The organism is Streptomyces sp. NPDC002795 (genome assembly GCF_042888725.1).
GTDB lineage: Bacteria > Actinomycetota > Actinomycetes > Streptomycetales > Streptomycetaceae > Streptomyces.
The window spans coordinates 56452-171052 of record NZ_JBIAQB010000010.1 but is presented as its reverse complement, the minus strand read 5'-3'; the positions used below and the strand labels follow the sequence as shown (position 1 = coordinate 171052).

The following is a 114601-nucleotide window of genomic DNA, read 5'->3' as shown; positions in this document are numbered from 1 at the left end:
AGGGCGAGTTCGCATGTGGCCGGGGCGGCGCCCGCGGTCCAAGAGGGAACCGTGAGTGCTGCGGCGGTGGTGGCGATGCCCGCTCCGGCGCCGGCGAGAAATATTCTGCGCGAGATCACGATGGGCACTCCCTGAATGTGGGGGGTGTGTGGGGGAGCCCTACTGTGGCGAGAGGGGACGGAGGCGTCAATACTTCGGGCAGGGAGCGCTCCCATGTTTTGTTTGCGTTCAACTGTTGAAGGCGGAGTGTTCGGTTCCTTTGGTCTGAACCAGCCCAGGTCAGCGCGGTGCGGGGGCGATTGTCAGTGCCCGGTGCAAGACTCGGCAGTCCGAAAAAGAAACCCTCGACGAGGAGGGCAAGACCCATGATCACTACGGAGTTCGTGGACGGCGCGCCGAACTGGCTGGATCTCAGCACCCCCGATATGGACGGCGCGATCTCCTTTTACAGCGGCCTCTTCGGCTGGACGTTCCTGTCGGCCGGTCCCGAAGCCGGCGGGTACGGGATGTTCCAGCTCGAAGGCAGGACGGTCAGCGGCGCCATGACGGTCACCGCAGAGCAGGGCGAGCCCGGCTGGACCGTGTACTTCCAGAGCGCGGACGCGGATGCCACGGCGAAGGCGGTCGAGCAGGCGGGCGGCAGCGCCCTGCTGCAGCCGATGGACGTCTTCGACCTGGGCCGCATGGCCGTCTTCGCCGACCCGGCCGGCGCCCCCTTCGGCATCTGGCAGCCCGGGAGGAACAAGGGCCTTGAGTACACCCGGGACGACGGCGGGCTGAACTGGGTGGAGCTGTACGCCCCCGATGTGGCCGCCGCGAAGCGGTTCTACGGATCGGTCTTCGACTGGGGCGCGTTCGATGTCGAGTTCCCCGGCGGCAGCTACACGACGGTCAACCCGCGAGGTACGGACGAGAACGCGATGTTCGGAGGCCTCGCCAAGCTGGACAGCGATCCCGCGGAGGCCGCGGCGGGCCCGCACTGGACGCCGTACATCCACGTCCCGGACGTGGACGCGACGGCGGACCGTACACAGGAGCTGGGCGGCACGGTGCGCTCGGAGCCGGTCAGCATCGCCGGCGTCGGTCGGCTCGCGAAGCTGACGGATCCGTACGGTGCGACGTTCGCGGTGCTCAAGGGGGACCCTGAGCAGAAGTGACCGTTCGGGCACCGCGGGCGTCCGCGGTGCCCGATGTCCGCCCGTTGATGGAGCGTTGATCAAACGTTTTTCGGTGGGCGGCAGAGTGGGCCGCATGTACGCGAACACGACCCTTACGCCTGCCGGCCCCACCTGGCAGGACCAGGCCCTGTGCGCCCAGACCGGTGCCGAATTCTTCTTCCCCGAACCGGGGAGCTCCGTCCGGGAGGCCAAGATGATCTGCGGCCTGTGCCCGATCCGGCAGAGCTGCCTGGAGTACGCCCTGACCCACGACGAGCGGTTCGGGGTGTGGGGCGGCCTCTCGGAGAAGGAGCGCCTTCGGCTCAGGCGGACCTGACGCCTGCGGGCCGGTCAGGTCAGGCGCCGGCCGCGCGCGCGGCCATGCGCGCCTTGCGGGCCGCCAGCTTCTCGTCGAACTTCGAGGCCTCGCCGTCGAGACCGTTCATGAACAGGCCCAGTTCCTCCTGCGCCTGGATGCCCTCGGGACCGAGTCCGTCGATCTCCATGACCTTCAGGTAGCGCAGGACGGGCTGGATCACGTCGTCGTGGTGGATGCGCAGGTTGTAGACCTCGCCGATCGCCATCTGCGCGGCGGCCCGCTCGAAGCCGGGGATGCCGTGTCCGGGCATCCGGAAGTTCACGACGACGTCGCGGACGGCCTGCATCGTCAGGTCGGGCGCGAGCTCGAACGCGGCCTTGAGCAGGTTGCGGTAGAAGACCATGTGCAGGTTCTCGTCGGTCGCGATGCGCGCGAGCATGCGGTCGCAGACCGGGTCGCCGGACTGGTGGCCGGTGTTGCGGTGCGAGACGCGGGTGGCCAGCTCCTGGAAGGAGACGTAGGCGACCGAGTGCAGCATCGAGTGCCGGTTGTCCGACTCGAAGCCCTCGCTCATGTGCGACATGCGGAAGGATTCCAGCTTGTCGGGGTCGACGGCGCGCGAGGCGAGCAGGTAGTCGCGCATCACGATGCCGTGCCGGCCCTCCTCCGCCGTCCAGCGGTGCACCCACGTGCCCCACGCGCCGTCGCGGCCGAACAGCGAGGCGATCTCGTGGTGGTAGCTGGGCAGGTTGTCCTCGGTGAGCAGGTTCACGATGAGGGCGGTGCGGCCGACCTCGGTGACCTTGGACTGCTCCTTGGACCAGGCCTCGCCGTCCTCGAAGAACTCGGGGAAGTTACGGGCGTCGGACCACGGCACGTAGTCGTGCGGCATCCAGTCCTTGGCGACCTTGAGGTGCCGGTTGAGCTCCTGCTCGACCACTTCTTCCAGCGCGTGAAGCAGGCGGGCGTCGGTCCACGTGGTCGACGAGCCGGGGCGGGGGGAGATGACGGTCACGGGGGCTCCTGGGGGACGGAGGTAATGCGAGCGGAGATACCTACGGTGTCGTAGGTTACGTTGCCGTAGGTTAAGCGCCCGATAAAGGCCGTGGTTACGCGTGGAGCTCCCGCAGGCGAACTGAGAGGCAGGTCACACACCCCTCCAGCTTCTCGAACTCGGAAATGTCCACCAGGACCGGCTCGTACCCGAGATCGGCGAGCCGCTCCGCCGACTTCGGCGCGCTCTGCGCCATGAGCAGCCGGTCCTCGCCGAGCAGCACCACATGCGCCCCGGACTCCTCGGGCACCGGCAGGAAGCGCGGGAACAGCGAGGCGTGCTCGACCAGCGGCGGATGGCCGATGACGGTGCCGTCGGGCAGCGCGGTGACCGCAGTCTTCAGGTGCAGCACCTTGGAGAGGGGGACGGCGACCACGCGCGCGCCGAGCGGTTCGAAGACGGCGCGCAACTGCTGCACTCCCGCCGCGTTGGTGCGCCCGCCGCGCCCTACGTAGATGGTGTCCCCGACCTTCAGTACGTCGCCGCCATCCAGGGTGCCCGGCTCCCACACCCAGTTCACCGAGCAGCCGAGCCGCGCCACGGCCTCCTCGACGCCCGGCGTCTCGGGGCGCCGCGACTCGGCCCCTGACCGGGTGATCAGTGCCACGTTCCGGAAGACCACCACCGCGTCCTCCACGAACACCGCGTCCGGGCACAGGTCGACCGGCTCCACCAGGAACGTCTCCCAGCCGTGCGTCTCAAGCGCGGCGACGTACCCCTTCCACTGCTCCTGCGCCTTCGCGGCGTCGACCGGGGTCCGCTCGATGTGGGTGACGAGCCCGTCCGCGATGCGCGGTCCCGGGCGGCGGACGAGGGCCTTCTTGCTGGGCACGGCGGGCTCCATGGCGACGGACGCGGGTGAAGGTGACGGTGTCGGTGCCCACATCATGCACAGGGCGACACGTGTCGCGGAATCCCTTGTCACGCGGCCGTCACTGCCTCCTCACCGGGCCTGTCCGCGCCCGCCACCGCCCGGCGCAGGTGCTCCGCCGTGAACGAGCCCTCCGTGTCGAGCAGTTGGGCCGGTGTGCCTTCGAAAAGCACCTCCCCGCCGTGCCGGCCGCCCTCCGGGCCCAGATCGATGATCCAGTCCGTCCGCCGGATCACATCGAGGTTGTGCTCGACGACGACCACGGTGTTGCCCGCGTCGACGAGCCGGTCGAGCAGCGCCACGAGCCCGTCGACGTCCGCCATGTGCAGCCCGGTGGTCGGCTCGTCCAGGACGTACGTCGCCGCGGAGCGGTGCAGCTGCGTGGCCAGCTTGATGCGCTGGCGCTCACCGCCGGACAGGGTGCTCAGTGGCCGGCCGAGCGTGAGATAGGTGAGGCCGACGTCGCGCAGGGCGCGCAGCCGACGGCGTATGCCCTCCTCATCCAGGTCCGCGAAGTGGTCGAGGGCCTGTGCGGCCGTCATGTCGAGCACGTCCGCGACATTGCGGCCGCGCACGGTGAGACCGAGCACCTCGTCCTTGAAGCGCCGCCCGCCGCAGGCCTCGCACACCGAGGTCACCGGGTCCATGAACGCCAGATCGCTGAAGATCACGCCGCGCCCCTCGCAGCGCTCACAGGCACCGCCCGAGTTGAAGCTGAACAGGCCCGGTTTCGTGCCCGTCTCGCGCGCGAACACCTTCCGTACGGTGTCCATGATCCCGAGATACGTCGCCGGGGTGGAGCGCCCGGAGATCCCGATGGACGACTGGTCGACGACCACGGCCTCCGGGTGCGCGGCGCACAGCGCCCCCGACACCAGGGAGCTCTTTCCGGACCCGGCGACCCCGGTGACGGCGGTGAGCACCCCGGTCGGCACCCGCACGGTGACGTCCTTGAGGTTGTGCACCCGGGCGCCCTCGACCGTCATGTGACCTGTCGCCGCGCGCGGGCGCTCCTTCACTCCGCCCGTGCGGCGCAGGCACCGGCCCGTGACGGTGTCCGCGCGCCGCAGCGCGCCGGGCGTGCCCTCGAACACCACGCGCCCGCCGTCCGCGCCGCCCGCCGGGCCCATGTCGACGACGTGATCGGCGACGGCGATGACATCGGGGTCGTGCTCGACGACCAGCACGGTGTTGCCCTTGTCGCGCAGGCGCAGCAGCAGATCATTGAGCCGCCCCACGTCGCGCGGGTGCAGGCCCACGCTCGGCTCGTCGAAGATGTACGTCATTCCGGTGAGGCTGGAGCCCAGGTGGCGCACGGTCTTCAGGCGCTGGCCCTCGCCGCCGGACAGCGTCGACGTCTCCCGGTCCAGGCTGAGATAGCCGAGGCCGATCGCCTCGATGCGCTCCAGGGCGGTGACGGCGGCCTCGGCGATCGGCCCGGCCACGGCGCCCTTGACGCGGCGCAGCACCGGGATCAGCTCGCCGATCTCCATGCGTGTGCACTCGGCGATGCTCAGGCCCTCGACGCGGGTGGCGAGCGCGGCGGCGTTCAGGCGCGCCCCCTCGCACACCGGGCAGATTCCCTCGCTCAGATACCCGCCGACCAGGTCGCGCGTGCGCCCGCTCAGCGTCGACAGGTCCCGGTTGAGGTACAGCCGCTCGAAGCGGTCGGCGAGCCCCTCGAAGTCGATGTCGCGGCGGCCGCCGGTATTGGCGACGTTCACGGTCCGCCCGCGCCCGCGCATCAGGAACTCCCGCTCGGCTGCGGTGAACTCGCCCACGGGCTTGGTGGTGTCGAGGTCGGTGGTGTTCGTGTATGTCTGCCCCTGCCAGGTCCCGGCGGCGAACGGCGGGAACAGCACCGCGCCGCCCGCCAGGGACTTCGACGGGTCGAGGATGCGCTCGTAGTCGGGGCGCACGGTGCGCCCGAGCCCGTCGCACCGAGGGCACATCCCGCTCGGGTCGTTGAACGAGTATGCGGTCGCGCCGCCCGCGCTCGGCGTCCCGTGCCGCGAGAACAGCACGCGGATCACCGAGTACACGTCGGTCATCGTGCCGACCGTGGACCGGGAGTGCCCGCCGACCGGCTTCTGGTCGATGACGATCGCGGGCGTCAGCTCCTCCAGCGCGTCCGCGTGCGGCTTCTCGTACTTGGGCAGCCGGTTGCGGACGAACCAGGTGTACGTCTCGTTGAGCTGGCGCTGCGACTCGACCGCGATGGTGTCGAAGACGACGGACGACTTGCCCGAGCCCGACACCCCGGTGAAGACGGTGAGCCGCTCCTTGGGGATACGCAGGGTGACGTCCCGCAGGTTGTTCTCGCGGGCGCCGACGATGTGCAGGTACTTCATGTCAGCGACGCTAGGCGGGATACCCGACACGTTGTGTCGGGTATCCCGAGCCGTCCTGACCGGCCGCTTTCCGACCCTTACACGGCGCCCTCCTTGAGTTCACCGTCGAGGTGGAGCCGGCGGGTGATGCCGATCGACTCCAGGAACGGCAGATCGTGGCTCGCCACGATCAGCGCGCCCTCGTACGACTCCAGGGCCGACGTCAGCTGGGCCACGCTCGCGAGGTCCAGGTTGTTCGTCGGCTCGTCCAGCATCAGGAGCTGGGGGGCGGGCTCCGCGAGCATCAGCGCCGCGAGCGTCGCCCGGAACCGCTCTCCGCCCGACAGGGTCCCTGCGGGTTGATCCGCCCGCGCCCCCTTGAACAGGAAGCGGGCGAGCCGCGCCCGCACCCGGTTGTTCGTGGCGTCCGGCGCGAACCGGGCCACGTTCTCGGCGACGCTCAACTCGTCGTCCAGGACGTCGAGACGCTGCGGCAAAAAGCGCAGCGGCACATGCGCCTCCACCTCGCCCTCGACCGGCGCCAGCTCGCCGGCGATGGTGCGCAGGAGCGTCGTCTTGCCGGAGCCGTTGCGGCCGAGCAGCGCGATCCGCTCGGGGCCGCGCAGCTCGAACTCGCCCGCCACGCGCGCCCCGTAGGCCGTCGTGATGTTGTGCAGCGACAGCACCGAGCGGCCCGGCGGCACCGCCGTGTACGGCAGGTCGACGCGGATCTCGTCGTCGTCACGCACCGCCTCCACGGCCTCGTCGAGCCGCTCCTTCGCCTCGGCGAGCTTCTCCTCGTGCAGGATGCGGTGCTTGCCCGCGGAGACCTGGGCCGACCGTTTGCGCAGCTTCATCACCGCCCTCGGCTCACGCTTGGTGTCGTACATCTTCTGGCCGTACCGCTTGCGCCGGGCCAACTTGACGTGGGCGTCGGTCAGTTCGTTCTTCTGCTTCTTCAGATCGGACTCGGCGACCCGCACCATCCGCTCCGCGGCCTCCTGTTCGGCGGCGAGCACCTCCTCGTACGCGGAGAAGTTGCCGCCGTACCAGGTGACCTCGCCGTCGCGCAGATCGGCGATCTGGTCGACGCGGTCGAGGAGTTCACGGTCGTGGCTGACCACGATCATGACTCCGGACCAGGCCTCCACGGTGGCGTACAGGCGCTGTCTGGCGCGCAGGTCCAGGTTGTTGGTGGGCTCGTCGAGCAGCAGGACGTCGGGGCGGCCGAGGAGGAGCGCGGCGAGCCGCAGCAGCACGGACTCGCCGCCGGAGACCTCGCCGATCGTGCGGTCCAGGTCGATGTGGCCGAGACCGAGCTCGCCGAGCATGGCCCGCGCCCGCTCCTCGACGTCCCAGTCGTCGCCGACCGCGGTGAAGTGCTCCTCCCGTACGTCGCCGGCCTCGATGGCGTGCAGGGCGGCGCGGGTCCCCGCGATGCCGAGTGCCTGGTCGACGCGGAGCGCCGTGTCGAGGGTGACGTTCTGCGGCAGGTACCCGACCTCGCCGGACACCCGCACGGTGCCGTCGACCGGGGTCAGTTCACCGGCGATCAGCTTCAACAGGGTTGATTTCCCTGACCCGTTGAGGCCGATGAGGCCGGTGCGGCCGGGACCGAAGGCGACCTGGAGGCCGTCGAAGACGCCGGTTCCGTCGGGCCAGGCGAAGTCGAGGGCGGTGCAGGCGACGGAGGCGGGGGAGGCGTGCGAAAAGCTCTGGGGATGTGACATGAGGTGGCCTCGCGGTTGCTCGGTGCGAACGGTGGGATGCAACGCGTTCGAGACACCGCGGGGGCACAGAGGGCCTGCTGCGGGAGGACGGCTCGGAGTGAAACCGAGGTCGCGCACACGACGGCACGGACACGCGAAGGCGTGTCATGCGCGGTGTCTCAGGACCTCAGTCGAGCAACGTCCTTCTCCTATCGACGGCAACAGAACCGTCAACCAAGGTAGAAGCACCGGCCGGAGCCGTCAAAGGATTTAACAGGCGTCGGATTTCAGCAGGCGTCCCGCAGCAGTTCCTCCAGGTCGCCGTCCACGTCCACGTGCGACGCCTCATCGCCGACCGGCACCAGGTCGGTCGTCTCCGCCAGGAAGCGGCGCAGTTCGCCGGTGCGGATGTGCACGATCGCCGTGCCCTCCGTCGCGTGGAACTCCAGGACCGTGCGGTCGTATCCGTACGGCTTGACCCGTACGTCACCGGCGCCTGCCGGGCTGCTCACCCCGCTGGCGAGCAGCTCACGGGCGAAGGTCCAGCTCACGGCGACGCCTTCGAGGGTGGCCGGGGCCGGGAAGGACATGCGCACGGCGAACGGGTCGCGCACGTCGTAACGCAGAGTCGCCGGAATGTGCGCCATGCGCGGCGCGGCGGCGACGAGACGGGCCTCGACGGCTTGCTCGATGACGGACAACGCCTGCTCCCTTGTGACGGCTGGACGGTGGGACCACTGCACGGCCTCATATGAATAGACGGCGGAATGAGGGAATCCGTGCGCCTGAAGCCGGTCGAAATTCGAGTGACCTCCGTCACCGGATTCAACCGTGGTGCGGATGTGACTGTCGGCACCCTCCGGTGGCAGGGGAGCGGGACTTGTAAGGTGACCCTAACTTAACGTCGTATAAGGTGCGGGAATCAACCACCCAGGACCCAGGAGTCGGCTTGTCGCACGTCACGGACACCCTCGCGCCCCGATCGCCCCGACTGCCCGAGGGGTACGAGGAGTTGCGCTCCCCGGCCCTGCTGCGCGAGATCCTAGGCGAGCCGTGGCCCATCGTCATCGAGAAGGTGCACGCCGAACTCACCGACAAGGACCGGGAGTTGCTGGCCCGATCGCCGTTCTGTCTGATGTCCACGTCCGACGCCGACGGCAACTGCGACACGTCGCCGCGCGGCGACGGCCCCGGCTTCGCGCACGTCGTCGACGACCGCACGATCGCCCTGCCGGACCGCCCGGGAAACCGCCGCGGCGACAGCTTCCACAACATCCTGCAGAACCCGCACGCGGGCCTGCTCTTCCTGATACCCGGCTCCAAGGACGTCCTGCGCGTCAACGGCAGGGCCCGCATCCTCACCGCCGCCCCCTTCTTCGCGGACATGGCCGTGCAGGGTCAGCCTCCGCAGCTCGCCCTGCTGCTCGACATCGACGAGATCTACCTGCACTGCCCGCAGTCCCTGAACCGCGCGGGGCTGTGGAAGCCGGAGACGTGGGAGGGCGGGGCCTGAGCCTCACCCGCCGCGTGTCGTCGCCCGGTACATGCCGACCGACCCGTGCTCCGTCGTCTCGGCGAAGCCGAACTTCTCGTACAGAAACCTGGCCGGGCCGTCCGCGATGAGCGAGACGTAGGCGGTCGCGGGCGCCCGCCGGTCCAGCTCCTCGGTGAGCGCCGCCATGATCCGCCTGCCGAGGCCCCGGCCCTGGTGGTCCGGGTGCACGCAGATGTCGACGATCTGGAAGGCCGTGCCCCCGTCGCCGATGACCCGGCCCATCCCGACGGGCTCGCCCCGGTGTCGCAGGAGGACGCCGTGCCAGGTGTGGGGGAGGGCCAGAGCGACGGCCTCCGGGGCCTTGTCGGAGAGGCCCGCGTCCGATCGAGAACGGCGTCCCGCCCGTCGACGTCTACCGGCGGCTGCGCACCGCCCGCCGACGCCTAGACTTGCCGCGTACCAATGCCGGGGACGATGTGCGGGACGGGAGTGGGGCTGTGACCGCTGGGCGGTTCGAGGATCCGTCGGCCGACGTGCTCGCCGAGGCGGCCGAGGCGTTCGCGCTGCTCGCGTCGCCCGTGCGGCTGCACATGGTGTGGGCCCTCGCGCAGGGCGAGAGCGATGTGAGCGGCCTCGCCGAGCGGGTGGGCGGCGCGCTGCCCGCCGTCAGCCAGCACCTGACCAAGCTGAAGCTCGCGGGCCTCGTACGGTCCCGGCGCGAGGGCCGGCGGCAGGTGTACTACGTCGACGATCCCGAGGTCGTGAGCGTGGTCCACCTCATGGTCGGCCAGCTCGCCGAGCGCGCCGAGCAGGCGAAGGCGCCGGTGCGGCGCCGCCTGCGTGGCGCGGGGGCCTGAAGGCCGGCCCGTGGCCGTTCCCGAACCGGCCGAGCGGACCCGCGCGCTCCCGCAGCCGCGTACCGCCCCCGAAGGGCCGAGCGCCCTGCAGACGCTGCGCGCCCTGGACACCAGCCCGCGCGGACTGACTGCGGACGAGGCCGAACAGCGCTTGGCCCGGCACGGCGGAAACACCCTGCCCACCGCCCGGCAGCCGTCCTGGCCACTGCGGATGTGGCGCAGCCTGCGCGACCCGTTCACCACCGTGCTGTTCTGCCTCGGACTCGTCTCCGCGCTCGTCGCCTCCTGGGGGACGGCCTGCGTCATCCTCGCCCTGGTGATCGTCAGCAGCGTCCTGCGCACGCACGGCGAGTACCGCGCCGACCGGGCCGGCGCCGGGCTGCGCGAAATGGTCGCGGGCACCGCGAGCGTGCAGCGCAGGGAAGACGCGGGCGACGAACCACGCGTGCGCGAGATACCCGTCGACGACCTCGTGCCCGGCGACGTGGTGCGCCTCGCCCCCGGCGCCCTGGTACCCGCCGACGTACGCCTGTTGAAGGCGCGCGGCCTCACCGTGCACCAGGCCGCCCTGACCGGCGAGTCCGCGCCCGTGCCGAAGGAGCCGGCCGATCTGCCGGACGGGGACGGCGAGGGGCACCTGCTGTTCCAGGGCAGCAGCGTCGCCTCCGGCAGCGGCACCGCGGTCGTCGTCGCGACCGGCGCCGACACCCGGTTCGCCGCCGTGCACGGTGCACGCCGTGAACGGCCCGCGAGCGCGTTCGACCGCAGCGTGCACGGCATTTCGTGGGTGCTGATCCGCTTCATGCTGCTGACCCCGCCGCTGGTGCTGATGGCGAACGCCGCGGTGCGCGGGCGGGGCCTGGAGACGCTGCCGTTCGCGGTGGCGGTGGCCGTCGGCCTCACCCCGGAGATGCTGCCTGTCATCGTCACCATCTGCCTGGCCCGCGGCGCCTCCCTCCTCGCCCGCTCGCACGGCGTCATCGTCCGCCGCCTCCCCGCCCTGCACGACCTCGGCGCCGTCGACGTGCTGTGCGTCGACAAGACCGGCACCCTCACCCGCGACCAGCCCGCCGTCGACCCGGGCCGCACCGACCCCGAGGCCCTGCACTGGGCGGGCGCCTCCGCCTGGTGGACCTTGCAGACCGCCGAACTCACCGACCCCGACCCGCTCGACGAGGCGCTCCTCGCGGCCACAGGACCCGAGGACTGGGAGGCGTACGACGGGGTCGACGCGCTGCCCTTCGACCCGGTACGCCGCCTGGCCACCGCCGTCGTCAAGGAACCCGGCACCCTGGGCGTGCACGTCCTCGCGGTGAAGGGCGCCGTGGCCGAGGTCCTGGAGCGCTGCGCCATCGAGGAGGACGAGCGGGCCGCGGCGCACCAGCGGGCCGACGCGCTCGCGGCCGGCGGCGTCCGCCTGCTGGCCGTGGCCACCGCCCGGCGCACGGCCCGTACCCGCGGCTACACCCCGGCCGACGAACGCGGCCTGACCTTCCAAGGGTTCGTCGCCTTCCACGACGCCCCGGCCGACACCGCCCACGACGCCGTACGCGCCCTCGGCGAGCGCGGCGTCACCGTCAAGGTGCTCACCGGCGACCACCCGGCCACCGCCACCCGCGTCTGCCGCGACGTGGGCATCGAGCCCGGCGACGTCGTCGTCGGCGCCGACATCGAGCACCTCGACGACGAGCGGCTCGGGGAACTCGCCGCCCGCACCACCGTGTTCGCCGACTGCACCCCCGACCACAAGGCCCGCGTCATCGCCGCCCTGCGCGGCCGCGGCCATACCGCCGGATTCCTCGGCGACGGCGTCAACGACCTGCCCGCCCTGCGCGCCGCCGACGTCGGAGTCTGCCCCGCAGGAGGCGTCGACGTGGCCCGCGAGAGCGCGCACGTGGTGCTCGCCGACAAGGACCTCACCGCGCTCGAACACGCCGTCGTGGCGGGCCGGCACTCCAGCGCCAACATCGCCTCGTACCTGCGCATCACGCTCTCCTCCAACCTCGGCAACGTGATCGCGATGCTCGCGGCGGGCCTGCTGCTGCCGTTCCTGCCGATGCTGCCGCCGCAGGTCCTCGTCCAGAACCTGTGCTTCGACGCGGCCCAGCTCGCGCTCGCCTTCGACCGGCCGCGAACCGCCGCGCTGCGCCGCCCCACCGTGCTGCGGCCCCGGCCCTTCCTGCGTTTCATCACCGGCTTCGGCGCCCTCGGCGCGCTCGCTGACATCGCGACCTTCGGCGCGCTCGCCCTGTGCCTGCCCGGCTCCCTCGGCCCTGGCGACCAAGAGGGCTTCCACGCGGGCTGGTTCACGGAGAACCTGCTGACCCAGGCCCTCGTGATGCTGTTGCTGCGCACGGGCCGCAGGACCGCCGAGGGCCGCACACCGGGCCCCGTGCGCTGGGCGGCGACGGGCCTCGCCGCCGTCGGCATCCTGCTGCCGCTGACCCCGCTCGGCCCGTGGCTCGGCGTCTCGGGCCTGCCGCCGCTCTACTACCCGCTGCTCGCGGCGATCCTCATGGCGTACGCGCTCGCGCTGGTCCTGCTGCGGCGAGGCCGCTGGGCCGACCGACCCTAGGTCTTGTCACCCATAGGACAGGTGCGAGCAGATGTCCTGGTCGGCCGAGCGGGCGGTGTCGGCCACGCCTGAGGGCACCGACGTCGGGGCCGCCGTCGGTGAGGCCGCGCTGCCCGGCCGGTAGTCCGCGCCGAGGACCACGCCGATGCCCGGCGCCGTGCCCGCGGTGAGTTCGGCGTCGGGGAAGAGCCGGGCGACGGCCGAGGCGTGGGCCTTTTCGCCGGGGCCGTAGGTGATGCTCGTGGTGGCGCGGGCCCGGTCGGCGGCGTTGCCCGTCGCCGGCACGGTGAAGCCGCGTCCGGTGAGCGCCGCGGCGGCGTCGGCGGCGAGGCCGGGGGTGGCGGTGCCGTTGTAGACGCTGACGGAGACGCCCTTGCCCGAGACCTCCTCGGCGGCGCTCGCACTGGGGGAGGGGGCGGCCTTGGCGCCGCCCTTCTTCCCGCTCGCGTCCTCGCCGTCGAGGGTGCGGTCCTCCTTGAGCGCCGCCCACAGCGCGTCGGCGTCCGGATGCACGACGGCGACGCGATCACCCTCGTACGTCCAGGGGATGGTGACGAACTTGGTGTTGTGCAGGTCGACGTTCTTCAGGGACATCGCGAACGCGAGGAGCTTGTCCGCGGATCCGAGGCCCGGGTCGACGGTCATCGACTTCGTGGCGGCGTCGGCGAGCGGCAGCAGCTTGGTGGGGGTGAATCCGTCGGACCTGATCTTCTTGATGAGGCTGGAGACGAAGGACTGCTGGCGCTGGATGCGGCCGATGTCGGAGCCGTCGCCGATGCCGTGCCGGATGCGGACGTAGTCGAGCGCCCGCTGCCCGGCGACGGTCTGCTCGCCCTTCTTGAAGAGGCGCTTTCCCTGTGTGGGCCGGTTCGGGTTGAGGTCCTTCTGGTACACGTCGTTCGGCAGGCAGACCCTGACGCCGCCGACCACGTCGGTGAGCTGGGAGAAGCCCTTGAAGTCGACGACGACGGTGTGGTCGACGCGCAGCCCGGTGAGGTGCTCGACGGTGTTCTGGGTGCAGGCCGGATTGCCCGCGGCGGTCTGGCCGGTCGTATAGGCCGCGTTGAACATCACGTCGGTGCGCGTGTCGCTCCACGTACCGTCGGGGAGCTTGCACGGCGGGATCGTGACCAGGGTGTCGCGGGGGACGGAGACGCCGACGGCGTGCTTGTGGTCGGCGTAGACGTGCAGCAGGAACGCGGTGTCCGAGCGGCCGATGTCGTCGCTGTCGCCGCCGCCGAGGTCGCTGTTCCCGCCGGTGCGCGCGTCGGTGCCGATCACCAGCACGTTCTCGCCCTTGGAGGCGTCGGCGTCGGGCCGGTTCCTGGACAGGCCGTCGGAGCCGAACGTGTCGATGTTGCCGTTCAGTCTCAGATACAGCCACCCGGCGCCCGCCGTGATCAGGACGAGCATCGCGAGCCCCGTCACGAGTGTGATCCGCAGTCGGCCGCGCTTGCGCCGTCGCCCCATACCCCTGCCCTTGCTGTCGGTCCACCCTTTGGTTGTACAGTTGCGCAATGTAGCAAGCGCGGCTGTGGGGGTGGCACGACCACCCCGGCCGCGGTCCGACCACGACAAGAGGTGAACGCCATGTTCCGCAACGCACTGGAGCCCTGGCACCTGTTGGTCCTGGGCGTCGTGATCATCGTGCTCTTCGGGTCCAAGAAGCTGCCGGACACCGCACGCTCCCTGGGCAAGTCTTTGCGCATCCTCAAGAGCGAGACGAAGGCCATGAAGGAGAACGACGAGACCGCGGCACCACTTTAAGCATTGCGCAAGTGTTGGAAATGATGTGGAGGTAGCAGCTGTGGGAGTTTCCCTGGGCAAGGGCGGCAATGTCTCGCTCAGCAAGGAGGCGCCGGGCCTGACCGCGGTGACGGTCGGCCTGGGCTGGGACGTGCGCACGACGACGGGTACCGATTACGACCTCGACGCGAGCGCCCTGCTGTGCGACGCGGCCGGGAAGGTGCTCTCGGACCGGCACTTCGTCTTCTACAACAACCTCACCAGCCCGGACGGCGCCGTCGAGCACACCGGGGACAACCTCACCGGTGAGGGCGAGGGCGACGACGAGAGCGTCAAGGTGAATCTCGCCGGGGTGCCCGCCGAGGTCGACAAGATCGTCTTCCCGGTGTCGATCCACGACGCCGAGCCGCGCGGCCAGAGCTTCGGCCAGGTCCGCAACGCGTTCATGCGTGTCGTGAACCAGGCGGGTGGCGCCGAGATCGCCCGCTACGACCTCTCCGAGGACGCCTCCACCGAGACCGCGATGGTCTTCGGCGAGCTGTACCGGCACGGGGCGGAGTGGAAGTTCCGCGCCGTGGGCCAGGGGTACGCCTCGGGCCTGGCCGGCATCGCGCAGGACTTCGGCGTCAACATCTGAGGCACGCGCCGTACGACACCATCCGACCGGCCGACCAGAAAGCACACCGCATGTCCGTGAACCTGGCCAAGGGCCAGCAGATCAGCCTCAGCAAGGACACCGGCGACGCCCTCACCCTCGTACGGATGGGGCTCGGCTGGCGGGCGGCGCCCCGCAAGGGCTTCCTCGCCAAGCTGACCGGCACCCGAGAGATCGACCTCGACGCCTCCGCCGTGCTCTTCGCCGGACAGCGCCACGTCGACGTCGTCTTCTTCCGTCACCTCGTCAGCGAGGACGGCTCGGTGCGGCACAGCGGCGACAACCTCGTGGGCGGCACCGGGCAGGCCGACGACGAGTCCATCGCCGTCGAACTCCCGCGCGTGCCCAGCGAGGTGGACCAGATCGTCTTCACCGTGAACTCGTTCACCGGGCAGACCTTCGCCGAGGTGGACAGCGCGTACTGCCGCCTCGTCGACGAGACCACGGGCGAGGAACTCGCCCGCCACACCCTCGCGGGCGGCGGCGGCCACACCGCGCAGATCATGGCCAAGGTCCAGCGCGAGGGCGCCGGCTGGAAGCTGAGAGCGATCGGGGAGCCGGCCGCGGGCCGGACCTTCCAGGACCTGATGCCCGCGATCACCCGCCACCTGTGAGCCTGACCGCGGCCCCGGCCGCCCGTACGGAGGTGCGGGCGGCCAAGGGCCGGGACGCGTTCCACGACAACGCCAAGTACCTGGCGATCGTGCTCGTCGCGATGGGGCACGCGTGGGAGCCGCTGCGTGACGACAGCCGCGCGGCGGCCGCGCTCTACACCACGGTCTACGCGTTCCACATGCCCGCGTTCATCGTCATCTCCGGCTACTTCTCGCGCTCCTTCGACGCGAGCCCCGGCCGGCTGAAGCGGCTGATCACGGGCGTGGCCGTGCCGTACGTGGTGTTCGAGGTCGCCTACACCTTCTTCAAGCGGACGGCGGGCGACGACCCGGGCTACCCGATCAGCCTGCTCGACCCCTGGTACCTCACCTGGTTCCTGATCGCGCTCTTCGTGTGGCGGCTGACCACGCCGCTGTGGAAGGTGATCCGGTGGCCGCTGCCCGTGGCGCTCTCCATCGCCGCGCTCGCCTCGGTCTCGCCCAGCATCGGCGACGACCTGGACCTGCAACGCGTCCTGCAGTTCCTGCCGTTCTTCGTGCTCGGCCTGTGCCTCAAGCCGGAACACTTCCAGCTGGTACGCCGCAAGGAGGCGCGGATCCTCGCGGTGCCGGTGTTCGCGGCGGCCCTGCTGTTCGCCTACTGGGCGGTGCCGCGGATGAACGCGGCCTGGTTCTACCGCCGCGACAGCGCCCAGGAGTTGGGCGCTCCCGGCTGGACCGGTGTGGCCATGACACTGGCCATGTTCGGCTGCTCGGCGATCCTCGCCGCGTGCTTCTTCGCGTGGGTCCCGGGGCGCAGGCTCTGGTTCACGGCGCTCGGCGCGGGGACGCTGTACGGCTATCTGCTGCACGGCTTCCTCGCCAAGGGCTCCCGCTTCTGGGACTGGTACGAGGCCGACTGGGTGCACACTCCGTGGGGCGAGATCGTGGTGACGCTCATCGCGGCGACCGTGATCACCGCGCTGTGCGCACCACCGGTGCGGCGCACGTTCCGGTTCGTCATGGAGCCGCGGATGGAGTGGGCGTTCAAGCGGGACCCGGCCGGCCGGTGAGGCTGTCGTCTCCCGGGCTGCCGCTCAGCGTTCGGCCGCGACCCGGAACGTGATCCCGGCCGACCGCAGCCGCTCGATGAGGGCGTCGCCCATGGCCTCGGCGGTGGTCACCTGCCCCGCGGTGTCCGGGAGTTCGTCGCGTACGAGGCACATCGCGGACTCGGCGAGCATCTTCGCGGTCTCGGCGTAGCCGGGGTCGCCGCCGGACACCTCCGTGTAGACGCGGCGCCCGCCGCCCTCGCCCACGAACCGCACCGAGAACCAGCTCTTGGCCCGGCGCGCCTCGTCAGGTCCTTCCCCCGGCTTCAGTCGCCCGCTCAACCACCGCCGCACCGGCGGCACTTGGGCCGCGGCGAACAGTGTGCTCATGCCCACGACTCCGCCCACCGCGAACGGCAGCGTCTTCACGGCTGCGTAGTGCCGGTAGCGGAAGTCGGGCCCGTAGCGCTCGACGGCCCGCGCCGAACGCTGCACCACCTGCGGGTCGATCGTCGGCAGCGGCAGGGCCCACGCGCCGATCTCCTTGGCGTAGTGCGGGGTGCCGGTCGGCGCGTACGCCGTGCGGTCGATCGGGCGGGGCTCGTGGCGGCGCCGCTCCTGCTGCGCGGTGAGCATCTGCCGGGCCCGCGAGAACTGGTTCAGGGCGGAGGCGAACGTGCCGCCGGAGAACGTCGCGTTCGACCGTACGAAGCCGTCGACGCGCAGCGGCACGCCCTCCGGGAGCTGCTTGACGGTGTAGTACGCGCCCAGGTCGTGCGGAATCGAGTCGAAGCCGCAGGCGTGCACGATGCGGGCGCCGGTGTCGCGCGCGAGGGCGTCGTGCCGCACGTACATGAGGTCCACGAACTCCGGCTCGCCCGTGAGGTCCACGTAGTCGGTGCCCGCGCTCGCGCACGCGGCGACGAGCCCTTCGCCGTACTCCAGGTACGGGCCCACGGTCGTCGCCACCACGCGCGCGTTGACAGCCAGTTCGCGCAGCGACGACCGCTCGGCGACGTCCACGCGCACCAGCGGCAGCACCGCGCACTCGGGGTTGATCTCGGTCAGCCGCTCGCGCAGCCGCTCCAGCTTCGTGATGTCACGTCCGGCGATCGCCCAGCGCAGTCCTTCGGGCGCGTTGGCCGCGAGGTACTCGGCGGTGAGCACCCCCACGAACCCCGTCGCCCCGAACAGCACCACGTCGTACGTCCTGCTTGACTCGTTCATGCCACCCCTCACCCGCGTCGTACGCCGTTGTCGGTGGCCGAGGCTACCGGTTCGGCCGATCAAGCCCCTGCGGCGATTGAGCATCGGGGTCCGGGGCGGAGCCCGGGTCCGTGAAGCCGGTTCGGCCGATCAAGCCCCTGCGGCGATTGAGCAGCGGGGTCCGGGGCGGAGCCCCGTGGCGTGGGACCGGCGCGGCGGTCACGGAAAAATGGCTAAGCGCTTGCTCGCCAGGGGCTTGTGCCGACCGGCCCCGCTTCATAGCATCGTTGGTGTTACATCAGTTGTGTCACAAGCTGGGGGCGTGGCGGAATGGCAGTGGCAGGCACGGAGAACGGCGGCCGGCGCGGCGGGCCGCTCGCCGGGGTGCGCGTGGTGGAGCTGGCCGGGATCGGCCCCGGGCCCTTCGCCGCGATGCTCCTCGCCGACCTCGGGGCCGACGTCGTACGCGTCGACCGGCCCGGTGGGAACGCGCTGGGGGTCCCCCCGGAGTACGACGTCACGAACCGCAACAAGCGCTCCGTGATCGTCGACCTGAAGGCGGAGGACGGCGCCGAGCGAGTGCTGCGCCTCGCCGCGCGCGCCGACGTGCTGATCGAGGGATACCGGCCGGGAGTCGCCGAGCGGCTCGGCGTCGGACCCGAGGAGTGCCACCGGCGGAACGCCAAGCTGGTCTACGGCCGGATGACCGGCTGGGGCCAGGAAGGACCGCTCGCCCAGCGCGCGGGCCACGACATCGGCTACATCGCGCTGACCGGCGCCCTCGGCATGACCGGCCAACCGGACCGGCCGCCGGTGGCCCCCGCGAACCTGCTCGGCGACTACGCGGGCGGCTCGCTCTACCTCGTCGTCGGCATCCTCGCCGCCCTGCACCACGCTCGGGACACCGGCACGGGACAGGTCGTCGACGCCGCGATCGTCGACGGCACCGCGCATCTCAGCACGATGATCCACGGGATGCTCGCGGCCGGCGGCTGGCAGGACCGGCGCGCCGCCAACCTCCTCGACGGCGGCGCCCCGTTCTACGGCACGTACGAGACCGCCGACGGCAAGCACATGGCGGTCGGCGCCCTTGAGCGGCAGTTCTACGCCGAGTTCGCCGAGCTCCTCGGGCTCGGCGAGGTGGCCGACGCCCGGGGCGACCTGGGGCGCTGGGACGAGCTGCGCGCCGCCGTCGCCGCCCGCTTCAAGGAACGTACGCGGGACGAGTGGACGGCCGTCTTCGAGGGCTCGGACGCCTGCGTCGCGCCCGTGCTCTCCCTCGGCGAGGCCCCGCACCACCCGCACCTCGCCGCCCGCGGCACCTTCATCGAGCACGGCGGCCTCACCCAGCCGGCGCCCGCGCCCCGCTTCTCCGGCACCCCCACCAGCGTCCGCTCGGGCCCCGCCCGGCCGGGCGCCGACACCGAAGACGTCGCGCTCGACTGGGACGTACCGGCCCTGAACGAGCCCACCAAGAAAGGCAGTTGATCGCGAGCATGGAACGACGCCTGTTCAGCGCCGAGCACGAGGCGTTCCGCGAGACCGTGCGCACCTTCCTCGCCAAGGAGGTGACGCCGCACTACGAGCAGTGGGAGAAGGACGGCGTCGTCGCCCGCGAGGCCTGGCTCGCCGCCGGGCGCCAGGGCCTGCTCGGGATCGCGGTGCCCGAGGAGTTCGGGGGCGGCGGCAACGCCGACTTCCGCTACCCCGCCGTGCTCGCCGAGGAGTTCACGCGCGCGGGCGCCGCCGGTCTCGCCGTCGGCCTGCACAACGACATCATCGGCCCCTACCTCACGTCCCTCGGTACCGAGGAGCAGAAGCGGCGCTGGCTGCCCGGCTTCTGCGAGGGCTCGATCATCAGCGCCATCGCGATGACCGAACCCGGCGCCGGATCCGACCTCCAGGGCATCCGCACCGCCGCCGAGGACAAGGGCGACCACTGGCTGCTCAACGGCTCGAAGACGTTCATCTCCAACGGGATCCTCGCCGACCTCGTCATCGTCGTCGCCAAGACCTCGCCCGAGGGCGGCGCGCACGGGCTCTCGCTGCTCGTCGTCGAGCGCGGCATGGAGGGCTTCGAGCGCGGCCGCAACCTCGACAAGATCGGCCAGAAGGCCCAGGACACCGCCGAACTGTTCTTCAACGACGTCCGCGTCCCGAAGGAGAACCTGCTCGGCGAGCTCAACGGCGCGTTCATCCACCTCATGACGAACCTCGCGCAGGAGCGCATGGGCATCGCCGTCTCCGCGATCGCCGCCGCCGAGCACCTCCTGGAGATCACCACCCAGTACGTGAAGGAGCGCGAGGCCTTCGGCCGGCCGCTCGCCACGAAGCAGCACATCCGCTTCGAGATCGCCGAGATGGCCACCGAGTGCGCCGTCACCCGCACGTTCCTGGACCGCTGCATCGAGGACCACTCGGACGGCACGCTCGACGCGGTGCACGCCTCGATGGCGAAGTGGTGGGCGACCGAGCTTCAGAAGCGGGTCGCCGACCGCTGCCTCCAACTGCACGGCGGATACGGGTACATGACCGAGTACCGCGTCGCGAAGGCGTTCACCGACGGGCGCATCCAGACCATCTACGGCGGCACGACCGAGATCATGAAGGAGATCATCGGGCGTTCGCTGCTGGCCTGATCCCCAACCGCTTCACCTCCTCCTGTTCCACCGCTTCGAAAGGCACCTCCCGTGACCACAGACGCGTACGTATACGACGCGATCCGCACCCCGCGCGGCCGCGGCAAGGCCAACGGATCCCTGCACGGCACCAAGCCGATCGACCTGGTCGTCGGCCTGATCCACGAGATCCGCGCCCGCTTCCCCGACCTCGACCCGGCCGCCATCGACGACATCGTGCTCGGCGTCGTCGGACCGATCGGCGACCAGGGCTCCGACATCGCGCGCATCGCCGCCATCGCGGCAGGGCTCCCCGACACGGTGGCCGGCGTGCAGGAGAACCGCTTCTGTGCCTCGGGCCTCGAAGCCGTCAACCTGGCGGCGATGAAGGTCCGTTCGGGCTGGGAGGACCTCGTCCTCGCCGGTGGTGTCGAGTCGATGTCGCGCGTCCCGATGGGCTCGGACGGCGGCGCCTGGGCGATGGACCCGATGACGTCCTACGAGACCGGGTTCGTGCCGCAGGGCATCGGCGCCGACCTCATCGCCACGATCGAGGGATTCTCGCGGCGCGACGTCGACGAGTACGCCGCCATGTCGCAGGAGCGGGCGGCCGCCGCCGTGAAGGGCGGCCGGTTCACGCGCTCGATCGTGCCGGTCAAGGACCGCAGCGGACTCACCGTGCTCGACCACGACGAGCACCTGCGGCCCGGCACGACGGCCGATTCGCTCGGCAAGCTGAAGCCGTCGTTCAAGGACATCGGCGACCTCGGCGGCTTCGACGCGGTCGCGCTGCAGAAGTACCACTGGGTCGAGAAGATCGACCACGTGCACCACGCGGGCAACTCCTCCGGCATCGTCGACGGCGCCTCGCTGGTCGCCATCGGCTCCCGCGAGGTCGGCGAGCGCTACGACCTCACCCCGCGCGCCCGCGTCGTCTCCGTCGCGGTCTCCGGCTCCGAGCCGACCATCATGCTCACCGGGCCCGCGCCCGCCGCACGCAAGGCGCTCGCCAAGGCGGGCCTGACCATCGACGACATCGACCTCGTCGAGATCAACGAGGCGTTCGCGGCGGTCGTGCTGCGCTTCGCGAAGGACATGGGCCTGTCCCTGGACAAGGTGAACGTCAACGGCGGCGCGATCGCGCTCGGCCACCCGCTGGGTGCGACCGGCGCGATGATCCTCGGCACCCTCGTCGACGAACTGGAGCGTCAGGACAAGCGGTACGGCCTGGCCACGCTGTGCGTGGGCGGCGGCATGGGCATCGCCACGATCGTGGAGCGCGTCTCCAACTGAGTGGTTCCGCCCCAAACCCCTTCCCCCGTACGAGACTTCACGGAGACCGAACCATGACGCAGAGCACGACCATCCGCTGGGAGCAGGACGACACCGGCGTCGTCACGCTCGTCCTGGACGACCCCAACCAGTCCGCGAACACCATGAACCAGGCGTTCAAGGACTCCATCGCCGCGATCGCCGACCGCGCCGAGGCCGAGATCGCCGCGAACCCCGACTCGATCCGCGGGTTCATCTACACCTCCGCCAAGAAGACCTTCTTCGCGGGCGGTGACCTCAAGGACATGATGAAGGCCGGCCCCGAGGACGCCCAGTCCGTCTTCGAGACCGGCATCGGCATCAAGAACTCGCTGCGCCGCATCGAGACCCTCGGCAAGCCCGTCGTCGCGGCCATCAACGGCGCGGCCCTGGGCGGCGGTTACGAGATCGCGCTGGCCAGCCACCACCGCGTCGCCCTCGACGCGCCCGGCTCGAAGATCGGCCTCCCCGAGGTCACGCTCGGCCTGCTCCCGGCGGGCGGCGGCGTCACCCGCACCGTCCGCCTCATGGGCATCGCCGACGCGCTCCTCAAGGTGCTGCTCCAGGGCACCCAGTACGCCCCGAAGCGTGCCCTGGAGAACGGCCTGATCCACGAAGTGGCCGCCACCCGCGAGGAGATGACCGAGAAGGCGCGGGCCTTCATCGACGCCAACCCGGAGTCGCAGCAGCCCTGGGACAAGCCCGGCTACCGCATCCCCGGCGGCACCCCGGCAAGCCCCAAGCTCGCCGCGAACCTGCCCGCCTTCCCTGCCAACCTGAAGAAGCAGCTGAACGGCGCCCCCTACCCCGCGCCGCGCAACATCCTCGCGGCCGCCGTCGAGGGCTCCCAGGTCGACTTCGAGAACGCCCTCGCGATCGAGGCCCGCTATTTCACCGAGCTGGTCACCGGGCAGACCGCGAAGAACATGATCCAGGCGTTCTTCTTCGACCTCCAGGCCGTGAACTCGGGCGCCAACCGCCCCCAGGGCATCGAGCGCCGCAAGGTCCAGAAGGTCGCCGTCCTCGGCGCCGGCATGATGGGCGCGGGCATCGCCTACTCCTGCGCCCGCGCGGGCATCGAGGTGGTCCTCAAGGACGTCTCCGACGAGGCCGCCGCCAAGGGCAAGGCGTACTCCGAGAAGCTGTGCGCGAAGGCCGTCAAGCGCGGCCGGACCAGCCAGGACAAGGCCGACGCACTGCTCGCCCGCATCACCCCGGCCTCCGACCCGCAGGCCGTGGCCGGCTGCGACGCCGTCATCGAGGCCGTCTTCGAGGACCCCTCGCTCAAGCACAAGGTGTTCCAGGAGATCCAGGACATCGTCGCCCCCGACGCCCTGCTCTGCTCCAACACCTCGACGCTGCCCATCACCGCCCTGTCCGAAGGCGTCGAGCGGCAGGGCGACTTCATCGGTCTGCACTTCTTCTCGCCCGTCGACAAGATGCCCCTCGTCGAGATCATCAAGGGCGGGCGCACCGGCGACGAGGCCCTCGCCCGCGCCTTCGACCTCGTACGGCAGATCAACAAGACGCCCATCGTGGTCAACGACTCGCGCGGCTTCTTCACCTCGCGCGTCATCGGGCACTTCATCAACGAGGGTGTCGCCATGGTCGGCGAGGGTGTCGAGCCCGCGTCGGTCGAGCAGGCCGCCGGGCAGGCCGGCTACCCGGCCAAGGTCCTCTCCCTGATGGACGAGCTGACGCTGACGCTGCCCCGCAAGATCCGCGAGGAGACGAAGGCCGCGATCGTCGAGGCCGGCGGCACCTGGGAGACACACCCCGCCGAGGCCGTCATCGACCGGATGGTCGACGAGTTCGGGCGGCCGGGCCGCAGCGGGGGAGCGGGCTTCTACGAGTACGGCGAGGACGGCAAGCGGGCGGGGCTCTGGCCGGGGCTGCGTGAGCACTTCACGGAGCCTGGAACGGAGATCCCGTTCGAGGACATGCAGGAGCGGATGCTCTTCTCCGAGTCCCTCGACACGGTGCGCCTGCTCGAAGAGGGCGTCCTCACCTCCGTCGCGGACGCCAACATCGGCTCCATCTTCGGCATCGGCTTCCCCGGCTGGACCGGCGGCGTGCTCCAGTACATCAACGGCTACGAGGGCGGCCTGCCCGGATTCGTCGCCCGCTCGCGCGAGCTGGCCGGGCGCTACGGCGACCGGTTCCTGCCGCCCGCGCTGCTGGTGGAGAAGGCCGAGAAGGGCGAGACCTTCAAGGACTGAGGCCGGTGGCTACGGGAGGCGGTCCGTGGTGCGGAACGCCTCCCGCAGCTCCTCCTTCAACGAGCGCTGGAACGCCGTCAACAGCGCCTGGATCACCAGCGGTTGCATATGGGCCGACAGCGACCTCACGTCCTGCTCGGCCCTTTGCGACACCTCGGAGCTGAAGAGCCGGGCCAGCTCCTGCGCCGCTCCCCGCGAGTGCTCCACCAGCACCTCGCGCGAGGCCAGGATCGCGTCCAACGACAGTGGTACGTCGAGGAGTTGGACGCCGAGCCGCAGCTGTCCCGTGTCGCATCGGTACGTGTCGTCGCCCTCCCGCGTCAGCACGTCCATCGCCGCGAGCCGCGCCAGGTTCTCCTCGGTCAGCTCCCGGCCCGCGCGCCCGTCGAGCTCGCTCCGGGTCAGCGTCTCGACCGAGTCGGGAGCCCAACTGGCCACCACCGCACGGTGGATCGCCAGATCCCGCGCGCTCAGATCGGCCGGCAGCTGCACGAGATAGCGCTCGATCGCGGCCAGCGTCATGCCCTGGTGCTGCAGCTCCTCGATCAGCGCGAGCCGTGCGACGTGGTCGGGCCCGTAGTGCCCCACCCGGCGTGGCCCGATCACCGGCGGCGGCAGCAGGCCCCGCGTGCTGTAGAAGCGGATGGTGCGGACCGTGACGCCGGCGCTGGCCGCCAGCTCGTCGACGGTGAGCGTGGGGGCCTGAGTGTCCGTCGTCATCTTCGCCTCTCGCTGCGATCCGGGTGCAACAGTATTGCTGAGACACCGACGTTGTGAAACCCAAAGAGGACGGTCGACGCCTATACGCCCCCTCCGGTTCCACGTCCAGAGGCGTCCCGTCATGTGAGAAGCGCCGCTATGTGATCTCCGCCACCGCATCGGGGGCGATCTTCGGGGAAGGTGCACCTCGGTCCGCACGCCGTCAGGGGTGATGCGGGCCGACGCACGTTCCGGACCCCGGCGACCCCCACGTCTCCGGGCACCACAGAGTGGACACCCCCTCGTGAGCAAGGACGCCCTCAACACGGCCACGGACGCATCCCGCACAGATGCCTCCCAGGCGCCCGCCGACGCGGGCGACGCCGGCTACAGCAAGGCCCTCAAGAGCCGCCACATCAACATGATCGCGATCGGTGGCGCGATCGGCACCGGACTCTTCCTCGGCGCCGGCGGGCGGCTGCACGACGCGGGCCCCGCCCTCGTCTTCGCCTATCTGATCTGCGGGATCTTCGCGTACTTCGTGGTGCGCGCCCTCGGCGAGATGGTCGTCTACCGGCCCTCGTCCGGTTCCTTCGTGTCGTACGCGCGCGAGTTCCTCGGCGAGAAGGGCGCCTACGTCGCCGGCTGGATGTACTTCCTGAACTGGTCGATGACGGGCATCGCCGACATCACCGCCGTCGCGCTGTACACGCAGTACTGGAGCGCCTTCACGAGCATTCCGCAGTGGGTGCTCGCGCTGGTCGCGCTCGCGGTGGTGCTCGCCGTGAACATGGTCTCGGTGAAGTACTTCGGCGAGATGGAGTTCTGGTTCTCGATCATCAAGGTGGCCACCCTGGTGGCCTTCCTGTTCGTGGGCATCTTTCTGGTGGCCACGCAGCACCCGATCGACGGCCACACACCAGGCCTGAACATGATCACGGACAACGGCGGCTGGATGCCCAGCGGCACCATGGCCGTGGTACTCGTGATGCAAGGTGTCGTCTTCGCGTACGCCGCCCTCGAACTGGTCGGCGTCGCGGCGGGCGAGACCGCCGAGCCGCAGAAGGTCGTCCCGCGCGCGGTGAACTCGATCATGTGGCGCGTTGGCCTGTTCTACTGCGGTTCGGTGCTGCTGCTCGCGCTGCTGCTGCCGTCCACGTCGTACACCTCGGGCGAGAGCCCCTTCGTGACCGTGTTCTCGAAGCTGGGCGTCGGCGGCGTCGGCGACATCATGAACATGGTGGTGCTGACCGCGGCGATGTCCTCGCTGAACTCCGGGCTCTACTCCACGGGACGCATCCTGCGCTCCATGGCCATGTCGGGCTCCGCCCCGAAGTTCACCGCCAAGATGAACAAGAGCCAGGTCCCCTTCGGCGGCATCCTGCTCACCGCGGGCGTCGGTGTGCTCGGCGTCGGCCTGAACTACCTGCTGCCCGCCGAGGCGTTCGAGATCGTCATCGAGATCTCCTCGATCGGAATCATCGGCACCTGGGTCATGATCATGGTGGCCCACCTGGCCTTCGTCCGCCGGGCCAAGCAGGGCCTGGTCGAACGCCCGAAGTTCCGGCTTCCGTTCTCCCCGGTCACCGAGATCGTCACCATCGCCTTCCTGCTCTCCGTACTCGTCCTCATGTGGAACGACGAGGAGACCGGCCGCAAGACGCTCATGCTGATCCCGGTCGTCGGCGTGCTGCTCTTCATCGGCTGGTTCCGGGTGCGGCGCAACGTCGACCGCATCGCGTCGGACGAACTGGAGAAGGTGACCGACGGCAACTGAGCCCGCCTGCCTTCCTTCACGGGGCCCCGACGCACACGGTGCGTTGGGGCCCCGTGCCGTGCGGGTAGGACACAGGCATGTCGCTGGTTCCGTGGGACGTACAAGTCAAGATCGGGCAGTCGGCCGCATTCGTCGCGGCCCTGGCGACGGCACTGATCAGCTCCGCCCGTAGGCGCCGCCCCCGCGCCGCGCCGGACCCACCGAATCCGCCCCCGCCCGCGACGCCGCTCCCGGCCCACATCGTCCCCTGCCGCTCGGCCCCGGCCACGGCCGCCGTCACGGACCTGTGCACCTGCGTCTCCGAACTGGCCTCGGACCTGGCGAAGCGGTACGCGGACGACGACCGCCGGCCACCGGCCCCGGACGCGCATACTTGATCAGAGACAAGCCCCGCAGGCTCCGGACGCACCACGAGGAGCAGCATCCCCATGAAGCAGCACGACCCGGACCCGCCACCGCCCCCGCCCGGCGGCATCCTCTGGGAGACCGCCGGCGACATCCGCGCCCTGCTCGCGCTGCCCGCCGCGTTCGTGCTCCAGGTCGCGCACCCCGCCGTCGGCGCGGGCGTCGACGAGCACTCGGTGTTCCGCACCGACCCCTGGGGCCGCGGCGAGCGGTCGCTGACCTCGGTCATGCTCTGGGTCTACGGGGGTGAGGCCGCCGCCGAGGAGGGCCGCCGCCTGCGCCGCCTCCACCGCACCATCCAGGGCACCGACCCGCACGGCCGCCGCTACCACGCCCTCACCCCGGCCCACTACGCCTGGGTGCACGCCACCGGCTTCCCCGTCTCCCGTTACGCGCGCCGCTACTTCGCCACGCCGTTCACGCCCGAGGAGGACGAGCGGTTCTACGCGGAGTGGCTGATGGTCGGCCGCATCCTCGGCATCCACGACCGGGACATGCCGCAGACGGTCGAGAAGTTCTGGCCGTACTACCGCAAGATGCTGGCGCAGGAGGTCGAGCGCAACGCGGTGGTGACCGAACTGACGGCACGCACCCGCCCCCTGCCACCCCCACCGGGCCACCACCCGCTCCTCAAGCTCCTGTGGCCCGCCCTGCGCCCGGCCCTGACCCGCACGATGAGCTTCCTGTCGACCGGCCTGCTCCCACCAGAGGCACGGCAGGCGATCGGTCTCCCCTGGACACCAAAACAAGAACGCCGCCTGCGCCGCTTCGCGGTGCTGGTGCGCTGGCTGGTACCAAAACTCCCGGAACGCTTCCGGTACTTGCCGATGGCTCGGCGGGCGCGTAATTCCAGCCCCGCCGGCGATTGAGGCGCGGGGTCCGGGGCAGAGCCCCGAGACCCCACCCCCGCCGCAGCGCATCAATGCCCCGAGTGCACCCCATTCGTGGCAACGATCCGCTTCCACGACTCCGGCTCCACCAACTCAGAAGCCCCCCGCCCCGCGGACGCGGATGGCTTCGACGGCTCAAACAACCACGTGTCGAAAAGCCCCCGGAGCCGCTCCCCGGAAACCCCCTCCGCGTACCCGATGAAGTCGGAGACACCCGCGTTGCCGTACGCGTACCGCTTCGGCCACCCCTTCAGAATCGCGAAGAAGTCCTTCTCGCCCACCTTGTTCCGCAGCGCCTGAACCGCCAGCGCCCCCCGGTCGTACACGGCCGCGTCGAACTGGTTCTCAGGACCGGGGTCACCGGGCTTCACCGTCCAGAACGCGTCGTCCGCCGGATGCTGCGCGTACGTGTAGTCGGCGAGTTCCTGGGCCGTGCCCTCGCCCTCCTTCTCCGACCACAGCCACTGCGCGTACCGGGCGAAGCCCTCGTTGACCCAGATGTCCTTCCAGCCGCGCACGGAGACGCTGTCGCCGTACCACTGATGCGCCAGCTCATGCACCACAACAGACACATTGGACCCGTTCGCGAACTGCTTCGGCGAGTAGAACGGCCGCGTCTGTGTCTCCAGCGCAAAGCTCGACGGCACGTTCGGCACATACCCGCCCAGCGCCTCGAACGGATACTTCCCGTACAGCGACTCCAGCCACTCGGCGACCTCGGTCGTCCGCTCCACGCTCGCCTTCGCCGCGCCCTCGTTCGCGCCCAGGTCCTTGCTGTACGCGTTGATGACGGGCAGCCCGTCCGCGGTCCTGTCGGTGGTGATGTCGAACTTGCCCACCGCCAAGGTCGACAGGTACGTGGCCTGCGGATGGGCCGATCGCCAGTTGAACCGCGTCCACCCGAGCTTCGAACTCTGCGACTGCAACGTCCCGTTGGAGATCGCCTGGGTCCCGTCGGGCACCGCGACCGACACGTCGTACGTGGCCTTGTCGAGCGGATGGTCGTTGGAGGGGAACCACCAGGCCGCCGCCTCCGGCTCGTTGGCCGCGACGCCGCCGTCCGGGGTGCGCTGCCACGAGGTGAAGCCCCAGAGCTTCACGTCGGACGGCTTGCCCGCGTACGTGACCACGACCGTGAAGGGCGTGCCCTTCGGCAGTCCGGCCGCCGGGGTCACCTCCAGCTCCTGCACGTCTGACGTGGCGAATTTCGCCTTCTTGCCGTTCACCCGGACCTCGCTCGCCGTGAGCCCGAAGTCGAGGTTGAAGCGGGACAGGTCCTGCGTGGAGGAGGCGAGGATGGTCGCCGTTCCCTCCAACTGGTCCGTCTTCGGCTGGTACTTGAGGCGCAGGTCGTAATGGGAGACGTCATAGCCGCCGTTCCCGTACGCCGGGTAGTAGGGATCACCGATGCCCGACGCCCCCGGCCGGAAGTCCGCGGCCGATGCCGGGATCGCCAGCAGCAGAGAGGCCGCGAGTGCGCCAGGGGCGATGAGTCTGCGGTACACGGAAACTCCAAGTCGTCGGGGAGGTCAGACAGTTGTCGACCCCGTACGGATCACGTCCGTGGTCGGCACACCGACCCTATTCAGCACCTCGCGCCCCGGTCATGTCCATGGCCGCACCAGCCACACGATCGTCATCTGGCCGACATGTGTCTTTCGGCCCCATGCGCCTGTCCTCCGCCCCTGCTGCCCTCTGTCGCAAGCCGATTGACCGGTGTAACTTCCGCGCCATGCCGATACCTGCCAGACGCAGCCACCGCGGACCGCACCGCTTAAGAACCCTCGCGGTCACGGTCGTCACCGCCCTGCTGTCCGCACTCGTCGGGGCAGGCGCCACCGCGTCGGCCGCCCCCGCCAGGCCGACCGAGTCCAAGCCCGTCTACTCCTACGCCGACGCCGTCCGCGAGTCCGTCTGGGTCGACACCCGGCTCGACGGGGACGGCAACGGGAAGACCGACCGGGTCGCCGTCGACATCGTCCGCCCGCACGAACCCGCCGCCCAGGGCCGCAAGATCCCCGTGATCATGGATGCCAGCCCGTACTACTCCTGCTGCGGGCGCGGCAACGAGAGCCAGAAGAAGACGTACGACGCCGACGGGAACGTCGTACAGATGCCGCTCTTCTACGACAACTACTTCGTGCCCCGCGGCTACGCGTTCGTCGGCGTCGACCTGCTCGGTACCAACCGCTCCGACGGCTGCGCCGACGTCGGCGGGGCCTACGACATCGGCTCCGCGAAGGCCGTCGTCGACTGGCTGAACGGCCGCGCCAAGGGCTACACCACCCGCACCGGAGGCGAACGCGCCAAGGCGGACTGGACCAACGGCCGCACCGGCATGATCGGCAAGAGTTACGACGGCACCGTCGCCAACGGCGTCGCCGCGACCGGCGTCGAGGGCCTGGAGACCATCGTGCCGATCGGCGGGATCTCCTCCTGGTACGACTACTACTTCCAACAGGGCGCCCCGCTCTACGACTCGGGCCCCGAGTGGCTGTCCGACTACGTCGAGAGCCCGGCGGCACGCGAGCGCTGCGCCGCCGTACAGAAACGACTTGTCGACGAAGCGCCCAGGACGGGTGACTGGACCGGGCTCTGGCAGGACCGCGACTACGTCAAGGACGCCGACCGCGTGAAGGCCAGCGTCTTCGTCGTGCACGGCATGCAGGACCTGAACGTCCGCGCCAAGCACTTCGGCCAGTGGTGGGACGCCCTCGCCAAGAACGGTGTCGACCGCAAGATCTGGCTGGCGCAGACCGGTCACGTCGACCCCTTCGACTTCCGCCGCGGCGCCTGGGTCGACACCCTGCACCGCTGGTTCGACCACGAACTCCTCGGCTACGCCAACGGAATCGACCGCGAGCCGATGGCCGACATCGAGCACGCCCCCGACCGCTGGACCACCGACAAGGTGTGGCCGCCGCGCGCCACCGCAACCGCCGCGCTGCGCCCCGCCAAGGGCGACAAGGCCGGCGTCGGGGCGCTGGGCCTGAAGACCGGTTCCGGCACCGAGACCTTCACCGACGACCCGGCGCTCGGCGAACTCGACTGGGCCGACCGGATCCAGCAACCGACCGCGGAGAAGGCCGGGTTCCTCAGCCGCCCGCTGGCCAAGGACCTGCGCCTGTCCGGCTCCTCGAAGGTGACGGTCACCGCGACCCCGACGACGTCCAGCGCCCACCTGAGCGCCGTCCTCGTCGACCTCGGGCCCGCCACGATCCGCGACTACGGGGGCGCGGGCGAAGGCATCACGACCGGCACCGACCGCAGTTGCTGGGGGCCGAGCACCACCGGCGACAGCTCCTGCTTCCTGACCGCGGCGACCGCGACCACCGACGTCAACTCGACGGTGTTCAGCCGAGGTTGGGCCGACCTCGGCACCTCCAGGAACCCGGAGCACGGCGCCGCGCTCAGGCCCGGCAAGCCCTATACCCTCACGATCGACCTCGCCGCGAGCGACCACGTCGTACCGAAGGGGCACCGGCTCGCCCTCATCGTGGCCGGCACCGACAAGGACCTGATCGACCCTCCGTCCACCAAGCCGACCCTCTCCCTGGACCTCGCCCGCACCGCGGCCCGCGTCCCCGTCGTCGGCGGCGCCGCCGCCTTCGCGGCCGCCACCTCCGGCTCCACCACCGCCACCCCCCAATCGTCCGCGGCCGACGGCGTACGCCCGTACCGCCTCGACCGCCCAGTACCGGGAGGCAGCACCCGATGAGAGCACGACCCCGCACCCTCGCCCTGGCCACCGCCGTCGTCGCGCTCACCGCGCCCCTCGTGGTGGCGGCCCCGGCCGGCGCGAACGGCGGCGCCACCCCGCCCCGCACCGGCTTCGAGGAGACCGACGGCGCGCGCTGGACCACGCAGCCCGAGGAGAAGCAACTCCTCGCCACCGTCGACAAGGCCTCCGACCAGGTCTCCGTCTCCCGCATCGGCGAGACGAAACAGGGCCGCCCGCTGAACCTCGTACGCATCGGAGCCCACCGGGCGCCCAACACCGTGCTGCTGATCTGCTCCCAGCACGGCGACGAGCCGTCCGGCCGCGAGGCCTGCCTGACGAAGGTCCGCGACCTCGCCTACGCCAAGGACAGGGCGACGCAGCGCTTCCTGTCGCGTACGACCCTCCTTGTCGTGCCCACCGCCAACCCCGACGGCAACGCCGCCGACACCCGCGGCAACTCCGACGGTATCGACATCAACCGCGACCACATCGCCCTCAAGACCGCCGAGGCACGGACGATGGCCGCCGTCATCCGGGACCGGCAGCCCGACGTCATCTACGACCTGCACGAGTACGGGGCCACCCCCAAGTTCTACGACAAGGACCTGTTCGACCTCTGGCCGCGCAACCTCAACACCGACCCCGCCGTGCACGATCAGGCCGAGTCGCTCTCCCTCGACCACGTGCGTCCCGCAGCGGGCGACGCCGGGTACACCACGGGCACGTACGGCATCTGGACCGACCCGGAGACCGGCGAACCGATCAAGCAGACCGCGGGCGACGGGCAGGAGCGGATCCTGCGCAACGTCTCCGGCGTCAAGAACTCCGTCGGGCTGCTCATCGAGAGCCGCGTCGACCCCGGCACCCCCGCGGAGGAGAACGACCCGGCGCTGGTCAACCAGCGTCGCCGCGACTCCCAACTCGCCGCGCTCGGCGGCCTGTTCGAGTACACGGCCGAGAACCGGGGCGCGATCGAGGCCGCCACCGCGGCCGCCCGCGCCAAGGGCTTCGCCGACCGCGGTCCGGTCTACCTCGGCGGCGCCGACAACGACCCCGCGGAAGCCTCGGAGGTCATCAAGGATCCGCCGTGCGGATACCGGCTGAGCGACACGCAATACGCCGAATTCAAAGACGAATTGGCGCTGCACGGCATCACCGTCAAGAAGTCGGGCGATGGGGCCTTTGTGCCCATGCGTCAGTCCGAACGGGCCCTGGTCGCGCTGCTCCTCGACGCGCGCGCGACCTACCACCTGACGGAAGGGAAGCCCGACACACGCTGCTGATCGGGTTATGGGAGTGTCAGGTGTGGTAGGTCGTAGTGGGTGACAAGCCCTCAGAAACCAACCAGCGATACTCCCGTCCCCGAGGAGGGAGTGACCGGCGAGCAGAGCCCCGCCACGGACCGGATCGTGTTCGGCGTCACCGCCGTGCTCACTCTGGCCTTCGTGGTCTGGGGCGCCGTCGCCACAGACAGTCTTGAGAGTGCCTCCAATACGCTGCTCAACGGCCTTATGCACAACGGTGGTTGGGCGTTCGTACTCGCCGCCACCGGCTTTGTGGTCTTCGCGCTGTGGCTCGCCATGAGCCGCTACGGGAAGATCCCTCTCGGCAAGGAGGGCGAGCAACCGGAGTTCCGCACGGTCTCCTGGATCGCGATGATGTTCAGCGCGGGCATGGGCATCGGCCTCATGTTCTACGGAGTGAGCGAACCGCTCGCGCACTTCACGACGCCGCCGCCGGGCACCGACCCGGCCGACTCCGCGCAGGCCATGGAGACCGCCATGGCCACCACGCTGTTCCACTGGACGTTGCATCCGTGGGCGATCTACGCGGTCGTAGGACTCGCCATCGCCTACAGCACGTTCCGGCGCCGCAGGCGGCAGACCATCTCGTCCGTCTTCGTCCCGCTCATCGGTGAGAAGCACGCGCACGGCGCGTGGGGCCGGGTCATCGACATCATCGCGATCTTCGCGACGCTGTTCGGCTCCGCGGCCTCGCTCGGCCTCGGCGCCCTGCAGATCGGGGCGGGGATCGAGGCGGCCGACTGGATGGACAAGGCCAGCACGGGCCTGCTCGTCGTGATCATCGCGGTCCTCACGGTCGCGTTCGTCGCCTCCGCCGTCTCCGGTGTGGAGAAGGGCATCCAGTGGCTGTCGAACATCAACATGGTGCTCGCGCTGCTGCTGGCGGTCTTCCTGTTCATCGCGGGCCCGACGATCCTGCAGCTCGACATGCTGCCGACGTCCATCGGCGCGTACCTGGACAACTTCCCGCAGATGATCGGCCGCACCGAGGCGTCCAGCGGCAAGGGCGTCGCCGACTGGCTGAGCAGCTGGACGGTCTTCTACTGGGCCTGGTGGATCTCCTGGTCGCCGTTCGTCGGCATGTTCATCGCGCGCATCAGCAAGGGCCGCACGATCCGTCAGTTCGTCGGCGGCGTCATCCTCGTGCCCTCGACCGTCAGCCTGATCTGGTTCGCGGTCTTCGGCACCACGGCGATGAGCCTGAAGGACGACGGGAAGCTGGCCGGGGCGGACACCCCGGAGACCCAGCTCTTCGGCGTGCTCCAGGAGTACCCGATCGCCACGATCACGGGCCTGCTCGTGATGATCCTCGTCGGCATCTTCTTCGTGTCGGGCGCGGACGCCGCATCGATCGTGATGGGCACGCTGTCGCAGAAGGGCGCGCTCGAACCCGGCAAGTTCGTCGTCATCTTCTGGGGCGTCGTCACCGGTGCCGTGGCCGCGATCATGCTGATGATCGGCAACGGTTCGGGCGACGCGCTCACAGGACTGCAGAACCTGACGATCCTTGTGGCGGTGCCGTTCGTCATCGTCATGATCGGCATGTGCTGGGCGCTCCTGCGCGACCTGCGGCAGGACCCGCTCATGGTCCGCGGCGAGATGGGTATCGAGGTCGTCGAGCAGGCGGTCGTCGCCGGGCACGAGAAGTACGGTGGCGAGTTCGAGATCCGCATCGGCCCGGGCAGCAGCCTGGAGACCGAGGGCGACCCGATCGGCAAGCACCACGAGGACTGAGAACGTACGTACGGGTGGGGGCGTGGTCCGATACGGACCACGCCCCCACCCGTTCGCCGCCCGCTACCGGTCACCCGTTCATCCGGCCCCGGCCAGCTCGGCCGCCTCCTCGGCGCAGCCCCACGCCACGGTCACTCCGGCGCCACCGTGCCCGTAGTTGTGCACCAGCACCCGCCCGGCGCCCCTGACCTCACGCTCGATGCGCACCGCCGGGCGGGCCGGGCGCAGGCCCACGCGGTGGTCGAGGATCCGCGCGCCCGCGATCTCGGGGCGCACCTCGGCGCAGCGCTTCACGATCTCCTCGGCGGTGGCCGGGTCCGGCTCCAGGGACCACGCGTCGTCCTCGGCGGTGCCGCCGAGCAGCAGGCGCCCCGGCTGCGGCAGGAAGTACGTCGTTCCGTCGGAGGCGGGGTCGACGGTGGTGAACCACGTGTCGACGCCCGGGTTCTCCACGACCACCAGTTGCCCGCGCACGGGGCGCACCGAGTCGTCCGGCACCAGTTCGCGGGCCGCGAGCCCGGTGCAGTTCACGACGGTCGGCGCGACGTCGAGGGCCTCGTCGAGGGAGTCGACGGTACGCGCCTCGACGGTGACACCGGCTCGGCTCAACTGGTCGCGCAGCCACGCCAGATGGGCCGGCATGTCGATCAGCGGGAGACGCGCCGCGAGCCCCTGCGGGGTGTCACGCAGGCCCGCCACCTCGCCGGCCCACGCGCCGAGCCCGTCGAGGCGCGAATCCCCGTGCACGCCGTCGACCAGGCGCACCCCGGTCTCCTCGGGGCGCGCCGCCCACTCCTCGTACCGCCTCAGCGAGCGCAGCGACCACGCGCCCACCTTCTCTATCGGGTCGATCCGGTACGGCCACCACAGCCCGCCCGCGACCGCCGATGTCGTCCGCTCGGCGACGTCCCGCGACCACACGCGCACCGGGCGCCCGCGCCGCGCGAGTTCCAGGGCGGTGGTCATGCCGATGACCCCGCCGCCGACCACGATCACTTCACTGCCGCTGCCACTGTCACTGATCATCCATGGACGCTAACGGAAACCACCGGAATGAGGCATGCAGCGCTCACGGCGGGCACAGGTGGGAATACTCGCCCCATGGCTGCAGACGACTGCGCGACCTTCGGCCTGGCACCGGCGATGCGCGCCGGGGGAGTCCTCGCGGACGGGGACTACCAGGTGCACCGGGACTTCGTGGACTTCATCGTCGACGGCCGCCCGCTGCTCTTCCAGCTCTCCGACCTGGACGCCGTGTCCCCGCTCGCCGCCGACATCCCGCCCGCGATCTTCGCGCACCACGTGAAGCGGCTGCTCCTGGAGGCGGAGGCACCGCTGCCCGGCGGACGCTGCGTGATCTACGGGTGCCCGGAGTGCGAGGGGATCGAGTGCGGGGCGGTGACGGCGGTGATCGAGCGGGACGGTTCGGACGGTTCGGATTACGTGTGGCGGGACTTCGCCTGGCAGACCGACGAGCGGGTCGACCTGGAGCTGAACGGCTACCACGGCATTGGCCCGTTCCGCTTCCGCGCCGCCGAGTACCGGGCGGTGCTCGGGCGGCTGCTGAGCAGCGGGGGACCGCTGGTGCCGCCGCGCCGCAAGGTGCTGCTGATCGGCGCCCGCGTCGCCGTCCTCGCCCGGCTCGCGGCGGCGCTGCGCACCATCGGTGTCGGCGCGGACATCACCGAGGACGCGTCCGGTGTACCGCCCGAGGAGCTGCGTACGTACGGGGTGGTGGCCTTCGGCCGGGCGGTCGAGGAGAGCCAACGGGCCGCGGTCCGGCGGGATTTCGACCGATCCGGGGCCGACGTCGCGTACGTGGACGGCTACGCGCCGATCGTCCCGCTCCTCGTCGCCCAGATCGAGAGCGCGCTGGACCGCGTCCCGCCGGCGCAGCGCCGCCTGACGCGGCTGGTCGCCGCCGACGGCGAGGTGGGCGTGGAGGTCACTTCCACGTGCCGCGTCCACATCACGGCGTACCGCCTCGACCGCCTCTACCGCACACACACGCACGACGTCTTCGACGCGGTCCTGGCCCCCGGCCGCCACCGCATCCCGCTCGACACCAAGGCGACGAAGGGCCAGTCCTTCCTGGTGGCCCGCACGACGGGGAGCGTGCTGGTGGCGCGGATGGAACGCTGACGGTGCGGTCCCCGCGGACCGGGCGGCATCGCGCCGACGCCGCGCACGGGGATCCCGTTCCCCCGGGGTGGTCGACCCGGTGGGTTGCCGCCCGTGGGGTCGTCCGCTGGTCCCGTTCCCCCGCTCGTCTCCCACCCACCCGCCCCCTCCGGGGCGGTCGGCCCGACGGGGTGCCGCCCCCACTTTGGGCAATCTGCCGCCTGACCACGGTTCCCTCCCCGTGACGTCAGGGCCCGCCCGCCTTGGGCAATCTGCCGCCTTGGGCGGCAGGGTGGGCAAGGCGGCACCCCGGTGCGGCGCGACGAGAACGGTGGGCGCCGGCACGGTGCGGCCGAGCGAGCCCGGTGCGGCGCAACGAGAACGGGGGCGCACTCCCCGGTGCAGGTCGATGCCCCCGGTGCGGCGCGGCGAGAACGGTGGGCGCCGGCACGGTGCGGCCGAGCGAGCCCGGTGCGGCGCAACGAGAACGGGGGCGCACTCCCCGGTGCAGCTCGATGCCCCCGGCGCCGCGCGACGAAATCGGTGGGCGCCGACCCCGGTGCAGGTCCAAGCCCCGGCGCCGCGCAACGCGCCGACCCCGCCACGGATCAACCGCGCGACCGCGCAACCGCACCCCGACTAGAATCACCCCCCTGATGACTGCAACGCTCGTAGCCAAGAACCTCGCCGCCGGACACGGCGACCGCACCCTCTTCTCCGGTCTCGACCTCGTCGTCGCCCCCGGCGACGTCATCGGACTCGTCGGCGCCAACGGCGCCGGAAAGTCCACGCTCCTGCGCCTCCTCGCCGCCCTCACCACCCCCGAGGAGGGAGACGTACGGCTCTCCCCGCCGACCGCCACCGTCGGCCACCTCCCGCAGGAGCCCGACCGCCGCCCCGGCGAGACGATCCGCGAGTTCCTGGCCCGCCGCACCGGCGTGACCGAGGCGCAGCGCACCATGGACGAGGCCACCCAGGGCCTCGTCGACGGCGCGCCCGGCGCCGACGACGCGTACGCCACGAGCCTGGAGCGCTGGCTGAACCTGGGCGGCGCCGACCTGGACGAACGCGCCGAGGAGGTCGCGGAACAACTCGGCCTGGACGTCGGCCTCGACCAGGCGATGACGTCCCTGTCCGGCGGCCAGGCGGCCCGCGCAGGCCTCGCCTCCCTCCTCCTGTCCCGCTACGACGTCTTCCTCCTCGACGAGCCGACCAACGACCTCGACCTGGAAGGCCTGGACCGCCTGGAGGCCTTCGTACGCGGCCTGCGCGCCGGCACCGTCGTCGTCAGCCACGACCGCGAGTTCCTCACCCGCACCGTCACCAAGGTCCTCGAACTCGACCACGCCCAACAGGAGATCAACCTCTACGGAGGCGGGTACGCCGCCTACTTGGAAGAGCGCGAGGTCGCACGCCGCCACGCGCGCGAGGAGTACGAGGAGTACTCCGACAAGAAGTCGGCCCTGGAAGGCCGCGCCCAGATGCAGCGCAGCTGGATGGACAAGGGCGTCAAGAACGCTCGGCGAAAGGCCACCGACAGCGACAAGCTGGGCCGCAAGTTCCGCAGCGAGGCGAGCGAGAAGCAGGCCGCGAAGGCCCGGCAGACGCAGAAGATGATCGAGCGCCTCGACGTCGTGGACGAGCCCCGCAAGGAGTGGGAACTGCGCATGGAGATCGCGGCGGCACCCCGCTCGGGCGCCGTCGTGGCATCGCTGCGGGACGCCGAACTACAGCGCGGAGACTTCTCCTTCGGCCCCGTGACGCTCCAGATCGACTGGGCGGACCGCGTCGCGATCACCGGCGCGAACGGCTCCGGCAAGTCCACACTGCTCGCCACCCTGCTCGGCCGCGTCCCCCTGAACTCCGGCCACGCGACGCTGGGTTCGGGCGTGGTCGTCGGCGAAGTGGACCAGGCCCGCGCCCTGTTCCACGGCCCCGAAACGCTGCTCGACGCCTTCGGAGCGGCCGTCCCCGCCATGGAGCCGGCCGAAGTCCGCACGCTGCTCGCCAAGTTCGGCCTGAAGGCGTACCACGTGCTGCGCCCCGCGGCCACCCTCTCCCCGGGCGAACGCACCCGCGCGGCCCTCGCCCTCCTCCAGGGCCGAGGCGTCAACCTCCTGGTCCTGGACGAGCCGACGAACCACCTCGACCTCCCCGCGATCGAGCAACTGGAGTCGGCCCTGTCGACCTACGAGGGCACTCTGCTCCTGGTCACCCACGACCGCAGGATGCTGGAGGCGGTCCAGACGACGCGACGCCTTGAGGTGTCCGACGGCAAGGTGACCGAGCTGTAAGGGGCACCGGGAGCTGTGCGCCCAGCCACGACCGGGCGCACAGTTCCCCGACACCAACCCCGGAGGGCCTAGGTCAGCCCCGCCTTGCGCAACGCATCGGCCATGGCCGAGTTGGCAGGCGCGGCCGCGGGCCGCCCCTTGCCTCCACCCTTGCCGCCGCCGCCACTGCCCTGTCGGGACTGCCGAGGCGGCTTGCGGTCACCACGTCCCCCGCTCCCGCCGGAGGCCTTGGCCTTCTCGTCGTCGAGACGCAGCGTCAGCGAGATCCGCTTGCGCGGCACGTCGACTTCGAGGACCTTCACCTTGACGATGTCGCCGGGCTTGACCACGTCCCGTGGGTCCTTGACGTACGTACGGGACAACGCAGAGACGTGCGCGAGCCCGTCCTGGTGCACGCCGACGTCGATGAACGCCCCGAAGGCGGCCACATTGGTGACCACACCCTCCAGGATCATCCCCGGCTCCAGGTCGCCGATCTTCTCGACGCCCTCCTTGAACGTGGCCGTCTTGAAGGCGGGCCGCGGGTCGCGCCCCGGCTTCTCCAGCTCCTTCAGGATGTCGGTGACGGTCGGCAGACCGAACGTGTCGTCCACGTAGTCGGCCGGATTGAGCGAGCGCAGCGCCCCCGCGTCACCGACGAGCGAGGCGACCTGGCCACCCGTCGACTTCGCCATCCGGCGCACCACCGGGTACGCCTCCGGGTGCACGGACGACGCGTCCAGCGGGTCGTCGCCGCGGATCCGCAGGAAGCCCGCGCACTGCTCGTATGCCTTCGGGCCGAGGCGCGCCACGTCCTTGAGGCCCTTGCGGTTGGTGAACGGGCCGTTGGAGTCGCGGTGCGTCACGATGTTCTCCGCGAGCCCCGCGCCGATGCCGGACACGCGCGCGAGGAGCGGCGCGGAGGCGGTGTTCACGTCCACCCCGACACCGTTCACACAGTCCTCGACCACGGCATCCAGTGAACGCGACAGCTTCACTTCGCTCAGGTCGTGCTGGTACTGACCGACACCGATCGACTTCGGGTCGATCTTCACGAGTTCGGCGAGCGGGTCCTGCAGCCGCCGTGCGATCGACACGGCCCCGCGCAGCGAGACGTCCATGTCGGGCAGCTCCTGCGAGGCGAAGGCCGACGCCGAGTACACCGAGGCGCCCGCCTCGCTCACCATCACCTTGGTGAGCTTCAACTCCGGGTGCTTGGTGATGAGTTCACCGGCGAGCTTGTCGGTCTCGCGGGACGCCGTGCCGTTGCCGATCGCGATCAGGTCGACCGCGTGCGCCTTGGAGAGCTTCGCCAGCTTGGCGATCGCCTCGTCCCAGCGGTTGGCCGGGACGTGCGGGTGGATGACGTCGGTGGCGACGACCTTGCCGGTGTCGTCGACGACCGCGACCTTCACACCCGTACGGAAACCGGGGTCGAGCCCCAGTGTCGCGCGCGTGCCGGCGGGGGCGGCGAGCAGCAGGTCGCGCAGATTCGCCGCGAACACCTTGACCGCCTCGTCCTCGGCGGCCGTGCGCAACCGGGTGCGCAGGTCGAGGCCGAGGTGCACCAGGATGCGCGTGCGCCAGGCCCAACGGACCGTGTCCTGAAGCCACTTGTCGCCCGGACGGCCCTGGTTGGTGACCCCGAACCGGCCGGCGATGATCGGCTCGTACGAAGACGGAGCCGCGGAGTCGGCGTCCGCGGACGGCTCCTCCGGCTCCAGGACGAGCTCCAGCACGTCCTCCTTCTCGCCGCGCAGCATCGCCAGGACGCGGTGCGAGGGCAGCGCGGTGAAGGGCTCCGCGAAGTCGAAGTAGTCGGCGAACTTGGCGCCCGCCTCCTCCTTGCCGGACTTCACCTTCGCCGCGAGCCGGCCGCGCCCCCACATGCGCTCACGCAGCTCGCCGATCAGGTCGGCGTCCTCCGAGAAGCGCTCGGTGAGGATCGCGCGGGCCCCGTCGAGCGCGGCCTGCGCGTCGGCGACGCCCTTCTCGGCGTCCACGAACGCGGCAGCGGCGGCCTGCGGCTCCACCGACGGGTCGCCGAGCAGCCCCTCCGCCAGCGGCTCGAGCCCCGCCTCACGCGCGATCTGCGCCTTCGTGCGCCGCTTGGGCTTGAAGGGCAGGTAGATGTCCTCCAGCCGCGCCTTGGTGTCGGCGGCGCGGATCCGCGCCTCCAGCTCCCCGGTCAGCTTGCCCTGCTCGCGCACCGATTCGAGGACGGCGGTGCGCCGCTCCTCCAGCTCACGCAGATACCGCAGCCGCTCTTCCAGGGTGCGCAGCTGGGCATCGTCGAGGGACTCCGTCGCCTCCTTGCGGTAGCGGGCGATGAAGGGCACTGTCGAGCCGCCGTCGAGCAACTCGACCGCGGACTTCACCTGCCGCTCCCGAACGCCTAGTTCCTCGGCAATCCTGCTCTCGATGGACCCGAACCCGGATCCAGCAGTGGTGCCAACTGTGGGTGTCGCCACGATCCCGTACCGCCTATGTCGACTGAGGTTGCGCCGCAATTGTGGCAGGTGGCACCGACACTCGGGGATCAGGGAGGTCAGACGCGGTGCCCACGGCCGGACCGGGAGGCGCCGCCGAACAGCCTGGCGAGTGCACGGAACGGCAAGGTCACGACGGTGGCGATGGCCCCGGCGATCTGGCGCAGAATGTCGGCGATTGCACGGAACATGCTGGTTCTCCTCTCGTGTGTCCCGGCCACATCAGTGGCCAGGACACACGAGTACCTCGCCCGCGCCGGACAAATCCTCAGGCGGCCTTGCCGATCAGGTCCGCGGGGAAGGCGCCGTTGCCGAGCGCCGAGCCGACGAAGGCCGTCGCCAGCTCGGTGAGCCGGGCGACGCCGGTCTCGCCGAGGTGCTCGTAGGGGGCGCGGTCGAGCGCGTCGGTCCGGTGCTCGATCTCGGCGCGCAGCGTCACGCCCTGCTCGGTGAGCGTCAACTCCTCGCCGCCGGTGAGCAGTCCACGCGCGCGAAGCCGCTCGGCGGCCGCGTCGTACTCGGACCTGTCCCAGCCGCGCGTGGCGAGCAGCCACTTCGGGGCCATGCCCTTGCCGGTCGCGACGTGGCTCACGAGTGCCTCGACCGGGTCGAGTTCGGCGCCGAGCAGCGCCGCGATGTGCCCGTCGCCGCGGTGCTCGCGCAGCAGCGTCGTGGCGTGCCAGTACGCCATGTGCGGCGCCTGCGGCACGTCGAGGTCGGCGTGGGCGGCGTACAGCGGGCGGGCGTGCCGGGTGCACGCCTCCGCGGCGCGCAGGGCGAGCTCGGCGGCCTCGGCCATCTCCTGGGAGGCGAGCGCCTCCTCGCCGAGCAGGCGGCGCAGCGTCGAGTCGACGGCACGCGCGCGTGCCGCGAGCACCGCCTCCGGGGAGGCGGCCTCCCACACGGCCGGCACGTGCCGGGCCACCAGCTCGTGCTTGAAGTTGTAGAAGGTGGCGGTCACGGTCCCGGCCCCGACGGCCCCCATGGGCGCGGAGCGCGCCGCGAGGTAGGCGGCGCTGGAGTCGGTCACGCCGATGGCGGCCAGTTCCTTGCCGAGGTCGGGCGAGAAGTAGTGCGTCGAGTGGAACGGGTTGAGCACGTTGTGGCAGTGGCGGGCGGCGCGCAGGCGGGGATCCGAAGTCATGCGGCTACGTTACCGACCGGTCGGTACGGGCGACAGTGCCGGGCGGCCGGTCATGGCAGAAGAATGGCCCGCACTCCGCCGCGTACCGCCCCGGTCCCCCTCCTTGCCCGCTGAGCCTCAGGCCCCCACGGTCCACCCGAACCGCGGCGCGCGCCGCTCCAGGAACGCGGCGACGCCCTCCGCGCTCTCGCCGCCGGCGCGCGCCTGCTCGGCCCAGTGCGCGTCCCGATCCGTGCGGCCGGTCACGAACTCCTTCGCCGCGGCCTGCGTCAGCTGCGAGCGGGCGGCAAGGGTGCGGGTGAACTCGACGACCCGCTTGTCCAGTGCGTCCTCGGGCAGCACCTCGTCCACGAGCCCGGTGCGCAGCGCACGCTCGGACCCGATCAACTCACCGGAGAACAGCAGGTACTTGGCGGTCGCCGGGCCCACGAGCGCGGCGAGGCGGCGCGTGGAGGAGGCCGGGTAGACGATCCCGAGCTTGGCCGGGGTCACCCCGAACCGTGCGCCGTCGGCCGCGAAGCGCAGATCGCAGGCCGCCGCCAACTGGCTGCCGCCTCCCACGCAGAACCCGCGCACCACGGCGAGCGTCGGCTTCGGGAAGGCCGCGAGCGCGTCCTCCGCCGCGACCGCGAGCCCCTGCGCCGCCCCCTCGCCGAGAGTCGATATGTCGGCCCCGGCGCAGAACGTGTCCCCGGCTCCGGTGAGCACGAGAACCCGTACCTGTGGATCGGCCGCGAGCCGTTCGAGGAGCGGCGGCAGGGACGCCCACATGGCGTCGGTCATGGCGTTGCGCTTGGCCGGGTGATCGATCACGACGGTGGCGACACCCTCGGCGACGGCGTGCGTGAGCTGCGGCGGGGACACGGAAGACATGGGCGGATGCTAGCCGGGCGATCGGCGCGGTCGACGTGTCGGGCAGCTCGTAGAACAAGCTTAAGAAGGCTTAAGTCGGGCGTATTCGGGGCGGGAGTGATCAACTCTCTGGCCGGCTCGGCCAGTAACGATCAAATGCCGTCGATACTCGCTGACTTCTGGTCAGTCCCGCGGCCCGAAGCAGGTGATTCCCAACACTCGATACGTGGTGACAATCGAGCGCAAGGGCGGCGACCTGAAAATGAGCGACCACGGGTGGGGATCCCACCCACGTCCTCAGGGCAGCGGGGGAGCGCCCCCTGATCGACCTGCGGACGGGCCGCTCCCGTACGAGGGAGTGTGGCGGTTCACGACGCAGGCGGTCGACGCCTCCGTGCCGCAGGCCCGGCGCGCGGTGCGGGAGTTGCTCACCCGGCAGGGCGTGCCCGCCCCTGACGATCTGGTGCACGGGCTGCTCGTGATCGTCTCCGAACTCGTCACGAACGCGGTGAAGCACGCCGCCGTGGTCTCGCCGATGCTCGCCGTGGAGGTCGCCGTGGGCCCCGAGTGGGTGCGGGTGTCCGTGGAGGACGAACACCCCTACAAACCCACGGCATTGGAGGCCACCAGCGGTCAGACCGGCGGCCGCGGCCTGCTGCTCGTCCGCGAGATCACCGCGGAGGCGGGCGGCGTCTGCGACGTCACGAACACCGCGAGCGGGGGCAAGGTGATCTGGGCCGCCCTGCCCCTCAAGCACGAGACGCTCACCAGCCCGCCGACTGGCCTGTCAGCTCCCTGACCGCGGGCCGCGCCGCGTCGAGGACCGTCATGAACCACGCGGAGAACGGGTCCTTGGCGTGCCGCTCGGCCAGCTCGTCGGCCGTCACGAACGCCGTCGCCCCGACCTCCTCCGGGTCGGGGCTCAGTGACGCCTGCACCAGGCCCACGAAGAGGTGGTTGTACTCCTGCTCCACCAGGCCCGACTCCGGGTCCGGGTGGTTGTAGCGCACGGTGCCGGCCTCGGCCATCAGCGACGGTGAGACGCCGAGCTCCTCGTAGGTGCGGCGCGCGGCCGCCGCGAACGGGGCCTCGCCGGGGTACGGGTGGCCGCAGCAGGTGTTCGACCAGACGCCGGGGGAGTGGTACTTGCCGAGCGCCCGCTGCTGCAGCAGCAGCCGGCCCTGCTCGTCGAAGAGGAACACGGAGAACGCTCTGTGCAGCTGACCGGGCGGCTGGTGCGCCGCCAGCTTCTCCGCCGTGCCGATCGTCCTGCCGTCCTCGTCGACGAGTTCCAGCAAGATCGCTTCCGCGCTGTCGTTCGACGAGCTGTTCGTCGTGGGGGCAGGTGAGATCGGCATACCCATCCTTCGTTTCGGTCCTCGAACCAAGTCTGCCGTACGGGACCGACATCCCCCGCGCTGCCGGTGTCCCGCAAGTCCCGCCCGGCCTCGCGGCCGGGCGGGACCACCGCAGGCGCCTGGTCAGACGCCGAACGCGGCCGGGTAGGTGATCGTGCCCCGCGGAAGCTGTCCGGAATCGTCGCCTTCATCCAGAACGAGAGCCATCATCGCCTCGTCCGGTACGTCGAAACCGGGCCGGATGCCGTACCCGGAGGCGGGCGTGAAGCCGAACCTCGGGTAGTACTCCGGATGCCCGAGGACCAGCACAAGTCGCTCCCCACGCGCGCGTGCCGCCTCCAGCACCGCACGTACGACGGCCGAACCGGCCCCTGTGCGCTGGTACCGCGGCAGCACCGCACAGGGCGCGAGCGCCGCGGCGGGCGCGCCGTCCACGGTGCAGCGGGTGATCAGTGCGTACGCGGCCACGGTGCCGTCCGCGGCCTCGGCCACGTACGACAGTCCCTCCAGCCACGCGTCCGGGTCGGCGCGCAGGGCGTCGACGAGGTCGGCTTCGGCTTCGGTGGGGAAGGCGGCGGCGTTGACGGCGTGCACAGCCGCCCGGTCGGCCCCGGTCTCGGGGCGAGCACGCCACGCGTGCGTCATGTTGTCGGTCAACTTGAGAACCTTTGAGTGAGGGCGTCGCTCAGTGGCGGACGGCCCGAGGAGAAGTGGGGACAGACGTGTCACTGCACGGGGCAGTGCTCACCGCGACGACAGTCATCAACCCACCTCCTCAAAGATCAATGGCCACGATATCACTCAGTGGCACAGCCGCGCCTCGTGCTCGGCGTGCCCGGTCGGCTCCAGCTGGAACGTGCAGTGCTCCACATCGAAGTGGTCGCCGAGGCAGCCCTGCAGTTCGTGGAGCATCTTCTCGTGGCCGATCGAGCCGAGCATCTCCGTGCTGACGACCACGTGCGCCGAGAGCACCGGCATCCCCGAAGTGATCGTCCAGGCGTGCAGATCGTGTACGTCCTCGACGCCGGGCAGCGCCAGTATGTGGGCCCTGACCTCCGCCATGTCGACGCCCTTCGGAGCCGATTCGAGCAGCACGTTCAACGTCTCGCGCAGCAGCTTCACCGTACGCGGGACGATCATGAGGCCGATGACGAGCGAGGCGATCGGGTCGGCGGGCTGCCAGCCCGTGGTCAGGATGATCGCGGCGGAGACCAGCACCGCGAGGGAACCGAGCGCGTCGGCGGCCACCTCCAGGAAGGCGCCGCGCACGTTCAGGCTCTCCTGCTGGCCCTTCACCAGGAGGGACAGCGAAATCATGTTCGCCACCAGGCCGATCAGGCCGAAGACGATCGTCTGCCCGCCCGCCGTCTCGGCCGGCTCCATGAACCGCTGGATCGCCTCGTACAGGACATAGCCGCCGACGCCGAGCAGCAGCAGACAGTTGGCGAGCGCGGCGAGGATCTCGGCGCGCGCGTACCCGAAGGTGCGCTGGTCGCTCGCGGGGCGGTTGGCGAAGTGGATCGCGATCAGGGCCATCGCGAGACCGAGCGCGTCCGTCGCCATGTGGGCGGCGTCGGCGATCAGGGCGAGCGAGTCGGCGACGATGCCGCCGATGATCTCCACCACCATCACGGTCAACGTGATCGACAGCGCGATGCGCAGCCGCCCGCGGTGTGCGGCGGCGGCCGTCCCGGTCGTCGGTCCGTGACTGTGCCCGTGGTCGTGATCGTGCCCGAGGCCCATCGAAAACCCCCTACGTATCGATCCGGCTCGTTGCCCTGGTCGGGGGCGACGATCACAGTGAACTACGGGTAGGGGGTATCCGCAAACATGGCGCTGAACACCGTTGTCATGTGCCCTGACCTGCGTAAACGATGTGACGCGAGTACGCAGGTCAGGGCGCCGCGGAGATCACTTCCCGGTCGCCTCGGGATGCCGCAGACACCAGCCGGACCAGGCCGACCCGACCATCTCGCGCACACCGCGCCGCGCGCTCCAGCCGAGCTCCTTCTCGGCGAGCGCGGAGGAGCCGACCGCGCGCGGGGCGTCGCCCGGACGGCGCGGTTCGACGATCGCGGGGGTGCGGTTCCCGGACACCTCCGCGATCAGGTCGATCAGCTCGCGCACGGAAGCGCCCTGCCCGGTGCCGATGTTGAGCGTCAGATCGCCGCTCGCGTCGGGCCCCGACAGCCGGCGGGCCGCCGCAAGGTGCGCCTCGGCGAGATCGGCGACGTGAATGTAGTCACGTACGCAGGTGCCGTCCGGGGTCGGGTAGTTGTCGCCGAAGATCCGCGGGGCCTCGCCGCGCGTCAGGCGGTCGAAGACCATCGGGATCACGTTGTAGACGCCGATGTCCGCGAGCTCCGGCGCCGCGGCGCCCGCCACGTTGAAGTAGCGCAGGCAGGCCGTCGCCATGCCGTGCGCCTGCCCGGCCGCCCGCACCAGCCACTCGCCCGCGAGCTTCGTCTCGCCGTACGGGTTCACGGGCGCGGTGGCCGTGGACTCGGTGATGAGGCCCACATCCGGGTTGCCGTAGACGGCCGCCGAAGAGGAGAACACGAAGCGGCGCACCCCGGCCGCCGCGACCGTCTCCAGGAGCGTGGCGAGCCCGCCCACGTTGTCCCGGTAGTACAGCTCCGGCTTCTCCACCGACTCGCCGACCTGCTTGTGCGCGGCGAGATGGACGACACCCGTCACCTCGTGCTCCGCGCACACCCGGGCCACCAACTCGGTGTCAAGCGCCGAGCCGCGCACCAGCGGGATCGTCTCGGGAAGCCGCGAGGGCACCCCCGAGGTCACGTTGTCGAGGACGACGACCCGCTCGCCCGCCTCCGTCATAGCCCGCGCCACATGGGCGCCGATGTATCCGGCTCCGCCGGTGATCAGCCACGTCATGGCGCACCACCCTATGACCGATGAGGACCGCCCCCGGTTACGGAGCCGGACCACCCCTGGTTTGTCGCCCGAGTGCTTGATCGTCAATGATGAGCGCGCGGTCGGCCCCGCGCGGATCGCATGAGACAGGGGCCAATCGGTCGGTAAACGGGCAGCGAACACCCGGTTGCGCCATCCGATAGCCTCTGCCGACATGCCGCCCGGCCGCGCGTCCCAGGGACCGCGTCGGGCGCCCCACCATGCATGAGCCCGGCGCCCCGTCGCGTCGGCACCCAAGGAGTGAGTTCGTCTGTCGACCGCCATCGTCACCGGATCGCCGGTCCCCGGATCTTCCCTGGAGGAAGATCTGCGGGCGCTCGGCTTCGACGTGCGGCTCGCGCCGGACACCGCGGACGCCGAAGCGGCGCTCGGGGGCGTCCCCGGTGAGCAGCGGGTCGCGGTCGTCGACGCGGGTTTCGTGGGCCATGTCCACGCCCTGCGTCTCGGCCTGACCGATCCGCGCTTTCCCGCGTCGGCGATCCCGGGCGCGCTCACCGCGCAGCCCGCCGCCCGTCAGGCGCTGACCCGCGCGGTCGCGCGGACCGGCGTCGACCCGGACGTCGTGGCCAAGAGCCTGGAGGCGGACGGCACCGACGTGCACCGCCCCGAACTCGGTGAGCTCGTCGCCGCGGTGCCCGCCGACCCGCAGGCCCGCAACGAGGCCCGGCAGGCCCTCGCCTCCGTCGACGACGAGGCGATCCGGCTGCGTACGGCGGTCAAGGCGCGCGACGGCTTCTTCACGACCTACTGCATCAGCCCGTACTCCCGTTACATCGCGCGCTGGTGCGCACGCCGGGGCCTGACCCCGAACCAGGTGACCACCGCGTCGCTGCTCGTCGCGCTGATCGCGGCGGGCTGCGCGGCCACCGGCACCCGCACCGGGTTCGTCGCGGCGGGCGTCCTGCTGCTCGCCTCCTTCGTCCTGGACTGCACCGACGGGCAGCTCGCCCGCTACTCGCTGCAGTACTCGACGATGGGCGCCTGGCTGGACGCGACGTTCGACCGGGCCAAGGAGTACGCCTATTACGCGGGCCTCGCGCTCGGCGCCGCCAACGCGAGCGGCGGCGGTGACGACGTGTGGGCGCTCGCGCTCGGCGCGATGGTGCTGCAAATTGGCCGGCACGTGATCGACTTCTCGTTCAACGAGGCGAATCACGACGCCGAGGCGCTGGGTGAATTGGCGGGGGCCAGCCCCACCGCGTCCCTGTCCGGCAAGCTCGACTCCGTCGGCTGGACCGTCTGGGCCCGCCGCATGGTCGTGCTGCCGATCGGTGAACGCTGGGCGCTGATCGCGCTCTTCACCGCGCTGACCACGCCGCGCATCACCTTCTACATGCTGCTCATCGGCTGCGCGCTCGCCGCCTGCTACACGACCGCGGGCCGCGTCCTGCGCTCGCTCACCCGCAGGGCGCGACGCACGGACCGTGCCGCCGAGGCGCTCGCCGACCTGTCCGACTCCGGCCCGATCGCCGAGGTGCTCGGAAAGACCCTCAAGGCGAAGGCCACCCTCGTCGTCGCCCCCGTGGTCGCCGCCGTCGGCGCCGCCGCGGTCGTCGCTGTGAGCGCCCTCACGGACTTCGGCAGCGCCTGGCCGATCGTGGCCGCCGCCGTGTACTGCGTCACGTCCGGGCTCGCCGTCGCCCGCCCCCTCAAGGGTGCCCTCGACTGGCTCGTGCCCCCGATCTTCCGGGCCGGGGAGTACCTGACGATCCTGATCCTCGCGGCCCGCGCGGACGTACAGGGCGCCCTGCCCGCGGCTTTCGGCCTCGTGGCGGCGGTCGCCTACCATCACTACGACACGGTGTACCGCATTCGCGGCAACGCCGGGGCGCCCCCGCACTGGCTGGTGCGGGCCATCGGCGGGCACGAAGGCCGCACACTGGTGGTCACGGTCCTCGCCGCGCTGTTCACCCCCACAGATTTCGCCATCGCGCTCACGGTGCTCGCCGTGGCCGTGGCACTCGTGGTGCTCGCAGAGAGCATCCGCTTCTGGGTCGCCTCCGCTCAGCGCGGAGCACCCGCCGTACACGATGAAGGAGAACCCGCATGATCGGCCTCGTCCTGGCCGCCGGCGCCGGCAGCCGGCTTCGCCCCTACACCGAGACGCTCCCCAAGGCGCTCGTGCCCGTCGTGGGCGAGGGAACCGAGAACGAGCTCTCCGTACTCGACCTCACGCTGAAGAACTTCGCGGAGATCGGCCTCACCGAGGTCGGCATCATCGTCGGCTACCGCAAGGAGGTCGTCTACGAGCGTCAGGCGGCGCTCGAGGCGAAGTACGGCCTGAAGCTCACGCTCATCGAGAACGACGTGGCCGAGAAGTGGAACAACGCGTACTCCCTGTGGTGCGGTCGTGACGCCATGAAGCACACGGTGATCCTCGCCAACGGCGACACCGTGCACCCGGTCTCCGTCGAGAAGACGCTGCTCGCCGCCCGCGGCGAGGGCAAGAAGATCATCCTCGCGCTCGACACGGTCAAGGACCTGGGCGACGAGGAGATGAAGGTCGTCGTGGACCCCGACAAGGGCGTCCAGAAGATCACGAAGCTGATGGACCCGTCCGAGGCCACCGGCGAGTACATCGGTGTGACCCTCATCGAGGGCGAGGCCGCCGACGAGCTGGCCGACGCCCTGAAGGCCACGTACGAGCGTGACCCGCAGCTGTACTACGAGGACGGCTACCAGGAGCTCGTGAACCGCGGCTTCAAGATCGACGTCGCGCCCATCGGCGACGTTCCGTGGGTCGAGATCGACAACCACGACGACCTGGCCAAGGGGCGGGAGATCGCGTGCCAGTACTGACGAGGCTCATTCCCTCGCCGGTCGTCGTCGACATTCGGTCGGGGGCGCTCGACGACCTGGCCAAGGTCCTCGCCGACGGGAGGATCTCGTCGTCCACGGGACGCCTGGCCATCGCGATCAGCGGTGGCTCGGGCGCCGTGCTGCGCGCCCGGCTGGAGCCCTCGCTGCCCCGCGCCGACTGGTTCGAGGTCGGCGGCGGCACGCTGGACGACGCGATCAAGCTCGCCGACGACGTCAAGAAGTCGAACCGCTACGACGCGCTCGTCGGCCTCGGCGGCGGCAAGATCATCGACTGCGCCAAGTTCGCCGCGTCGCGCGTCGGCGTGCCGCTGGTCGCCGTCGCGACGAACCTGTCGCACGACGGCCTGTGCTCGCCCGTCGCGACCCTCGACAACGACGCGGGCCGCGGCTCCTACGGTGTGCCGAACCCGATCGGTGTCGTGATCGACCTCGACATCATCCGCGAGGCCCCGGTGCGTTTCGTGCGCTCCGGCATCGGTGACGCCCTCTCCAACATCTCCGCGGTCGCGGACTGGGAGCTGGGCGCCCGCGAGCGCGGCGAGGACATCGACGGGCTCGCCGCCGCCATGGCCCGCCAGGCGGGCGAGGCGGTGCTGCGGCACCCCGGCGGCGTCGGCGACGACGACTTCCTTCAGGTGCTCGCCGAGGGCCTGGTCCTCACCGGTATCGCCATGTCGGTCTCCGGTGACTCGCGGCCCGCCTCCGGCGCCTGCCACGAGATCAACCACGCCTTCGATCTCCTCTACCCCAAGCGCGCCGCCAGCCATGGCGAGCAGTGCGGCCTGGGCGCGGCCTTCGCGATGCACCTGCGCGGTGCCCGCGAGCAGTCCGCGTACATGGTCGAGGTGCTGCGCAGGCACGGCCTGCCCGTGGCGCCCGAGGAGATCGGCTTCACCGTGGACGAGTTCGTGAAGGTCGTCGAGTTCGCTCCGCAGACCCGTCCGGGCCGCTTCACGATCCTCGAACACCTCGACCTCTCCACCGATCAGATCAGGGACGCCTACGCCGACTATGCAAAAGCCATCGGTAGCTGAACTCCGCCCGGTCGTTCACCCCGCCGGGGTGAAGGACCGCAGGAGCGGTGAGCACTGGATGGGCCGGCTCTACATGCGCGAACTCTCGCTGCGTGTGGACCGCCACCTGGTGAACACCAAGGTCTCGCCCAACCAGCTGACCTACCTGATGACCGTCTGCGGTGTCCTCGCTGCCCCGGCGCTCCTGGTGCCGGGCATCTGGGGCGCGGTCCTCGGCGTCGTCGCGGTGCAGCTGTACCTGCTGCTCGACTGCGTCGACGGCGAGATCGCGCGCTGGCGGGGGCAGTACTCGCTGACCGGCGTGTGGATGGACCGGGTCGGCGCGTATCTGACCGACGCCGCCGTCCTCGTCGGCTTCGGTCTTCGCGCCGCCGACGTGTTCGGCTCGGGGCGGATCGACTGGCTGTGGGCCTTCCTCGGCACGCTCGCCGCGCTCGGTGCCATCCTGATCAAGGCCGAGACGGACCTCGTGGGCCTGGCCCGCGCGGCCGGCGGCAAGGAGCAGGTCAAGGAGTCCGCGTCCGAGATGCGCTCCTCCGGCATGGCCCTGGCCCGCAGGGCCGCGGCCATGCTGAAGTTCCACCGGCTCATCCTGGGCATCGAGGCGACGCTCCTCATCCTGGTCCTCTCGGTCGTGGACCAGATGCGTGGCGACCTGTTCTTCTCGCGCCTCGGCGTGGCCGTCCTGGCGGGCATCGCGATCCTCCAGACCCTGCTCCACCTCGTGTCCATCCTCGCTTCGAGCAGGCTCAAGTGAGCGGCGGGACACAGCAGTTGAAGGTCGGCGCGGTTGTCATCACCATGGGCAACCGGCCGGCCGAACTGCGCGCACTCCTCGACTCGGTCGCCAAGCAGGACGGCGACCCGGTCGAGGTGGTCGTGGTCGGCAACGGCTCCCCGGTCCCGGACGTCCCCGAAGGCGTACGCACCGTGGAGCTGCCCGAGAACCTCGGCATCCCCGGAGGCCGCAACGTCGGCATCGAGGCCTTCGGCCCGTCCGGCTCCGACGTCGACATCCTGATGTTCCTGGACGACGACGGGCTGCTGCCGCTGACGGACACGGCCGAGAAGTGCCGCGCCGCCTTCACGGCCGACCCGAAGCTCGGCATCGTCAGCTTCCGCATCGCGGACCCGGACACCGGCGAGACCCAGCGCCGGCACGTGCCGCGGCTGCGCGCCGCCGACCCGATGCGTTCCTCGCGCGTGACCACGTTTCTGGGCGGCGCCAACGCCGTCCGTACGCGGGTCGTCGCCGAGGCCGGGCCGCTGCCCGCCGAGTTCTTCTACGCCCACGAGGAGACCGACCTCGCCTGGCGTGCCCTCGACGCGGGCTGGATGATCGACTACCGCGCCGACATGGTGCTTCACCACCCCACCACGGCCCCGTCCCGGCACGCGGTCTACCACCGCATGGTGGCCCGCAACCGCGTCTGGCTGGCCCGCCGCAACCTGCCCGCGCCCCTGGTGCCCGTGTACCTCGGCGTCTGGCTGCTGCTGACCCTCGCCCGCCGGCCCTCGGGCCCGGCACTGAAGGCCTGGCTCGGCGGTTTCAAGGAAGGCTGGACGACCCCCTGCGGCCCGAGGCGCCCCATGAAGTGGCGTACGGTGTGGCGGCTGACCCGACTGGGCCGACCCCCTGTCATCTGACAAGCTCGTGCCTGACGGCAGGCCGTGCATTTGAAGACGAAAGTTCCTCTTGTGAGTGAGACAACGCATGACGCCGGTGTCGCGGTGAGCGCGGCCCCGTCGCCCGACGACGGGCTCTCCCCGAGCGAGCTCGCCACCAAGTACGGCTTGTCCGTCTCCGGGGCCCGCCCCGGACTGTTCGAGTACGTACAACAGCTGTGGGGCCGGCGCCACTTCATCATCGCCTTCTCGCAGGCGAAGCTGACCGCCCAGTACAGCCAGGCCAAGCTCGGCCAGCTCTGGCAGGTGGCGACGCCCCTGCTGAACGCGGCGGTCTATTTCTTCATCTTCGGCCTGCTGCTGGGCGCCCGGAAGGGCATCCCGAACGACATCTACGTGCCGTTCCTGGTGACGGGCGTCTTCGTCTTCACGTTCACGCAGAGCTCGGTAATGGCGGGAGTCCGGGCCATCTCCGGCAACCTCGGCCTGGTCAGGGCGCTGCACTTCCCGAGGGCCTCGCTGCCGATCTCCTTCGCGCTCCAGCAGCTCCAGCAGCTGCTGTTCTCGATGATCGTGCTGGTCGTCGTCATGCTCGGGTTCGGCGTCTTCCCGGCCTTCTCCTGGCTCCTGGTGATCCCCGCCCTGGTCCTCCAGTTCGGCTTCAACATGGGCCTCGCGCTGATCTTCGCCAGGGCCGGCAGCAAGACGCCCGACCTGGCGCAGCTGATGCCGTTCGTCATGCGTACGTGGATGTACGCCTCCGGCGTCATGTTCAGCATCCCCGCGATGCTCGAGGACAAGAACGCCCCGGGCTGGCTCACGGACGTTCTGCAGTGGAACCCGGCCTCGATCTACATGGACCTGATCCGGTACGCCTTCATGGGCGGGCACGGGTACGGCTCCGATTTCCTCCCGCCGCACGTGTGGCCCTTCGCGGCCGGATGGGCCGTCCTCATCGGCGCCGCCGGCTTCGTCTACTTCTGGAAGGCAGAGGAGCGGTACGGCCGTGGCTGATCTCGAAAACCCCACCGACGCGCACGTCCCGACGGTCATCGCCGACGAGCTGCACATCGTGTACCGCGTCAACGGCGCGAAGACCGGCAAGGGCAGCGCCACCTCGGCACTGAGCCGGATCGTCAAGCGCGGCGACGAGCGCGGCGTGCGCAAGGTGCACGCCGTCAAGGGCGTCTCCTTCACCTCGTACCGCGGCGAGGCCATCGGCCTCATCGGGTCGAACGGCTCCGGCAAGTCGACCCTGCTGCGCGCCATCGCGGGCCTGCTGCCGGCCGAGAAGGGCAAGGTCTACACGAACGGCCAGCCCTCGCTGCTCGGCGTGAACGCGGCCCTGATGAACGACCTCACGGGCGAGCGCAACGTCATCCTCGGCGGTCTCGCCATGGGCATGACCCGCGAGGAGATCAAGGCGCGCTACCAGGACATCGTCGACTTCTCCGGCATCAACGAGAAGGGCGACTTCATCACGCTGCCGATGCGGACGTATTCGTCCGGCATGGCCGCGCGTCTGCGCTTCTCCATCGCGGCCGCCAAGGACCACGACGTGCTGATGATCGACGAGGCGCTGGCCACCGGCGACCGCAAGTTCCAGAAGCGCTCCGAGGCCCGCATCCGTGAGCTGCGCAAGGAGGCCGGCACGGTCTTCCTGGTGAGTCACAACAACAAGTCCATCCGCGACACCTGTGAACGCGTCCTGTGGCTGGAGCGCGGGGAACTGCGTATGGACGGTCCGACGGCCGAGGTACTCAAGGAGTACGAGAAGTTCACGGGCAAGTAACCGCCCGCCTCTGGACCACGTCATATGAGGCCCTACCGGCTTCCGTCCGGTGGGGCCTCTGATATGCCTGTAGGCACCAAGTAATTGGCGATCACGGTCAAGGGCGGGTCAACTTCCTTGCCCTGAAGGAATCTTGGCGTCAATCGGTGTGTTGTTGTGATGTGCGGAACACCCCGACGCGAGAGCGGGCGTTGTACAACGTAAGCTGTACCGGCCCCAATCGCGCCATGTGGGGCGATAAGGCGCGACATCCCGACCCCTGGGGGCCGGGTGGTGCGTGAGGGGCGGGGCGGCGTGTCCGAAATGAGATGCATTGGGTCCGCAGTGTAGAACGGGAGTTGTGACGGCAATGGCTATGGAAACTCTCCAGCTCCGCGAGGCTTTCGCCGTCCTCGCAGAAGTGGGCCGCACCCGGTGAGCGCGCAGCCCCGAGTGCGCCCCGAGAGCCCTGACGAAACAGCGAGCCCGGTGAGCGCCACCCTCGACAAGGCCGCCGAGGAGAACTTCCCGGTCGCCCCCTTCTTCCTGCCGCGCGCCTGGCGAGACGATCTGATGGCCGTATACGGGTTCGCGCGCCTCGTCGACGACATCGGTGACGGCGACCTCGCCCCCGGCGGCGCGGACGCCCGCCTCCTCGGTGTGTCACCCGATCGGGCGGACGACCGCCTCGCGATGCTGGACGCCTTCGAGGCCGACCTGCGGAAGGTCTTCGACGGCACGCCCCGCCACCCGCTCCTGAAGGCCCTTCAGCCCACCGTCCGCCACCGCTCGCTGACCCCCGAACCGTTCCTCGGCCTCATCGCCGCGAACCGCCAGGACCAGCTGGTCACGCGCTACGAGACGTACGACGACCTGCTCGCCTACTGCGAGCTGTCCGCCAACCCCGTGGGCCGCCTCGTCCTGGCCATCACCGGCACCGCGACCCCCGAGCGCATCCGCCTCTCGGACGCGGTCTGCACCGGACTCCAGATCGTCGAGCACCTCCAGGACGTGGCCGAGGACCTGGGCCGCGACCGGATCTACCTGCCGGCCGAAGACCTGAAGAAGTTCCACGTCGACGAGACGGATCTCGCCGCGCCGACCGCGGGCGCATCGGTGCGCGCGCTGGTCGCGTACGAGGCCGAACGCGCCCTGAAGCTGCTGAATGAAGGCACCCCCCTGGTGGGTAGCGTCCACGGCAGGCTGAAGCTGCTGCTGGCAGGGTTCGTCGCAGGGGGGAAGGCGGCGGTCCACGCGATCACCGCCGTTACGTACGACGTGCTTGAGGGACCACCGAAACCCACCAAGGCGCGGTTGCTGCGCGAGGTGGGAGCGACTCTGCGAGGAGAGGGGTGAGCAAGACCGTGGAGTCTGACCAGACCGTGTCGGCGCCGGTGCTCGCCGCATACAGCTACTGCGAGACCGTCACCGGGCAGCAGGCCCGCAACTTCGCCTACGGGATCCGGCTGCTGCCGAACGCGAAGCGGCGCGCCATGTCGGCCCTGTACGCGTTCTCGCGCCGCGTCGACGACATCGGCGACGGCGGCCTGGAGCCCGACATCAAGGCGCACCGGCTCGACGAGTCCAGGGCGCTGCTCGGCCGTGTCCAGGACGGCAAGGTCGAGGAGGACGACACCGACCCGGTGGCCGTCGCCCTCGCCGATGCCGCGAGCCGCTTCCCGATCCCGCTGGACGGGCTCGACGAACTGATCGACGGTGTCCTGATGGACCTGCGCGGCGAGACCTACGAGACCTGGGACGACCTGAAGGTCTACTGCCGGTGCGTCGCGGGCGCCATCGGGCGGGTCTCGCTGGGCGTGTTCGGCACGGAACCGGGGGCGCGCGGCGTCGAGCGGGCGCCGGAGCTTGCCGACACGCTCGGCCTCGCGCTGCAACTCACCAACATCCTCCGCGACGTGCGCGAGGACGCCGGGGACGGCCGCACCTATCTGCCCGCCGACGACCTCGCGAAGTTCGGCTGCTCCGCCGGGTTCCACGGACCCGTGCCCCCGGCAGGATCGGACTTCGCAGGCCTCGTGCACTTCGAAGTGCGCCGCGCCCGCGCCCTGTTCGCCGAGGGCTACCGCCTCCTTCCCATGCTCGACCGGCGCTCCGGCGCCTGCGTCGCCGCCATGGCCGGCATCTACCGCCGACTGCTCGACCGCATCGAGCGCGACCCCGAGGCCGTGCTGCGCGGCCGGGTCTCGCTGCCCGGCCACGAGAAGGCGTACGTCGCCGTGCGCGGCCTGTCGGGCCTCGACACCCGCACCGTCGTGCGCGGCGCCACCCGCGGCACCATCAGGAGGCGCGCCTGATGGACATCGCGGGCCAGGGTGACGTGGCGAGAACCAAGCGGCGGGCAACCCTCCGCCGGAGCGCCGCGTCCCTGCATGCAACGGTCGGTCGCGCGTTCGCCACACCCGTCGAACCCGGCCCCACGCAGGCCGTACGCACCACCGAAGGCACCACCCAGGGGGAGGGCGCATGAGCGAGGGGACCACGGCCGCCGACGTGCGCGAGGCGGACGCCGCCGGGGACCGCGCCCGGCCCACCGCGGTGGTCATCGGCGGTGGGCTCGCGGGCATCACGTCCGCGCTCGCCCTCGCCGACGGCGGCATGGACGTCACCCTCCTCGAAGGGCGGCCCCGGCTCGGCGGCCTCGCGTTCTCCTTCAAGCGCGGCGACCTCACCGTCGACAACGGCCAGCACGTGTACCTGCGCTGCTGCACCGCCTACCGCTGGTTCCTCGACCGCGTCGACGCCGCGCCGCTCGCGCCCCTGCAGGAACGACTCGACGTGCCCGTACTCGACGCCGAGAAGAACCGGCTCGGCCGGCTGCGGCGCACCGCGCTGCCCGTGCCGCTGCACCTGGCCAAGAGCCTCGCCACGTACCCGCACCTGTCGCTCGCCGAGCGCGCGAACGTCGGCCGCGCCGCGCTCGCCCTGGGGGGCCTCGACCCCGCCGATCCGGCGCTCGACAAGCGGGACTTCGGCTCCTGGCTGGCCGAGCACGGTCAGACGCAACGGGCCATCGAGGCGCTGTGGGACCTCGTCGGCGTCGCGACCCTGAACGCCGTGGCGGGCGAGTCCTCGCTGGGTCTGGCCGCCATGGTCTTCAAGACCGGGCTGCTGTCCGAGCCCGGCGCCGCCGACATCGGGTGGGCCAAGGTGCCCCTCGGTGAACTCCACGACACTTATCCCCGCAAGGCGCTCGACTCCGCGGGCGTACGCACCGAACTCCGTACACGCGTCACCTCCATCTCCCGTACGGACAACGGCCGTTGGGCCGTCGAGGTTCCCGAGGGGCCGGACGGGCGCGGCGAAGTCCTCGCCGCCGACACCGTCGTGCTCGCCGTGCCGCAGCGCGAGGCGCACGACCTGCTGCCCGCGGGCGCCCTCGACGAACCGGGCCGGCTGCTCGACATCGGCACCGCGCCGATCCTCAACCTGCACGTCGTCTACGGACGCAAGGTCCTCAAGCAGCCCTTCTTCACCGCGCTCGGCTCGCCCGTCCAGTGGGTCTTCGACCGCACGGACGCCTCGGGCCTGGCCCGTACGCTGCCGGGCGCCCAGTACCTCGCCGTCTCCCAGTCGGCCGCGCAGGACGAGATCGACGCGCCGGTCGCCACCCTGCGCGAGCGGTACCTGCCGGAGCTGGAGCGGCTGCTGCCCGCCGCGCGCGGTGCCACGATCCACGACTTCTTCGTCACCCGGGAGCGGACGGCGACCTTCGCGCCGACCCCCGGAGTCGGCGCGCTGCGGCCCACGGCCCGCACCAACGCCCCCGGCCTGTACCTGGCCGGCGCGTGGACCGCCACGGGGTGGCCCGCGACCATGGAAGGCGCTGTCCGCAGCGGCACCAGCGCCGCCGACGCGGCACTCGCCGCGCTCGGCCGCCCCCGTGGCCACCTGTACCGGGAGGCGGCATGACCAGCGAACTTCGTACGGTGGACGTGACCAGCGGCCTTCCCCAGGTCGACAAGCCGACAACGCTGTATCCGGTTACACAAGGAGAGACTGTGCCACCTGTGCCCTCGGCCCCAGAGGCTGCCGACGCGGTGGACGTGACCGCGCTTTTGGAGCGCGGCCGAACCCTGGCCACCCCCGTACTGAAGGCGGCGGTGGACCGCCTGGCATCCCCGATGGACACCGTCGCCGCCTACCACTTCGGCTGGATCGACGCCGAGGGCAACCCGGCCGACGGGGACGGCGGCAAGGCCGTGCGCCCCGCCCTGGCCGTGCTGTCCGCGCAGGCCGCGGGCGCCGACCCGGAGGTCGGCGTGCCGGGCGCCGTCGCGGTCGAGCTCGTCCACAACTTCTCGCTGCTGCACGACGACCTGATGGACGGCGACGAGCAGCGCCGCCACCGCGACACCGTGTGGAAGGTGCACGGCCCCGCCCAGGCGATCCTCGTCGGCGACGCCCTCTTCGCGCTGGCCAACGAGGTCATCCTGGAGCTGGAGACCGTCGACGCGGGCCGCGCCACGCGCCGACTGACCACCGCGACCCGCGCCCTCATCGACGGCCAGGCGCAGGACATCGGCTTCGAGCACCGCGAGCGCGTCAGCGTCGTCGAGTGCCTGGAGATGGAGGGCAACAAGACGGGCGCCCTGCTCGCCTGCGCCTCCTCCATCGGCGCGGTCCTCGGTGGCGCCGACGACGCGACCGCCGACGCGCTGGAGAAGTACGGCTACCACCTGGGCCTCGCCTTCCAGGCCGTCGACGACCTGCTCGGCATCTGGGGCGACCCCGAGTCGACCGGCAAGCAGACCTGGAGCGACCTGCGCCAACGCAAGAAGTCCCTCCCGGTCGTCGCCGCGCTCGGCGCCGGAGGACCGGCCTCCGAGCAGCTCGCGAAGATCCTCGCGGCCGACGCCAAGACCGATTTTGATGAGCGGACTCCGTCCGCGGGCGACTTCGACACCTTCACCGAGGCGGACTTCGCCGCCCGCGCCGCCCTCATCGAGGAGGCCGGCGGGCGCGAGTGGACCGCCGAGGAAGCGCGGCGCCAGTACGCCGTCGCCCTCGAAGCCCTGGACTCCGTCCAGATGCCAGCCACGGTGCGCGCCGAGTTCGTGGCGCTCGCCGACTTCGTCGTCGTACGAAAGAGATGATCACTATCGGCCGCATATGACTCGCAGTCGCCGGCCGGTGTCCCGCCAGGGCTCCGGCCGACGGTTACCCAGCAGAGAAGAAGCACTGCATGAAGGGATAGCCATGACAGCGACGACCGACGGAAGCTCCGGAGCCACGGCACCGCAGACGACCTCGGCCACCACTGCCCAACTGACCGACACGACCCCCGGGGCGGCCGGGACCCGGACCGCCGCCGGCCGAGCCATACAACGCGCCACGGACTTCCTGCTCGCGCGGCAGGACGACCGGGGCTGGTGGAAGGGCGACCTCGACACCAACGTGACGATGGACGCCGAAGACCTGCTGCTGCGCCAGTTCCTCGGCATCAGGGACAAGGCCACCACCGACGCCGCCGCGCTGTTCATCCGCGGCGAGCAGCGCGAGGACGGCACCTGGGCCACCTTCTACGGCGGACCCGGCGAGCTGTCCACCACCATCGAGGCGTACGTCGCGCTGCGCCTGGCCGGTGACTCCCCGGACGACGCGCACATGGCGAAGGCCTCCGCGTGGATCCGTGAGCGCGGCGGCATCGCCGCCAGCCGCGTGTTCACCCGGATCTGGCTGGCCCTGTTCGGCTGGTGGAAGTGGGACGACCTCCCCGAACTCCCTCCGGAGCTCATCTACTTCCCTAAGTGGATGCCGCTCAACATCTACGACTTCGGCTGCTGGGCCCGGCAGACGATCGTGCCGCTCACCGTGGTCTCCGCGAAGCGCCCGGTGCGCCCCGCGCCGTTCCCGCTGGACGAGCTGCACACCGACGCCCGCGATCCGAACCCGGCCAAGCCCCTTGCCTCAGTGGCGAGTTGGGACGGCGCGTTCCAGCGGCTCGACAAGATCATGCACGGCTACCGCAAGGTGTCCCTGAAGCGGCTCCGTAAGGCCGCGATCAACTCCGCGGGCCGCTGGATCATCGAGCGGCAGGAGAACGACGGCTGCTGGGGCGGCATCCAACCGCCCGCCGTCTACTCCGTCATCGCCCTCCACCTCCTCGGCTACGACCTCGAACACCCGGTCCTCAAAGCCGGGTTGGAGTCCCTGAACCGGTTCGCCGTGTGGCGCGAGGACGGGGCCCGGATGATCGAGGCCTGCCAGTCGCCGGTGTGGGACACGTGCCTGGCGACCATCGCGCTCGCCGACGCGGGACTGCCCGCCGACCACCCGGCGCTCGTCAGGGCCGCCGAGTGGATGATCGCCGAGCAGATCGACCGGCCAGGCGACTGGTCCGTGCGCAAGCCCCAACTGGAGCCCGGCGGCTGGGCGTTCGAGTTCGACAACGACAACTACCCCGACATCGACGACACCGCCGAGGTCGTGCTCGCGCTGCGCCGCGTCGCCCACCCCGACAGGGCGCGCGTCGAGAAGGCCATCGAGCGCGGCGTGCGCTGGAATCTCGGAATGCAGTCGAAGAACGGCGCATGGGGCGCCTTCGACGTCGACAACACCAGCCCGTTCCCCAACCGGCTGCCGTTCTGCGATTTCGGCGAGGTCATCGACCCACCGTCCGCCGACGTCACCGGGCACGTCGTCGAGATGCTCGCCATCGAGGGCCACACGCGCGACCCGCGCACCCGGCGCGGCATCGAGTGGCTGCTGGCCGAACAGGAGGACAACGGCGCCTGGTTCGGCCGCTGGGGCGTCAACTACATCTACGGCACCGGCTCCGTGGTGCCCGCCCTGGTCGCAGCCGGGCTGCCCGCCTCGCACCCCGCGATCAGACGGGCCGTCAGCTGGCTGGAGTCCGTCCAGAACGAGGACGGCGGCTGGGGCGAGGACCTGCGCTCGTACCGCTACGAGGACTGGAAGGGGCACGGCGCATCGACCGCCTCGCAGACCGGCTGGGCGCTGCTCGCGCTGCTCTCCGCGGGGGAGCGTGAGTCGAAGGCCGTCGAACGCGGCGTCACGTATCTCGCCGACACCCAGACGGAGGACGGCACCTGGGACGAGCCGTACTTCACCGGTACCGGCTTCCCCTGGGACTTCTCCATCAACTACCACCTGTACCGGCAGGTGTTCCCGCTGACCGCGCTCGGCCGGTACGTCAACGGCGAGCCCTTCAGTGACATGGGCGCCGCCGCCAAGGGGAGCTGATGACCCCATCGCCGACGGACCGGCCGTCGCAGACCGCGCCGCTGCTGGTCGCCTGCGCGCTCGGCATCGAGCACCTCGCGCTGCGCAGCGGCAGCAGGGCCGGGGCCACGAGCCCCGTGACCGTGCTGCGTACGGGCATGGGGCCCAAGGCCGCCGAGCACGCGGTCACCCGCGCCCTCGGCGACGCGGTGCTGCGCGACGCCGCCGTCGTGGCCACCGGGTTCTGTGCCGGGCTCGCGCCCGGCATGCACCCCGGTGACCTGGTCGTGGCAGAGGAGACCCGTGACACGTACGGCGCCACGCCGTGCGCCGGCACGGATCTCCTGGTAAAGGAGCTGGTCAGGGCCGTGCCCGGCAGGACCGTGCACACCGGGCCGCTGACCGGCTCGGACCACGTGGTGCGCGGTCACGAGCGCGCCGACCTGCTCAGCACCGGCGCGATCGCCGTGGACATGGAGTCGGCCGCGACCCTGAGGGCGGCCGGTGTGGCCGGAAGGCGTCCGGTTGCCGCCGTCCGGGTGGTCGTGGACGCTCCAGAACATGAACTCGTCAGGATCGGCACCGTTCGCGGTGGACTATCGGCTTTCCGTGTCCTTCGTGCCGTCCTACCCGCCTTTTTTGAATGGCACCGTTCTTTGCTGCTCCCTCGGAGGTGAGCCCAGATGGCCATGCCGCTTCGTCAATCCATCAAGGTCGCGACATATCTCGCTGAACAGAAGATCCGCCGGCGGGACAAGTTTCCGCTCATCGTCGAATTGGAGCCGCTCTACGCCTGCAACCTGGCCTGCGAGGGATGCGGAAAGATTCAGCACCCGGCCGGGGTGCTGAAGCAGCGCATGCCCGTCGCGCAGGCCGTCGGCGCCGTCCTCGAATCGGGCGCCCCGATGGTCTCCATCGCCGGCGGCGAACCGCTGATGCACCCTCAGATCGATGAGATCGTGCGCCAGTTGGTGGCCAAGAAGAAGTACGTCTTCCTGTGCACCAACGCGATGCTGCTGCGCAAGAAGTTGGAGAAGTTCACGCCCTCGCCGTACTTCGCCTTCACGGTGCACATCGACGGCATGCGCGAGCGGCACGACGAGTCCGTCGCCAAGGAAGGTGTCTTCGACGAGGCCGTCGAGGCGATCAAGGAGGCCAAGCGGCGCGGCTTCCGGGTCACCACGAACTCGACCTTCTTCAACACGGACACCCCGCAGAACATCATCGAGGTGCTCAACTACCTCAACGACGACCTCAAGGTCGACGAGATGATGATCTCGCCCGCGTACGCCTACGAGAAGGCGCCCGACCAGGACCACTTCCTGGGCGTCACGCAGACCCGTGAGCTCTTCAAGAAGGCGTTCACGGGCGGCAACCGGCGGCGCTGGCGGCTCAACCACTCGCCCCTGTTCCTCGACTTCCTCGAGGGCAAGGTCGACTTCCCGTGCACCGCGTGGGCGATCCCCAACTACTCGCTGTTCGGCTGGCAGAAGCCCTGCTACCTGATGGCCGACGGGTACGTGCCCACGTACAAGGAGCTCATCGAGAAGACCGACTGGGACGCCTACGGGCGCGGCAAGGACCCGCGCTGCGACAACTGCATGGCGCACTGCGGCTACGAGCCGACCGCCGTGCTCGCCACCATGGGGTCGCTGAAGGAGTCCATCCGCGCCATGTCCGAGACCGTCGCCGGGAACCGTGGGTGACGGCGCCATGAATGCCGGAGAGCCCGTCTCACTGGGCCTCCCCGAGGTACCGGTCCGACCCATCGCTGAACGGCGGATCAGCCGTCAGATCCAGGTCGGACCGGTGGCCGTCGGAGGCGGGGCACCCGTTTCCGTGCAGTCGATGACCACGACCCGCACGGCCGACATCGGCGCGACGCTTCAGCAGATCGCCGAACTGACCGCCTCCGGCTGCCAGATCGTGCGTGTGGCCTGCCCGACGCAGGACGACGCCGACGCGCTCGCGACGATCGCGCGCAAGTCGCAGATCCCCGTGATCGCGGACATCCACTTCCAGCCGAAGTACGTGTTCGCCGCCATCGACGCGGGGTGCGCGGCGGTGCGCGTGAACCCGGGCAACATCAAGCAGTTCGACGACAAGGTGCAGCAGATCGCGCGGGCGGCGTCGGACGCCGGCACACCGATCCGCATCGGGGTCAACGCCGGTTCGCTGGACAAGCGGCTGCTCCAGAAGTACGGGAAGGCGACCCCGGAAGCCCTCGTCGAGTCGGCGCTGTGGGAGGCCTCGCTCTTCGAGGAGCACGGCTTCCGGGACATCAAGATCTCGGTGAAGCACAACGACCCGGTGGTGATGGTGAACGCGTACCGGCAGCTGGCCGCCGCGTGCGACTATCCGCTGCACCTGGGTGTCACCGAGGCAGGTCCCGCCTTCCAGGGGACCATCAAGTCCGCTGTCGCCTTCGGGGCGTTGCTGAGCGAGGGCATCGGCGACACCATCCGGGTCTCGCTGTCCGCGCCGCCCGCCGAGGAGTGCAAGGTCGGCATCCAGATCCTGGAGTCGCTGGGCCTGCGCCAACGGCGCCTGGAGATCGTGTCGTGCCCGTCCTGCGGGCGCGCGCAGGTGGACGTCTACAAGCTCGCCGACGAGGTGACCGCCGGGCTCGACGGCATGGAAGTGCCGCTGCGGGTGGCCGTCATGGGGTGCGTGGTCAACGGTCCCGGCGAGGCGCGCGAGGCGGACCTGGGTGTCGCGTCCGGCAACGGCAAGGGCCAGATCTTCGTCAAGGGCGAGGTCATCAAGACCGTCCCCGAGTCGAAGATCGTCGAGACGCTCATCGAAGAGGCGATGAAGATCGCCGAACAGATGGAGAAGGACGGCGTCGCGTCGGGAGCTCCCGGCGTCACCGTCGCTTGAGTTCTTACGTACGTACGGACGGGAAGGGGGCTCGAGCGTGACGATTCTGGAAAGCATCCGGGGGCCGCGCGACCTGAAGGCACTGAGCGAGGAGGAGATCGCCGAACTGGCCCATGAGGTCAGGGAGTTCATGATTCACGCGGTCGCGAGGACGGGGGGACACCTCGGACCGAACCTCGGCGTGGTGGAACTGTCCATCGCGCTGCACCGGGTCTTCGAATCCCCGGTCGACCGCCTCGTGTGGGACACCGGCCACCAGAGCTATGTGCACAAGCTTCTGACGGGCCGCCAGGACTTCTCCAAGCTGCGCGGCAAGGGCGGCCTGTCCGGCTACCCCTCGCGCGAGGAGTCCGAGCACGACATCGTGGAGAACTCGCACGCCTCCACGGCGCTCGGCTGGGCCGACGGTCTCGCCAAGGCGATCCAGGTGCAGGGCGAGCGCGGACACGTCGTCGCCGTGATCGGGGACGGCGCGCTGACCGGCGGCATGGCCTGGGAGGCGCTGAACAACATCGCGGCCGCCAAGGACCGGCCGCTGATCATCGTCGTCAACGACAACGAACGCTCGTACGCGCCCACCATCGGCGGCCTCGCCAACCATCTGGCGACGCTGCGCACCACGGACTCGTACGAGAAGGTGCTGGCCTGGGGCAAGGACGTACTGCTGAAGACCCCCGTGGTCGGGCACACGGTCTACGAGTCGCTGCACGGAGCGAAGAAGGGCTTCAAGGACGCGTTCGCGCCGCAGGGCATGTTCGAGGACCTGGGGCTGAAGTACGTCGGACCCATCGACGGCCATGACGTGGGCGCCGTCGAATCCGCCCTGCGGCGCGCAAAACGCTTCCACGGGCCGGTACTTGTGCACTGCCTGACCGAGAAGGGCCGCGGCTACGAGCCCGCGCTCGCCGACGAGGCCGACCGCTTCCACACCGTCGGCGTGATGGACCCGCTCACCTGCGAGCCGCTCGCTCCGTCCAACGGGCCTTCCTGGACCTCGGTGTTCGGCGACGAGATCGTGTCGATCGGGCGGGAGCGCGAGGACGTCGTCGCGATCACCGCGGCGATGCTGCACCCGGTGGGGCTCACCAAGTTCGCGCAGGAGTTCCCCGAGCGGGTGTGGGACGTCGGGATCGCCGAACAGCACGCCGCCGTGTCGGCCGCCGGACTCGCAACGGGCGGGCTGCACCCGGTCGTTGCCGTGTACGCGACCTTCCTCAACCGGGCCTTCGACCAGCTCCTGATGGACGTCGCGCTGCACAAGTGCGGAGTCACCTTCGTGCTCGACCGGGCCGGGGTCACCGGCGTCGACGGGCCCTCCCACAACGGGATGTGGGACATGTCCGTGCTCCAGGTCGTGCCGGGCCTGCGGATCGCCGCGCCGCGCGACGCCGACCAACTCCGGGCCCAGCTACGGGAAGCGGTCACGGTGGACGACGCGCCCACCATGCTGCGGTTCCCCAAGGAGTCGGTGGGCGAGCCGATCGCGGCCGTCGACCGGGTCGGCGGCCTCGACGTGCTGCACCGGGCCGAGGAGCCGCGGGTGTTGCTGGTGTCGGTCGGTGTCATGGCGCCGGTGTGCTTGCAGGCCGCGGAGCTGCTCCAGGCGCGCGGCATCAACTGCACGGTCGTGGACCCGCGGTGGGTCAAGCCCGTCGACCCCGACCTCGCACCGCTGGCCGCCGCGCACGAGCTGGTCGCCGTCGTCGAGGACAACAGCAAGGCGGCGGGCGTCGGCTCGGCCGTCGCGCTCGCGCTCGGCGAGGCCGAAGTCGACGTACCAGTACGGAGGTTCGGCATCCCCGAGCAGTTCCTGGCACACGCCAAACGCGGCGAGGTGCTCGCCGACATCGGGCTGACACCCGTGGAGATCGCGGGCCGGATCAGCACCAGCCTGTCATTGAAAGCCAAGGAGAACGACGCATGAGCAAGGAGTTCGACCTCGGCACGCTGCTGGCCGAGCGCGGCGCCGAACGGTACGAGCTGCACACCAAGTACCTCAACCACCAGCTGCCGAAGATGCTCCACACCATCGGCTTCGACAAGGTCTACGAGCGGGCCGAGGGCGCGCACTTCTGGGACGCCGACGGCAATGACTACCTGGACATGCTCGCCGGGTTCGGCGTCATGGGCCTCGGCCGCCACCACCCCGTCGTACGCAAGGCGCTGCACGACGTGCTCGACGCCTCCCTCGCCGACCTGACCCGCTTCGACTGCCAGCCGCTGCCCGGCCTGCTCGCCGAGAAACTGGTGGCGCACAGCCCGCATCTGGACCGGGTGTTCTTCGGCAACAGCGGTACGGAGGCGGTGGAGACGGCGCTGAAGTTCGCGAGGTACGCGACCGGCAAGCCGCGGATCCTGTACTGCGCGCACGCCTTCCACGGCCTGACGACCGGATCGTTGTCGGTGAACGGGGAGGACGGCTTCCGCGACGGCTTCGCCCCGCTGCTGCCCGACACCCCGGTCCCGCTCGGCGATCTCGACGCGCTGGCACGGGAGTTGAAGAAGGGCGACGTCGCCGGACTCATCGTCGAACCGATCCAGGGCAAGGGCGTGCACGAGGCGCCGCCCGGCTATCTGCGGGCCGCGCAGGAGCTGCTGCGGGAGCACAAGGCGCTGCTGATCGCGGACGAGGTGCAGACAGGTCTCGGGAGGACCGGGGACTTCTACGCGTACCAGCACGAGGAGGGCGTCGAACCGGACCTGGTGTGCGTCGCGAAGGCGCTGTCGGGCGGGTATGTGCCGGTCGGCGCGACGATCGGCAAGGACTGGATCTTCAAGAAGGTCTACTCGTCCATGGACCGGGTCCTCGTCCACTCGGCGAGCTTCGGCTCCAACGCGCAGGCGATGGCGGCGGGCCTCGCCGTCCTGTCCGTCATGGAGGACGAGGAGACGGTCGCGGGCGCGCGGGCGATGGGCGAACTGCTCACCTCGCGACTCACGGAACTCATCGACCGTTACGAGCTGTTGATGGACGTGCGCGGCCGGGGTCTGATGATCGGCATCGAGTTCGGCCGCCCCAAGTCCCTGAAACTGCGCAGCCGTTGGACGATGCTGCAGGCCGCGCGCAAGGGCCTGTTCGCGCAGATGGTCGTGGTGCCGCTGCTCCAGAAGCACCGGATCCTGACCCAGGTCTCCGGCGACCACCTCGAAGTCATCAAACTGATCCCGCCGCTCGTGATGAACGAGGCCGACGTCGACCGGTTCGTCGGGGCGTTCACGGCGGTCATGGACGACGCGCACAGTGGCGGCGGGCTGATGTGGGACTTCGGCAAGACATTGATCAAGCAGGCGGTGGCGAACCGCTGACGGTCCTGCCGCTGACAGTTCTGTCGCTGGCAGTCCTGCGGCTGGCAGTTCTGTCGCCGACAGTCCTGGTTGATCGCGCCTTTTGCCTCTGAGGCAAGAAAGTTGCCGGAGGGGCACGGCTCTGGCTGAATCGACAGCATGAGCCCTGCCCTCTCGCCGGACGAGGCGGACGGTGCGGAGGTCCCGGAACCCCCGGAACTTCCCGCCGTCGCGCCCCAGCTCCGCGAACTGCGCCGCCGCGCGGCCCTCACCCTGGAGACCGCCGCCGGATCCGCCGGCCTGTCCCCGGCGCACCTCTCCCGCCTGGAGACCGGACAGCGCCAGCCCTCGCTCCCGATGCTGCTCTCCCTCGCCCGCATCTACGGTACGACCGTATCGGAACTGCTCGGCGAGACCCCCGCCGACCGGGACGCGGTCGTGCGCGGCGGCACGATGGAACCCACCGAGGCCGGGGGCTGGACGTACCGGCAGGCCGGTTCGCCCGGTCGCGGCATGCAGGCGTTGCAGGTCCACGCGCCGTACGGGTCCCAGGGCGATGTCGTACGCGTGCACCCGGGGGAGGAGTGGCTGTACGTCCTGTCGGGGCGCCTGCGGCTGCGGCTCGGGGACACGTCGTACCGGCTCGACCCGGGCGACAGTTCCCACTTCGACTCGCTGACCCCGCACCGGATCGCCGCCGTCGACCGGGGCGGCGTCGACTTCCTGTTCGTCCACACCCTGCTGCAGAGCCCGACGGCCGCGCTGTGCCTCGGCCCGTCGGCGGGACTGCTGAAGGAGACCCGCCATGGCTGACAGCGCTGACACGGCTGACACGGCTGACACGAACGGCGCGGCCGACGTGGCCGGGCCGACCCCGACCCCGGGCCCGGCCCGCCGCGATATCGAGGACAAGCTGCCGCGCGGCATCCTGGTGCGGGTCCTCGTGTACGTCTTCGCGGGGCATGCGCTGGCGGGCTTCATCTATTTGCTGTTCGCGTTGGGCGGGGGACAGTGAGGGAGTAGTCAGTGGGGGAGTAGTCAGTGGGGCGGACCCCCTACTGCGGTAGCACCTCCACATTGGCTCCTGGGTATGACGCCAGCCGCCCGGCCGTTCTCGCACACTCCTCCCCGTCAGAGCGAGGAAGAGCACGAGAGGGCGGGACAGGGCCATGAGGCTACGCAGGGGCAAGCGGCGGACGACGGAGGACAACCGGCCGGAGGCGTCGGCCGGCACGCCGGGTCTCGCTGTGGAACTGCGCGGTGTGCGGCGGCAGTACGGGCGCGGGACCGGTGCGGTGCACGCCCTCGCGGGCGTCGACCTCGCTCTGCCGCGCGGCACGTTCACGGCGGTGATGGGGCCCTCCGGGTCCGGCAAGTCCACCTTCCTGCAGTGCGCCGCCGGGCTCGACCGGGCGTCGGCGGGATCCGTGCGCCTCGGTGGCACGGAGATCACCGGCATGAACGAGAACAGCCTCACCGAGCTGCGCCGCAGCCGCCTCGGCTTCGTCTTCCAGGCGTTCAACCTGCTGCCGTCGCTGACCGTGGAGCAGAACGTGCTGCTGCCCATGCGCCTCGCCGGACGGCGCCAGGACCGCCGCCGGGCGGCCGCGATGCTCGCGCAGGTCGGGCTCGCGGACAAGGCGCGGCGCCGGCCCGGCGAGCTCTCCGGCGGCCAGCAGCAGCGCGTGGCCGTCGCCCGCGCCCTGATCACGAACCCCGACGTGGTGTTCGCCGACGAGCCCACCGGCGCCCTCGACTCCGGCACAGCCGCCGAGGTCCTCGGCCTGCTCCGCAACGCCGTCGACCACCTCGGTGCCACCGTCGTCATGGTCACCCACGACCCGACCGCGGCCGCCTGGGCCGACCGCGTGCTGTTCCTCGCCGACGGAGCCTTCGCCGACAGCCTGGAGCGCGGTTCGGCGGAGCAGATCGCGGCGCGGATGGCGACGCTCGCCGCCCGCACCTCACGCGCTGGAGCGATGGCGGGGGCGGCGGCATGAGGAGCCTCGCCCCCAACGGCCTCGCGCGGGCGGCCGTACGCTTCAAACCCGCCTCGTTCACGGGCACCTTCGTCGCGCTGCTGATGTCGGCGCTGATCGTCGCGGCGTGCGGCACGCTGCTGGAGACGGGCGTGCGCGCCTCGGTTCCGGCGGAGCGGTACGCGAAGGCTCCGGTCGTGGCGGCGGCCGACCAGTCCGCTCGGGTCGTCGCCGACACCGTCGACGGCCCCGAGGTAACCGCGTACCCGCTCCCGGACACCGCCCGCGTGGACGCGGGGCTCGCGGCGAAGGCCGCACACGCGCCGGGCGCGGAGGCCGCGGTGGCGGACTTCACCTTCCCGGTACGGCAGGGGAGCGGCGCGCTCACCGGCCACGGCTGGGGCTCGCACGCCTTCACCGGGACCGCGCTGGCCGCGGGCGCCGCGCCGCGCACGGGAGAGGTGGCGCTCGACGCCGCCGCGGCCCGCACCGCGAAGGCCGACGTCGGAGACACCGTCGTGCTCGAATCGGCCGCGGGACGCGGGCAGTTCCGGGTGTCCGGCCTCGCGGAGGCCGGGTCCGGGGACACCGCTGCGGCAGGCACGGCGGCCGGTGGCGGGGCCACGGCCTGGTTCGCGGACGCCGAGGCCCCCGCGCTGTCAGGACACCCCGGCAAGGCCGACGCCATCGCCGTCCTGGCCAAGGAAGGTGCCGACACCGGCGCCCTCGCCATCGCCGTCGAAAAGGCACTCGCCGGCTCCGGCGCGCAGGTGCTCACCGGTGACGACCGCGGCGAGGTCGAGGACCACGGCCTGGCGTACGCCAAGGAGACCCTCACCGCGCTCGGCGGCTCCTTCGGCGGGATCGCCACGCTGGTGGCCATGTTCACCGCGGCCGGCACGGTCGCACTCTCCGTCGGCCAGCGCACCCGAGAATTCGCGCTGCTGCGTGCCGTCGGCGCCACCCCGCGGCAGATCCGCCGGGCGGTCGCGGCGGAGGCGCTGATCGTCGCGCCGCTCGCCGGGGTGCTCGGGTGCCTGCCGGGGATCGGGCTCGCGCACTGGTGGTTCGGGCAGCTGAAGGACCGCGGGGCCGTCCCGCAGGCGGTCGAGCTGCACGTCTCGTGGATCCCGCTGGTCGCCGCCGTCGGTACCGGACTGCTCACGGCGCTCGGCGCCGGTTGGATCGCCGGGCGCAGGCCCGCGAAGATCAAGCCGGGTCAGGCGCTCGCCGAGGCCTCGGTGGAGCGGCTGCGACCGGGCGTGGTCCGTACCGTGCTCGGCATCGCGGCCCTCGGCGGCGGCTCGGCGCTCGCGGGCGTCGCTGCCTCCACCGCAGGCGCCGACGCGGCGAACGCCTCGCTCGGCGTCGTCATGCTCTTCATGCTCGCCGTTGCCCTGCTCGGCCCGCTGCTGGCCCGGCTGTGCGCGTCGTTCTTCGGCCTGCTGCTGCGTGGCGGCGGCGCCCCGGCCTCGCTGGCGGCCGCCAACTCCCGGACGAATTCCCGCCGGTTGGCCTCCGCGATCACACCGATCGTGCTGGCGATGGCCTTCGCCTCGACGCTGGTCTTCATGCACACGAGCGAGAGCAAGGTCTCCGCGGACCAGCTGCGCGAGGGCATCACGGCGGACCACGTCGTCACGAACCCGGCAGGCCTGCCCGCGGGCGCCGCCGACCGGGCCGCCCGCGCTCATGGTGTCGACGCGGCCGTGAGTCTGCTCGACACGCAGGTGCTCATCCCCGTCGACTCGGGCGGCGAGACGTCGCTGCAGGCGACCGCGACCCAGGGCATCTCGGGTTCCGGTGCGGAGCTCGCGAAGGTGCAGGATCTGGATGTGCGCGGCGGCAGCCTGGACCGCGTGGGCGCGGGCCGCATCGCCATCGACAAGACTCTCGCCACGGCGGCGAAGGTGAGGGTCGGCGACAAGCTGCCGCTGTACCTCCCCGACGGCACGAAGGCCCGCCCGGAAGTCGCCGCGGTCTACGGCCGGGGTCTCGGCCTGGCGGCGGTGACCATGAACCGAGCGTCCCTGGCAGGCCACGTCACGTCGGGCTTCGACGACACGCTGCTGGTGCGCGGCGGCGAAGCCGGGCCGCTCACCGCACTCGGCAAGGTCACCGACGCCTCGGGCTATGCCGTCGCGCGGAGCGTGGACAGCGAACTGGGCGCCTGGTCCAACTACATGATGGCCGCGGTGCTGGGCGGGTTCGCGGCCGTCGCCGCGGTCAACACCCTGGTGATGACCGTCCTGGACCGCCGTCGCGAGCTGACCGTGCTCCGCCTCGTCGGCTCCACGCGCCGCCAGGTGCTGCGGATGCTCCGCTGGGAGAGCCTGCTGGTGTCGGCGGCGGGGGTGGCGCTGGGCACCACCATCGCGATGATCACGCTGACCCCGATGATGCGCGGCATGACGGGAGAGTCCCCGTACATACCGCCGCTCCTATACGGCACGTTCGCCGCGAGCGCGGTGTGCCTCGGTCTGCTCGCCGTGACCCTCCCTGCCGGCGCGGCACTGCGCGACAGGGAGGGGTGACGAGGGGTGACATCAGGTCCGGGCTGTGGGGTGATGCCGGTCTTCAGCCGGGAATGCGCTCGCGCAGTGGCCAGCGCCCTTCTGGCAGATCTTGCCGGTGAGCGGGCCCTGGCAAGCACACTCCCAAGCTCTCGGCTTCGCTCGGGAGCTCTCGGCTTCGCTCGAGCAGGGGAGGCCCCATTACCCCACTCGCCTGCACCGCACATGACAGCCACCCGGATCCGGCCTGATCCAGACGACAGGTCCTAGTCGAGAAGGCGCTCGCGCAGCCGCTCGCGCGTCGTCGCGGTGAGCTTCAGGCCCTCTGCGAGATAGCGGTCCGTGCTGCCCCACTCCTCGTCGATGGTCTGGAGGCCCGCGTTGAGGTACTCGATGCGGGCGTCGAAGAGCGGGCTGAGCAGCTCCATGATCTCGGGGGAGTAGGCGTCCTTCGCGGTGGCGCTGCGGCGCACCTTGTAGCGGCGGTGCTTCTCGTTGGACTTGAGGTAGTCCGCCTCTATGGCGTCGCGCTCCACGCCCACCGCGAGCAGGGTCACCGCGATCGACAGGCCCGCGCGGTCCTTGCCCGCCGCGCAGTGCATCAGCGCGGGCAGGCTGTCCTCGGCGAGGGAGTGCAGCACGCGGCTGTGCTCGGCGGTGCGCTCCTTGATCATGGTGCGGTAGGACTCGACGAGGCGGTTCGCCGCGCGGCCCTCGGAGAGGATCTGGCGCAGCTGCTCGATGTTGCCGTCGCGGACCATCGTCCAGAATTCGGCGCCGTCGGCCGGGTCGTTGAGCGGCAGGTTCAGATTGCGTACGCCGGGCAGGGCGACGTCCGCGCCTTCCAGCTGCAGGTCCGCGGCGTTGCGGAAGTCGAAGACCGTGTGCAGGCCGAGGGAGGAGAGGAAGGTCGAGTCCTCGGCCGTGGCGTGGGCGAGGTGGCCGCTGCGGAACAGTACGCCCTGGCGCACGCGCCGGCCGTCCACGGTGGGAAGGCCGCCCACGTCTCGGAAGTTGCGCACTCCGGTCAGCTCGGGCTCGGTGGACGGTGCGTGCTGCGTCACAGGGGCTCCTCCCAATCGGTGCACCGGCGTTGGGTCGCCGGCGGGCGCGCTCCTGACGATACGACATCGGTCCCCAGGCAACCATCTGTCCGATTCGCCCCGTTCTGTGTCAACTGTGCGTGAATCGGAGGGGCTTGTGGGTGTGTGCGTGACCGGCTTCATGTTCGTGACGCTGTGTGGCGGGTGGCCCGGATTGGCTCCCCAGTAATCCCCGAAGGTATGGCGTTGGTAAAGCGAAGAATGTCGACGCAGGGTTACACAGGGAAGCCTCAGAAATCCAAGGAATTGCCCCCGCAAGTGAATTCGGGGTTTGTCGTCGCCATCGCCGTTCGCCTACGGTCACCAATCAATCCGGTCGGAACGCCTAGTCCTGCCGCCGCCCGGATTCCTTTCGACTACCCGTCACGGCAGGAGCGGGGGACCCACACGCAGTACGCCGCGTAGGGATTTCCCGAAGCGGCTAGGGGTGAAGCCGCGTCCGTACCCCGGGCGCGGCCGGGCATCTCCAGCCCGAACCCGACAGCTCACCTCGTAGGCGACGGAGAGGAAAATCAGCATGCCCGCAAAGGGAAAGCACCGCCTTTCGACCTCCCAGCGCATCGCCCGTGTCGCCGCCGTCGCCTCCGCCGGTGGAGCCGTGATCGCGCTGCCGCTGATGGGCGCCACCGGCGCGCAGGCCGCGACGTCCGGCGGCACCGCCGATGCCACGACGTACACCGTCAAGGCCGGTGACACGCTCTCGAAGATCGCCAAGGCGCAGGACGTCGACGGCGGCTGGAAGAAGCTCTACGAGGACAACAAGGACGCCGTCGGTTCCAACGCGGACCACCTCAAGATCGGCGTCAAGCTCGCCCTCGGCGGCGAGGCCGACAGTGACTCCGGCTCCGAGGGTGCGTCCGCCGCCACGCAGACGAGCGCCAAGACCACGGCCTCCGGTGACTACGTGGCGCCGGTCGACGGCGCCAAGGGCACGGGCTACGGCAACTCCGGTTCCATGTGGTCCAGCGGCAGCCACACCGGCGCCGACTACTCGATCGCGACCGGCACCTCCGTGAAGTCGATAGCCGACGGCACCGTCGTCTCGACCGGCTCGGGCGGCGCGTACGGCAACGAGGTCGTCATCGAGCACGCCGACGGCCACTTCTCGCAGTACGGCCACCTGTCCTCGACCGGCGTCGCTCAGGGCGACACCGTGACGGCCGGCCAGGAGATCGCCAAGTCCGGCGCGACGGGCAACGTCACCGGACCGCACCTGCACTTCGAGGTCCGCACGAGCGCGGACTACGGCTCGGACATCGACCCGATCGCGTACCTGAGCGAGCACGGTGTGAACGCCTGAGACGTCTCGTAGCGGCTCGTCGACCCGCTCCATTCGGCGCCCGGGGTGTTCCCCGGGCGCCGAATCGCGTTCGCGCGCTTATTCCCAAGGTGACGAGTGGGCTATCTCACCAGGCGTCAACCCCTGGCTACGGTCGCGTAGGTCACACCTCAGGGTGAAAGATGTGTGGTCGTGGCAAACGAATCGAGAGCACTCACGGACTCACTCAACGGCACGATCCGGTCCTACGCGGCCGTGGGCGACAGTTTCACCGAAGGAGTCGGCGACCCCGGCCCCGACGGAAAGTTCGCGGGCTGGGCCGACCGGCTCGCCGTCCTCCTGGACGACCGTGTCCCCGAGGACACCTTCAGGTACGCGAACCTGGCCGTGCGCGGCAAGCTGCTCGACCAGATCGTCGCGGACCAGGTCCCGAAGGCGGTCGAGCTCGCACCCGACCTGGTGACCCTGGTCGCGGGCGGCAACGACATCATCCGGCCCGGCACCGACCCGGACGACGTGGCCGAGCGCTTCGAGAAGGCCGTGGCCAAGCTCGCCGACGCGGCCGGCACCGTCATGGTGGCCACCGGGTTCGACACCCGTGACGTGGCCGTGCTCAAGCACCTGCGCGGCAAGATCGCCACGTACAACATGCATGTGCGGGCCATCGCCGACAGGAACGGCTGCCTGATGCTCGACCTGTGGTCCCTGAAGTCCATCCAGGACCGCAGGGCATGGGACGGCGACCGTCTCCACCTGTCGCCCGAGGGGCACACGCGCGTGGCGCTGCGCGCCGCCCAGGCGCTCGGCGTCGAGGTGCCGGCCGACCCCGAGCAGGCGTGGCCCCTGCTGCCTCCGCGCGGCACGTTCGAGGTGCGGCGCGACGACATCCACTGGGCGCGGGAGTTCCTGGTGCCGTGGATCGGGCGCCGGCTGCGCGGCGAGTCCTCCGGCGACCGGGTGCAGGCGAAGGGTTTCGTGGACCCGCACGCGGTGAAGGCGCACCTGGAGGCGGCGTCCTGACGCGCTGATCCTCGGCGGTGCGGTGGCGCTGACGGCTTCCCGTCAGCGCCCCGCCCCGGTCAACTCCGCGCGCTCGAGACCCAGTTCGCGGGCGAGCGCCTCATCCACCCACTCCAGCATGCGGGCCCGCGACACCGCGGCCGACCTGGAGTGCCCGTCGTCGTACGCCGTCAGCTGTACGGCGAGCCCGTCGAGCAGCGCCGTGAGCCGCAGCGCCGCCGCCATCGGGTCGGGGCAGCCGAACTCGCCCGCCGCCACGCCCTCGGCGACCACCTCGGCGAGCGCCGCCTTCCACTGCCGGTCGAGGTCCCGCGTGACCTCCCGCAGCGCGGGCTCGCGCAGCGCCGCCGCCCAGCCCTCGATCCACAGCCGCCACCCCTTGGCCTGACCCGTCGGCGCGTACCAGCGCACCGCCGCGCGCAGCCGCTTCAGGGCCGTCGTGCGGCGGCCGAGCAGCTTGCGCAGGTGGGCCAGGTCGCTCTCGGCGGCGTGCGCGAACGCGGCCGCGACGAGCTTCTCCTTCGTCGAGAAGTGGTACAGCACCAGCGCGTTGCTCACGCCGAGCGCCGACGCCACGTCGGCGATGCGTACGGCGGCCACCCCGCGCGCCTCGATCTGCTCGATGGCGGCCCGCAGCAGCTCTTCGCGCCGCTCGGCCACGCTCAACCGGATTCTGCTCACGCCGCAAGCCTAGTTGTTCCTGTGTGTCGACTCGTTCACGTGCAGGACTCTTGACGCCTCGCCGTCGCACGGGTCACAGTCACGTCACGTTCCACTACTGACTGGCCGTTCAGTCAATAAGTCCGCCGGTCGGGGGTAAGCGCGGCCCGAGCAAGACCCGCAGTTGCTGTCCGTGCTGTCCGTGCCGTTTTCGTGACGTCCTCGCCAGGAGCAATCGTGACCCAAGCGCCATCCCTCTCGCCGACCCCGCCCGCCGGGGACGAGCCCGACCTCTCCGAAGGCTGGGGCGAGCAGCGCTCACGGCTGCGCAAGGATCTGCGCCGGCTGGACGTGCTGTTCTTCCTCATCTGCACGCTCGTCGGCCTGGACACCATCGGCTCCGTCGCCGCGCAGGGCCCGCAGGGCCTCACCTGGATGGTCATCCTGGCCGTCGTCTTCTTCCTCCCCTACGGACTGCTCGTCGCCGAACTCGGCTCGTCCTTCCCCGTGCAGGGCGGCCCGTACGTATGGACGCGCCTGGCCTTCGGCCGGCTCGTCGCGGGCGTCAACCAGCTCCTGTACTGGATCTCCAACCCGGTCTGGGTGGGCGGCAGCCTGTGCATCATCGCGCTGACCACCTGGGAGGAGTTCTTCACGCCGCTGCCAGGCGTGTGGAAGTACGTCGCCGGGTTCGTGTTCATCTGGGGCGGCGCGCTCGCCGTGGTGCAGTCCGTACGCATCGGCAAGTGGGTGCCCATCGCGGGCGCCGTCGCGCGCGTCGTGCTGCTCGGCTTCTTCCTCGTGTCCGTCGTCGTCTACGCCGCCGAACATGGCGTGCACGCCCTACCCGCGGGCGAATTCACGCCTACGTATGCGGGCTTCGTGGCGCTCGTCCCGGTGCTCATCTTCAACTACGTAGGCTTCGAACTGCCGAGCTCGGCCGCCGAGGAGATGAAGAACCCGCGCCGCGACATCCCCCTGTCGATCCTGCGCTCCGGCCTCGCCGCCGTGCTCCTCTACGGAGGGCCCATCCTCGGCATCCTGTTCGTTCTGCCCAGCCAGGAGATCGGCAGCCTGGGCGGCTTCATCGACGCCTGCAAGGCCGTCTTCACCGTCTACGGCGGTTCGATCGCGGCCGACGGCACGGTGACACTGACCGGGCTCGGCTCCGTGTTCGGCGGGGTCGCCGCGGCGGGCCTCATCATCGGCCTGCTCACCTCCGGCGTCACCTGGGCGATGGGCGCCCACCGCGCGCAGGCCGTGGCGTGCGCGGACGGCGCGGGCCCCGCCTGGCTGGGCCGCATCTCCGAGAAGCACGGCACTCCGGTACGGGTCAACATCCTGTCCGCCGTGCTCGGTTCGATCCTGTTCGTCGTCGCCCTCAACCTCACCGGCGGCGACGGCGAGAAGTACTTCGCGGCGGGCCTCGGCCTGACCATCAGCACGACGTTCATCTCCTACGTCATCACGTTCCCGAGCCTCGTGATGCTCCGCCGCAAGTACCCCGACCAGGAGCGGCCGTACGCCGTGCCGGGCGGCCGGGTGGGCGCCTGGATCGTGACCGCGCTCTCCACCGGCTTCGTGGCGTTCACCGTGGTCGTGCTCGTGTGGCCCGGCTTCGGGGTGGGCTGGTTCGGCACATCCGGCGACCCGGCGGACTCGCTCCCCGAGTCGTTCGCGGGCCAGCGACTGCCGTACACGCTGAGCCAGGTGCTGCCGCTGCTGCTGTTCGTCGTGATCGGGTTGGTGTTCTACGTGTGTGGGGCGCGTGGCCGGCGGCGGGCGCGCGATGGTGCGGTCGACGGCCGCTGAACGCCCGATGGGCCCCACGTGACGTGGGGCCCATCGGCTCTTCGGCCGGTTGCGGCCACAGTGGTTGAGGTCGCGGGGCTCTGCTCAATCGCGGCAGGGGCTTGATCGAGTCACCACTGCATGCGCGTCCAGGGCGATCGCGCCGCCGGGGTGTACGAGGAGCGGGTTGACCTCCAGGTCGGTCAGTTCCGGGTGGTCCGCCGCGGCCTGTGCCACCGCGCACACCGCCGCCACGGCCGCCTCCAGGTGGACGGCCGGGGCGCCACGCCACCCGGTCAACAGCGGCGCGTGCCGCAGCTCCAGTAGCAAGGCACGCGCGCGTGCCGGAGTGAGCGGGGCCAGGGCCAGCGCCGTGTCCGCGTGCAGCTCGGCGGTCACGCCCCCGGCGCCGACCATGACGACCGGGCCGAAAGCCGCGTCCTTCCGTACGCCGACGATGAGTTCACGCGCGTACGGAGGCGTGGCCATCGCCTCGACCGCGTACCGGGCCGCACCCGTGGCCTCCCGCATCCGCGCGAACGCGGTCCGCAGGGCGGCCTCCTCCGAGATGTGCAGCGCCACGCCACCGGCCTCGGTCTTGTGGGCGAGCCCCATCGCCTTGAGCACCAGGGGATAGCCCGTGCGGTAGGCGGCCTCCACCGCCGCGTCCGCGTTCGTCACGAACTCGGCCGTGGGGAACGCGACTCCGTAGGACGCCAGCAGCTCACGCACCCGCTCGTAGCCGCCGTCCTCGACCTCGTACGCCGCCGGGGGAGCGGTCCGCTCCTGTGGCAGGCGCGGGGTCGCGGCGCCCAGGCACACGGCGCCCGCGAGCGCCGTCGCCGCCTGCTCGACGCGCTCGTGGACCGGGACGCCGCGTTCTCTGAGGACGGCGAGGGCCTGGGTGTCGCGGGCCATCGTGTGCACGAGAAGGGCCCGCCCCGCGGCGCCCGAGGCATCGGCGAGGGCATGCGCGATCTCGCACTCGCGCGCTGCCTGGGCCGGGTTCGCGGTCGCGTAGTCCCCGAAGTAGCCCGTGAGCACGACCGTGTCCGCGTCCCCGCTGTGCAGCAAGGTGGCCGCCACGCGCGCGTACGTGGCCAGATCCTGCTCGCCCGCCCCGGCGAGATCGACGGGGTTGGCCCGCCCCGCGCCCGGCGGCAGATGCGCGCCCAAGGCGTCGACGGTGGCCGGGGAGAGCGCGGGCACGTCGAAGCCGCACGCGGCGAACGAGTCGGCGGCCAGTGCGCCCTGACCGCCGCTGTCCCCGATCACGGCGATCCGGTGCGGTGGGGGTGGGGTGGCGCTGGGTTGGTCGGGGGTGGGGGCGGGGGTGGTTTCGTGGCGTGGGGGATGGGGGCGGGAACGTACGAGAGAAGGGGTGGGGGACATCAAGTGGAGGGCGGTGTCGACGAGTTCGCCCGCGGAGTTCAGGAGGAGGGCGCCCGCGTCGCGGCAGACCGCGGCGACCGTGGCGTGCGCGCTGACGAGGGCGCCCGTGTGGGAGGCGGCCGCGCGACCCGATGCCGCGCTGCGGCCCACCGTGAGGAGCAGGACCGGCTTTCCCGCCGCGTGAGCGGCCGCCAGGACGTCCGCGAGGCGGCGGCCGTCCCGGAAGTCCTCCACGTACGCCGCGATCGCTCTCGTGGGCTCGTGGGCGATCAGGGACTCCAGGGCGTCGGCGGCGTCGATGTCGCGCTGGTTGCCGAGCGAGACGAAGCGCGAGAAGCCCGCGCCCGCGCGTTCCAGGTGGCGGCCGATCTCCAGGGCCAGATTGCCGCTCTGCGAGACGAGGCCCAGCCCGCCGGCCGGGAAGTCGCCCCAGCTGAGCCGGAGTTGACTCGTCGTGTCGACGATGCCCATGCAGTTGGGGCCGAGCAGGCGGGCGCCCCGCGAGGTGACCAGGTCCGCGAGGGAGTCTTCCTCGGTGGTGCCCGACGTGATCACCGTGAAGCAGCGGGCACCCGTGTCCAGGCCCTCCTGGACCACCGGGCGCACCTGGTGGGGCGGGACCGCGACCACCACGTGCTCGGGCGGCGCGGCCAGTGCGGACAGTGCGGGGCGGAACGGTTCGCCCTGGAGGTGGCCACCCTTGTGGTTGACCAGGTGGACCGTGCGGCGGGAGCGTCCTGTCAGGGCGCCCGCCGCGAGCCAGTAGCCCCACTTCTCCGGGTTGTCGGACGCGCCGACGACCGCGACGGACGCCGGGTCGTACAGCGCGGCCAGGCTTGTTGTCGTCGTCACCTGTACCACCCGAACCTCTCCGCGAGGATCGGCAGGCGGTCGGCGACAATGGCGTGCGCCGCGGCCCTCGGGGTCGTTCCGTCGCCCTCCGCGCGCGCGAGCATCTGGTCGATCAGGGAGCGCATGGAGCGCCGCGTGTAGGCGAAGGCCTCGTCCGCGTCCGCGCCGATGTCGCCGAACAGGGTCCACCACCACCAGGCGTTCGTACCGGAGTTGACGACCACGTCCGGCAGGACCGTGATCCCGCGCCCGGTCAGAAGCTCCTCGGCGTCCGCGAGGACCGGCATGTTCGCCGCCTCGACGACCCAGCGGGCCGTGATCCGCTCCTGGTTCGCCGCGTCGATCGCGTACGAGACCGCGGCCGGGATCAGCACGTCCGCGTCCGCCGACAGCCAGGCGTCGCCCGGCAGTTCACGGTCCTCGGGACGCAGCCGCTCACGGTTCACCGTGCCGTAGGCGTCGCGCGCCGCGAGCAGCGCTTCCACGTCGAGTCCCGCGTCGTTGGCGATGGTGCCCTCCAGGTCGGCCACCGCCACGATCGTGAGCCCCGCGCGCGCGAGGAAGCGGGCCGTGGCGCCGCCCATGGTGCCCAGCCCCTGGAGGGACACACGGGTGCCTTCGTAGGAGCGGCCCGCGCGATCGAGCGCGACGAGAACCGCCTCGGCGACGCCGCAGCCGCCCACCAGCTCGTCGAGACCGATGCCGTCGACGTCCACCGCGAAGGCGTCCGCGAGCCGCTGACGGGCCGTCTCCTCGTCGTCCAGGAGCGGATACACGGCCTGGATGGACGACACGAGGCCCGCCTCGGCCGCCGCCTTGTCGACCAGGTCCTGCGTGAGACCCAGGTCCTCGCCCGTCGTCCAGAAGGACTCGATGTACGGACGCATCGCCTTCAGGTAGCGCACCAGGATGCCGTACGCCTCCGGGTCCTGCGGGTCGCAGTCGATGCCGCCCTTGGCGCCGCCCAGCGGGATGTAGCGGCCCTCCGGGTTGTAGTGCAGCGCCTCCTTCATCGACATGCCGCGCGCGAGCCCCGCGACCTCCTCCAGAGTGCAGCCGGCCCGCATCCGCAGACCTCCGCTGGACACGCCGCGCACCAGGCGGTCGATCACCAAGTGGCCGTGGCGGCCCGTGACATGGTCGGTCCAGGTGAGCTGGGTGAGAGGGGCTGTGAGGGTCGCCCGAGCAGTCGGGGCCGTCGGGGGCGTGGCGGTGCCGGCGGGCGTGGGGGCGGTGGTCATGCGGACTCCTCGGGAACGACGATCACGGTGGGGGCGGGAGTGGTCAGGGCGGTGCTCAGCAGCTTCGCGAGCTCCTCGGGGGAGTGTGCGGTCGCGCCGTGTCCTCCGTAGGCGCGGGCCAGGGCGGGCAGATCCACGCGCGCGTGGTCGACCGCGAGCGGTGCGTCGCCGCGGGCCTTCATCTCGTCGCGGATCTCGCCGTAGCCGGAGTTGTCGAACACCACGACGGCGAGCGGCTGTTGGAGCGCGGCGGCCGTGGCCAGCTCCTGGATCGAGAACTGGAGCCCCCCGTCGCCGCTGAGCGCCACCACCTGGCGGTCCGGGCAGGCCGCCTTCGCGCCGATCGCCGCCGGCAGGGCGTAGCCGAGCGTGCCGAACCCGGTGGGATGCAGATAGCGGGCGCGCGGGCCCAGGGTGAGGTGCGGCAGGGCGCCGTAGTAGCAGCACTGGGCGCTGTCCGAGGTGACGACGGCGTCCGGGGCGAGGGCGCCGCGGATCGCCGCCAGGTAGGGCAGCCAGTGGGCGTCGCGGGGGCGGGACTCGCCGTCGCGGGCCGCCTTCAGGGCGGCGGTTTCGGCGTGGGCGGGTACGTCGGAGGAGGTGGTGCGCGGGATGACGGCCGCGGGTGCGGGTGCGGCTGCGGCTGCGGTAGCAGCTTCGAGGATGAGGGCGAGAGCGTCCAGTGTGGCGGCCGCGTCGCCGACCAGGGGAACGCCCGCCGGGAGGCCCGCGTACATCTGCGCCGGATCGAGATCCACACGGATCAACTGCCCTCGAAGGGGCAGGGGCTCAGCGGTCCAGACATCAGACTCGCCCAGCTCCGTTCCGACCGCCAGGACCACGTCACGGCTCGCGAGCCACTCCTGGACCGCCGGGCTGTGCAGGGACACGCCGAGGGAGAGCGGGTGGCCCTCGTCGACGATCGCCTTGCCGTTCGCCGTGGTGACCACCGGCGCGGCCAACTGCTCTGCCAGGGCCAGGCATTGGGCCGCCGCACCGCGGGCCCCGCCGCCGAGGACGAGGGCCGGGCGCTCCGCGTGGGCGAGGAGGGCGGCGGCCTCCTCGATGTGCGCGGCGCCGGGGACGCGCGGCGCGGCCGAAGGAGCGGTGCGGACCGGGCCCGCGGGCTCCATCGCCCCCAGGAGGTCGAGCGGGATCTCGATGTGCGCCGGCCGCGGCCGCTCCGAGCGGAACAGCGTGAACGCACGCGCCACAGCCGCACCGATCTCCGCCACCGACGAGACCCGATGGCTGAACGCGGCCACGTTCCGCAACGCCTCTGTCTGGCTGCGCATTTCGTGCAGCAGACCCGTCGACTGGCGCGGGTGGCGCAGCGGCATGCCCGGCGAGATCACCAGCAGCGGCACGCTGTCCGAGTACGCCTGGCCGACGGCCGCCGCGATGTTCAGGAGCGCGGGCCCCGTGGTGGTGATCGCCACTCCGGGCGTGCCCGTCACGCGCGCGTACGCGTCCGCCGCGTATCCGGCTCCCTGCTCGTGGCGCGGCGCGACGTGCGCGACACCGTAGGCCGTCAAGTGGCGGTAGATCTCCAGGTTGTGGGTGCCGGGGATGCCGAAGGCCCGGGTGACGCCGTGGGCGGCCAGGGCGCGGACGAGTGTCTCGCCGCCGGTGAGGTGGGTGGGGGGTGGTGGAGGCGTGGGACTGTGACGCGTATCTACGGCCGGTTCGTGGACAGACGTCACAGTGACCTCGCAATGATCAGGCGCATGATGTCGGAGGTGCCCTCTTCGATCTCCTCCAACTTGGCGTCGCGCATCCACTGTTCGACCGGGTACTCGCGCGAGTAGCCCCAGCCGCCCAGCGTCTGTACGGCCGCCCAGGTGCAGTACGCGGCGGTCTCCGACGCGGTGAGCTTGGCCATGGCCGCTTCCGTGGTGGCGGTCAGGCCGGAGTCCAGGCGGCGGGCCGCGCGCCACGTCATCAGGCGTGACTGCTCGATGCGGGTGCGCATGTCGGCGAGGCGGAACGCGACCGCCTGGTGCTCGATGACGGGCTTGCCGAACTGCTCGCGTGTGCGCGCGTAGTCGCGTGCGTACTCGTAGGCGGCGCGGGCGACACCGGTGGCGGCGGCGCCCAGGACGGCGCGTGAGATGTCGAAGGTGCGCATCAGGCCGCTGAAGCCCTGGCCTTCGTCGCCGAGCCGGTTCTCCTCGGGGACGAAGGCGTCGGAGAAGAAGATCTCCCGGCAGACGATGGCGCGCTGGCCCATCTTGCGCATCGGCTCGCCGAAGGCGACACCTTCGGTGTCCTTGCGCAGCAGGAAGGCGCTCACGCCGCGCGAGCGCTGGGTCGGGTCCGTCTTGGCGAACACCACGTAGCGGTCGGCTTCGCCCGCGTTCGAGATCCACGCCTTCTGGCCGTTGAGTACGTAGCCGCCCTCGGTGCGGCGGGCTGTCGTGGTGATCGACGCGGCGTCCGAACCCGCGCCGGGTTCGGTGGTGGCCAGCGACGTCATCGGGGTGTCGTGGCCGGCGAGCGGAGTGAGCCAGGTGCGCTGCTGCTCCTCGGTGCCGAGGGCGAGCACGGGGTCGGCGAAGAAGCCGTTCGAGCAGAGCAGATTGCCGATGCCCAGGTCGCCGACGCACAGCTCCTCCTGCACGAGGACCTGCGTGAACACGTCGGTGAAGCCGCCTCCGCCGAACTCCTCGGGGAGCATGAAACCGGTGATGCCGACCTTGGCCGCCTTGCGCCACAGATCCCATGGCGTTTCGACGTCGGCCTCGTCGACGGCGCGCGCGCGTGGCCGGATCTCCTCGGCCGCGAAGGTCCGGGCGAGCTCGACGACGGCGTGCTGTTCGGGAGTGAGCGGGACCAGTTCGGTGGGGAGTTCCGACACGGTGCCTCCAGATGGCTTTACTGAATCGTCGGTCAGTATCCGGAGTCGGTGAGAGTGCTGTCAATCGAACTGGTACTGAATGGCGGGTCAGGGGGATGGGCGGGTGGCCGTGGATTCGGGGACCCGGGCACACAACAGGCGCCCAGCGCGTTGTCAGTGGTGCCGCACATAATGGGAAACCTGATCGATCAATGGGAGGCGCCGTGTCACGTTCTCTGACTTCCGGGCTGCGCTCGCTCCAGCCCGATGCCTTTGGCGCCGAGCCCACAGGGGCGCGACTGGACCGCATCCGCCGGTCCCCGAACTTCGCGGACGGGTCCTTCCAGAATCCGGAGGGCGCGCGCACCCGGCCCGACGGCTCGATGGTCGAGTTCGCGAAGAACTACTTCCGTAAGGACGAGCGCGCCCGCCGGGCGCCCACCGGCACCGTGCCCGTGCATGCCACGACCCTCGCCGACCTGGCGAAGCCGTCCGTGAGCGGCTTGCGGATCACCTGGATGGGGCACTCCAGCGTCCTCGCCGAGATGGACGGGGCGCGGGTGCTGTTCGACCCGGTGTGGGGCGAGCGCTGTTCACCGTTCGCCTTCGCGGGCCCCAAGCGGCTGCACCCGGCGCCGCTGCCGCTGGCCGCGCTGGGGCCGGTCGACGTGGTGGTGATCTCGCACGATCACTACGACCACCTGGACATGCCCACCATCAAGGCGCTCGCCCACACGGACACCGTGTTCGCTGTGCCGCTCGGCGTCGGCGCGCACCTGGAGCACTGGGGCGTGCCCGCGGACCGGCTGCGGGAGCTGGACTGGCACGAGTCGACGAAGGTCGCCGGGGTGACGCTGACGGCCACTCCCGCCCGCCACTTCTGCGGCCGCGGCCTGCGCAACGCGCAGCACACCCTGTGGGCGTCCTGGGTGGCCACCGGGTCCGAGCACCGCGTCTTCCACAGTGGCGACACCGGATACTTCGGCGGTTTCAAGGACATAGGCGCCGAGCACGGACCGTTCGACGTGACGATGATCCAGATCGGTGCGTATTCGGAGTACTGGCCCGACATCCACATGACTCCGGAGGAGGGCATGCGCGCCCACCTCGACCTGCAGGGCGGGCCCGCGGCAGGGCCGATGCTGCCGATCCACTGGGGCACGTTCAACCTGGCGCCGCACGCCTGGACCGAGCCCGGTGAGGGGACCGTCACCGCGGCCCGCCGGTCCGCCGCGCGTATCGCCCTGCCGCGCCCCGGCGAGCCCTTCGAGCCGGACGCCGAGGCGCTGCCCACGGAGCAGTGGTGGCGGCCGGTCGCGGCAGTGCCTCAGGGCGGGTGGCCGGTGGCCGGGCCCGTGGCGGGGGCGGAGGGGACGGAGATCGTGGTCGCCGGGTAGGCGGCGGGTGGCTGGCGCGGCGGGTAGCTGGTTGCACGTTGCGGGTGGGCGGGCGGCCGGCGGGGCGAGGTGGCGGCCGCGGCTTGCGATGTCGTTCCGCCGGGCTTATGCCCTGTGCTGGGCCTATGCCGTGCGCTGGGCTCGCAGGACCGTGTCCCGGTGGTGGTGTGTGCCGGGCGGGGCCGGAGCGGTGCGCGGGCGGGTCTCGTTGGCCTGGATCTTCCAGGCGCCCTCACCGTCGTCGGCGAGGAACGCGGCGACGTCGTCGGCCCAGTAGTAGTCGGCCGGGTCGAATTCGGCGGTCGCCTCGGTGTGCTCCGTCAGGTCCGCCAGCGCGTGCGTGGCGAAGAGCAGCGTGCCGCCGGGGGCGACCGCGTCGACGAGCCCGCGCAGGGTCGACGAGCCCGAGCTGCGCAGCAGCGGGAAGTACTGGACGGTCACCAGGTCGAAGGCGCCCGCGGGCGGCGGTGTGACGGCGAGATCGGCCTGCGCCCAGGAGACCCGGCCCTGCACGTCGGCGCCGGCCACGGCGGCGCGGCGCAGGGCGACCTCCGAGACGTCGACCGCCGTGACCTGCCAGCCGCGCCGGGCCAGCCAGAGCGCGTCGCCGCCCTCGCCGCAGCCGACGTCGAGCGCTTGGCCGGGCGGCAGCTCGCCGACCTCGGCGACCAGCACACCGTTCGGGTTGCCGCTGAAGAGCTGGTCGTGGCTGCGGTACCGCTCGTCCCACTCCCGGGCGGTGTCGGACTGGGCGGTGTCGGACCGGGGGGTGTCGCGCTGGGCGGTGTTGTCCTGGGCTGTGTCGTTGTTCATGGCGTCGGTCCTGTCTCTCGTCCGTCGGTGGTGGCCCCTTCGACGCCAAAGGTCGCGCCACGCGTACGTACGGGCAAACTTCTTTGCGGAAAACGCAAAACGCGCGCACCGAAGCTGCCCTGCGAACATGCGTGCGGGCGCATCGCGAGCACTTATTCGGTCGTAGGTGCGAAGGCTCATACCAGAGCGGGACCTGGGCCGTCGGAGTTTGTCAACTGCCCCTCGCGTATATGCCGTTGGCGACTACCGTGTGTGCTCGTCGTGCGACGCCCGGTCGCGCTGCCAGCTGCCTTTTCATCTGCCGAGCCACCCTCCCTGAACTCATAGAACCGAGGACGAGGTCGCCGTATGTCCCAGCTCCGCCAGTCGGCCGCCCGCGCAGACCGCCGCGAAGGCGGTCGGCACGGCAGGCCGGCCGGGCGGGCCGCGCCGCAGCCGACCGAGACCCACATACGCTCCCAACTCCTGCGCATCGCCATCCTGCCGCCGCTCGCGGTGGCACTCGGCGCGAGCGCGGCCGTGCTGTTCGTCCTCCAGCACACAGGAGTGCGGACCAGCCCGACGCTGTGGGCGGTGCTCGGCGGTGCCTGCCTGGTGACGCTCGCGGGCATCGTGATCGCCGCCATCGCCGCGCGGCGTGCCGCCGCCGTCGTACGCGACCGGGTGCTCGCGCTGCGTCAGGGCGCCGCGCACCGGCAGTCCGAACTGCGCTCTCTGGTCGAGCAGTTGCGCAAGGGCGAGGAGCCGCCGCCACGCCGCGCACCCGCCGTCGGCGCCCCGGGAGGTGACGACTTCGACCGGCTCGCCGTCGACCTCGCGCGCGGCCACGACGTCGCGGTGACCGCCGTCGTCCAGGCCACCCAGCTGTCCAGCCAGGCAGGCAGCCGACAGAAGGTCGAGGTGTTCGTGAACCTCGCCCGGCGCCTGCAGTCGCTCGTGCACCGGGAGATCAGCCTTCTCGACGAGCTGGAGAACCAGGTCGAGGACCCCGACCTGCTCAAGGGCCTCTTCCACGTCGACCACATGGCCACGCGCACCCGTCGGCACGCCGAGAACCTCGCCGTGCTCGGCGGCGCGGTCTCGCGTCGTCAGTGGAGCCATCCCGTGTCCATGACCGAGGTGATGCGCTCCGCGATCGCCGAGGTCGAGCAGTACTCGCGGGTCAAACTCGTGCCGCCGATCGACGGCACGCTGCGCGGGCACGCCGTCGCCGACTGCATCCACCTGCTCGCCGAACTCGTCGAGAACGCAACAGTGTTCTCCGCCCCGCACACCCAGGTGCTGCTCCGCGCCAACCAGGTGACCTCCGGGCTCGCCATCGAGGTGGAGGACCGCGGCCTCGGCATGCCGGTCACCGAGCAGAACAAGATGAACACGCTGCTCACCGACCCCGACCAGGTCAACGTGGCCAGCCTCCTCGCGGACGGCCGCATCGGCCTGTTCGTGGTCTCGCAGCTCGCGAGGCGGCACGGCATCACCGTGCGGCTGCAGACCAATATCTACGGGGGAGTGCAGGCGGTCCTCGTGCTGCCCCAGGACCTGCTCGGCGGGGACGGAGACACGGACGGCGCGGGCGTGCGCATCCCTCATGTGCGCAAGGCCGCCGCGGCGGCGACGGCGAACAGCGTGCTCGGAAGCGAGCCCGCGCCATCGGCGAACGGCCACCGGGCGGGGCCGCCACCGCAGTCCGGCCCGGACACCAACAGCACACCACCCGCACCGGCCAACGCACCCACCCCTGCGCCCCCTTCACCCTCCCCACTCCACGGAGCCGTCTCCGTGGTGCCCCGGCAGCCGCACACGGGAACGCCTCCCGCGGGCACCCCCATGGGCACGCCTCCCACCGGCACGCCGACCACCACACCCGTCACGGCGGCGCCCTCCACGGGCACACCAGCGGACACGTCCCCCAACGGCACACCGCCCGCCGCTCCCCGCCCCGGGACCCACGGCGCCCCCCTCCCGCAGCGCGTCGCCGGCGACTCCCGCCCCACCCCCGCCGCGGCCCTCCCCGGCATCCGCCCCGAGGCCCGCGAGGCCGCCGCCCACGCCGAACCCCCGGTCGCCCGGCCCGAGGGAACCGTGCGCGGCACCATGAGCCGCCCCCAACTGCCGCGCCGCAGGGCCCAGGAGCACATCGCCCCGCAACTGCGCGGCGGCCCCGCACCGCGCAACGAGGAGGCGGCCCCGTCCGTGCACGACCCCGGCCTCATGGCCGCCTTCCAGCGCGGCATCACGCTCGCCGAGTCGGCCGAACCGCGCGGCCCCGGTGACGAGGGGCCGGACGCCCAGCGGCGGGAGCCGGGCCCCGACGACCGAGGCGGCGCCCCTGCATGACCACCGTGACGCCGCACACGCGCCCGCCCCCGCCCCCGTACACGTACGAGCACGCCACTACGCGCGCGTACCCACCGGAAGGCCAGCACCGCGTCCGCACCCGCCCCAGCCGGTCCCCCACCTCCCCGCACCACACCCAGCAGTCCACCAAGGAGTCGATCCCCCATGGCGAGCGATGTGCCGACGGGTCATGTGTCCGATCTCGACTGGCTGATGAGCGGCCTCGTCCAGCGCGTTCCCCACACCAACAGCGCCGTGCTGCTGTCCTCCGACGGCCTCGTCAAGTCCGTGCACGGGCTCGACGCGGACAGCGCCGACCACATGGCGGCCCTCGCCTCGGGGCTCTATTCGCTCGGCCGCAGCGCGGGCATCCGCTTCGCCGACGGCGGCGACGTACGGCAAGTGGTGGTGGAGCTCGACTCGGCGCTGCTGTTCGTGTCGACCGCGGGCTCCGGCACCTGTCTGGCGGTCCTCGCCGGGCGCGACGCGGACGCGGCCGTGCTCGGCTATGAGATGGCCATGCTCGTCAAGAGCGTGCGCCCCTACCTGGCGACCGCACCCCGGCAGCCCTCCGCCCAGCCCACGGCGATGAGGAATTGACGGTGGCGGCCCCGCAGGACGGGCCATGGCTGGACGGCGCCGCGGGCCGGCTCGTGCGTCCGTACACGATCAGCAACGGACGCACCCGGCCGAGCACGTCGATGGATCTGCTCACCCATGTGATGGCCACCGGGGCGACCCCCCTCGGCTATCTGGGTCCGGAACACAGCCAGGCGCTCGACCTGTGTGCGCAGCCCACATCGGTCGCGGAGATCGCCGGTCATCTGAAGCTCCCGGCAGGCGTGACCAAGGTGCTTCTCTCCGACCTCGTCGACTGCCAGGCGATCACTACCAAGCCCCCCACGTTCCACGACAACCCCACTGACCGGTCCCTACTGGAGGCAGTGCTCGATGGACTACGACGCCAGCTCTGACCCTTTCCCCACCGCACTGAAGATCCTGGTCGCGGGCGGGTTCGGGGTCGGCAAGACGACCTTCGTAGGGGCCGTCAGCGAGATCGCTCCGCTCAGCACGGAAGAGCTGCTCACCACGGTCAGCGCGGACACCGACAACCTCGACGGCATCGAGAACAAGGTCGAGACGACGGTCGCGATGGACTTCGGGCGGATCACCCTCGACCCCGAGCATGTGCTCTATCTGTTCGGTACGCCGGGCCAGGAGCGCTTCTGGTTCATGTGGGACGAGCTGTCCGAAGGCGCCCTCGGAGCGGTCATCCTCGCGGACACGCGCCGCCTGGAGGACTGCTTCGCCGCCGTCGACTTCTTCGAGGAGCGCGGCATGGGCTTCATCGTGGCGGTCAACGAGTTCGACGGCTCCTACCGCTACGAGGCCGAGGAGGTCCGCGCCGCCATCGACCTGGACCCGGCGGTGCCCGTCGTGCGCTGCGACGCGCGCATCTCGAGCTCCGGCATCCAGACGCTGCTCACCCTCGTACGACACCTGCTGGCGCACGCACCCGCGACCGCCACGGGGTTCGGAGCCCACACGTGACGTACGACGCGACCAGAAGGCTGCTGCTGACCCCGCAGGACCAGGAGGGTGTCGAGCGGGCCCGCCGGTTGCGCAGGCTCGACCTGGGACAGCGCGCCGAGCCGGTGTTCGACCGCTTCGCGGACCGGCTCGCCGAGGTGACGGGCGCTCCGTACGCCATGGTCAACTTCATTGACGAGAACCGGCAGTTCTTCGCAGGGCTGCACACTCCCGATGGTGACCACCGGGGCGGCGAACTGGGCGCGGTGGCGGCCGCGGCGGCCAAATCGACGTCTAGGGAAGGTGAAGTGGCGCGCTACATGGCGCGCGATCACGGTTACTGCCCACATGTAGTGGTGCGGCGCAAAGCACTCGTCCTTGAAGACGTGTGCGACTACCCACGCTTCGCGGGCAACCCTGTAGTCGACGAAATCGGCATCCGCTCCTACTTGGGCGCGCCTTTGATCGACGAGCGTACGGGGCTCGCCCTCGGCACCGTGTGCGCGGTCGCGACCGAGCCCCGCCCGTGGGGACAGGCGGGGCTCGCGACCATCAAGGGGATGGCGGGTGAACTGATGGAACTGGTGCGGGGGCGGGGCGACCTACTTGGCTAGGGCGTGTTTCGAAAGTCCCGACTGCCTCGCGCTCCGGGCGGACGACGCTACTTTCGAGACAAGCCCTGGGCCCGCACCGCACGGGCGTCCCTGCGCTGCTTGATGTAACCGCCCCCGGCCAGCGCGACCACCAGGATCGCGGAGACGAGCAGTTGGTCGCGGCCGTCGGCGGTGGTGGCCATGACGACGAAGACGCCCACGATCGCCGCCAGGGCGAGCCAGGACAGGTACGGGAAGCCCCACATCTTCACGGTGAGCAGCTCGGGCGACTCGCGCTCCAGGCGGCGGCGCATCTTCAGCTGCGCGAGGCAGATGAAGACCCAGCCGACGAGGATGGCGACACCGGTCGTGTTCATCAGCCAGGTGAAGACGGTGTCGGGCCACCAGACGCCGGCGAACACCGCGAAGAATCCGAAGAGGCAGGACGCGAGCACCGCGGCCACCGGCACGCGGCGGTGCACCCGGCCCAGGAAGCGCGGGCCGAGGCCGCGGGAGACGAGCGAGTAGGCCATGCGGGACGAGCCGTAGATGTTCGCGTTCATCGCCGACAGCAGGGCGACCAGGATGACGGCCTGCATGATGGTGCTGGCGGCCGGGATGCCGAACTCGCTCAGGACGGTGACGTAGGGGCCGTCGGTGGCGACGTTCGGGTCGTCCCACGGCACCAGGGCGACGACCAGCGCCATCGACCCTACGTAGAAGAGCGCGATGCGCCACACGGCGGTGCGCACGGCGCGTGCCACGTTCTCGCGCGGCTTGTCGGACTCGGCGGCGGCGATGGACACCGTCTCCAGGCCGCCGTACGCGAAGACGGCGGTGAGCAGTCCGGCGATCAGGCCGGAGGCCCCGGTGGGGAAGAAGCCGCCCCGGCCGGTGAGGTTCGAGGCGCCGGGGGCGTCACCGAAGACGCCGAAGATGCCAAGCACGCCCAGGACGAGGAACGCGCAGATCGCGGTGACCTTCAGGGCCGAGAAGAAGAACTCGAACTCGCCGAAGTTGCGCACGGCGGCCAGGTTGCTCAGGCAGAAGAACACCATGAAGACGGCGACCCACCCGTAGGCGGGCAGGAACGGCACCCAGCCGTGCATGATCTGCCCGGCGGCCGTCGCCTCGGCGGCCACGCCGCAGGTCAGCATCACCCAGTACATCCAGCCGGAGGTCGCCCCCGCCCAGGCGCCGAGTTCGCGCTCGGCGTGCACGGAGAACGAGCCGGTGGCCGGCCGGGCGGCGGACATCTCGCCGAGCATCCGCATCAGCAGCATGACCACGAATCCGGCGCCCGCGAAGAGGAGTACGACCGCGGGCCCCGCGGCGGCGATTCCGGCACCCGACCCTACGAAGAGGCCCGCGCCGATGACACCGCCGAGGGCGATCATCGAGAGGTGCCGCTGCTTGAGGCCGTGGCCGAGTTCCGTGCCGGTGGGGGCGTCCTCGACGTCGCCCGGCGTGGCGCCGACGTCGGATCCGGCCTGCGGCCGGTCCGTGACGGAGGTCCGTGTCATGGTCGTGCCTGTTCGCTGTCTGAGACGGGTTGAAGTGCGGCGACAGTATGCGAGCAAGTGGGACGCGCTGCGTCGGGCGTCCGTTATTCGGACACACCGTTCGTTGAGCGGACCAACGGGTCGTTCTTCAGAGCGGCCGCTTGAACCATTGGCGCGCCGACGCCTGCGACAGCAGCACGACCAGGGCGATGGCCCCCAGGAGCGGCACGATTCCGCTCGCTCTGCGATTCCTGCTCATGCCGCCGAGGAACACCAGGATCTGCACGCCCGCCAGAACGATCACCGTGACGCGTGCGCTGTTGCCCGCCGATCCGAAGCGCAGGGCGAAGCCGCCGATCACGAACCGACGATGCTCAGACCCACGAGAACGAAGGCGAGCACGCGCGCGGCGCGCACACTCGACGGCATCTCCAGCATCGGCGGCACCCCGGGACCCGGCCCGTAGCCGTACCCATGCCCGTAGCCGTACCCATGCCCGGGCGGCACCTGGCCGTACTCCGTGGATACGTGGATACGTGGACGCCGTGAAGCCGCAGAGCATAGCGAAAGCATGTACGAGGGCGGGGTGTTGGCCGCGCCGTCCGGGGCGCGGGCGGGTCTGTAGGAAACCTGGGGCGCCGCTTAAGAAAACCTCGATGGACCGAACGCGCCGCGTACGGAAGAGTCTGCGGTGTCGGCGGACCGCATACGGGACGTATCCGGATGACTGCCGCGGCACGCCCCCACCACCCATTCTCCCTCGCACGCGGGCCGGTTCGCCCTGCCCGCATGCGCGACGACAGGAGTCGAACCCTTGAAGGCACTGGTCAAGGAGAAGGCCGAACCGGGTCTGTGGCTGACGGACGTCCCCGAGCCCGGCGTCGCCCCCGGGGACGTACTGATCAAGGTCCTGCGCACCGGGATCTGCGGCACCGACCTGCACATCCGCAGCTGGGACGGCTGGGCGCGGTCGACCGTCAGCGCGCCGCTGGTCGTGGGCCACGAATTCGTCGGCGAGGTCGTCGAGACGGGCCGCGACGTGAGCGACATCGCCGTCGGCGACACGGTCAGCGGCGAGGGACACCTGGTGTGCGGAAAGTGCCGCAACTGCCTTGCCGGGCGCCGCCACTTGTGCCGGGCGACGGTCGGCCTCGGCGTCGGCCGCGACGGCGCGTTCGCCGAGTACGTGGCGCTGCCCGCGTCGAACGTGTGGGTGCACCGCGTCCCCGTCGACCTCGATGTCGCGGCGATCTTCGACCCGTTCGGCAACGCCGTGCACACCGCGCTGTCCTTCCCGCTCGTCGGCGAGGACGTACTGATCACGGGGGCCGGCCCCATCGGCCTGATGGCGGCGGCCGTCGCCAGGCACGCCGGCGCCCGCAACGTCGTCGTGACCGACGTCAGCGAGGAGCGTCTGGAGCTGGCGCGGAAGGTGGGCGTGAGCCTCGCCCTGAACGTGGCGTCCTCGACCGTCGCCGACGGCCAGCGCGAACTCGGCCTGCGCGAGGGCTTCGACGTGGGCCTGGAGATGTCCGGCAACCCCGTCGCGATGCGCGACATGCTCGCGAACATGACCCACGGCGGCAAGATCGCCATGCTCGGCCTGCCGTCCGAGGAGTTCGCCGTCGACTGGGCGCGGATCGTCACCTCGATGATCACCATCAAGGGCATCTACGGCCGCGAGATGTTCGAGACCTGGTACGCGATGTCGGTGCTCCTGGAGGGCGGCCTCGACCTCTCGCCGGTGATAACCGGCAGGTACGCGTACACCGACTTCGACGCGGCGTTCGAGGACGCGGCAAGCGGCAAGGGCGGCAAGGTCATCCTGGACTGGACCGCCTGAGCGCGTCCGAACCTCCCTCCGAACTCCCCCTCTGTAGAAGGACTCACGTCATGTTCGACAACGCGCGCGCAGATTTCCAGGCCACCCTCGACGAGATCGCCGCCGCGGGCCTGCACAAGCCCGAGCGGGTCATCGGCACCCCGCAGTCCGCCACGGTCGACGTCACCGCGGGGGGCCGTCCCGGCGAGGTGCTCAACTTCTGTGCGAACAACTACCTGGGCCTCGCCGACCACCCCGACGTGATCGCGGCGGGCCACGCGGCCCTCGACCGCTGGGGCTACGGCATGGCGTCCGTCCGCTTCATCTGCGGCACACAGGAGGTCCACAAGGAGCTGGAGGCGCGCCTGTCGGCCTTCCTCGGCCAGGAGGACACGATCCTGTACTCCTCCTGCTTCGACGCCAACGGCGGCGTCTTCGAGACCGTGCTCGGCCCCGAGGACGCGGTGATCTCCGACGCCCTCAACCACGCGTCGATCATCGACGGCATCCGGCTGTGCAAGGCGAAGCGCTTCCGCTACGCCAACCGCGACATGGCCGACCTGGAAGCGCAGTTGAGGGCGGCGTCCGGAGCCCGCAGGAAGCTGATCGTCACCGACGGCGTCTTCTCCATGGACGGCTACGTGGCGCCGCTCGCCGACATCTGCGACCTCGCCGAGCGCTACGACGCCCTGGTCATGGTCGACGACTCGCACGCGGTCGGCTTCGTCGGCCCCGGCGGCCGCGGCACCCCCGAGCTGCACGGCGTCATGGACCGCGTCGACATCATCACCGGAACCCTCGGCAAGGCCCTGGGCGGGGCGTCCGGCGGCTACGTCGCGGCGCGCGCGGAGATCGTCGCGCTGCTGCGCCAGCGTTCGCGCCCGTACCTGTTCTCGAACAGCCTCGCCCCGGTGATCGCCGCGGCGTCCCTGAAGGTCCTGGACCTCCTGGAGTCGGCGGGCGACCTCCGCGAGCGCCTCGCGGCGAACACCAAGCTGTTCCGTACGCGGATGGCCGAGGAGGGCTTCGACATCCTCCCCGGCGACCACGCGATCGCCCCCGTGATGATCGGCGACGCGTCCGTCGCGGGGCGCATGGCCGAGCTCCTCCTTGAGCGCGGTGTCTACGTGATCGGCTTCTCGTACCCGGTGGTGCCGCAGGACCAGGCCCGCATCCGCGTCCAGCTGTCGGCGGCGCATTCCACGGAGGATGTGAACCGGGCGGTGGACGCGTTCGTGGCGGCCCGCGCCGAGCTCGGCTGACATCCCGTACGGGGGCGATGTCAGACCCGTTTGCGAGAATCGCCTCATGATCGAAGCGCGGCGGCTGCACATCCTCCGTGCGGTGGCCGACCACCGCACCGTCACGGCTGCGGCCGCCGCGCTGTACCTGACCCCTTCGGCGGTCTCGCAGCAGCTCACGGCCCTTGAGCAGGAGACGGGCCACAAGCTGGTCGAGCGCGGTGCGCGTGGGGTCCGTCTGACGTCGGCGGGCGAGATCCTCCTGACCCACACCAACGCGGTCCTCGCTCAGCTGGAGAAGGCCGAGGCCGAGCTGGCCGCGTACAGCGCGGGCGAAGCGGGCACGGTGACGCTCGCCTCCTTCGCGACGGGCATCGGCCTGGTCGTGGGCCCGGCGCTCGCCCTTCTGTCGAAGACGGCACCCGGCATCCGCGTCCGCGTCCAGGACGCCGAGGGCGACGCCAGCCTGCCGATGCTGCTCGACCGGCAGATCGATGTGGCCGTGGCCGTCGACTACCGGGGCGCGCCGGGTGCCGACGACGACCGGATCACGCGCGTGCCGCTGTACGCGGAGCCGTTCGACGCGGTCCTCCCGCTCACGCACCGGCTCGCGGCCGCGGAGTGGGTGCCGGTCGCCGACCTCGCCAAGGACACGTGGATCGGCCCGTACCCCGGCAACCCCTGCCACGACGTCGTCGTCCTCGCCTGCGAACACGCCGGTTTCTCCCCGCAGTTCGAGCACTCGTCGGACGACTTCCGTGCCGTAGTCGCCCTCGCCGCCGCGGGCGCGGGCGTGGCGCTCGTCCCGCGCTCGGCCCTGCACGGCGTGGACCTGACCCAGGTGGTGGTGCGGCCGATCAACGGTGCGGTGCCGGCCCGGAAGGTCTTCGCGGCGGTGCGGCACGGGGCGGAGGCACATCCGCTGATCCGGCCCGTGCTTGAGGCACTGGGGGAGGCGGCGGAGGGCTGAGCAGGCGTAGGACGTCCAGGGCACAAGTGGCTCCAAGCGCTTGAGGGCCTACGGTGCGGGGGAGGTGCAGGCCAGCACACACCCGCACCCGCACAGCCCCGCCCCGCCCACAGGGCCGTACGGACCGTCCGAGAGGAAGCCGCCAGATGACCGCCACAGACCCGACGTACACGACGAGCGCGCTCAGTACCGGTGACGGCGCCGCCGTGGCCACGTACACCTGGCTGCCCGAAGGCGGCAGGCCCCGCGCCTTCGTCCAGATCGCCCACGGCGCGGCCGAACACGGCCAGCGCTACGACCGCTTCGCCCGCCACCTGACCTCCCACGGCTACGCGGTCATCGCCTCCGACCACCGCGGCCACGGCGCCACCGCCCAGACCACGGGCGGCTACGGAGTCACGGACGACAGTGACCCCGGGACCGTCGACGCGTGGGTGTCGATCGTCGAGGACATCAAAGCGATCGGCGACCAGGCGCGCGCCCTTTACCCCAACGTCCCGTTCGTACTGCTGGGCCACAGCCTCGGCTCGCTGCTCGCGCGGGACTACGCGCAGCGGTACGCGGACGACCTGGTGGCCCTGATCCTCTCCGGCACCTTCCGCTCCCTGCCCGGCGCCGACAACGAGGGCGATATCGCGGCCCTGGAGTCCCAGGTCGCGGCCGACGGCCGAGCCGCGTCCTCGCCGTACGTGGGCAACCTCTTCTCCTCCTTCAACGACCCGTACGAGCACCGCACCGGCTTCGAATGGCTCTCGCGGGACGAGGCGGAGGTCGACAAATACGTCGCCGACGAACGCTGCGGTTTCGACTTCTCGGCGGGCCTGTCCCTGGACTGGGTCCGCGCGGTGCGCCGCATCAACGACCCGGCGAACCTCGCCCGCATCCCGGCCGACCTGCCGATCCACATCGCGGTCGGCACGGAGGACCCGTGCAACCAGCGCATGACGCTGGTCCATGAACTCCTGGAGGACTTCCGCTACTTGGGCGTCCAGGACCTCACCTGGAAGGGCTACGAGGGCGCCCGCCACGAAATCCTCAACGAGACGAACCGGGACGAGGTACAGGCGGACCTGGTGGCGTGGCTGGACAAGCGGGTGCCGTGAGGGTGAGCGGCCGGTCCCGTCTGCCGGGGCATTGTCAGTGGCGTTGGTTACGGTTCGTTGCATGCTGGACGCCGAGGATGTACGCACCGTAGCCCTGTCCCTCCCGGACACGACCGAGAAGGTCGCCTGGAGCATGCCCACGTTCCGGGTCGCGGGGAAGATGTTCGCCACGCTGCCCGAGGACGAGACGTCGATAGCGGTGCGCTGCCCGAAGGAGGAGCGCGACGAACTCGTCCTGTCCGAGCCGGACAAGTTCTGGATCGCGGACCACGAGGCGTCCTTCGCATGGGTCAGGGCCCGCCTCGCGGCCCTGGAGGGCACGGCCGAGCTGCGCGACATCCTGGCCGACTCCTGGCGCCAGGCGGCCCCGTCCCGACTCCTGGACGCACACCCGGAGTTGGGTCTTCCCCGTGCAGGGTGAAACCACGTGAGGCGCCGCGCATCCACATGGCATGATCCGCTCGCGAGGGCGAGCCGCGCGCGTGCGGTGCGCCATGGGGACGACGAACGGGGAACGTGGATGGTCGACCGGGCGGTCGATGGCGAGGACGCCGGGGTGGCGCCCCGGCGCGGCATCTGGACCCGCGACTTCGGCCTCTTCTTCACGGCGAGGGGTGTGGCCAAGCTCGGCGACAGCATGCTGCCGGTCGCGCTCGCGGCGGGCCTGCTGCAGTACGGATACGGGGCGGGCGCGGTGGGCCTCGCCATGGCCTCCTCGGTGGCCTGCTTCGCCGGACTGGTCATCTTCGGCGGGGTGCTGGCGGACCGTTTCAATACACGCCTGCTGATGACGGGCGCCGACGTCGCACGTCTGGTGACCCAGTCCCTGGCGGCCGTCATGTTCTTCAGCGGCCACGTCGTGCTCTGGCAGATCTGCGTCATCGGCGCGGTGAACGGTTCGGCCGCGGCGATCTTCCAGCCCGGCGTCGCCGGTACGGTGCCCCGCCTGGCATCCGACGTCCAAGCGGCGAACGGCGCGATCCGCGTGGCGGAGTCCGGCGCACAACTGGCGGGCCCTGCGGTGGCAGGCGTACTGGTCGCGTTCGCCTCACCGGGCCTGGTCTTCGCTGCCCACGCGGGAACGTACGGCGTGAGTGCCCTGTGTCTGCTCCTCCTGCGCCTGCCACCGGTGTCACGGGACAGTGCGAAGGCGCGCACCCGAGGCGCCTTCCGATCCGAACTGGCGGAGGGCTGGCGGGAGTTCAGATCGCGAAGATGGCTCTGGGGGGTGATCTCGGTCTGGTGCGTGCTGATGATAGGAGCGTGGGGCCCGGCCGTCCCCCTGGTGGCCGTCCAGGTGACGCAGGAGTACGGCTCGGGCGCGTACGGACTGGTGAACTCGGCGCTCGGCGCGGGCACGGTCATCGGCGGCGTACTGGCCCTGCGCGTGCGCCCGCGCCGGATGCTGCGTGCGGGCGCCCTGGCCCTGTTCGGCTTCGCCCTGTTCCCCGCGACGGCGGGAGCGGGCCTGGGCGTGCCGTGGATGATGGCGGGCTGCGCGGTGGCAGGGGCCGGCATGTCGTTCTGGGGCGTGATGTGGGCGACGAGCGTCCAGACCCAGGTACCGCGCGAGGTCCTCAACCGCATCCACGCCTACGAGGTGGCCGGCTCCATCGCCATGCAGCCGGTGGGCCAGGCACTGGCGGGCCCGGCGGCGGCCACCTTCGGCACGCAGCAGGTCCTGCTGGCGGGCGGGGTGATCACGCTGATGGTGGCGACGACAATGATCTCGATCCCGGCGATCCGAGGCCTGGTCAGAGCAGACGCGACACAGCTCCCGCTTCCACTCCCACCTACGCCGGAACTCCGACGGGCGCGGCGCTACGGGAGAGCAGAAACCCGCTGATCCGTTCCCGCAGCGTCCCCGCGTCGAGCCCGTGCCCGGCGACGTGCTCCTCGACGCTTCCGTACCGCCGCAGCTCGCGCCGCCCGACGCCGAGCCCGAGGATGCGGTGCGGCAGATCGGCGAGCGCGTCATTGGCGGCGCCGGTGGAGGTCCCGGCGAGATATGGCTCGACGATCACGACGTCGGCGAGGTCGTGTCGCCCCACGGCCCGCCGCAGCCCGGCGCCATCAAAGGGCCGAACGGTGGTCCCGTACAGCACACTGACATCGAGCCCTTCGGTGGCGGCCAGCACGCTGTCCAACATGGGCCCGACGGCGACAACGACTCCTCGCCGCCCCTCCCTCACGGACAGGAACCGCTCCCCGTCCACGGGCAGCGCCTCCCGATTGCTCTGTACCGCGAGCCGCACGTACTCCCGCGAGTCACTCACGGCATCGCCCCCGGCCCCGACGGCATGCCGCAGCAGGACCTCGGCCTCATCGGGATGCCCGGGCACATGCACCCGCCACCCGTCGAGGGTGTCGAGCAGTGACACATCACCGGGAGCCATGTGTGTGAATCCCCCGGAGGACACGTCGTACGACGCGCCCGCGCTCACCAGCACACCACCGACCCCCTGATGCCCGAAGTCCAACTTCACCTGCTCAAAGGGCCGTTCGACGAGGAAACTCGCGAAGGTGTGCATCACGGGCCGCATCCCGGCGAGCGCGAGACCCGCCCCGGCCCCGACGAGCAACTGCTCCCGGATCCCGACATTGATCACCCGCTCCGGATGCCGCCGAGCGGCCCCGGCAAAGGGCGCCGCCCCGATCTCGGCGAGCACGACGGCGACACGAGGATCCTCGTCGAGAATCTGGGAGAGGACGGGGGCGAAGCGATCACGCATGGTGTCCACGAGGGCGTTCCTTCCGGAAGGGGGAGTGGTGCTTGGGGGTGTTGGGGGGTGCTGGGAGTGCTGGGGGGAGGGGAGAGAGGGCGAGGGACGAGGGGCCCGGGGGGGCTCACTCAAACTTGGGCTCGACACGGGCGACGACGACGTGCGGCCGCCCCGGATGTGGCGCGCTGAAGGCCTGGTACAGAGCCTCGTGATCCCGCCCGTCGACGGTCACCGTCGACCACCCGGCGGCCTCGAACCGGGCGGCGATGCCCCCGGCCCGGCCGTAGGTGGCGGACAGGTTGTCGACGACGACGGTGTGCAGCCGCTCGAGCCCGAAGGCCCCGGCGAAGGCGATGGCCTCGTGATTGCTCCCCTCGTCGAGCTCGGCGTCCCCGACCAGGGTCCAGACCGCCGGCTCGCTCAGCCCCTGGGCCCGCAGCCCGAGAGCGGTCCCAACGGCGATCGGCAGCCCGTGCCCCAGGGACCCGCTCCCGATCTCCACGCCCGGCACGAGCACCCGGTCGGGATGATGCCCGAGCCGCGACTCATACGCCCCGAACCCACTCAGCCACGCCTCGGGCACGAACCCCTTGGCGACGAGCACGGCGTAGTACGCCATGGGCCCATGCCCCTTGGACAACAGAAACCGATCCCGCCCGACTTCCTTGACACTCTCCGGCCCGACCCGCAACACGCGGTCGTACAGCACCCACAGCACGTCGAGGGTGGAGGTGGCGGCGGGCCCGTGCTTCTCGTCACCGGGCATGAGACTCATGAGCCGCGGCAGATCCTCGTAGCGATAGCTGTGGCGGTCGGGGGTTCCGGTGGCTGGGGTGGTTCCGGCGGTTCCAGCGGTTGCGGCGGCTCCGGCGGCTGGGGTGGCTCCGGTGGGACCGACGGCTCGGGCGGTCTTGGTGGCTCGGGTGGCTCCGGTAGTACTGGTGGCGATGGCATCGTCATTCGCTGTGGTCGTCATGCAGGCAGCGTGCAACCTCAACTTTGCTTGAGGTCAACCCCTGGCTTGTCGTGCCGCGCCCCTCCCCGACCGCCCACTGAAAGGGATGCGCGACCACTGCTCCGAGTGCGGTATGGTTTCTCTGCGCGTTCGGCCAGGGGGAAACCCCAGGTCAACGAGTATCGGGACGTGGCGCAGCTTGGTAGCGCACTTGACTGGGGGTCAAGGGGTCGCAGGTTCAAATCCTGTCGTCCCGACAAGTTCGAACGATCGAACGTCGCAGGTGAAGGGCCGTTTTCGAACGGCCCTTTTTCTGTTGCTCCCACGCTCCCAGTGGGAGTGTGGCGAGTGGGAGCGGGCTCCCACTGTCCCCTTGCCTGATTGCTCCCACTCGGGCCGATGCGCACATATTCGATTCCTTGCGCGCGTGTTCACATCCGTACCCGGTTTGTTACCGCTGGCTCCCCGTCCTATGGGTGACTTTTTGGGTATGTGCTTGCGCTCTTCGTGCTGGTGGGGGTCGCTCCTGGTGGGAGTGGGGTCGGGAGCGGGGTCCCCTTGGCTGGAATCTGAGTTATGGGGCCATGCGAAATTTTGACCCCAGTTCCGATTTCGGGTGGGTGGTATGCGGCTTTTCGGTGGTGGCTGTTGTGGGCTGCATTGAGAGGTTGAACGCGGGTGGGAGCGGTTTGGTGAGGTTCGCGGGTGTTGAGCGTTCTGGGGAGCGGGTTGTCGCTGCCGCGTCCGCTCCCATCGCGGGGCCTCACGCGCCTGGATCCAATGGGTGGCTTCAGTCCCGGGGTCGCGTTGTGAAAACGATCTCCGAATCGGGGGAGTGCTGGGGTACGTCCGTGTTCGCCATTGCCCTCCGGGCCGTCGGAGCGGCCGGGCGGCAGTGGTCTCCCGTGTGTGGCCGTACGGGCTGCGGCCTTGGCCGGGACATCCTGCGCCAACTGATCAGCCTCTATGTCCCATCGGCCCTCTCCTTGCCCGGTGCACGGCGAGCGCCGGGCCTCCATGTCCACCTGGGCCGGACTGTCAGCCGCGCCTGCTGGCGGGGCGGAAAGGGGGGAGTCGTGATCTCTGTCCGGGAGCTTGTTCCCGCGTGCCGGTGAGCGGGCTACGTGCAGTGCCCGACGCGCTGTTGCACGTTTGCAGTGGCTTTGGGGTTCCCGGAGCGCGCGGTCACTCGAAGGCGGTCAGGGGATCGCGGCCATGCTCTTCGAGGTATGTGGCGTGGTCTTCGGTGACGCGGTCGGGCACGACGAGCGTGCAGTACTGCCAGAAGTCCAGGAGTGCATCCAGCACTTCGCGCGGCGTGAACTCGTCGGCTACGTGCTCCACGAACTCGTTTTGCACAGAGACGATGTCTCGGTCCGCCTCGACGTAGAAGGCATTGCCGCTCAGTTCCTGCGGAGCCTCGACGCGGCCGGTGCTCACACCATGGATGACATCGACCATGTCCAGGACGGTGTGCGGTGACAACTGAACGTCGCCGGTGATCCACACCCCGAGGACACGGAACTCCTCAGGGCCGGTGTAGGCGGGATACCCCGAGGAATCCTCAGAGAAGTACTTGGTCTTTGGCGTCATCTTGTCTTTCCGTTCCACTACTTCGGCAGCACAGGGTACGCAGTGATCGCGTCGCCCGTGACCGAGTCGAAGTAGCCTTCGATCCTGATCCCCTTGTATGTGCCGCGCCACATGTTCATCGAACCCTCGACGACCTCGGAGTTGCTGAAGGCGGTCTCGATCGCCCGGTTCACCTCCTTGGGTGTCCAAGTGTCCGGGAAGAAGGTGCTGTTCACGCGCTTCTGCACCCACTCGCCGTTGCGAGGGTTCTTCATCCACACCGGGCCGCGGGTGAGTCCGGTCTTGTTGTCACGGCCGGTGATTTTGGGCACCTTGGTGCCGACCGGGTCCTTGCCACCCGGTCTGTGGTGATAGCCCGTCGGTCTGCCTGCCTTGTTGATTCCGCCCTTGTGGATGTGCTCGTACACGTCGTCGGGGATGTGGCCATTCGGTTTCCCCTTCATCCACAGGACGCCGGAGCCCGGGAGGCCTCCGCCCTCACCCGCCAGCGCCAGGCGAGGGCCCGCGACATTGAGGTCGGGAAGCTTGATGCTGTTGAGGACGGTCTTCAGCCCACCCGCGTTATTGATGGCTGCGGCCCCACTGCCTGCTCCGGTGAGTGCCCCACCGAGCAGGGCGCCGGCCACGCCGGCCTCCTGGGCATGCTGGAGGCTGATCGATTCTTGGTCGCCCGCAGCCACGTTGCGCCTGCCGAAAACTCCATCCGCGCAGGTCATGCGGCATGGTGGTACTCGTGCAGGATGCCGCCGAGGCGTGCACGTCTTCGTATGTCCAGGCGCGCGATCTCCTCTGGATCGACTGGCACAGGCGCAGGACGAAGCGGGCGGGCGTTCGCGATTCCCTGGTGAGGCCGATGGGAGTTGTAGAAGTCTTCGAACTCCCGCAGGGCGTGGCGGAGATGGTGTTGGTTCCAGATCAAGGTGCGGTCCAGGAGTTCACGTCGGCAGGTCTGCACCCACCTTTCCATGATTGAGTTCATTCTCGGCATCTGGACGCCGCTGAGCACGACCTCCATCCCCGCATCGCGCAGGATGACGTCGAATAGATCGGGGAACTTGCCGTCCCGGTCCCGGATCAACAACTTGGCCCTGGAGCCGGCATCTTCGAGGTCCATGACAAGGTTCTTCGCGGCCTGCGCCACCCAGGAGGCGGTCGGGTGCGCGGTCGCGCCCAGGACCCGAACCCGGCGGGTACGGTGCTCGATGACCGCGAAGACGTACAGCCTCGACCCGGACAAGGTGATCGCCTCCAGGAAGTCACAGGCCAGCAGGGCCTCGGCCTGCGAGCGAAGGAAGTCCGCCCCGGTGCTCGAGCTTCGTCCGGGCGCAGGGTCGATCCCAGCCTCCCGCAGGATCTCCCAGACGGTGGAGGCAGCCACCTTCACGCCGAGGATCAGGAGTTCGCCGTGGATGCGACGGTAGCCCCAGTGGGGATTCTCCCGGGCCAGGCGCAGGACCAGAGCGCGGATGGAGTGCACGGTGCGCGGCCGGCCTGGGCGCTTCCGTCGCGACGCGGCAGCGTGGCGGCGTGTTACCAGGCTGCGGTGCCAGCGCAGGACCGTGTCCGGCCGGATCAGCAGCCGCAGCCTGCGCAGCACATCTCGCGGCAACCGATGCAGCAGCGCCGCCAGGAACGCCCGATCGCTTGGGCTGAACCGCACCTTCTGCTTGCCGAGTTGGCGCTCCAGGACCGTAATCTGGTGGCGCAGGGCGAGGATCTCGACGGCTTTGTCCCGATCGCTCATCGGCAGCAGGCGCAGCATCGCGAACGCGTTCACCATGCCCAAGTAGGCCAGTCGCAGCAGCATGGTGGGTCATCATGCACCGGCGCTCGTCAGCCGGGCGAGAGTCCCGGCTTCATCAGCCACAGATGCCAGGCCTCAGACTCCGCACACGCTGGTTCCGACCAGGACGGATGAGTTTTCGGCAAGGGCAGGTTGAGGACGACCCGGACAACACGACTCGATTCGTCGTGCTGTCCCGAGACGCCGACTTCGCCCCTGTGACGAGCGGGCCGAACATGACGAGTCTGTTCTTCGCGGTGCGGAACATCCCGAGCGCCCTGTACAAGGCGCTCGGGGGTTTCGCCAGCAGCGGGGTGAATCTCACCAAGATCGAGAGTTACCAGATGGGTGCGGGGCTCAACGCGAGCTGTTTTTATGTCGAGATCGAGGGCCATCCCGACGATCCGCGTGTCGCGCTCGCGCTACAGGAGCTGAGCTTCTTCTCGTCCGAAGTCCGCGTACTCGGTGTGTATCCAGCGCACCCGCACCGACTGCGGGAGCGGCGCGCGTTCGTACAGTGAGGTGTTTTCATCCTGATGCGACCGCGAGGTGAAGGGCGAGCACGGCCTCGACGATCGCGGTGATGCGGTTGGTGCTGCAGCGCAGCTTGCGCAGGAGGCGCCAGCTCTTGAGCGTGGGCATAGCCTGCTCGCCGAGGCAGCGGATCTTTGCGTGGGTGGTGTTGTGACGTCGTCGCCCCCGCTTGAGGCGGCGCCCCTTGAACGGGACGCGGACGTTGCGGGCCGCGCCCTGATAGGCCTTATCGGCCCGGCATCTGAGGCCAGCGTCGGCGAGTGCGTCGATGATGCCGTGCTCACGGGCCGCCGCCAGGTCGTGGGTGGCGCCGGGCAGTGCGGGCGAGGCCCACAGCAGCCTCCCGAACAGATCGGTCAGCACCTGCACGTTCATGCCGTGGTGCCGCTCCTTGCCGGAGTAGTAGGGCCGGTCGGCGGCGATCCGGTTGATCGGCAGCACGGTGCCGTCCAGGGTCACGTACGCCTTCGAACGGGCCGTCACCATTGCCTCGTCGAGCGTGGGCGCGAGCGCAGCCATGACGTCGATCGCCTCGCGGACGTAGCGGTAGACGGTGGCGATCCCGATGCCGAACCCGGCCGCGAGTTGCGCGTACGTATCGCCACATCGCAGGTGGGCCAGGGCCAGCAGGGCCTGGCGCCGGGGAGTCAGCCGCCGCCACCGACTGCCGATCTCTCGGTGCCGCGTGGCCAGCACCTGGCTCAGGTGACGCAGGTGCGCGGTGGACAGATCGTTGGCCGACGGGTAGACCAGCACGCGGAGCTCCTAGCGACGGTTGATCTTGGTCGACAACTCGTCTACCAGGAGCTTCGTCGTTCTGCAGATCCGTCCAACTCGCAGTCACTCTCGCCAGGTTGGAAGGTCCTCAGTTCTCCGTCATCGCGCTGCCCGGCTTGTCCCGGCAGGAGCTGCTCTCGATCTCTCCCTCTTGCGGCTTGGCCTCGTCCCGGTCGGCCTTGGGGACCTTGGGGAGGTTGATCTGGAAGTCGCGGTCCCAGTCGTTCCCGTTCACGTATTCCAACAGGGCCGCCTTCAGCTTCTCGCAATCCTCGCGGTGGCCCTTGTACATGGCGATGCCGTAGTCGTTGTAGGCGCCGAACGTGATGCCGGGCGCGACCTTGAGCCGGGGATCGGAATCCATGAAACCGTAGAGGATCAGCTGGTCGGTGGAGATCGCGTCGACCTTCTTCGCCACCAGTTCGCGGACGCAGTCGCGGGCGTCCGTCAGCTCGCTCGTGCCGATCCCGTCGTAGTCCTTCTTCTCCAGCTCTGTCGCCGACGTAGTGCCCTTCCAGACGCACACCAGCTTTCCATGGAGGTCATCGAGGCTCCGGTAGCGCTTGGTGTCCTCGGTGCGCACGAGAACGCCCTGTTTGGTGGAGGCGTAGGGGCCCACGAAATCGAGGTTGTCGCCGTCGTCCTCCTTGGTGGCCATGCGTGTCTCAGTGATCGAGTAGGTGGCCGCCATGAGGTCGACCTCGCCCTTCTGCAGGGCGCGTGCCCGGTTCTGGGACAGCACCCCTTCGAAGTCGGGGGACTTGACGTCGACCGCGGAGAGGACCTCCTTGGCTACGGTGACGTCGAACCCGTTGAACTCGCCGTCGTGCGGCGAGTAACTCGTGCCCGGCTGATCGCTCTTGGCGCCGACCTCGACCTTCTCCCCGTCCTCGAACAGCGACGACTGCTGTTTGCCGCAGCCGACCAGGGACACCGCGGTGAGTGCCGCCGCGGTGAGGGTGATGGCGACGGGGTGCGTACGGCGTTCTGCGTTGCCCATGGACCACGGTCCTCTCAGTCGTTGTGGAGCGTTCCGCGGGCCTGTGCAAGCCGCATGGCGCAGCCCGTCTCCGTGTGCACCGCGACCTCGAACCGGACGGCGCCCTCGCGTCCGCCCAGGTCGAAGTCGACCGTCGACGTCGTCGGCACCTCCTTCGTGCCGGGGGAGATGCCCGAGGTGACGGCGGTGATCGTCGCCGTGGTCCGGCCGACGCAGGTGGGAGTGTCCGGGTCGTCGTCCTCGATGGTCAGCCGCAGCCGCAGCGAGTCCCGTACGTCGCCCGGGAGGGGGCGTAGCATCTCCACGGTGAGCGGGTCGCCCCGGTGGCCCACCGGCTGCGCTCCGCTGATGTGCATCTCCACGCCGACCTCGCCGGTCCGGTCGACATCCACCCAGGCGAGCGCGCCGCCCCCGCAGCACAGGGCCGAGACGACGGTCAGCGCGCTGCGCACGACCTTGCGCCGCTTCGCCTCGGCACGCGCCTGCCCCTCGTCCCGTACCTGCCCGGCCCGGTCGGCGGGATACAGCGTGGCGGCGCCGGCCACGAGCACGGCGACGACCACGAGAACGTAGAAGCCGGTGTACTGATTCTGTGGACCGCCGGGCCAGTGCACGACGGCGAAGACGGTGAAGCCGACGGTCGCGACGATCACGACGGAGGCGAGCACCGCGAGCCAGGCCACGTCCTTGCGGAAGCGAATGCCCCCGAGGTTGAAGGTGGCGTTCGGGCCGACCTGACCGATGGCGGCCGAGTGGTCGCCCGTCGTGGTCGTGGTGGAGCCGGTACGTCCGCCCTGTGCGCCCGCGCCGTCCGTGCCGGGGCCCGACGTGGTCATGCCGGGCCTCCACGGTGGCCGTCGCCCCCGAGGTTGAAGGTGGCGTTCGGCCCGACCTGACCGATGGCGGCCGAGTGCGCCCCGTGGCTCGTGACGTTGTACGTGGGTGCGGCGGCGGGCGCCGCGAGGAGCTGTGCCAGGCGGCCCTCGTCCAGGCCGCCTTCGTGTCGCCGCTCGCACACCCACGTCGTCAGGGCGTCGGCGAGGCGGGCCCGGTCCTCGGCGGAGAGTGAACCGAGGAGCTGGTCGGCCCGCTGCTCGCTCCGGTCGCCGGTGAGGACGAGCGAGGTTTCCCGCCCATCCTCACGCCGGAAGAGCCTGCGAAAGTATCCGCGGCCCGCTTCGATGGAGCCGTCCGTGATGCGCTGCGCGGCGCTCGCCACCATGGCGGCGCCCAAGGTGTTCGCTGCCATGGAGAAGTACGTCGCGAGGTCCGTGGAGATCTCCGGAAGTCCAGTCATGACGCCCCCGTCACCCAGTAGTTGTGTGCATCTGCCAAAGATGTCAACGGGCTTATGCTAAAGGGCTGTTGATGTTTCTGACAGGTGTTTCGTGAGGGTCCGGCGGGACGCGGACTACCGACGGCGAAGGCCCTGTTCCCAGCACGACTCATCGGGGAGCAGGACCTTCGGTAGCGCTGACTCCTCCGCCGCCTCGTACTCGTGCGCGCGCCCTCCGTGCCACTGGCTCTGCGGCGAGCCCCCGTACCAGCGCTTCGGCATCGTCCAGCCCGGCGCGGGGACCAGGCCGAGGATCACGTGGCCGACTGTGACCCGTCGCCCACCGGAGGGCGGCGGGCGGTGCACGACTATCACGGGCGCCATGCCACCAAGGTGAGCCCAACCGCGGCGCGACACGCGGCGACGGGCCAGAGCGAGCACGGCCTGGACGTGCCGCTTGGCCTCGGCCCTCTTCCTGTCGTAGAAACGGCGCGAGTTGGGGTCGCAGCGGATGCTGACCAGGGCGGATTGGTAGAAGACGCGTTGCATGCGTCGGTGGTATCGCTTGGGACGGTGGAGGTTGCCGTTGACCTGCCCGGAGTCTCGTGGTGCAGGCGCCACGCCGGCGAAGGCGGCGAGCCGGTCCGGAGTGGGGAACGCGTCCATGCTGCCGCCGATGGCGGCGAGGAGTTCGGCGCCCAGGACGGCGCCGATGCCGGGCATCAAGGTGACTACATCGGCGAGCTCGTGCTCGCGAAACCGGACCTCGATGAGCTTGTCGACCTCGGTGATCTTCTCGTTCAGGGCCAGCACATCCCGCGTCAGCGCGTGCACCATCTCGGAGATCGCCTTCTCGCCGGCAACGGCCGTGTGCTGGCGCTCTGCAGCCTCGACGGCCTTGGCCGCGAGGACGTCCGGACGGTAGACCTTGCGGTTGCGCAGCCAGGTCGTCAGATGCCGTTGCCCCATGCGGCGAATCGCCACCTGGTTCTGATGCGCCGTCAGCAAGACCAAGGTGCCGACTCTGCCCAAGTCCAGAGCCCGTTCCAGAGCCGGGAACATACCGTTCAACAGAGACTTGAGTCGGTTGAGCGCGCGAGTCCGGTCCTCGACCAGGTCGGAACGGCGCTCGGTCAGCAGGCGCAGTTCGATGGCGGCCTCGTCACCCGGGCGGATCGGCTGCAGATCCCGGCGCATCCGGACCTGGTCGGCGATCACTTTCGCATCCCGAGCGTCCGTCTTGCCCTCGCCGCGGTAACTGAGCCCTTTTCAACCTCACGTTGATGCGTGGTGAAGGACGACCATGGCCTTCACGATGTCGGTGATCCGGTTGGTGCTGCAGCGGAGTTTCCGGAGGACGCGCCAGCCTTTCAAGGTGGCCATGGCTCGTTCGCCGAGGCAGCGGATCTTGGCATGGCTGCTGTTGTGGCGGCGCTTCCATCGCTTCAGGCGACGGCCTCGGAACGGAACCCTGATGAGTCCGCCGGCTCCCTGGTACGCCTTGTCCGCCCAGCACTTGAGCCCCGCGTTGGTGAGCGCGTCGACGATGCCGTGATGCCGGGCGGCGGTGAGATCGTGGGTCGATCCGGGCAGGGCGGGCGAGGCCCAGAGCAAGCGTCCGAACGGATCGGTGAGGGCTTGCACGTTCATGCCGTGACGCTTGTGTTTCCCCGAGTAGTACGGGGTGTCGGCGGCGATGCGGTCAATCGGCAGCAGGGTGCCATCGAGGATGACGAACGCCTTCTCCCGGATCACCCTCACCGCCTCGTCCAGCGTCGGGGCACGGGCGGCCAGCACCTCGATGGCCTCGCGTATGTAGCGGAACGCGGTCGCGAGCCCGATGCCGAACCCGGCAGCGAGCTGAGCGTAGGTGTCGCCGCACCGCAGGTGGGCCAGGGCCAGCAGGGCCTGGCGGCCAGCCGGCAGGCGCCGCCACCTCGTCCCGATTTCTGCTTGTCGCGCTGACAGTCGTCCGGCCAGGAACCGCAAGGTTCGGCTCGACAGATCAATCGCGGACGGGTAGACAAGCACATGAAGCTCCTGGCGGACACGGGTGATCTTGGTCGAGAACCCGTCTACCAGGAGCTTCGGCGTTGTGCAGAACCGTCCAACTCGCGGTCAGTGCTGTCAGGTTGGAAAGGGCTCAGTGGCCTGCGCGGATGGGGTTCTCGGCACGCACACGGCACCCGTGCTGCATGGCGCCAGGTGGCCGGCGGCATCCCCCCCCGTCAACTGGCCATGTTCTCAATGTCGTTGGAAGAGGGCGGTTCCGTGCTTGTCGGACCCGGGGCTCCCGGTGAGGGGGCGTAGACACGGGCCGCGCGGATCCATAACATAAAGAACGTTCTGATTGTTGGGTGAGTGCGGCCGTTGCAATCCTTCGACGGAGCGCGGCCCCGCCCGCGCTTCCGCCGACGGAGAGGCATACATGTCGCACGCGCACGGTTTCGCCCGGTTGCGTTCAGTGGCGCTGAACATCGACGGTGTTCTGCTCAACGACACGTTCAGCCCGGTCATCCATCGCTACATCACCAGCCGCGGCCGCGCCTACACGGCGGATGTCGAGCGGGCCATCTTCTCCCAGCCGCAGAAGGTCGCGGGGGAGCGCATGGCCGAGGTCCTGGGCAGTGGACTGAGCGGCCCGCAGGCGCTCGCCGAGTACTTCAGGGAGCGGGAGGAGTATCTGCGGCAGCACCCGGTCACCGTGATGCCCGGAGTCGTCGAGTTGCTGACGCGGCTGCGCGCCCTTGGGCTGCGGACCGTTTGCTACGGAGGTCTGGCCAAGGACCACTTCGACCGGTTCCTCGGTGCGCACACCGCCCTGTTCGACGGCCCCGGCTACGTCTGTACCGACGCCATCCGCCCAGGACTTCACGAGATCACGACCGAGGTCTTCTCGCTCCGGCACGACCAGGTGCTGTTCGTCGACGACGTGGCACGGGTGGCGGAGGCCGCGAGGGGGCACGGCATTCCGTTCATCGGGTTCCCCACGACGTTCGAGCACAGCTTCCAGGGGCACCTCATGAAGGAGGCAGGTGTCCGCCACACGATCCGGTCCCTGGACGAGATCGACGAGGAGCTGTTGCGGACCCTCGACGCGGAGTCCGCCGCCGGCGCGCTGTGGGAGGGCTGACATGCTGCACGGCAAGGTGGCCATGATCACCGGCGCCTCCAGCGGCATAGGCGCGGCGGCGGCCGAACTGTTCGCCGCCGAGGGGGCGGCCGTCGTCCTCATGGCGCGTCGCGAGGACCGGCTGGCCGAACTGGTGACGCGGATCAGCAAGGACGGCGGGCGTGCGGTGGCCGTCGCCGGCGACGTCTGCCGACTGCCGGACGTGGAGCGCGCCGTGCGGACCGCCGTCGAGACCTTTGGCGGACTCGATGCCGCCTTCAACAACGCCGGCTTCGCCACCGCGGGCACCAGCCTGCACGAGACGGGCGCCGACATCTACGACCGCACGATGGACGTCAACGTCCGCGGCGTCTGGAACTGCCTCGCCCAGCAGATCCCGGTGATGCTGGCGGGCGCTGGTGGTGCGGTGGTCAACACCTCGAGTGTTGCCGGTGTCGCGGCGACCGGCGCCTCCGCCGCCTATGTCGCTGCCAAGCACGCCGTCATCGGTATGACCAAGGCCGCCGCAGCCGAGTACGGGCAGCGGGGGGTGCGGGTCAACGCCCTGGTCGTCGGGGCCACGAGGACCGAGATGATGCAGCAGGTCATCTCGGCGAACCCGGCCCTGGAGGGCGACTTCATGGCCGAGTCGGTGCAGCACCGGATGGCGGACCCGCTCGAGGTCGCCCGGGCCGCCGCCTGGCTGTGCAGCGACCAGTCCTCGTTCGTCACAGGCGCCGCCGTGCCCGTCGACGGTGGCGCCACGGCCACCGCCTGACCTGCGCGCGTCATCAACCGTGCGCGATGCGTGACACGCGATCCACGACGCCGGTCCCGTGCGGCATGTCCGCCGGGGCCGGCGCCGCAGCGCGCGCTCGCTCTACGAGTGGATGGAGCGCCCCTCCCGCTCGGCCCGTTCCCGGCGGGCCTGCGTGTGCGGGAAGACGTGCCTGTTGTCGACGCTCCACTGGAGCGACTCGTCCCCGCGGGCGGTGCTGCCGGAGAAGCGCGGTGCGACCTGCTCGGCGAGCAGCTCGTAACTCCGCTTCGTCTTCTCGAACGAGGCCCAGTTCATGGCGTAGACGAGGAACGTGCCGAAGCCGCCCGTCTCGTCCTGAAGGCGCTGGATGGCGGCGGCCGCGTCCTCGACGGACCCGACGATCGCAAGCCCCTTCTCGACACCGGCCTCCAGCTCCTGCGAGGACTTGACACCCTCCATGCTCGAGGCGACATCGAAGCCCGCGGCCTTGCCCCAGTAGTCCCACAGCCAGGTCGAGAAGCCCTCCCGGGCGTCGCGGTAGGCCTCTTCGCGGGTCTCGGCGATGTACAGCGGGGCCACGACACGCCACTTGCTCCGGTCCATCGTGGTGCCGTGCTCCTCGGCCGACTCCTCCGCGTAGCGCCACTGCTGCGCCAGGTCGGTGGCCGGGGCGCCGGGCGGGGGAGCGCCCCAGGAGACCAGGCTGAGGCCGAACTGCCCTGCCATCTTGGGGCTGTTGGCGGAGCCGATGCTGGAGATCGCCATCTCGATGCCCGGCTTGCTGTAGCGGGGCAGCTGCATCTTGGCGTCCTGCAGTACGAACCAGTCGCTCTTGGCGCTGACCCGCTCCTCGCCGTTGACGAGCTCGCGGACGGCGGGGATCGCCTCGCTCGCCATGCGCTTCAACTCGTCCTGTTCGACACCGAATTGGTGGGCGTCGTTCGGTGTCGCGCCGGGGCCTATGCCGAGGATGTATCGGCCGCGGGACAGGTGGTCGAGCATGATCGCCCGGCTGGCGACGTTGTACGGGTGGTGGAAGGGGAGCGGCACGACGCCGTTGGCCAGCTTGATCTGGCGGGTGCGCTCCGCGGCGGCGGCGATGAAGGTCTCCGGTGCGCCGATCGTCGGCCAGGCCAGGGAGTGGTGCTCGCCGAACCAGCACTCGTCGTAGTTCAACTCATCGAGGTGCTCCACCAGCTGCAGGTCACGGCGGATGGTCAGGTGCGGATCCTGGCCGGGCGCGTGCAGTGGTGAGAGGAAGGCTCCGATTCCGGTGTGCAAGGTGTCTCCTCGGTCGGTCTTGGCAAGGTGTGGTGACGCTTCGTCAGGGAACCGGCCCGGGCCGGTGGTTGGTGCCTCACGTCCTGCCCGGGCCGAGGGTGTCGGGCGCGGTCAGGCGGACTCGGACACGCCGGGAATGCTCAGGATCTGGTTGAGGCGCTCCTCGAAGGTCCCGGTGACGATGTGCACCGGGATGTCGAGCGTCTTCAGGATGTCGAGCATCAGCTCGTCGGACAGTGTTCGGAAGCGCTCGCTGATCGGGCTGTGGCCCTCCGGCAGCGGGAACTCGACCGGGCAGTGGACGAACACGTCGTAGCCGGTCCGGGCGTGCTCCTTGGCGAGCAGGCCCAGCTGGTCGACGACGTCCTCGAAGCCCTGGGTGCGCGGGTCACGAACCGCCGCGTCCAAGGTGGCCTTCGGTTCGGGGTGCCGGCCGACGGCCAGGCGTACCTTGCTGTACACCCACTCGTGCAGGATCGAGCCGTCCGACAGGAAGCCCTCGGGGTGCGAGGCCTCCTCGACGGCCCGTTCGGTGTAGCGACGCACGGCGAGATGGATCAGCTCGGGCTCGTTGGTCTCCTCCAGCGCCTTGGGGGTGCCGCCGGCCGGGTCGCGCATGGCGCTCCCGTGGGTGCGCTCCAGGCCGAGCTTCTTGGAGAGTTCGGTGGTGAGGGTCGTCTTGCCGTTCCCGTATGCGCCGACGAAAGCGATTCGCACGTGTGCCTCTCAGGAGTCAGTGGTGGGTG

The 114601-nt window shown here is 70.5% G+C and carries 101 protein-coding genes, 1 tRNA gene, 4 pseudogenes and 1 riboswitch (1 of these 107 cut by a window edge); of the genes and pseudogenes, 63 read left to right on the top strand and 43 right to left on the bottom strand.

The window, feature by feature from the left end:
* Positions 1-119, bottom strand: the beginning of a protein-coding gene (locus ACFYWS_RS29055; protein ID WP_389281562.1) for a glycoside hydrolase family 64 protein. The gene continues 1102 nt to the left of window position 1, outside the view; the window shows 119 of its 1221 coding nt (coding positions 1-119); the start codon lies at positions 117-119; its stop codon lies beyond the left edge, outside the window.
* 246 nt (positions 120-365) lie between these two features.
* On the opposite strand from ACFYWS_RS29055, the gene ACFYWS_RS29050 reads away from it, so the two are divergent.
* The gene (locus ACFYWS_RS29050) at positions 366-1157 is read left to right on the top strand and encodes a VOC family protein (RefSeq protein WP_389281322.1); all 792 of its coding nucleotides are present in this window, start codon (positions 366-368) and stop codon (positions 1155-1157) included.
* Positions 1158-1251: 94 nt separating this feature from the next.
* The gene (locus ACFYWS_RS29045; protein ID WP_389281321.1) at positions 1252-1494 is read left to right on the top strand and encodes a WhiB family transcriptional regulator; all 243 of its coding nucleotides are present in this window, start codon (positions 1252-1254) and stop codon (positions 1492-1494) included.
* Between the two features lie 19 nt (positions 1495-1513).
* Here the strand turns inward: ACFYWS_RS29045 and ACFYWS_RS29040 are convergent, their stop codons facing one another.
* From ACFYWS_RS29040 to ACFYWS_RS29020, 5 genes are all read right to left on the bottom strand, one after another.
* Positions 1514-2491, bottom strand: coding sequence for an acyl-ACP desaturase (locus ACFYWS_RS29040; RefSeq protein WP_389281320.1), 978 nt, complete (start codon positions 2489-2491; stop codon positions 1514-1516).
* Positions 2492-2585: 94 nt separating this feature from the next.
* Entirely contained in the window at positions 2586-3362 is a 777-nt protein-coding gene (gene ddaH / locus ACFYWS_RS29035) for a dimethylargininase (protein WP_389281318.1), read from the bottom strand.
* Between the two features lie 89 nt (positions 3363-3451).
* On the bottom strand, positions 3452-5752 hold the full coding sequence (locus ACFYWS_RS29030) for an ATP-binding cassette domain-containing protein (RefSeq protein ID WP_389281316.1): 2301 nt from the start codon (positions 5750-5752) through the stop codon (positions 3452-3454).
* A gap of 77 nt (positions 5753-5829) precedes the next feature.
* Entirely contained in the window at positions 5830-7461 is a 1632-nt protein-coding gene (locus ACFYWS_RS29025) for an ABC-F family ATP-binding cassette domain-containing protein (RefSeq protein WP_389281314.1), read from the bottom strand.
* Positions 7462-7727: 266 nt separating this feature from the next.
* On the bottom strand, positions 7728-8087 hold the full coding sequence (locus ACFYWS_RS29020) for an SsgA family sporulation/cell division regulator (RefSeq protein WP_389281561.1): 360 nt from the start codon (positions 8085-8087) through the stop codon (positions 7728-7730).
* 302 nt (positions 8088-8389) lie between these two features.
* On the opposite strand from ACFYWS_RS29020, the gene ACFYWS_RS29015 reads away from it, so the two are divergent.
* Positions 8390-8953, top strand: coding sequence for an MSMEG_1061 family FMN-dependent PPOX-type flavoprotein (locus ACFYWS_RS29015; protein ID WP_389281313.1), 564 nt, complete (start codon positions 8390-8392; stop codon positions 8951-8953).
* Between the two features lie 3 nt (positions 8954-8956).
* Here the strand turns inward: ACFYWS_RS29015 and ACFYWS_RS29010 are convergent.
* Positions 8957-9331 (bottom strand): annotated as a pseudogene (locus ACFYWS_RS29010) (GNAT family N-acetyltransferase); the annotation flags it as partial.
* Between the two features lie 80 nt (positions 9332-9411).
* On the opposite strand from ACFYWS_RS29010, the gene ACFYWS_RS29005 reads away from it, so the two are divergent.
* The gene (locus tag ACFYWS_RS29005) at positions 9412-9792 is read left to right on the top strand and encodes an ArsR/SmtB family transcription factor (protein ID WP_389281311.1); all 381 of its coding nucleotides are present in this window, start codon (positions 9412-9414) and stop codon (positions 9790-9792) included.
* Positions 9793-9802: 10 nt separating this feature from the next.
* A complete protein-coding gene (gene mgtA / locus ACFYWS_RS29000; protein ID WP_389281309.1) occupies positions 9803-12367 on the top strand; it encodes a magnesium-translocating P-type ATPase in 2565 nt (854 codons plus the stop codon).
* Positions 12368-12373: 6 nt separating this feature from the next.
* Here mgtA and ACFYWS_RS28995 read toward each other — a convergent pair whose 3' ends face one another.
* Positions 12374-13837, bottom strand: a complete 1464-nt coding sequence (locus ACFYWS_RS28995) for an LCP family protein (protein ID WP_389281307.1) — start codon at positions 13835-13837, stop codon at positions 12374-12376.
* Between the two features lie 120 nt (positions 13838-13957).
* Between ACFYWS_RS28995 and tatA the strand changes: the two are divergent.
* From tatA to ACFYWS_RS28975, 4 genes and pseudogenes are all read left to right on the top strand, one after another.
* Positions 13958-14119, top strand: a pseudogene (gene tatA / locus ACFYWS_RS28990) (Sec-independent protein translocase subunit TatA); the annotation flags it as partial.
* A 55-nt stretch (positions 14120-14174) separates the two neighbouring features.
* On the top strand, positions 14175-14750 hold the full coding sequence (locus tag ACFYWS_RS28985) for a TerD family protein (RefSeq protein ID WP_389281305.1): 576 nt from the start codon (positions 14175-14177) through the stop codon (positions 14748-14750).
* Between the two features lie 50 nt (positions 14751-14800).
* On the top strand, positions 14801-15382 hold the full coding sequence (locus tag ACFYWS_RS28980) for a TerD family protein (protein ID WP_389281304.1): 582 nt from the start codon (positions 14801-14803) through the stop codon (positions 15380-15382).
* On the top strand, positions 15379-16434 hold the full coding sequence (locus tag ACFYWS_RS28975) for an acyltransferase family protein (protein WP_389281302.1): 1056 nt from the start codon (positions 15379-15381) through the stop codon (positions 16432-16434). Before ACFYWS_RS28980 ends, ACFYWS_RS28975 begins: the two co-directional genes overlap by 4 nt.
* 24 nt (positions 16435-16458) lie before the next feature.
* Here the strand turns inward: ACFYWS_RS28975 and ACFYWS_RS28970 are convergent, their stop codons facing one another.
* On the bottom strand, positions 16459-17640 hold the full coding sequence (locus ACFYWS_RS28970) for a saccharopine dehydrogenase family protein (RefSeq protein WP_389281301.1): 1182 nt from the start codon (positions 17638-17640) through the stop codon (positions 16459-16461).
* Between the two features lie 309 nt (positions 17641-17949).
* Between ACFYWS_RS28970 and ACFYWS_RS28965 the strand changes: the two genes are divergently transcribed.
* From ACFYWS_RS28965 to ACFYWS_RS28950, 4 genes are read left to right on the top strand one after another with little or no spacing between them, the layout of a single operon-like run.
* Complete coding sequence (locus ACFYWS_RS28965; RefSeq protein ID WP_389281299.1) at positions 17950-19107, top strand: CaiB/BaiF CoA transferase family protein; 1158 nt, start codon at positions 17950-17952, stop codon at positions 19105-19107.
* Between the two features lie 8 nt (positions 19108-19115).
* Positions 19116-20258, top strand: a complete 1143-nt coding sequence (locus ACFYWS_RS28960) for an acyl-CoA dehydrogenase family protein (protein WP_389281297.1) — start codon at positions 19116-19118, stop codon at positions 20256-20258.
* A gap of 51 nt (positions 20259-20309) precedes the next feature.
* Positions 20310-21530 (top strand): acetyl-CoA C-acetyltransferase, encoded by a 1221-nt coding sequence (locus tag ACFYWS_RS28955; protein ID WP_389281296.1) that lies wholly within the window; start codon positions 20310-20312, stop codon positions 21528-21530.
* Positions 21531-21583: 53 nt separating this feature from the next.
* Positions 21584-23767, top strand: a complete 2184-nt coding sequence (locus tag ACFYWS_RS28950) for a 3-hydroxyacyl-CoA dehydrogenase NAD-binding domain-containing protein (RefSeq protein WP_389281294.1) — start codon at positions 21584-21586, stop codon at positions 23765-23767.
* A gap of 9 nt (positions 23768-23776) precedes the next feature.
* On the opposite strand, the gene ACFYWS_RS28945 is transcribed toward ACFYWS_RS28950, so the two are convergent.
* On the bottom strand, positions 23777-24487 hold the full coding sequence (locus ACFYWS_RS28945; RefSeq protein WP_389281292.1) for a MerR family transcriptional regulator: 711 nt from the start codon (positions 24485-24487) through the stop codon (positions 23777-23779).
* A gap of 283 nt (positions 24488-24770) precedes the next feature.
* Here ACFYWS_RS28945 and ACFYWS_RS28940 point away from each other — a divergent pair, with 283 nt between their 5' ends.
* The 3 genes from ACFYWS_RS28940 to ACFYWS_RS28930 all read left to right on the top strand — a co-directional run bounded on the left by ACFYWS_RS28940 (position 24771) and on the right by ACFYWS_RS28930 (position 27517).
* A complete protein-coding gene (locus ACFYWS_RS28940) occupies positions 24771-26243 on the top strand; it encodes an amino acid permease (RefSeq protein WP_389281290.1) in 1473 nt (490 codons plus the stop codon).
* A 77-nt stretch (positions 26244-26320) separates the two neighbouring features.
* Positions 26321-26620, top strand: a complete 300-nt coding sequence (locus tag ACFYWS_RS28935) for a hypothetical protein (protein ID WP_389281289.1) — start codon at positions 26321-26323, stop codon at positions 26618-26620.
* Between the two features lie 51 nt (positions 26621-26671).
* The gene (locus tag ACFYWS_RS28930; protein WP_389281287.1) at positions 26672-27517 is read left to right on the top strand and encodes an oxygenase MpaB family protein; all 846 of its coding nucleotides are present in this window, start codon (positions 26672-26674) and stop codon (positions 27515-27517) included.
* A gap of 50 nt (positions 27518-27567) precedes the next feature.
* Here the strand turns inward: ACFYWS_RS28930 and ACFYWS_RS28925 are convergent, their stop codons facing one another.
* The gene (locus tag ACFYWS_RS28925; RefSeq protein WP_389281286.1) at positions 27568-29043 is read right to left on the bottom strand and encodes a M1 family metallopeptidase; all 1476 of its coding nucleotides are present in this window, start codon (positions 29041-29043) and stop codon (positions 27568-27570) included.
* A gap of 227 nt (positions 29044-29270) precedes the next feature.
* Between ACFYWS_RS28925 and ACFYWS_RS28920 the strand changes: the two genes are divergently transcribed.
* From ACFYWS_RS28920 to ACFYWS_RS28910, 3 genes are all read left to right on the top strand, one after another.
* A complete protein-coding gene (locus ACFYWS_RS28920; RefSeq protein WP_389281284.1) occupies positions 29271-31256 on the top strand; it encodes a Xaa-Pro dipeptidyl-peptidase in 1986 nt (661 codons plus the stop codon).
* Positions 31253-32542, top strand: coding sequence for a M14 family metallocarboxypeptidase (locus tag ACFYWS_RS28915; RefSeq protein ID WP_389281282.1), 1290 nt, complete (start codon positions 31253-31255; stop codon positions 32540-32542). Before ACFYWS_RS28920 ends, ACFYWS_RS28915 begins: the two co-directional genes overlap by 4 nt.
* A gap of 90 nt (positions 32543-32632) precedes the next feature.
* Entirely contained in the window at positions 32633-34297 is a 1665-nt protein-coding gene (locus ACFYWS_RS28910) for a BCCT family transporter (protein ID WP_389281281.1), read from the top strand.
* A gap of 78 nt (positions 34298-34375) precedes the next feature.
* Here ACFYWS_RS28910 and ACFYWS_RS28905 read toward each other — a convergent pair whose 3' ends face one another.
* Complete coding sequence (locus tag ACFYWS_RS28905; protein ID WP_389281279.1) at positions 34376-35323, bottom strand: NAD(P)/FAD-dependent oxidoreductase; 948 nt, start codon at positions 35321-35323, stop codon at positions 34376-34378.
* 75 nt (positions 35324-35398) lie between these two features.
* Between ACFYWS_RS28905 and ACFYWS_RS28900 the strand changes: the two genes are divergently transcribed.
* Positions 35399-36439 carry an oxidoreductase gene (locus ACFYWS_RS28900; RefSeq protein WP_389281278.1) on the top strand — a complete coding sequence of 347 codons (1041 nt, stop codon included), beginning with the start codon at positions 35399-35401 and terminating at the stop codon, positions 36437-36439.
* A 635-nt stretch (positions 36440-37074) separates the two neighbouring features.
* Positions 37075-38712, top strand: a complete 1638-nt coding sequence (locus ACFYWS_RS28895; protein WP_389281276.1) for an ABC-F family ATP-binding cassette domain-containing protein — start codon at positions 37075-37077, stop codon at positions 38710-38712.
* 68 nt (positions 38713-38780) lie between these two features.
* On the opposite strand, the gene ACFYWS_RS28890 is transcribed toward ACFYWS_RS28895, so the two are convergent.
* The 4 genes from ACFYWS_RS28890 to ACFYWS_RS28875 form a co-directional block, all read right to left on the bottom strand.
* Positions 38781-41162 (bottom strand): Tex family protein, encoded by a 2382-nt coding sequence (locus tag ACFYWS_RS28890; protein ID WP_389281275.1) that lies wholly within the window; start codon positions 41160-41162, stop codon positions 38781-38783.
* Between the two features lie 77 nt (positions 41163-41239).
* Positions 41240-41371, bottom strand: coding sequence for an LPFR motif small protein (locus tag ACFYWS_RS28885; protein WP_389281274.1), 132 nt, complete (start codon positions 41369-41371; stop codon positions 41240-41242).
* Positions 41372-41448: 77 nt separating this feature from the next.
* Complete coding sequence (locus ACFYWS_RS28880) at positions 41449-42324, bottom strand: hypothetical protein (RefSeq protein WP_389281273.1); 876 nt, start codon at positions 42322-42324, stop codon at positions 41449-41451.
* Positions 42325-42441: 117 nt separating this feature from the next.
* Positions 42442-43197, bottom strand: coding sequence for an enoyl-CoA hydratase/isomerase family protein (locus ACFYWS_RS28875; RefSeq protein WP_389281271.1), 756 nt, complete (start codon positions 43195-43197; stop codon positions 42442-42444).
* Positions 43198-43438: 241 nt separating this feature from the next.
* On the opposite strand from ACFYWS_RS28875, the gene ACFYWS_RS28870 reads away from it, so the two are divergent.
* Complete coding sequence (locus ACFYWS_RS28870) at positions 43439-43975, top strand: ATP-binding protein (RefSeq protein WP_389281559.1); 537 nt, start codon at positions 43439-43441, stop codon at positions 43973-43975.
* Here the strand turns inward: ACFYWS_RS28870 and idi are convergent.
* The 4 genes from idi to galE all read right to left on the bottom strand — a co-directional run bounded on the left by idi (position 43941) and on the right by galE (position 47429).
* Positions 43941-44534 (bottom strand): isopentenyl-diphosphate Delta-isomerase, encoded by a 594-nt coding sequence (gene idi, locus ACFYWS_RS28865; protein ID WP_389281269.1) that lies wholly within the window; start codon positions 44532-44534, stop codon positions 43941-43943. The genes ACFYWS_RS28870 and idi overlap by 35 nt on opposite strands.
* Positions 44535-44657: 123 nt before the next feature.
* Positions 44658-45191, bottom strand: coding sequence for a GNAT family N-acetyltransferase (locus ACFYWS_RS28860; RefSeq protein ID WP_389281267.1), 534 nt, complete (start codon positions 45189-45191; stop codon positions 44658-44660).
* 144 nt (positions 45192-45335) lie between these two features.
* Complete coding sequence (locus ACFYWS_RS28855; protein WP_389281265.1) at positions 45336-46277, bottom strand: cation diffusion facilitator family transporter; 942 nt, start codon at positions 46275-46277, stop codon at positions 45336-45338.
* Between the two features lie 168 nt (positions 46278-46445).
* Positions 46446-47429: a UDP-glucose 4-epimerase GalE gene (gene galE / locus ACFYWS_RS28850; protein WP_389281264.1), complete on the bottom strand. Its 984-nt coding sequence runs from the start codon at positions 47427-47429 to the stop codon at positions 46446-46448.
* A gap of 289 nt (positions 47430-47718) precedes the next feature.
* Here galE and ACFYWS_RS28845 point away from each other — a divergent pair, with 289 nt between their 5' ends.
* The 22 genes from ACFYWS_RS28845 (at position 47719) to ACFYWS_RS28740 (ending at position 72600) form a co-directional block, all read left to right on the top strand.
* Positions 47719-49518, top strand: a complete 1800-nt coding sequence (locus tag ACFYWS_RS28845; RefSeq protein WP_389281558.1) for a DUF5941 domain-containing protein — start codon at positions 47719-47721, stop codon at positions 49516-49518.
* Entirely contained in the window at positions 49515-50267 is a 753-nt protein-coding gene (locus ACFYWS_RS28840) for a sugar phosphate nucleotidyltransferase (protein WP_389281263.1), read from the top strand. Before ACFYWS_RS28845 ends, ACFYWS_RS28840 begins: the two co-directional genes overlap by 4 nt.
* Entirely contained in the window at positions 50255-51322 is a 1068-nt protein-coding gene (locus tag ACFYWS_RS28835) for an iron-containing alcohol dehydrogenase family protein (RefSeq protein WP_389281261.1), read from the top strand. Before ACFYWS_RS28840 ends, ACFYWS_RS28835 begins: the two co-directional genes overlap by 13 nt.
* Positions 51300-52079: a CDP-alcohol phosphatidyltransferase family protein gene (locus tag ACFYWS_RS28830; RefSeq protein ID WP_389281260.1), complete on the top strand. Its 780-nt coding sequence runs from the start codon at positions 51300-51302 to the stop codon at positions 52077-52079. The genes ACFYWS_RS28835 and ACFYWS_RS28830 overlap by 23 nt, the downstream gene beginning before the upstream one ends.
* Positions 52080-52123: 44 nt before the next feature.
* Complete coding sequence (locus ACFYWS_RS28825; protein WP_389281557.1) at positions 52124-52969, top strand: glycosyltransferase family 2 protein; 846 nt, start codon at positions 52124-52126, stop codon at positions 52967-52969.
* A gap of 51 nt (positions 52970-53020) precedes the next feature.
* Positions 53021-53962 carry an ABC transporter permease gene (locus ACFYWS_RS28820; RefSeq protein WP_389281258.1) on the top strand — a complete coding sequence of 314 codons (942 nt, stop codon included), beginning with the start codon at positions 53021-53023 and terminating at the stop codon, positions 53960-53962.
* The gene (locus tag ACFYWS_RS28815) at positions 53955-54740 is read left to right on the top strand and encodes an ABC transporter ATP-binding protein (RefSeq protein WP_389281257.1); all 786 of its coding nucleotides are present in this window, start codon (positions 53955-53957) and stop codon (positions 54738-54740) included. Before ACFYWS_RS28820 ends, ACFYWS_RS28815 begins: the two co-directional genes overlap by 8 nt.
* A 432-nt stretch (positions 54741-55172) precedes the next feature.
* Positions 55173-56075: a squalene synthase HpnC gene (hpnC, locus tag ACFYWS_RS28810; protein ID WP_389281555.1), complete on the top strand. Its 903-nt coding sequence runs from the start codon at positions 55173-55175 to the stop codon at positions 56073-56075.
* Positions 56072-57034, top strand: a complete 963-nt coding sequence (gene hpnD / locus ACFYWS_RS28805) for a presqualene diphosphate synthase HpnD (RefSeq protein ID WP_389281256.1) — start codon at positions 56072-56074, stop codon at positions 57032-57034. The genes hpnC and hpnD overlap by 4 nt, the downstream gene beginning before the upstream one ends.
* Positions 57034-57207: a DUF6380 family protein gene (locus ACFYWS_RS28800; RefSeq protein WP_389281254.1), complete on the top strand. Its 174-nt coding sequence runs from the start codon at positions 57034-57036 to the stop codon at positions 57205-57207. Before hpnD ends, ACFYWS_RS28800 begins: the two co-directional genes overlap by 1 nt.
* Positions 57204-58649 carry a hydroxysqualene dehydroxylase HpnE gene (hpnE, locus tag ACFYWS_RS28795; RefSeq protein WP_389281252.1) on the top strand — a complete coding sequence of 482 codons (1446 nt, stop codon included), beginning with the start codon at positions 57204-57206 and terminating at the stop codon, positions 58647-58649. The genes ACFYWS_RS28800 and hpnE overlap by 4 nt, the downstream gene beginning before the upstream one ends.
* Before the next feature lie 89 nt (positions 58650-58738).
* A complete protein-coding gene (locus tag ACFYWS_RS28790) occupies positions 58739-59833 on the top strand; it encodes a polyprenyl synthetase family protein (protein ID WP_389281250.1) in 1095 nt (364 codons plus the stop codon).
* A 103-nt stretch (positions 59834-59936) separates the two neighbouring features.
* On the top strand, positions 59937-61943 hold the full coding sequence (gene shc, locus ACFYWS_RS28785) for a squalene--hopene cyclase (RefSeq protein ID WP_389281249.1): 2007 nt from the start codon (positions 59937-59939) through the stop codon (positions 61941-61943).
* Positions 61943-62599: a 1-hydroxy-2-methyl-2-butenyl 4-diphosphate reductase gene (locus ACFYWS_RS28780; RefSeq protein ID WP_389281247.1), complete on the top strand. Its 657-nt coding sequence runs from the start codon at positions 61943-61945 to the stop codon at positions 62597-62599. The genes shc and ACFYWS_RS28780 overlap by 1 nt, the downstream gene beginning before the upstream one ends.
* Positions 62600-62605: 6 nt before the next feature.
* Positions 62606-63628 (top strand): adenosyl-hopene transferase HpnH, encoded by a 1023-nt coding sequence (hpnH, locus tag ACFYWS_RS28775; RefSeq protein ID WP_389281245.1) that lies wholly within the window; start codon positions 62606-62608, stop codon positions 63626-63628.
* 7 nt (positions 63629-63635) lie between these two features.
* A complete protein-coding gene (gene ispG / locus ACFYWS_RS28770) occupies positions 63636-64802 on the top strand; it encodes a flavodoxin-dependent (E)-4-hydroxy-3-methylbut-2-enyl-diphosphate synthase (RefSeq protein WP_389281244.1) in 1167 nt (388 codons plus the stop codon).
* Between the two features lie 37 nt (positions 64803-64839).
* Positions 64840-66726 (top strand): 1-deoxy-D-xylulose-5-phosphate synthase, encoded by a 1887-nt coding sequence (gene dxs, locus ACFYWS_RS28765; protein ID WP_389281242.1) that lies wholly within the window; start codon positions 64840-64842, stop codon positions 66724-66726.
* Positions 66723-68108, top strand: coding sequence for an aspartate aminotransferase family protein (locus ACFYWS_RS28760; RefSeq protein ID WP_389281241.1), 1386 nt, complete (start codon positions 66723-66725; stop codon positions 68106-68108). The genes dxs and ACFYWS_RS28760 overlap by 4 nt, the downstream gene beginning before the upstream one ends.
* A 138-nt stretch (positions 68109-68246) precedes the next feature.
* The gene (locus ACFYWS_RS28755) at positions 68247-68900 is read left to right on the top strand and encodes a helix-turn-helix domain-containing protein (RefSeq protein WP_389281239.1); all 654 of its coding nucleotides are present in this window, start codon (positions 68247-68249) and stop codon (positions 68898-68900) included.
* Positions 68893-69102 carry a DUF6126 family protein gene (locus tag ACFYWS_RS28750; protein ID WP_389281237.1) on the top strand — a complete coding sequence of 70 codons (210 nt, stop codon included), beginning with the start codon at positions 68893-68895 and terminating at the stop codon, positions 69100-69102. The genes ACFYWS_RS28755 and ACFYWS_RS28750 overlap by 8 nt, the downstream gene beginning before the upstream one ends.
* 154 nt (positions 69103-69256) lie before the next feature.
* Positions 69257-70087, top strand: a complete 831-nt coding sequence (locus ACFYWS_RS28745; protein ID WP_389281235.1) for an ABC transporter ATP-binding protein — start codon at positions 69257-69259, stop codon at positions 70085-70087.
* Positions 70084-72600, top strand: a complete 2517-nt coding sequence (locus ACFYWS_RS28740; RefSeq protein WP_389281234.1) for an ABC transporter permease — start codon at positions 70084-70086, stop codon at positions 72598-72600. Before ACFYWS_RS28745 ends, ACFYWS_RS28740 begins: the two co-directional genes overlap by 4 nt.
* Before the next feature lie 245 nt (positions 72601-72845).
* On the opposite strand, the gene ACFYWS_RS28735 is transcribed toward ACFYWS_RS28740, so the two are convergent.
* The gene (locus ACFYWS_RS28735; RefSeq protein ID WP_389281233.1) at positions 72846-73643 is read right to left on the bottom strand and encodes a tyrosine-protein phosphatase; all 798 of its coding nucleotides are present in this window, start codon (positions 73641-73643) and stop codon (positions 72846-72848) included.
* Between the two features lie 382 nt (positions 73644-74025).
* A riboswitch (cyclic di-AMP (ydaO/yuaA leader) is annotated at positions 74026-74196 on the top strand.
* Positions 74197-74199: 3 nt separating this feature from the next.
* Between ACFYWS_RS28735 and ACFYWS_RS28730 the strand changes: the two genes are divergently transcribed.
* On the top strand, positions 74200-74982 hold the full coding sequence (locus tag ACFYWS_RS28730) for a peptidoglycan DD-metalloendopeptidase family protein (RefSeq protein WP_389281232.1): 783 nt from the start codon (positions 74200-74202) through the stop codon (positions 74980-74982).
* A gap of 171 nt (positions 74983-75153) precedes the next feature.
* Positions 75154-75981 carry an SGNH/GDSL hydrolase family protein gene (locus ACFYWS_RS28725; protein ID WP_389281231.1) on the top strand — a complete coding sequence of 276 codons (828 nt, stop codon included), beginning with the start codon at positions 75154-75156 and terminating at the stop codon, positions 75979-75981.
* A gap of 42 nt (positions 75982-76023) precedes the next feature.
* Here ACFYWS_RS28725 and ACFYWS_RS28720 read toward each other — a convergent pair whose 3' ends face one another.
* Complete coding sequence (locus tag ACFYWS_RS28720; protein WP_389281229.1) at positions 76024-76662, bottom strand: TetR/AcrR family transcriptional regulator; 639 nt, start codon at positions 76660-76662, stop codon at positions 76024-76026.
* 216 nt (positions 76663-76878) lie between these two features.
* Between ACFYWS_RS28720 and ACFYWS_RS28715 the strand changes: the two genes are divergently transcribed.
* Positions 76879-78453 carry an APC family permease gene (locus ACFYWS_RS28715; RefSeq protein ID WP_389281227.1) on the top strand — a complete coding sequence of 525 codons (1575 nt, stop codon included), beginning with the start codon at positions 76879-76881 and terminating at the stop codon, positions 78451-78453.
* An 84-nt stretch (positions 78454-78537) separates the two neighbouring features.
* Here the strand turns inward: ACFYWS_RS28715 and ACFYWS_RS28710 are convergent, their stop codons facing one another.
* Genes ACFYWS_RS28710 through ACFYWS_RS28695 form a run of 4 tightly spaced genes read right to left on the bottom strand, consistent with a single transcriptional unit; the run spans position 78538 to position 84774 of the window.
* Positions 78538-80676: an acetate--CoA ligase family protein gene (locus ACFYWS_RS28710; protein ID WP_389281225.1), complete on the bottom strand. Its 2139-nt coding sequence runs from the start codon at positions 80674-80676 to the stop codon at positions 78538-78540.
* Complete coding sequence (locus ACFYWS_RS28705) at positions 80673-81917, bottom strand: Glu/Leu/Phe/Val dehydrogenase dimerization domain-containing protein (protein WP_389281224.1); 1245 nt, start codon at positions 81915-81917, stop codon at positions 80673-80675. The genes ACFYWS_RS28710 and ACFYWS_RS28705 overlap by 4 nt, the downstream gene beginning before the upstream one ends.
* Positions 81914-83620 carry a thiamine pyrophosphate-dependent enzyme gene (locus tag ACFYWS_RS28700; protein ID WP_389281223.1) on the bottom strand — a complete coding sequence of 569 codons (1707 nt, stop codon included), beginning with the start codon at positions 83618-83620 and terminating at the stop codon, positions 81914-81916. The genes ACFYWS_RS28705 and ACFYWS_RS28700 overlap by 4 nt, the downstream gene beginning before the upstream one ends.
* Positions 83617-84774, bottom strand: coding sequence for an acyl-CoA dehydrogenase family protein (locus ACFYWS_RS28695; RefSeq protein WP_389281221.1), 1158 nt, complete (start codon positions 84772-84774; stop codon positions 83617-83619). Before ACFYWS_RS28695 ends, ACFYWS_RS28700 begins: the two co-directional genes overlap by 4 nt.
* A gap of 191 nt (positions 84775-84965) precedes the next feature.
* Between ACFYWS_RS28695 and ACFYWS_RS28690 the strand changes: the two genes are divergently transcribed.
* Positions 84966-86150: an MBL fold metallo-hydrolase gene (locus ACFYWS_RS28690; protein WP_389281219.1), complete on the top strand. Its 1185-nt coding sequence runs from the start codon at positions 84966-84968 to the stop codon at positions 86148-86150.
* 123 nt (positions 86151-86273) lie between these two features.
* Here ACFYWS_RS28690 and ACFYWS_RS28685 read toward each other — a convergent pair whose 3' ends face one another.
* Complete coding sequence (locus ACFYWS_RS28685) at positions 86274-86963, bottom strand: class I SAM-dependent methyltransferase (RefSeq protein WP_389281218.1); 690 nt, start codon at positions 86961-86963, stop codon at positions 86274-86276.
* A 348-nt stretch (positions 86964-87311) separates the two neighbouring features.
* Here ACFYWS_RS28685 and ACFYWS_RS28680 point away from each other — a divergent pair, with 348 nt between their 5' ends.
* The 5 genes from ACFYWS_RS28680 to ACFYWS_RS28660 all read left to right on the top strand — a co-directional run bounded on the left by ACFYWS_RS28680 (position 87312) and on the right by ACFYWS_RS28660 (position 91444).
* On the top strand, positions 87312-89300 hold the full coding sequence (locus ACFYWS_RS28680; protein WP_389281217.1) for an ATP-binding protein: 1989 nt from the start codon (positions 87312-87314) through the stop codon (positions 89298-89300).
* Positions 89301-89465: 165 nt separating this feature from the next.
* The gene (locus ACFYWS_RS28675; protein ID WP_389281215.1) at positions 89466-89900 is read left to right on the top strand and encodes a roadblock/LC7 domain-containing protein; all 435 of its coding nucleotides are present in this window, start codon (positions 89466-89468) and stop codon (positions 89898-89900) included.
* Positions 89901-89902: 2 nt separating this feature from the next.
* The gene (locus tag ACFYWS_RS28670; protein ID WP_326017958.1) at positions 89903-90274 is read left to right on the top strand and encodes a DUF742 domain-containing protein; all 372 of its coding nucleotides are present in this window, start codon (positions 89903-89905) and stop codon (positions 90272-90274) included.
* Positions 90252-90851 carry an ATP/GTP-binding protein gene (locus ACFYWS_RS28665; RefSeq protein WP_389281213.1) on the top strand — a complete coding sequence of 200 codons (600 nt, stop codon included), beginning with the start codon at positions 90252-90254 and terminating at the stop codon, positions 90849-90851. Before ACFYWS_RS28670 ends, ACFYWS_RS28665 begins: the two co-directional genes overlap by 23 nt.
* Positions 90848-91444, top strand: a complete 597-nt coding sequence (locus ACFYWS_RS28660; protein WP_389281211.1) for a GAF domain-containing protein — start codon at positions 90848-90850, stop codon at positions 91442-91444. The genes ACFYWS_RS28665 and ACFYWS_RS28660 overlap by 4 nt, the downstream gene beginning before the upstream one ends.
* Positions 91445-91491: 47 nt before the next feature.
* On the opposite strand, the gene ACFYWS_RS28655 is transcribed toward ACFYWS_RS28660, so the two are convergent.
* From ACFYWS_RS28655 to ACFYWS_RS28645, 3 genes are all read right to left on the bottom strand, one after another.
* Complete coding sequence (locus ACFYWS_RS28655; RefSeq protein ID WP_389281209.1) at positions 91492-92946, bottom strand: amino acid permease; 1455 nt, start codon at positions 92944-92946, stop codon at positions 91492-91494.
* 127 nt (positions 92947-93073) lie between these two features.
* Positions 93074-93286 carry a hypothetical protein gene (locus ACFYWS_RS28650; protein ID WP_389281207.1) on the bottom strand — a complete coding sequence of 71 codons (213 nt, stop codon included), beginning with the start codon at positions 93284-93286 and terminating at the stop codon, positions 93074-93076.
* The gene (locus ACFYWS_RS28645) at positions 93283-93432 is read right to left on the bottom strand and encodes a hypothetical protein (protein WP_389281206.1); all 150 of its coding nucleotides are present in this window, start codon (positions 93430-93432) and stop codon (positions 93283-93285) included. The genes ACFYWS_RS28650 and ACFYWS_RS28645 overlap by 4 nt, the downstream gene beginning before the upstream one ends.
* A gap of 307 nt (positions 93433-93739) precedes the next feature.
* Here ACFYWS_RS28645 and tdh point away from each other — a divergent pair, with 307 nt between their 5' ends.
* The 6 genes from tdh (at position 93740) to ACFYWS_RS28615 (ending at position 99907) form a co-directional block, all read left to right on the top strand.
* Positions 93740-94768 (top strand): L-threonine 3-dehydrogenase, encoded by a 1029-nt coding sequence (gene tdh / locus ACFYWS_RS28640; protein WP_389281205.1) that lies wholly within the window; start codon positions 93740-93742, stop codon positions 94766-94768.
* 50 nt (positions 94769-94818) lie between these two features.
* Positions 94819-96009: a glycine C-acetyltransferase gene (locus ACFYWS_RS28635; RefSeq protein WP_389281203.1), complete on the top strand. Its 1191-nt coding sequence runs from the start codon at positions 94819-94821 to the stop codon at positions 96007-96009.
* A gap of 46 nt (positions 96010-96055) precedes the next feature.
* Positions 96056-96958 carry a LysR family transcriptional regulator gene (locus ACFYWS_RS28630; RefSeq protein WP_389281201.1) on the top strand — a complete coding sequence of 301 codons (903 nt, stop codon included), beginning with the start codon at positions 96056-96058 and terminating at the stop codon, positions 96956-96958.
* Positions 96959-97104: 146 nt separating this feature from the next.
* Positions 97105-98061, top strand: a complete 957-nt coding sequence (locus ACFYWS_RS28625) for an alpha/beta fold hydrolase (RefSeq protein ID WP_389281200.1) — start codon at positions 97105-97107, stop codon at positions 98059-98061.
* A gap of 61 nt (positions 98062-98122) precedes the next feature.
* Positions 98123-98482 carry an MmcQ/YjbR family DNA-binding protein gene (locus ACFYWS_RS28620; RefSeq protein WP_389281199.1) on the top strand — a complete coding sequence of 120 codons (360 nt, stop codon included), beginning with the start codon at positions 98123-98125 and terminating at the stop codon, positions 98480-98482.
* A gap of 99 nt (positions 98483-98581) precedes the next feature.
* Positions 98582-99907, top strand: a complete 1326-nt coding sequence (locus tag ACFYWS_RS28615) for an MFS transporter (RefSeq protein WP_389281197.1) — start codon at positions 98582-98584, stop codon at positions 99905-99907.
* Here ACFYWS_RS28615 and ACFYWS_RS28610 read toward each other — a convergent pair.
* Complete coding sequence (locus tag ACFYWS_RS28610) at positions 99855-100802, bottom strand: transketolase family protein (protein ID WP_389281196.1); 948 nt, start codon at positions 100800-100802, stop codon at positions 99855-99857. The genes ACFYWS_RS28615 and ACFYWS_RS28610 overlap by 53 nt on opposite strands.
* A 106-nt stretch (positions 100803-100908) precedes the next feature.
* On the bottom strand, positions 100909-101559 hold the full coding sequence (locus ACFYWS_RS28605) for a thiamine pyrophosphate-dependent enzyme (RefSeq protein WP_389281194.1): 651 nt from the start codon (positions 101557-101559) through the stop codon (positions 100909-100911).
* Between the two features lie 363 nt (positions 101560-101922).
* On the opposite strand from ACFYWS_RS28605, the gene ACFYWS_RS28600 reads away from it, so the two are divergent.
* Positions 101923-101996 (top strand) — tRNA-Pro (locus ACFYWS_RS28600).
* A 928-nt stretch (positions 101997-102924) separates the two neighbouring features.
* Here the strand turns inward: ACFYWS_RS28600 and ACFYWS_RS28595 are convergent.
* From ACFYWS_RS28595 to ACFYWS_RS28585, 3 genes are read right to left on the bottom strand one after another with little or no spacing between them, the layout of a single operon-like run.
* Positions 102925-103332, bottom strand: a complete 408-nt coding sequence (locus ACFYWS_RS28595) for a hypothetical protein (protein ID WP_389281193.1) — start codon at positions 103330-103332, stop codon at positions 102925-102927.
* A gap of 17 nt (positions 103333-103349) precedes the next feature.
* Positions 103350-104012: an EndoU domain-containing protein gene (locus tag ACFYWS_RS28590; RefSeq protein ID WP_389281191.1), complete on the bottom strand. Its 663-nt coding sequence runs from the start codon at positions 104010-104012 to the stop codon at positions 103350-103352.
* 32 nt (positions 104013-104044) lie between these two features.
* The gene (locus ACFYWS_RS28585) at positions 104045-105139 is read right to left on the bottom strand and encodes an integrase core domain-containing protein (RefSeq protein WP_389281189.1); all 1095 of its coding nucleotides are present in this window, start codon (positions 105137-105139) and stop codon (positions 104045-104047) included.
* 128 nt (positions 105140-105267) lie between these two features.
* On the opposite strand from ACFYWS_RS28585, the pseudogene ACFYWS_RS28580 reads away from it, so the two are divergent.
* Positions 105268-105636: pseudogene (locus ACFYWS_RS28580) on the top strand (prephenate dehydratase); the annotation flags it as partial.
* A gap of 7 nt (positions 105637-105643) precedes the next feature.
* Here the strand turns inward: ACFYWS_RS28580 and ACFYWS_RS28575 are convergent.
* The 6 genes and pseudogenes from ACFYWS_RS28575 to ACFYWS_RS28550 all read right to left on the bottom strand — a co-directional run bounded on the left by ACFYWS_RS28575 (position 105644) and on the right by ACFYWS_RS28550 (position 110733).
* Positions 105644-106405 carry a transposase family protein gene (locus tag ACFYWS_RS28575; RefSeq protein WP_389281187.1) on the bottom strand — a complete coding sequence of 254 codons (762 nt, stop codon included), beginning with the start codon at positions 106403-106405 and terminating at the stop codon, positions 105644-105646.
* Between the two features lie 109 nt (positions 106406-106514).
* Positions 106515-107426 (bottom strand): transporter substrate-binding domain-containing protein, encoded by a 912-nt coding sequence (locus ACFYWS_RS28570; RefSeq protein WP_389281186.1) that lies wholly within the window; start codon positions 107424-107426, stop codon positions 106515-106517.
* A gap of 14 nt (positions 107427-107440) precedes the next feature.
* The gene (locus ACFYWS_RS28565; protein WP_389281184.1) at positions 107441-108262 is read right to left on the bottom strand and encodes a hypothetical protein; all 822 of its coding nucleotides are present in this window, start codon (positions 108260-108262) and stop codon (positions 107441-107443) included.
* A complete protein-coding gene (locus tag ACFYWS_RS28560) occupies positions 108259-108723 on the bottom strand; it encodes a hypothetical protein (RefSeq protein WP_389281182.1) in 465 nt (154 codons plus the stop codon). Before ACFYWS_RS28560 ends, ACFYWS_RS28565 begins: the two co-directional genes overlap by 4 nt.
* Before the next feature lie 390 nt (positions 108724-109113).
* Positions 109114-109959 (bottom strand): annotated as a pseudogene (locus ACFYWS_RS28555) (IS110 family transposase); the annotation flags it as partial.
* Positions 109960-109977: 18 nt separating this feature from the next.
* Positions 109978-110733, bottom strand: a complete 756-nt coding sequence (locus ACFYWS_RS28550) for a transposase family protein (RefSeq protein WP_389281180.1) — start codon at positions 110731-110733, stop codon at positions 109978-109980.
* Between the two features lie 397 nt (positions 110734-111130).
* Here ACFYWS_RS28550 and ACFYWS_RS28545 point away from each other — a divergent pair, with 397 nt between their 5' ends.
* Positions 111131-111835, top strand: coding sequence for an HAD family hydrolase (locus tag ACFYWS_RS28545; RefSeq protein ID WP_389281179.1), 705 nt, complete (start codon positions 111131-111133; stop codon positions 111833-111835).
* Between the two features lies 1 nt (position 111836).
* Positions 111837-112592 carry an SDR family NAD(P)-dependent oxidoreductase gene (locus tag ACFYWS_RS28540; protein WP_389281177.1) on the top strand — a complete coding sequence of 252 codons (756 nt, stop codon included), beginning with the start codon at positions 111837-111839 and terminating at the stop codon, positions 112590-112592.
* A gap of 102 nt (positions 112593-112694) precedes the next feature.
* On the opposite strand, the gene ACFYWS_RS28535 is transcribed toward ACFYWS_RS28540, so the two are convergent.
* Positions 112695-113855, bottom strand: a complete 1161-nt coding sequence (locus tag ACFYWS_RS28535) for an LLM class flavin-dependent oxidoreductase (RefSeq protein ID WP_389281176.1) — start codon at positions 113853-113855, stop codon at positions 112695-112697.
* A 111-nt stretch (positions 113856-113966) separates the two neighbouring features.
* Positions 113967-114572: an AAA family ATPase gene (locus ACFYWS_RS28530; protein WP_389281174.1), complete on the bottom strand. Its 606-nt coding sequence runs from the start codon at positions 114570-114572 to the stop codon at positions 113967-113969.
* Between the last annotated feature and the right edge of the window lie 29 nt (positions 114573-114601).

Excerpts from the sequence above, each read along its gene's own strand:
- ACFYWS_RS28620 (WP_389281199.1), top strand. The coding sequence starts at position 98,123 with ATGCTGGACGCCGAGGATGTACGCACCGTAGCCCTGTCCCTCCCGGAC.
- ACFYWS_RS28830 (WP_389281260.1), top strand. The coding sequence starts at position 51,300 with ATGCAAAAGCCATCGGTAGCTGAACTCCGCCCGGTCGTTCACCCCGCC.
- ACFYWS_RS28875 (WP_389281271.1), bottom strand. The coding sequence starts at position 43,197 with ATGTCTTCCGTGTCCCCGCCGCAGCTCACGCACGCCGTCGCCGAGGGT.
- ACFYWS_RS28960 (WP_389281297.1), top strand. The coding sequence starts at position 19,116 with ATGGAACGACGCCTGTTCAGCGCCGAGCACGAGGCGTTCCGCGAGACC.
- ACFYWS_RS28685 (WP_389281218.1), bottom strand. The coding sequence starts at position 86,963 with ATGAACAACGACACAGCCCAGGACAACACCGCCCAGCGCGACACCCCC.
- ACFYWS_RS28615 (WP_389281197.1), top strand. The coding sequence starts at position 98,582 with ATGGTCGACCGGGCGGTCGATGGCGAGGACGCCGGGGTGGCGCCCCGG.
- ACFYWS_RS28630 (WP_389281201.1), top strand. The coding sequence starts at position 96,056 with ATGATCGAAGCGCGGCGGCTGCACATCCTCCGTGCGGTGGCCGACCAC.
- ACFYWS_RS28920 (WP_389281284.1), top strand. The coding sequence starts at position 29,271 with ATGCCGATACCTGCCAGACGCAGCCACCGCGGACCGCACCGCTTAAGA.
- ACFYWS_RS28740 (WP_389281234.1), top strand. The coding sequence starts at position 70,084 with ATGAGGAGCCTCGCCCCCAACGGCCTCGCGCGGGCGGCCGTACGCTTC.
- ACFYWS_RS28900 (WP_389281278.1), top strand. The coding sequence starts at position 35,399 with ATGGCTGCAGACGACTGCGCGACCTTCGGCCTGGCACCGGCGATGCGC.
- ACFYWS_RS29020 (WP_389281561.1), bottom strand. The coding sequence starts at position 8,087 with ATGGCGCACATTCCGGCGACTCTGCGTTACGACGTGCGCGACCCGTTC.
- ACFYWS_RS28995 (WP_389281307.1), bottom strand. The coding sequence starts at position 13,837 with ATGGGGCGACGGCGCAAGCGCGGCCGACTGCGGATCACACTCGTGACG.
- ispG (WP_389281244.1), top strand. The coding sequence starts at position 63,636 with ATGAATGCCGGAGAGCCCGTCTCACTGGGCCTCCCCGAGGTACCGGTC.
- ACFYWS_RS28945 (WP_389281292.1), bottom strand. The coding sequence starts at position 24,487 with ATGACGACGGACACTCAGGCCCCCACGCTCACCGTCGACGAGCTGGCG.
- ACFYWS_RS28980 (WP_389281304.1), top strand. The coding sequence starts at position 14,801 with ATGTCCGTGAACCTGGCCAAGGGCCAGCAGATCAGCCTCAGCAAGGAC.
- ACFYWS_RS28895 (WP_389281276.1), top strand. The coding sequence starts at position 37,075 with ATGACTGCAACGCTCGTAGCCAAGAACCTCGCCGCCGGACACGGCGAC.
- ACFYWS_RS28905 (WP_389281279.1), bottom strand. The coding sequence starts at position 35,323 with ATGATCAGTGACAGTGGCAGCGGCAGTGAAGTGATCGTGGTCGGCGGC.
- ACFYWS_RS28750 (WP_389281237.1), top strand. The coding sequence starts at position 68,893 with ATGGCTGACAGCGCTGACACGGCTGACACGGCTGACACGAACGGCGCG.
- ACFYWS_RS29045 (WP_389281321.1), top strand. The coding sequence starts at position 1,252 with ATGTACGCGAACACGACCCTTACGCCTGCCGGCCCCACCTGGCAGGAC.
- ACFYWS_RS28825 (WP_389281557.1), top strand. The coding sequence starts at position 52,124 with ATGGGCAACCGGCCGGCCGAACTGCGCGCACTCCTCGACTCGGTCGCC.
- ACFYWS_RS28680 (WP_389281217.1), top strand. The coding sequence starts at position 87,312 with ATGTCCCAGCTCCGCCAGTCGGCCGCCCGCGCAGACCGCCGCGAAGGC.
- idi (WP_389281269.1), bottom strand. The coding sequence starts at position 44,534 with ATGCCGATCTCACCTGCCCCCACGACGAACAGCTCGTCGAACGACAGC.
- galE (WP_389281264.1), bottom strand. The coding sequence starts at position 47,429 with ATGACGTGGCTGATCACCGGCGGAGCCGGATACATCGGCGCCCATGTG.
- ACFYWS_RS28595 (WP_389281193.1), bottom strand. The coding sequence starts at position 103,332 with ATGACGCCAAAGACCAAGTACTTCTCTGAGGATTCCTCGGGGTATCCC.
- hpnH (WP_389281245.1), top strand. The coding sequence starts at position 62,606 with ATGGCCATGCCGCTTCGTCAATCCATCAAGGTCGCGACATATCTCGCT.
- ACFYWS_RS28970 (WP_389281301.1), bottom strand. The coding sequence starts at position 17,640 with ATGAACGAGTCAAGCAGGACGTACGACGTGGTGCTGTTCGGGGCGACG.
- ACFYWS_RS28965 (WP_389281299.1), top strand. The coding sequence starts at position 17,950 with ATGGCAGTGGCAGGCACGGAGAACGGCGGCCGGCGCGGCGGGCCGCTC.
- hpnE (WP_389281252.1), top strand. The coding sequence starts at position 57,204 with ATGAGCGAGGGGACCACGGCCGCCGACGTGCGCGAGGCGGACGCCGCC.
- ACFYWS_RS28780 (WP_389281247.1), top strand. The coding sequence starts at position 61,943 with ATGACCCCATCGCCGACGGACCGGCCGTCGCAGACCGCGCCGCTGCTG.
- ACFYWS_RS28565 (WP_389281184.1), bottom strand. The coding sequence starts at position 108,262 with ATGACCACGTCGGGCCCCGGCACGGACGGCGCGGGCGCACAGGGCGGA.
- ACFYWS_RS28760 (WP_389281241.1), top strand. The coding sequence starts at position 66,723 with ATGAGCAAGGAGTTCGACCTCGGCACGCTGCTGGCCGAGCGCGGCGCC.
- ACFYWS_RS28935 (WP_389281289.1), top strand. The coding sequence starts at position 26,321 with ATGTCGCTGGTTCCGTGGGACGTACAAGTCAAGATCGGGCAGTCGGCC.
- ACFYWS_RS28625 (WP_389281200.1), top strand. The coding sequence starts at position 97,105 with ATGACCGCCACAGACCCGACGTACACGACGAGCGCGCTCAGTACCGGT.
- ACFYWS_RS28915 (WP_389281282.1), top strand. The coding sequence starts at position 31,253 with ATGAGAGCACGACCCCGCACCCTCGCCCTGGCCACCGCCGTCGTCGCG.
- ACFYWS_RS28705 (WP_389281224.1), bottom strand. The coding sequence starts at position 81,917 with ATGACCACCGCCCCCACGCCCGCCGGCACCGCCACGCCCCCGACGGCC.
- ACFYWS_RS28635 (WP_389281203.1), top strand. The coding sequence starts at position 94,819 with ATGTTCGACAACGCGCGCGCAGATTTCCAGGCCACCCTCGACGAGATC.
- ACFYWS_RS28585 (WP_389281189.1), bottom strand. The coding sequence starts at position 105,139 with ATGCTGCTGCGACTGGCCTACTTGGGCATGGTGAACGCGTTCGCGATG.
- ACFYWS_RS29050 (WP_389281322.1), top strand. The coding sequence starts at position 366 with ATGATCACTACGGAGTTCGTGGACGGCGCGCCGAACTGGCTGGATCTC.
- ACFYWS_RS28730 (WP_389281232.1), top strand. The coding sequence starts at position 74,200 with ATGCCCGCAAAGGGAAAGCACCGCCTTTCGACCTCCCAGCGCATCGCC.
- ACFYWS_RS28930 (WP_389281287.1), top strand. The coding sequence starts at position 26,672 with ATGAAGCAGCACGACCCGGACCCGCCACCGCCCCCGCCCGGCGGCATC.
- ACFYWS_RS28885 (WP_389281274.1), bottom strand. The coding sequence starts at position 41,371 with ATGTTCCGTGCAATCGCCGACATTCTGCGCCAGATCGCCGGGGCCATC.
- ACFYWS_RS29030 (WP_389281316.1), bottom strand. The coding sequence starts at position 5,752 with ATGAAGTACCTGCACATCGTCGGCGCCCGCGAGAACAACCTGCGGGAC.
- ACFYWS_RS28745 (WP_389281235.1), top strand. The coding sequence starts at position 69,257 with ATGAGGCTACGCAGGGGCAAGCGGCGGACGACGGAGGACAACCGGCCG.
- ACFYWS_RS28880 (WP_389281273.1), bottom strand. The coding sequence starts at position 42,324 with ATGACTTCGGATCCCCGCCTGCGCGCCGCCCGCCACTGCCACAACGTG.
- ACFYWS_RS28540 (WP_389281177.1), top strand. The coding sequence starts at position 111,837 with ATGCTGCACGGCAAGGTGGCCATGATCACCGGCGCCTCCAGCGGCATA.
- ACFYWS_RS28665 (WP_389281213.1), top strand. The coding sequence starts at position 90,252 with ATGGACTACGACGCCAGCTCTGACCCTTTCCCCACCGCACTGAAGATC.
- ACFYWS_RS28655 (WP_389281209.1), bottom strand. The coding sequence starts at position 92,946 with ATGACACGGACCTCCGTCACGGACCGGCCGCAGGCCGGATCCGACGTC.
- shc (WP_389281249.1), top strand. The coding sequence starts at position 59,937 with ATGACAGCGACGACCGACGGAAGCTCCGGAGCCACGGCACCGCAGACG.
- ACFYWS_RS28755 (WP_389281239.1), top strand. The coding sequence starts at position 68,247 with ATGAGCCCTGCCCTCTCGCCGGACGAGGCGGACGGTGCGGAGGTCCCG.
- ACFYWS_RS29025 (WP_389281314.1), bottom strand. The coding sequence starts at position 7,461 with ATGTCACATCCCCAGAGCTTTTCGCACGCCTCCCCCGCCTCCGTCGCC.
- ACFYWS_RS28605 (WP_389281194.1), bottom strand. The coding sequence starts at position 101,559 with ATGAGTCTCATGCCCGGTGACGAGAAGCACGGGCCCGCCGCCACCTCC.
- ACFYWS_RS28560 (WP_389281182.1), bottom strand. The coding sequence starts at position 108,723 with ATGACTGGACTTCCGGAGATCTCCACGGACCTCGCGACGTACTTCTCC.
- ACFYWS_RS28855 (WP_389281265.1), bottom strand. The coding sequence starts at position 46,277 with ATGGGCCTCGGGCACGATCACGACCACGGGCACAGTCACGGACCGACG.
- ACFYWS_RS28675 (WP_389281215.1), top strand. The coding sequence starts at position 89,466 with ATGGCGAGCGATGTGCCGACGGGTCATGTGTCCGATCTCGACTGGCTG.
- ACFYWS_RS28800 (WP_389281254.1), top strand. The coding sequence starts at position 57,034 with ATGGACATCGCGGGCCAGGGTGACGTGGCGAGAACCAAGCGGCGGGCA.
- ACFYWS_RS28840 (WP_389281263.1), top strand. The coding sequence starts at position 49,515 with ATGATCGGCCTCGTCCTGGCCGCCGGCGCCGGCAGCCGGCTTCGCCCC.
- ACFYWS_RS28690 (WP_389281219.1), top strand. The coding sequence starts at position 84,966 with ATGGGAGGCGCCGTGTCACGTTCTCTGACTTCCGGGCTGCGCTCGCTC.
- ACFYWS_RS28950 (WP_389281294.1), top strand. The coding sequence starts at position 21,584 with ATGACGCAGAGCACGACCATCCGCTGGGAGCAGGACGACACCGGCGTC.
- ACFYWS_RS28870 (WP_389281559.1), top strand. The coding sequence starts at position 43,439 with ATGAGCGACCACGGGTGGGGATCCCACCCACGTCCTCAGGGCAGCGGG.
- ACFYWS_RS28545 (WP_389281179.1), top strand. The coding sequence starts at position 111,131 with ATGTCGCACGCGCACGGTTTCGCCCGGTTGCGTTCAGTGGCGCTGAAC.
- ACFYWS_RS28570 (WP_389281186.1), bottom strand. The coding sequence starts at position 107,426 with ATGGGCAACGCAGAACGCCGTACGCACCCCGTCGCCATCACCCTCACC.